The organism is Confluentibacter sediminis (assembly GCF_003258355.1).
Lineage (GTDB): Bacteria > Bacteroidota > Bacteroidia > Flavobacteriales > Flavobacteriaceae > Confluentibacter > Confluentibacter sediminis.
On sequence record NZ_QKPO01000014.1, the window covers coordinates 57,672 to 171,289 of the forward strand.

The following is a 113,618-nucleotide window of genomic DNA, read 5'->3' on the forward strand; positions in this document are numbered from 1 at the left end:
TCTGGATTTTTGATAAGCATTTTTATTTATAGTTCGCCACTCACAAAAAGCTTTGGCTTGTTGCCAAGTAACACCAACTACAGGATAATCGCTATAAGCTTCATGCCAGAAATAATCATTGTGCATGGGTTCATTATATGAGTAAGCAAAATCTCTTATCCATACAGTTGTATCTGGATATATTTCAATTTCTTCTTTTTTAATAACATCTGAACGTTTTACACCTCTATTCCTAGCGGCTTCTTTAATATCCATGTAGTTATATTGAAACTTGAATTTTTTAACATCCCATGTGCGTTGTCCGTTGTAAGACTCTTCGAGTTTTAAATACATGGTATCCATAACCTCGGTGTAATACTCATCTGGATATTCTGCGGTATCAAAAATTAAATCGATATCACGATTTATTTTTCTACCTTCATAACCAGTTGGTCCTAATCCAGTATAGTTTTCAAACATGTATTTTTCATATACAGACATATTGGCGGTATCTACATCTTTAAAAGCAAACTCACCAATACCACCATCTTCAGGAACTTTGCCTACCTCATCTGCAAGCACTGCAAGTTTTAATCTAATGATAGAATCTCTGACCCAGTTAACAAACTGACGATATTCACTGTTTGTTATTTCTGTAGCATCCATATAAAAGGCTCTAACAGTTACTGTTTTTGCAGGCGCATCATTTACACTTGCAAGATCATCGTCTGCTTTTCCCATTATAAAAGCACCTCCCGGTATTAATTCCATACCAAAAGGCTTTTCAGGATGCCATTTTTTCCCTTGCACGCCTACCAGTTCTCCTTTATCTTTAGAGCCACAACTAGTAAGTAATGTCAATACCGTGGTTAATACTATAAACTTCTTCATATCCATAAGAAAACTCGAGGTTAATTATTTAAGCTTCAATTTGAGAGCGTAAACATATTTATATATTTTTTAAAAAACAACTTTTTATCTAAAAAATTTACGTTTCATCGTGAAAAAATGTCTTTTCACCGATTAAATTATCGATTAAGTACATATTCCACTACACACTATTTCTTCGTAAGGCCTTATACCAGCGATTTGGCACCTTATTATTGCAAGCGTCAAGATAATCTTGATGCATGCAAGGTAATAACGTGTGCCTCTTTAATTTATTATTAACTTCTGATAAAAAAGGGATCTCAATCCACCATCTACCTGTTTTATTGCTCTTATAAAATATAAGCTCTTCAGAATCAATCAAGGTTATAAATTTTTGATAGCTATTTTCGTCTAAAAAAATATCATCTTTTACTCTAAAATTCACCCCTTCTATAAAATACCATATTATTTGTGAGATTAGCATAGATGTAATTTCATCATCTTTCGATGGCTTATATTCATATATCCCTATAGAACTCACTTTATTACTTATACCAGCATAACGAGAAATGGCACAAATTTCCTTGCCATCTAAACCATTAGGTGAATACTTTTGGCTTAAGCTTACTTCGGCTCCCTTTACACAACTTAAATCAATGCTAACCATATTGGCATCCCGCATAACGGGTTCTACTATAGTTATATCTTTTGAAACTTGACCTAATCTATAAGATTCAAAATAAAGTTTATCCATTAAATCTATTTCTTCCTGCGAATTGAAATAGGTTTGATAGCCTATATTAGCGTAATTAAACAGGTTATAGGGTTCATCTAAAATAATTTTACCAACAAAACTGTTGTTTTTTATGGGCTTTGTAGAGTCGCCTAAATTAAAGCTACAATCTACATTGACAATATTAACCATAGGTGTAATATCATCATAAGCTCTATAATTAGCATATGTAAGATCTTGAGAACCACCTACTATAATAGGTATAATCTTTTTTTTAATTAAAATTGAAATGATTGTTTTTAATGCGAAATAGGTATCCTCAACACTTTCCCCCTTGTTAATATCTCCTAAATCTGCAATAGTAGTCGTCCAACTTCCTGGGTACAGGGCATATAGGGATTTACGAATTTCATTTAATTTAAACTCTTCACCTAAATAATTAATGTCGTTTCTATTTTCCAAAACGCCAATAACAACAATATTAACGCCATCTAAATCTGGAATTCCTTTTTGTGCAGAATGAATTCTTAGTTTTCTGCCTAGAGCTTGCGGTGATAGTAACTGATTGTGAGCTAAAACTAAATCTGGTACTGGAGCAAGAAAATTAAAATTCATGAATAGTTTTAGATTATTTACTTTCTAGATTTTTGTAATTCACACAAATATCAAAAGAATAAATGATTTATCATCTACCATTATTGTAAAAAAATCGGATAAAACACAATTATTTCGTACTTAAATACTCAAAAAATTTGCTCTTCAATATTTTACAAAGGGTTTACTTCTTTTTAACTGTCTTTTTTTTGGAAGTGGTTTTCTTTTTGGGAGCATTTTTTTCAATAATATCTTTAACTTCTTCCAAAGTTAATTTCACAGCATCAACCGTTTTAGGCAATTCAATTTTAGTTTTCCCTTTTATAATAGTATGTCTTCCCCATCTCGCCTTTTCAACTTTGATACCCTCTTCTTTCCAATCGTGAACAACTTTATCTATTTCCTTTTGAATTTTATCTTCAATTAACTCTTCAATATCTGAATCAGACAGATTATCCCAATCATATTTTTTATTCACATTAATAAACATATTGTTCCATTTAATAAATGGCCCAAAACGCCCTTTACCTTTTTGAACAGGTAATTTTTTGTAGGTATAAATAGGTGCATCGGCTGCTTCCTTTTCTTTTATTAAAACAATAGCATCCTCCAACTCTACACTTAAAGCATCTACACCAGCAGGAAGCGACACAAACTTGTCTCCAAATTTAACATAAGGTCCAAAACGCCCATTATTTACTTCAATCTCTTCTCCTTTATACATCCCTAAATTCTTTGGAAGCTGAAACAAATCCATAGCTTCTTCGTAAGTAATGGTATTTAATTGTTGGTCTGGACTTAAACTAGCAAATTGCGGTTTTTCTTCATCATCTGCTGTTCCAATTTGCACCATAGGCCCAAATTTACCCAAGCGTACACTTACTTGCTTACCTGTTTTTGGATCGGTTCCTAAAATACGCTCTCCAGATTCTCTTTCCGCATTTTCCTGAACATCTTCTACATTAGGATGAAAATCTTTATAAAAATCTTTCATCATCTTCGTCCAATCTTCTTTACCTTCTGCGATATTATCAAAATCCTCTTCAACTTTAGCCGTGAAATTATAATCTAAAATCTGCTCAAAATGATTCACTAAAAAGTCAGTAACAATCATCCCAATATCTGTAGGCACCAATTTGCCCTTATCTGAACCTACTTTTTCTGTAAGCTGCTTTTCTTTTAAACTTTCATTTTTAAGCGTAAGCTGAACATAGTTGCGTTCGGCACCTTCAACCGAACCTTTTTCCACATAATTTCTATTTTGAATAGTAGAAATGGTTGGCGCATATGTTGACGGACGACCAATGCCTAACTCTTCCAATTGCTTAACCAACGACGCTTCTGTATATCTATAGGGGGCTCGTGTGTAACGCTCTGTGGCGGTAATATAATTATTTAGAAGCTTTTCTCCGGTTTTCATAGCTGGCAACATACCTTCTTGCTCAGTATCTTCATCATCAGTACCTTCTAGATAGACTTTCAAAAACCCTTCAAAAGTTATGACTTCACCATTTGCGATAAAGCTTTCTTTATGTGTTGAAGCACTAATCTTTACATTGGTTCTTTCCAATTCGGCTTCACTCATTTGAGAAGCAATGGCTCGTTTCCAAATTAAATCATATAACCTAGCTTGATCTCTATCTATATCTACAGAATGTGTAGCAAAATCTGTTGGACGAATAGCCTCATGCGCTTCTTGGGCTCCTTTGGTTTTTCCTGTGTAATTTCTAGGCTTGCTAAATTTTACACCGTAGGCACTTTCAATTTCGGCTTTAGCTCCATTTCTGGCTTCATCAGATAGATTTACACTATCTGTTCTCATATAAGTTATTAAACCCGCTTCGTAAAGGCGTTGTGCCATGGTCATAGTTTTACTTACTGAAAAATACAATTTACGGGACGCTTCTTGTTGTAACGTAGACGTTGTGAACGGTGCTGCTGGCGATTTTTTAGCCGGCTTTTTCTCTAGTTCGGCAACTTTAAATGATGCAGATTTATTAGATTCCAAAAACTTATAAGCTTCTTCTTTGGTTTCAAATGTTTTTGGCAATTTCGCTTTAAACGTCTTACCTTCTTCATTTGAAAATTCAGCATCAATTCTATAAGATGCTTCAGCTTTAAAGTTTTGAATTTCACGCTCGCGTTCTACAATTAATCGAACGGAAACCGATTGTACACGACCTGCAGATAAACCTCCTTTTACTTTTCTCCATAATACTGGAGATAATTCGTAACCTACAATTCTATCCAACACACGACGTGCTTGTTGTGCATCTACTAAATCATAATCAATACCTCTAGGGTTTTCAATGGCTTTTTGTATGGCAGATTTGGTAATCTCATGAAAAACAATACGTTTTGTCTTGTCTTTATCTAATTTTAAAGTCTCAGCCAAATGCCAAGCAATAGCTTCCCCTTCCCTATCTTCATCACTTGCTAACCAAACCATATCGGCATTTTTAGCTAAATCCTTCAGTTTTTTTACAACGGCTTTTTTATCTTTGGAAACTTCGTATTTTGGTTTAAAATCTCCTTCTACATCCACGCCTAATTCACTGGAAGGAAGATCGGAAATATGCCCGAAACTAGACTCCACTTTAAAATCTTTTCCTAAAAATTTTTCTATTGTTTTCGCTTTCGCTGGTGACTCAACTATTACTAAATTCTTCGCCATACTTAGGTTTTTGAAGCTACAAATGTATATGAAAAAAACTTTAACTTCCTAATTTTATAAAGTAACTCTATTATTTTCAAATGGAAAAAGCCTCTATTTAATACTTAAAATACAGGCTTTTTTTTGAAATATCAATTAAAATTTTACTCTTGAATGGTTCCTATTTCATCAATAATATGTGCTTCATTGAAACCTATAGATTCTTTATAGATAAAATAAAATGGTAGATAAGCAAAAGACGCTGTTATAAAAACCCCAACAAAACACATAATCATCCCAACCATTTGTGCCAATAACCCCGCAACGAACATTAAACCAAAAGTTATAAGCCATTTTTTATTCCCTAACTTAAATCCAACTTTAACAATATCTGAAGCAGTCATCTCTGGATTAAATGCATAAATAACGTTAATAAGCGCTAAAGGAACCATGGCATAAATTATTGGAAAAACACAGAGCATAGTAGCTAACATGCCTATCCCAAAAGTAATGGCAGCAAGTTTTATTGTTTTTCCTAAATATGGTTTTTTAAAGAAATAAAAATAATCATCAGAGGTTGCCTCATTAAAATCTTTAATCCTACAGATTCTAAAAAATGCAGATTTCAATCCAAAACCAATAATCATAGCAAAAAAAACAAATACTAAAATCATTAGATAAAATGGAATCATTAAAGCGACATTAAAATCTCCTCCTGATTCAAAAGATTCAGGACTTGTTAAGCCCATGCCTATTAAAGGCAAGTACATAAGCACGTAAAAAGGAATCATCAAGCCAAATGTTAACAATAGCATCACCAGCCCTTGAACCCAAGTCTTTTTAAATAATTCTATACTTTGACTAAAAATAGTTCCAAAATCCAAATCTTTAGCGTTATCGATTTTGGTTAATAAAACATCACATTTATTCATATTGTATTAAAAAAAGGTTAGTTAAAAATCGTTATGAGTACCAATTTCATCAATAGCATTTGTTGCGTCAAACCCAATAGCATCTTTATAAATTAAAAATGAAGGCAAGTAAATAATGGACATGGTAAAAACAATTCCAATAAGACACCCCAACACCCCTAACATGGCTATTAATCCGGCAACAAACATAGTCCCGAAAGTTATTAGCCATTTCTTGTTCCCTAAAGCAAAACTAGCTTTCACGATTTCCATCTCACTTAAATTCGGATTATTAGCCAATATAACAGCAAAATATGATAATGGCACAAATACATATATATAAGGAATAAAACATAAAAATTGAGCAACAGTCGCTATACCAGTATAAATAATTCCTAGCATAAATACTTTAGTAAAATACTCTTTCTTAAAAAAATAAAAATAATCTTCAGGTTCATTCTCACCTAAAACAATTTGCTTACAAATTCTATAAAATGCTGCAACAAATGCCAGATTTAATGTAGCTACAAGCATGTTTTGAGGAATTCCATAAATGGCACTTGAAGAATAAAACCTAGCTACAGCTTTAAAATCAAAACCTTCATTAAAAATATCTTGATTTAAAACAGGAGCTAAACCAATTAAACTAAACAAAAAGCTTATACAAATCACTGAAATTAAAACAAATAGCACCACAACCAAACCTTTTAACCAAACTTTTTTAAACAATTCAATCGAGTCACTAATAATATTTCCATAGTCTAATTCCTTAGCGTTATTTATTTTGTATAATAAATTATCTAGTGTATTCATTTTGTATTTAATTATAATCAACCCCAAAGTAAATGCTTTTCTTAAAATATTTAACAAAAAATTATCTCATTTTAAAATATGACAGTTTGTCATAAAACCTAAATAAGTTGTATCTTTGCACACTTATTGACTGCGAACCCTTTCAGTAAATTATGGAAAAAATAATAGACGAAAACAAACAAGGAGACACTCTTATTTTAGAGCCACAAGAAGGTAACAACCGTAAGCTTTTTATTGAAAGTTATGGCTGTGCCATGAATTTTAGTGATAGTGAAATTGTTGCTTCTATTTTAGCTACCGCTGGTTTTAACACCACACAAAACCTTGAAGATGCCGATTTGGTTTTAGTAAACACTTGTTCTATTAGAGATAAAGCAGAACAAACCGTGCGTAAACGTTTAGAAAAATACAATGCTGTAAAACGAGACATTAATCCAAAAATGAAAGTAGGCGTATTAGGTTGCATGGCCGAACGACTTAAAACAAAATTTCTTGAAGAAGAAAAAATAGTCGATTTAGTGGTTGGCCCCGATGCTTATAAAGATTTACCTAATTTGTTAGCCGAAGTCGACGAAGGTAGAGACGCTATTAATGTCATACTTTCTAAAGAAGAAACCTATGGCGATATTTCTCCGGTACGTTTAAATAGTAACGGCGTTACCGCATTTGTCTCCATAACTCGTGGCTGCGATAATATGTGTACGTTTTGTGTTGTACCTTTTACTAGAGGTCGGGAACGCAGTAGAGATCCGCAAAGTATTATTGAAGAAATTAACAATTTGTGGAACAGAGGTTTTAAAGAAATTACCTTGCTGGGGCAAAATGTAGACAGTTACCTTTGGTATGGTGGCGGGTTAAAAAAGGATTTTGAAAAAGCTTCGGATTTTGAAAAAGCAACGGCTGTAACTTTTTCAAATTTATTAGAGCTTTGTGCTAAGACACAACCTAAAATGCGTATCCGTTTTTCCACTTCAAACCCTCAAGATTTAACGCTTGATGTTGTTGAAACCATGGCTAAGTACCATAACATTTGCAATCACATCCATCTACCTGTACAAAGTGGTAGTAATCGCATTTTAAAAGAAATGAATCGTTTGCATACGCGTGAAGAATATATGGCATTGATAGACAACATCCGTCGAATCATTCCTAATTGTGCCATAAGCCAAGATATGATTGTTGGTTTTCCAACCGAAACGGAAGCAGATTTTCAAGACACCGTATCCTTAATGGACTATGTGAAATATAATTTTGGATATATGTTTACCTATTCTGAACGCCCTGGAACTATGGCACAACGTAAAATGGTAGATGATGTCCCTGAAGAAGTAAAAAAAAGACGCTTACAAGATATTGTAGACTTGCAACGCGAACATAGTGAGATTAGAACTAAAGAGCATTTAAATACTATTGTTGAAGTTTTAGTTGAAAAAGAATCAAAAAAATCCAACACCCAGTGGTCTGGAAGAACACCTCAAAACATTGTGGCTGTTTTTCCTAAAGAGCATTATAAAGTAGGTGATTTTGTAAACGTAAAAGTAACCGATTGCACGAGTGCGACTTTAATTGGAGATGCAGTTGGTTATTCTGAAAACAATTAATTTAAAAATGGAATCAGTACAAGCTATAAAACAACGTTTTGGTATTATTGGCAACAGTGCTACCTTAAACCGTGCTATTGAAAAAGCCATACAAGTAGCACCTACAGATATTTCTGTTTTGGTAACCGGAGAAAGTGGTGTTGGAAAAGAAAGTATTCCAAAAATCATCCATCAATTATCTCACAGAAAACATAATAAATATATTGCCGTAAACTGCGGAGCTATACCAGAAGGCACGATTGATAGTGAGCTTTTTGGACACGAAAAAGGTTCCTTTACAGGAGCCACCCAAACCCGAGAAGGGTATTTTGAAGTTGCTGATGGCGGTACTATTTTTTTAGATGAAGTTGGTGAATTACCACTAACCACACAGGTACGCTTATTACGTGTTTTGGAAAATGGCGAGTTTTTAAAGGTAGGTTCCAGTAAAGTGCAAAAAACCAATGTCCGCATTGTGGCCGCCACGAATGCCAACATGTTTCAATCTATTGAAAAAGGCTCTTTTAGAGAAGACTTATACTATCGCTTAAGCACCGTTGATATCCATTTACCTCCTCTGCGAGAACGCCAAGAAGATATTCATTTATTATTCCGAAAATTTGCTAGCGATTTTGCTATTAAATATAAAATGCCCACTGTTAAATTAACAGATGCTGCTATTGAAATTCTTTTAAAACACCGTTGGAGCGGAAATATTCGTCAGTTAAGAAATATAGCGGAACAAGTTTCCGTTTTAGAAGAAAACAGAACAATTTCTGCGGAAACCTTAAAAGGTTATTTGCCAACTGCTGGAAGCAATTTACCCGCAGTAATAAAAACATCAAAATCAGAAAGTGATTTCAGTAGTGAAAGAGAGATTTTGTACAAAGTGTTATTCGACATGAAAAGTGATTTAAACGATTTAAAAAAACTCACTTTAGAACTCATGAAAAATGGAAACACCAAAGATGTTGAGAAAAACAATGAAAGTTTAATTCAAAAAATTTATGGCAATAATGAAGAAGAAGATTATGAAGAAGCCATAGATGATTCTGAGGTTTTATCTATCCCAGAACAGGCAAATATAACTTCTGAGATTTCCAATAAACCAGACAAATATCATTTTGCTGAAGAAATTGAAGAAGAAGAAACCTTATCGCTTCATGATAAAGAATTGGAATTAATAAAAAAATCGCTTGAACGTCACGACGGAAAGCGTAAATTAGCAGCTGCAGAGCTTGGTATTAGCGAACGAACCTTGTATAGAAAGATTAAACAATATGATTTGTAATTTTAAGTTTTATTAAGACAAATCATCATCATACTTATATGAAACCATTCAAATATATTTTACTACTAATAATAGCTTCAAGTACTGTAAGCTGTGGGTTCTATTCTTTTACTGGAGCTTCTATATCTGCTAAAACCAAAACATTTCAAGTCAATCGTTTTGAAAACAATTCGCTATTGGTAGAGCCTGGACTAGAAGTAGATTTTAGAAATGCACTTATTAATCTATTGGAAAACCAAACCAATTTAACCAATGTAAATTCCAATGGTGATATTGTTTACGAAGGAGAAATAACAGAATATAGAATTTCGCCCACTACGGCTACCGCTCAACAAACGGCTGCCCAAAATAGATTAACTATTACCGTAAAAGTTCATTTTTACGATAAAAATGACGCCGAAGCCGAGTTTGAAACCCCATTTTCTTTTTTTTATGACTATGCGGGGAGTGACCAATTAGTAGGTAGCCAAAAATCCACGGCCATAGATGAAATTTTTGAACGTATTACTCAAGATGTATTTAATGCATCTTTAGCCAAATGGTAGCTAAAAACATTGAATTTAAGTAATTTTTGAACAAACAAGAGCTAACATATTTATTATCAAATCCAGCTAATATTACTGGATACCAAACGGATGCCATACATTCATTTATTGAAGCATATCCTTATTTTCAATCGGCAAGAGCCTTATATTTAAAAGGCTTAAAAAATCAAGAAAGTTTTAAATACAATCAAGAACTTAAAACAACAGCAGCCTACACCACAGATAGAAGTATCTTATTTGACTTTATAACTTCCGAAGCGTTTATCCAAAACGAAATATCGCAAGTCATCAAACAAAATGACGAACACCTAAAAAAAATAGAAGTATCTATGGAAGATATTTCAATAAATAAACGTGTTACTATTGATGATAAATTAAAACAACAAATTATAGACACTACGGGTGTATTGGACCCCACATTATTTGAGCCTAAAGAACAACGTATTAAAAAAACCATACCTTTTACTTTAGATACTTCCCAAGCCATTGAAGATACTACAGAAGATGCTGAACCTTCTGATATTTCTGCAAGCGATATTTTAAAACTAGGAAAACCTTTAGAGTTTGATAAAACCGAATCCCATTCGTTTACAGAGTGGCTTAAGCTAGCCAGCTTTAAACCAATAAAAAGAAATATTGAAATTAAAGTTGAAAAGCCTCAAACAGAAAGCAATGAACCTGAAATTTCAAATGAAATAAAAACTGAAGAAGATTTCGAAAAGGCTAAAAAGTTTCAGCTAATTGATAAATTTATTTCACAGAACCCAAAAATAGATCCTAGAACACCTGCCAATCTTAAACTCAATCTGGCAAAATTACAGAATATCCAACCAGAAGAGTTAATGACAGAGACTTTGGCCCGTATTTATGTGGAACAAAAAAACTATTCAAAAGCAATTCAATCTTATAAAATTTTAAGTTTGAAATATCCAGAAAAAAGTAGTTTCTTTGCAATCCAAATTAAAGCAGTAGAAGAATTACAAGAACAAAATAATAAGTAATAATGAGCACATTTTCAATATTTTTAGTCCTAATTGTTATCGTAGCATTTTTATTAATAGTTGTAATAATGGTACAGAACCCTAAAGGTGGCGGGTTATCATCATCTTTTGGCGGTGGCGGTACTCAACAATTAGGAGGTGTAAAAAAAACGACAGACTTTTTAGACAAAAGTACCTGGACATTAGCAACCATTTTATTGGTATTAATCTTAATATCCAATGTGGCCATCAACAGAGGCGTTCAAAGTGTCGATTCTAAAGCTTTAGATACCGATACAACAGCACAACCTTTGGAGCAAACATCTCCAGTTCAACAGCCTTTACCAAACACAACAAATAGCGAACCAACAACGACTCCATCAAATTAGTTATAGGTTTCTTTAAAATAAATAAAAATGCCAACTTAAGGGTTGGCATTTTTATTTCTGCAAGTTTGTCAGTTTATAGCTATTGGCACACTTTTAGACTATTTAACAACATTAAATAATAACTTAAATAATTTAAAACGTATAATCATATGGGATTAAACATTAAACCATTAGCAGATAGAGTTCTTATAGAACCTGCTGCCGCTGAAACCAAAACAGCTTCAGGAATTATCATTCCAGATAACGCTAAAGAAAAACCACAAAAAGGAACTGTAGTAGCTACTGGAAAAGGCACAAAAGATGAGCCTATTACTGTTAAAGTTGGCGACACCGTGCTTTATGGAAAATATGCTGGTACAGAACTTAAATTAGAAGGCAAAGACTATTTAATTATGCGCGAAAGCGACATATTTGCAATTATTTAATAAGAGCTGTCTTGCCGCACTTGATGTGGAATTCACAAAAAAACAAACTATAATTTAAATAGATTCCTGTATTCGTAGGAATGACAAAAACTAAAAAATATGGCAAAAGATATAAGATTTGATATTGATGCTCGCGATGGTTTAAAACGCGGTGTAGATGCATTAGCCAATGCAGTAAAAGTAACATTAGGTCCAAAAGGACGTAATGTCATTATTAGCAAAAGTTTCGGTGCGCCTCAAGTAACCAAAGATGGTGTTACTGTAGCAAAAGAAATTGAATTACAAGATCCTCTTGAAAATATGGGGGCTCAAATGGTTAAAGAAGTGGCTTCTAAAACCAATGATTTAGCTGGTGATGGTACTACAACTGCTACCGTTTTAGCACAAGCTATTGTAAAAGAAGGTTTGAAAAACGTTGCTGCCGGCGCAAATCCTATGGACTTAAAACGCGGTATCGACAAAGCTGTTAAAGCTATTATTGAAGATTTAGAAAAACAAGCTAAAAAAGTTGGTAACTCATCTGAAATGATTAAACAAGTAGCTTCTATTTCTGCTAACAATGATGATACTATTGGTGAGTTGATTGCTACTGCTTTCGGCAAAGTTGGCAAAGAAGGTGTTATTACTGTTGAAGAAGCTAAAGGCATGGAAACCTATGTGGACGTTGTTGAAGGTATGCAGTTTGACAGAGGGTATTTATCACCTTACTTTGTAACAGATGCCGATAAAATGATTGTCGATTTAGATAATCCATATATTTTATTATTCGACAAAAAGATTTCTAACTTACAAGAAATCCTTCCTATCCTTGAACCAGTAGCACAATCTGGTCGCCCATTATTAATTGTTGCTGAAGATGTTGACGGACAAGCACTTGCTACGTTAGTAGTAAACAAATTACGTGGTGGATTAAAAATTGCTGCTGTAAAAGCTCCAGGATTTGGTGACAGACGTAAAGCTATGCTTGAAGATATTGCTACTTTAACTGGAGGAACCGTTATTTCTGAAGAAAGAGGCTTTACTTTAGAAAATGCTGACTTAAGTATGCTTGGTACTGCTGAAACTGTAACCATTGACAAAGACAACACAACCATTGTGAATGGTTCTGGTAACGCTGAAGATATTAAAGCACGAGTAAACCAAATTAAATCTCAAATTGAAACAACTACTAGCGATTACGATAAAGAAAAATTACAAGAGCGTTTAGCGAAATTAGCTGGTGGTGTTGCTGTGCTTTATGTAGGTGCTGCTAGTGAAGTAGAAATGAAAGAGAAAAAAGACCGTGTAGATGATGCTTTACATGCTACCAGAGCTGCCGTTGAAGAAGGCATTGTTGCTGGTGGTGGTGTTGCTTTAGTAAGAGCAAAATCAGTTTTAGAAAAAATAACTACAGAAAACCTTGACGAAACAACTGGTATTCAAATTGTAGCTCGTGCTATTGAAGCACCACTTCGTACCATAGTTGCTAATGCAGGTGGTGAAGGCAGTGTTGTAGTAGCTAAAGTTATGGAAGGCAAAGCTGCTTTTGGTTACGATGCTAAGACTGAAACCTATGTAGATATGTTGAAAGCTGGTATTATTGATCCTAAAAAGGTAACTCGCATTGCTTTAGAAAATGCTGCTTCTGTTGCTGGTATGATATTAACTACCGAGTGTGCTTTAATTGATATTAAAGAAGATGCTCCAGCGATGCCAGGCGGTATGGGTGGTGGTATGCCAGGTATGATGTAATCAAGAACCTCGACATACAAATATTAAAAAACGCTTCAATTTATTTTGAAGCGTTTTTTTTGGATCTTACAATAAGCATTTTATATATAAAATGGTTTTATCTTCCTCCTGGAGGGCAATTTGCCTTTAAATAATTAGTATATAAAGCCCTTAAATGTTCCGTAGTACCTTCGCCTTCATAAATACTATGGGTACGATTTGGATACGCCATAAACTGAAACTGTTTGTTGTATTTTACCAACTCGTTAATTAACATTTCGGCATTTTGGTAATGTACGTTGTCATCGCCTGTGCCGTGAATATATAATAAATTACCTTCCAAACCTTTAGCATAGGTTATTGGAGAACCTTTAACAAAATCTTCCCTATTTTCTTGTGGCAAGCCCATATAACGTTCTTGATAAATATTATCATAGGTTAATTGATTGGCTACAGCGGCAATAGCGATACCTGTTTTATAAATTTCCGGATACCTAAACATTAAATTTAAAGTTGTAGAACCTCCACCACTCCAACCCCAAACGGCTATTCTTTCTGGATCGACAAAATCCCATTTTAAAATTTCTTTGGCCGCCATAGCTTGGTCATGAATGTTAATTTGCCCTATGTTTCTATAAATAGATTTACGCCATTCGCGTCCTTTTGGTGCAGGCGTTCCTCTACTGTCTAAAGAGATGTAGATATAGCCATCTTCTGCCATATCACCTTTGTAAAGTCGATTGCTCCCTATATCATAATTATCTTTCACAGTCGCGCTAGCTGGCTCGGTATATACATAAAATACTACTGGATATTTTTTAGCTGGATCAAAATCTGTTGGCTTTACCATCCATCCGTCCATTTCAACACCATCAGCAGTGGTTACTTTTATAAATTCTTCTTTAGGTGCTTCTTCTAATTTAGCGATATTGGTTTCAATACTAGCTTCTATATTAACTGGTTTTTGATCTTTAAATGATATTAATTCACTTGCAGGTCTTGTATAATGATTTGAAAACGAATGAATAGCATAGGCTCCCGTAGGCGACACATCATAACTATGAGTTCCTTTTAAAGATTTTGGGCTCACCAATTCTAATTTACCTTTACCATTAAGCTTGGTTTTATAAAGATAGCTCTGCGTCGCATTATCTGGTGATGCCATAAAATATACATTCCCATTCTTGATATCAATATATTCCAAATCGATAAAATCATAGTCTCCTTGAGTGATTAGGTTTTCCTTTTTCCCTTCTAAAGACACATTATATAAATGTCTCCACCCATCTTTCTCTGAAGCCCATAAAATATTTTTACCATTGTTGTACCAAATAAAGTTATTTGTAAAGTCAATAGTATAAGGGTTTCCTGCTTGGTAAATATCTACCCAAGCCTTATCAGACTCTTCATAGACAACTTTTGAATCGCCAGTTTTAGAATCGGACATAAAAAGTTTATTCTCATTTTGCTTTCTATTCAATTGCTGAATCAATAATTTCTCAGTTGAGGGCACAAATTCCATGCGAACAATATAATGTTGGCGTGGATCGCCTGGAATATCTATCCACTTTGTTTTAGCATCGTCAATAGATACGACGCCTACCCTACAAGAGGATGGTGTTTCACCAACTTTAGGATATTCAATGGGAATAGGTTTTGAATAAATAGAATCTGTATTATTAATCATGTAAAACTTCTTAATATCACTCGCATCAATCTGCCAATAGGCAATGGATTTACTGTCTGGACTCCATCGAAATCCATCTCTACATGCAAATTCTTCTTCATAAGCCCAGTCAAACGTTCCATCAATTAAGGTCGTAGAACCATCTGTTGTCAATGCTTTTATCTTTGAAGTACTTAAATCTTCAACATAAACATTATTACCACTTACATAAGCCACAGATTTTCCGTCAGGAGATATTTTAGCAAACATAAGCGAGGATTCTGGCAGGATTTTACCAATTTGTTGCAACTTCCCTGTTTCAAAATTCAAAATCCAATAATCCCCTTTCGTGTTAATTCGCCATACCCGTTTGGTATTGGTAAGTAATAACACTTTTTTTTCGTCATCTGAGATATTAAAATAACTTACTGCAAGTGGTTTTTCACTTCCTTCGGGAGTTAATTGTTCTTTCGATATTAAAACTTTAGAGTCATTTGATGGTAAAGAGTAAAGAACAATATTATTATTTTCTATACGGTAATACGAATTGCCATCATTAGACCATTTAAATCCACCTTGCGAAAATGCCTGAAGGGATATTAAAACAAAAAAGAGAAGAGTAAAAAAGATGTTTAGCTTCAACTTAATATTAGAAGCTATTTTAAATAAACACATATCAATATATTTTAATTGTAAAAAATTCAATCTTTCATTGTGAAAGCGCTCGAATTTAATATTTTATTTCTACTTCAAGGTTATTTTAATTAGGCTTTAACAATAATATATTACAGGTATTATTTAAACCAACAACATAGATACATATAAGGGCCTTCAATTATTTTTATTTAAATCAGAACCTTAAATTCTTGATTATTTCATCTATTCGTATGGGTTTTTCTTGTTCTGGTATTCTTTCAGAAAATTCTTTTTCAACTATCTCTTAAATTGTTAAGTCTATATCTTTATACAAACAATATCCGATAATAGTAATAGTATGGAATAAGTGCTTTGTCATCACCATGTCTACTTTCAATGATTTTTCACAAAATCATTAATAAAACCAAAACATTATCATTTCTTTTCAGCTTCATTCAAAAAGAAATCACCCATCTTTTTAAAAGTGTCTTCATTGAATGTAACGGGACCATGTTGCCCTTCTGGTACAGAAATAAATTCAGCCAATAATCCCTTGTCTTTTAATGCATCAGAGAAAAATACGCTTTGGCAATGTGATACTACATTATCAGCTTCCCCATGAATTACCAAAAACCGAGGGTCATTGCTGTCAATAAATGTCATAGGACTAATGAGTGCCAACATATCTAAATTGTCTGCGGGATTCCCTTTAATTAAAGCAGCTTCAGGAGATTTGTCATCTTTGGTGGTTGCACAGTTTTCCATACGTGTAAAATCGATGGGGCCAAACCAATCAACCACAGCATCCACTTTACTGCTTACATGGGTGTAGTCTCCTAAATTGCCTTCGATATCAACTGTTTTATCTCCAACTGTAAATGTTTTAACCCCATTGGTGGTTCCTGCTAACGATGCCAAATGACCACCTGAAGAAAATCCGGTGATACCAATAAAAGACGCATCGATATGATATTTATCAGCATGGGCTCTTACATAACGAATGGCAGCCTTCACGTCATTAATTTGAGCAGGATACATAGCATCTCCACTCGATCTGTGATTAATCGAAATAACTGCAAAACCGCTATCAAGCAACGGTTTCCCCAAGGCTTGAAAGCCGGCTTGTTTCATATTATTAGCATACCATGCACTACCATAAATAACAATAATCGCTTTGTATGTAGGCTTCTCCATATTAGGCAAGTGAATATCAAGCTTATGGTAGACATTATCATCATGGGCATAATTTAAATCGAGCCATTCTTTACCGGCATTTTGTCCAAAACTGTTCATAAAAGAACAAGTAGAAATAAGGATTGTTAAAATAGATTTTTTCATGGTTTTAGGTTTGTTGGATTTTTACTGGAAACGAAGTTAATCAATTTTGTTCATAAAAAAAGCCCAAACTGGTTAGTTTGGACTTTTAAGATTATTAGTCCTTATGGGCATCAACGACCGATGCATCCCTATAACGACAACATTCACTTATACTATTATAAACCTCATCTTTCGCTTTTAGGTTCTTTGTATCATGCCCCACAGCAACAATATTCTTTTCAATGTCTTTTAAATTGGTTTTGCTGTCATCATAAATCAATTTTAATTCATGTGTTTGCACATTCCAAATAGCGCTTTTTACGCCTTTCGTTTTTATTCCAGCTTTCTCTATCCTGGCTTTGCACATTAAACATACACCATCAACTTCTATGGAAGCTTTTGCATTCTTGTTTTGTGCGTATGTTGCGACTCCTATTAGCATGACTGCTATTAATATTAGTTTTTTCATTTTTTCTATTTTTCATTTTTATCCTCCTCATAAGAGAGAGAATCTGTTTATAATTAAGTTTTTTATTCATTCAGATTCCTGCCTTTGCAAAAAAGGCAAAAGGGCATTATTCTATTCTAAATCGTAATCCAGCATAATACATACTTCCAAAAACAGGACCATATACAAAAGTGGTATCAAAATTCACTCCAAAAGGATCATCTGCTGCTAAAATAGGATTTTGTTGCCTTACATTGGTCATGTTTTCTCCTCCAATGTACACTTCAAATGAACTAGAAAACACTTTTGTTATTTGTGCGTTTAAAGTCGATACTGTGGGTGTACGTTCTGGTAACTGATACTGAATTGGGTTTGTTGATGTTGATGAAAACCTTTGATTCCCCATCCAATTAAAAGTAGCATCAAACTTCCATTGAGAACCATTGTCTTGCAAATGAGTTTCATAAGATGCATTGGCAAACAAACGATGTTTTGGTGTTAATGGTTTTTCTAATTTACCTGAATGATATTGCGTTTGTACATCATAAAACTTATAAGCGGCCCTTACATCGAAATGCTCAAACATATTATAATTAAATTCTAGTTGAAAACTATTCGCATAGCTTTTTCCACCTAAATTATAAAAATTGACTTCTTGTGGATTTTCAAAATCTACTACCACTTGATGGGTGAAATCGGTTTTATAATAATCTAATGTGACATCGGCTTTTCTGTTGAATAGATTAAATCCCTGTAAAAAAGAGAGGCCGTAATTCCAAGCAATTTCAGGATCTAATCCATAAATCTTTCCTGTAGTATTTAAAATATTAAGGGTTCTTGAACTTGCAAAAATATTCTGGTTTTCTGCAAAAATATTAGCACTACGCTTACCTCTTCCAAACGATGCACGCAACGCTGATTTTTCCCAAGGTGTATATCTAGCATGCACACGAGGTGTAATAAATGTCCCTAATAAATTATGATAATCTATTCGAACACCTGCTGTCATATTAAATTTATCAACGTCATCATAATTGTATTCAAAAAAACCACCAACAGAATTCTCAGTTCTTTTATAATTTGAAGCTAAGTTTTGAGCATCTAGATACTCATCATAATGGTCGTATGTATAACTAACTCCTGTTTTTATTTTGTGTCTAGAATCACTAATTATAGAATTGTAAATAGCATTAACATACAAACTATTTTGAGTGATATTGTATTGTTTTAAACCAAAATAAGACTCTTGTTCATGACTGCTATATGCAGTTTGAACACCAACACTTTGCCAAGGAATTTCTGGATTAACATAACCAAATTTCGCCGATACCTCATAACGTTTGGTATCAATTTCACTACCCCAAGCATTGGTTGTTAATTTATCGGTTTTAGGGTCGAAATTTAATTGTCCCGTTTGTTTTTCATCATTTAAGAATTTCAAATTTATAAAACTTACAAAACCTTTTTCCGCATTGGTATATTGCCAACGGTTCATAAGATTAATTTGATTGAATTTTGGCATATCCAAAAACCCATCATTATTCACATCATGTTCTGCATTATGAGTGTTTCCGTGAATATATAAACCTGTATACCACTTATCACTCACTTTGGTATTTACATGCGTATTCAACTCTAAACGCTCACTAGATGCTCCATAAAGGTTTACAAATAATTTATCATCAGTAAAAGGTTTTACTAGTTCGGCATTTATTTGTCCCGCAATACTTTCGTAACCATTCACCACACTTCCAGCACCTTTGGTAATTTGAATACTTTCTACCCAGGTACCCGGAATAAAACTCAATCCAAATGCTTGCGAAGCCCCTCTTACGGTTGGAATATTTTCGGTAGCTATCAAAATATAGGGACTTGTGAGTCCTAACATTTTTATTTGTTTTGTACCTGTTACCGCATCAGCAAAATTCACATCGATAGATGGATTGGTTTCAAAACTTTCAGACAGGTTACAACAGGCCGCCTTTAACAATTCATCGCTACTTACGGTAAAGGTATTGGCTGCTTGCAAAAAAGATTTTGTTGTAGCTTGCTTTCTAGACCTTATGGTAATTTCGTCCAAATTATCGGTTGGTCGCAACCAATGATGTACCATTTTAGGCTCAGTAATGGTTAAAGTATCTGTTTTAAAACCCACATAACTAATAATGAGTTTTGTGTATTCTTTTTTATAATCCAAAGAAAACATCCCGTCAATATTTGTTACTGTACCAATAGTGGTGTTGAGCCAATATACATTAGCTCCAGCCAGTCCTATATGCTCATTTTTTTTATTTGCTTCCATAATCATCCCAGTAATTTTTTCTTGGGAAGACATTAAAAAAGGAAGTATTAATAGTATATATAGCAATTTGTTCATGTCAATCGATATTAGTATGTCTTAATCGTAACGCATTGGCTATAACAGACACCGAACTAAAACTCATGGCTGTCGCCGCTATCATTGGTGACAGCAAAATACCAAAGAATGGAAATAATATTCCAGCTGCAATGGGTACCCCAATACTATTATAAAAAAGGGCGAAAAATAAATTCTGTTTGATATTCCTCATGACTTTTTCACTCAAATTATGAGCTTTTACAATGTCATTTAAATCCCCTTTTATTAGCGTTATTGTGGCACTTTCTATAGCCACATCAGTTCCTGTTCCCATGGCAATTCCCACATCACTTTTTGCCAAAGCGGGTGCATCATTAATACCATCACCAGCCATGGCAACTCTTTTCCCTTCATTTTGCAATCGTTCTACTTCGTTTAATTTATCTTCTGGAAGCATATTCGACTTAAAACCTGTGAGATTTAAAGTGTCTGAAACGGCTTTGGCCGTATCATGATTGTCGCCTGTAAGCATGATAACATCAATACCTTTTGATTGTAATTGAGAAATGGCGTCTTTACTAGTCGCTTTAATTTTATCACTAATTACTACGTAACCAATCGTAACAGCATCAACGGAAAGCAATGAAACTGTTTTGCCTTTTCTTTGATATTTTTTCATATCATCTAAAAATTCATCTGGAATAACTGAATGTACACTCTGCATTAATTTTTCGTTTCCCAATGCTATGTACTTACCATCAATTTTAGCTGTAACCCCTTTCCCTGTCTCAGAATTAAAGTCGGTCACTTTTAATAGTTTGATTTGTTTTTCTTTACCATACTTTACAACTGCTTCTCCTAAAGGATGCTCACTCATTTGATTGATTGAAACCATAAACTGCAACACATCACTTTCACTATATTTTGCAGATTGGTGGCCAATCTTTTCTATGGATGGTTTACCTTCGGTTATAGTTCCTGTTTTGTCAACAATCAATACATCAATCTTATTAAGCTTCTCTAAAGCCTCCGCATTTTTAATTAGAATACCAGATTTTGCACCTTTACCTACCCCTACCATAACAGACATGGGGGTTGCCAATCCTAACGCACAAGGGCAGGCAATGATTAACACCGCAATAGCATTTACAAGAGCATAAACGTATGACGGTTCTGGACCAAAGAATTTCCAAACAATAAATGTGATTATGGAGATAATCACGACTATGGGCACAAAATATCCTGAAATTTTATCTGCCAATTTTTGAATAGGAGCTTTACTTCTACTGGCCTTATTGACCATGGTTACAATTTGGGACAGAAGTGTATCTTCACCAACCTTTTCGGCTTTCATTAAAAATGATTGGTTGCCATTAATAGTTCCCGCACTTACCTTGTCGTCTATTGCTTTTGAAACAGGTATAGGCTCTCCTGTAATCATAGATTCATCTACAGAGCTTTCCCCTTGTGTCAATATACCATCCACCGGGATTCTATCCCCTGGCTTCACTCGCAACGTATCACCAATTTTAATTTTATCTATTGACACTACTTGCTCTTCTCCATCAACAACTTTTACGGCTTTATTTGGTGCTAATTTGAGCAGTTCCTTTACAGCAGAATTTGTTTTGCTATGTGCTTTGGCCTCTAACAACTGCCCTAACAATACCAATGTTAAAATGACTGTTGCAGCTTCAAAATACACATGAACGGTACCTGTCTCTGTTTTAAATTGATCCGGAAAGAGGTTAGGAAAAAACATACCAAAGACACTGAACAACCAAGCGACTCCAGAACCAATACCCACAAGCGTGAACATGTTTAAATTCCAAGTTACCATGGATTTATAGGCACGTTCAAAAAACATCCAAGTTGCATAAAAAACAACTGGAATGGACAATGCAAACTGTACCCAATTCCAATCCTTTAAATCCAAAACGTGATATAGAGGATTGTTTGGAATCATTTCGGACATGGCTATTAAAAAAACAGGAAGCGTAAAAGCTACTGAAATCCAGAACTTTTTAAGAAGTTTTTTATAGGTTTTAACTTCAGCAGAATCTTTAGCTTCAACTGGGATCAAATCCATACCACATTTTGGACACGAACCCGGCTCATCCTGCTTGATTTCAGGATGCATGGGACATGTATATTCTGTATTCGAACTTTGATTTGTATTAGCTTCTTCAACTAAGTCCATCCCACAAACAGGGCAATCTCCAGGCTTATCGTATGTTTTCTCACCTTCGCAATGCATGGGGCAATAGAAAACACCGTTACCATTTCTTGTACTTTTTTTGCTATCTTTTTTATGAAGAGGTTCCTGAGGCCCCTCTCCTGGAAGACCGATATTGTAATGTCCCCCCATTTCCTTTAAAGCATCTTGGAATTTTCCAATAGGAATATGAGCTTCCATTTCTATAATGGCTTCAGCATTTTCTAAATTTACTGTTGCGTGTATAACACCGTTTACTTCATTTAATTTTCTTTCAACAGAGGTTCTGCAACCATTACAGGTCATCCCTGTAACTGTATATGTATGTTTCATGATTTTAATTTGAAAAATTATTAATTTAAGAAACCCACAAATTATAGGGGCTTCTTTATTCCATTAAATTAATAAAAAATCAAATGATAAAAACTTGATCCAAAACCTGAATGTCGGCGACCAAATTGGGAGGAGAATAATTTTTATGGGGAATAACTTGTTCTGGTAAACCTTCAAAAAGATTTCCGAAGGAATAAACAAAAGAGGTAAAGAATAGTTGCTGATGAAATTTTAAATTCTCAAAAGATACAATCTTTAATTTATCTTGGCCTTTAATAAGCTCCACTTCGTTTTTACAACAATGCTTAGTCTCTTTTTCAGCGGTTTGCGATTTATACATATCCATAGCACAACCTTTAACTTTAGCAAAAACAGCGGTATCAACTAATGAATTTCCGCAATAATGTTTTTCTATAGTAAAGGACATGGTAGACACTAAAACCAAAAGTGCCAGGGTAAACGAGAACGCTTTATATAATATATCTTTAATCACGTTGCAAAGATACAAAAAAGTGAAGTTTAAATGAATTTTTATACTTTGATTAACATCTTTACGGTTTCAATTTTAATAATAAATGCTAGTAATAAAAGCCATAATAAAGATTGGTTGAATTAAAAACATATAATAATCTTCTCGTATTGGGTTCATAACAAATTAGAACCTCATTAAAATAATTAAAGCTTTTTAAATACTTTTGCCAAAAACTTTTGACGACATGATGTTTGAAACACTAAAACCACAAATTGAAACCATACTTTCACACAACAAAAATTCAGTTGATGAACGGTTACTAAATATTTGTAAATTGTTAGAAACTAATGTATCTCATTACAATTGGGTGGGTTTTTATTTTAGAAATGGTAAAAAGGAAGAACTCATTCTAGGGCCTTACGTAGGCGCTCCAACAGAGCATACCGTAATTCCTTTCGGAAAAGGCATTTGTGGCCAAGTGGCTGTTAGCAATAAAAATTTTGTAGTACCAGATGTATCGGCCCAAGATAATTATATTGCTTGCAGCATCACCGTAAAAGCCGAAATTGTAATTCCCATTTTTGTAAATGGGGAAAATATTGGTCAGATTGATATCGACTCCAACACACCAGATCCTTTTACAGAAGCTGACGAACGCTTTTTGGAGTTTGTTTGCGCTAAAGTTTCCGAAATTTTATAGTTGTTAACAACTCCACTCTTTAGTTAAAAAAACGATATGTTTTTTAAAGTTTCAAAGCACTTATTTTTTGGTTTAAATAATTACTTTTGCAACTTAATATAACACATCAAAAATGAGCAACGAAAAAAAGATTAAATCTGCTTTAATCTCCGTATTTAGCAAAGACGGTTTAGAACCTATTGTAAAAGAATTAAACCACCAAGGTGTAACTATATACTCTACAGGAGGCACACAAAGTTTTATTAATGATTTAGGAATTGATGTCGTTCCTGTTGAAGAAATAACCTCCTATCCTTCCATTTTAGGTGGTCGAGTAAAAACGCTACATCCAAAAGTTTTTGGTGGTATTTTAAACAGACAAAACCATTCTGGCGATGTTGCTGAATTAGCGGAATTTGATATTCCTCAAATTGATATCGTTATTGTTGATTTATATCCTTTTGAAAAAACAGTTGCTTCTGGTGCAAGCGAGCAAGATATTATTGAAAAAATTGATATTGGAGGTATTTCACTGATCCGTGCTGCTGCTAAAAATTTTGCTGATGTTATATGTGTGTCGTCTGTTGATGACTATGCTGAATTTTTAGAACTCATTGTTGAAAATAATGGCTCCATTTCTGAAGAAAACAGAAAGCGTTTTGCCGCAAAAGCCTTTAACGTGTCTTCACATTATGATACGGCTATTTTTAATTACTTCAACAAAAATCATGAGGAAGCCGCTTTAAAAATTAGCGAAACCAAAGGGAAGGTACTTCGCTATGGCGAAAACCCACATCAAAGAGGTTTCTTCTTCGGAAATTTTGATGAGATGTTTACTAAACTTCATGGTAAAGAATTAAGTTATAATAATTTATTAGATGTTGATGCTGCCGTCAATCTGATTAATGAATTCAAAAAAGACGCGCCAACGTTTGCCATTTTAAAACATAACAATGCTTGTGGTTTTGCCCAAAGCAAAACTATCCACCAAGCTTATGTGGATGCGCTAGCAGGCGATCCCGTTTCTGCATTTGGAGGTGTTTTAATTAGTAATAGTGCCATTGATGTTTCTACCGCTCAAGAAATAAGCAGCTTGTTTTGTGAAGTAATTATTGCACCATCGTATCATGCGGAAGCCTTAGAAATCCTTAAAGAAAAGAAAAACAGAATTATATTAATTCTTAAAGAGGTTGAACTTCCACAAATGAATGTAAGAACTTGTTTAAATGGTATTTTATTGCAAGATAGAAATAATGCTACAGATACTATTGAAGGTTTAACTTATGTTACAAATACTAAGCCAACAAAAAACGAATTGGAAGATTTAATATTTGCTTCAAAAATTTGCAAGCATACAAAATCCAATACGATAGTTTTGGTAAAAAATAAAAAATTATTGGCAAGTGGCACAGGACAAACAAGTCGTGTCGATGCTTTAGAGCAAGCCATACACAAAGCAAAAACATTTAATTTTGATTTAAATGGAGCGGCTATGGCAAGTGATGCTTTTTTCCCGTTTCCTGATTGTGTCGAAATCGCTAAAAATGCTGGTATTTCAGCAGTCATTCAACCAGGTGGTTCTATAAAAGACCAATTAAGTATTGATTTTTGTAATGAAAATAATGTTGCTATGGTTATGACCGGAACACGTCATTTTAAACATTAATAAGCTACACTAACCGCGCAAAAATAAAAAGAGCACTATCAAAAATAGTGCTCTTTCTCATTACAGTCAATTCTCACCTCAATTTAAATCTTCTATTATGCTAACCCTAACTTATTCATTTTAAAAAAATTAATTAAAACACAAATAAATCCCTTACTTAAATGATTTAATTATAGATAGTAGTTACAATAAAGCTATTCGATATATTAAGATAACCAATTGACATATTACCGCTATTATTAGGAGGAATATTAAATAATCTGACAACTTTTTTCGAGTTTTAGTTTCACCTATATTCATTTGATAGTCATTTTTTTTGTCCTTATTGTTTTTTCGAGAATACATGCATTATATTTATTCTTGTATAAATGTATTGTTTAATACATTTATACAAGAATAAATAGGCATGAAGCAAGAATTTTTATCCATAAGAACCTATAAATAGAGAACTAAATATTGTGTGAAGATTCTTGAAATAAGTTTGCCTATTAAAAACCAGCAATGCGATAGGTAATTCTACCATTCTGATTTAAAAAAGCAAATGAATCACTTAAGCGTATGTATCTTTTTTGTGATATCTTTATAAGTATCACTTAAAGTAACTTTATGATTTCCAGATAGTATAATAAGATTGTCAGCAAGTATAATTTCTACTATTTTTTCTGTATTTACAATGTAATTTCTGTGAGTTCTACAAAATATAGAAGTATCCAGTAATTTCAGGATTTTTGTTAATGATATTAGAATTACAAATTTTTCATTTTCCGTAATAATATTGCAATATTTCTCCTCTACTTCTATATATATAATATCTGTAATAATGACCTTTTTTAAGGATTTCCCTTTTTTAATAAACAAGTACTGGGAACTTATAATGGTATCTTCTTGGTCACCTAAAAACACATCGGGTTGCGCATAAAACTTTTCCACAGCCATTTCTAGGGCATATAAAATTTCCAACTCATTAAAAGGCTTCATTAAGTAGCTAAAAGGCTGAGTTAATTTAGCTCTTTCAAATATTTTTCGATCTGTAGAACTGGTTAAAAAAACAAATGGCTTTGATGCATTTGGACTAATACTAATGGTTTCAGCAAATGAAATTCCATCTGGGTTACCATTTAAAAATATGTCTATAACTACAATATCAACTGTACTATTATAAAACAGTTCCAAGGCATTTTTAAAACTTGTGGCAACACCTACAATAGTATAATTATTCGCCGTAAGGACTTGCACTAAAGCATCGCTTTCTGCAGGGGTATCTTCAACGATTAGTACATTTACGCTATCCATTACAATACTGTTTTAGGTAAAGATACAATCATTTTTGTTCCTTTTCCCAATTCACTTTCAATAGAAAATTTGCCGTTATTTTTTTTAATCATCGATTTACATAACTGCAAACCTAAACCGGTGCCAATAATGTTTTCATTTTCTTTTTTAGAAAGCAAACCAGACTCTTTTAGAAGCTCTAAACGTGTTTCTTCAGACATTCCAACACCTGTGTCTTCAATAACTATATCACAATACCCTTCATTGACATCTTGTGTATAGATTTCAATTTTCCCATCGGAATTAGAAAATTTTATCGCATTATCCAATAAGTTACGCAATATAATTTTCAATGACTCTTGGTCAGCAAAAACCATGTCTTTTTTTAATACTTTATTTTCGAAATCTATATTGCCTTCTAACATTATAGGTTTATAGTTATAGGCTATTTGCTCTACTATAAAAAACAAGCGAATTGATGTTATCTCGAAATAGGATTGTTTCGTTTGTAACAAAGCCCAGTGCAATAAATTATCCAACAAATTGTACGCCCCATTTACAATGGCACTATTATTTTGCAACAAATTGCTCAAGGCATTTAAATTACCAGATTCTAAATTATCTAATAATTTAGCCTGACTTGTTTTTAAGGCATTAACCGATGACCGTAAATCGTGACTTACAATAGAGAAAAGTTTATCTTTTGTAGCGTTTAATTCATCTAACCTTTCCTTTTGTGCCACTATAATTTTATTGGTTTTTATTTTCTCTCTGTAAAAATAAATGATTGTAGTTAACAATATTAACAGCACTATAGCCGAATAAAACAATCCATTTCTTTCAACTGTTTTTGCCTTTTTTTCGGCTTGTAATAAAGTAACTTCTTTTTGTTTCTCCTTTATTGCAAACTCTTTTTCAAGTTTAGCTACCTCATAAATCTTATTTTGATTATTTAATGAATCTTTCCATTGCTCACTCTCTTTTCTATAAATTAATGCTTCTTTAAAATTTTTACGATTCTCTTCTACCACGGCCATATTGAAAGCTGTATTTCGTTTAGACTGAAAATCTTTAACTTTTTCAGAAAGCTTATATGCTTTTTCAAAATAAGAAATCGCTAAATCATCTCTATATTGTTCGTAATATAAATTTGCAATATCACCATATGTCCTTACCATTTCTAAAGTATCTTGAGACTTTTCTTGCAATATTATACTTTTAAATAGATAGTATTCCGCATCATTAAACTGTCTTAAATGATGATAACATAAACCTAAATTTTTTAATACAATACTTTTTTTAAAATAAAGATTATTTGATGATTTTAGTAGTCCATCTTTTAAATAAGGTATTGCTTTTTTAAATTGGTTTTGCTCTAAAGCTATTTCTCCTAAGCGTAATTTAACCAAATCATAAAATTCAAATTGACGGGATATCTGATTAAATTCCTTTTCGGCCTCTTCAAATAGGTCTTTCTGATTAAAACTATAGCCTCTAAAATAATGGGTATAATCCTTAACTTCAGTATTATTTTGTATTGTGTTTAGCTGCTTCATGCTATACACCAAAGTAGAATCCCAGTTTTTTTCAATAAAAAACAAAGCGGCATCGTGAAAATAAGCATGTGATTTATACTCGGTTGCCTTATTCTTGATTTCAATATCAAACAACTCCTTTTCCTGTTCCTCTTGAGAAGAGAGTGCGTTTACCGAAAACAGGGCTATCAAAATTAATGAGACCCTAATTTCAACCTTTATATGCATAGGGATTTTCATAAACACAAATATATCTAAAAAAATAACCATAAGCTCTTACCTATGGTTATTTTACTTATAAGAAAAACTAAATTCCTCTATGCTTGACTTACTGTAGTAACAGTCCCTCTAGAAGATACAGGATCTGTATCCCAAAGATATGTTTGTATTTGAACTAAATCAGCTCGTGGATTTTCAACAATAAAATCAATACGATAAGCATCAAAAATTTGGTATCTTACCTCTGGTTCATCATAAATTATAAAAAAATCTAATTCCAGCTCTCCAGAGCTTGAAATAACATATTGTTTATTGACTCCCGAAAAATTGGGATTCTCTGAAGCTGCCACAAAAACGACTGCACTAACTTGTAAAGCACCTGTGTCACTGAAACTCACTTGTACAAGTGGTCCAAAAGGTTTTTTACTAGTTGAATTAAATGCAAAACTGATTTGGGCATCTAATTTTTGAATATTAAGAATGTTGCTTTCCGGAATAGGTTGACCCGGTACTACTGATAGATTTAAGGTTGTATTCATTTCTTATGTTTTAGGTTAATAAATTTTGTCCCAATATTAAATGCTTTAAGAAGCATTTATACTAGCAATAGTATAAAAAATATCGACAAAAAGCAAATAAAATAGATTAAATGCGATTTATTACTTTATTTAATAAAAGAATGACAGGTTCAAATCCACTAAATCAATGAACTATTTTACTGAATTTTGAAGTCTCTCTAACTTCGAAATTTATTTTTCAACTATCAATAATAAACCTCATTTTTTTTCAGTAGTTTTATTACTTTTACAATCCGAAACCTAAGGGCTTTTTAATAACTTCATTAATAACAGATAATACATGGGCTTTTTCGACTTCCTAACCGAAGAAATTGCAATAGATTTAGGTACTGCAAATACACTCATAATACATAACGATAAGGTAGTTGTTGATGCTCCTTCCATAGTTGCCAGAGATAGAATTACTGGAAAAATAACAGCCGTTGGCCAAGAAGCTAGCTTAATGCAAGGCAAAACCCACGAAAACATTAAAACCATCCGTCCACTAAAAGATGGCGTTATTGCAGATTTTGATGCTTCAGAGCAAATGATAAGTATGTTTATTAAAAACATTCCAGCATTAAAAAAGAAGTTTTTTACTCCAGCGCTTAGAATGGTTGTTTGTATACCCTCTGGAATTACTGAAGTTGAGATGCGTGCCGTTAAAGAATCTTGTGAACGAGTTAATGGAAAAGAAGTATATTTAATACATGAGCCTATGGCTGCGGCTATAGGTATTGGAGTCGATATCATGCAACCAAAAGGAAATATGGTGGTTGACATAGGGGGTGGTACTACAGAAATCGCTGTTATTGCACTTGGTGGTATTGTTTGTGATAAATCAGTAAAAATTGCTGGTGATGTTTTCACTAACGATATTGTTTATTATATGAGAACCCAGCATAATTTATATGTTGGTGAGCGTACTGCCGAAAAAATAAAAATTCAAATTGGTGCTGCGACTGAAGATTTAGATCTTCCTCCAGAAGATATGAGTGTTCAAGGACGTGACTTATTAACTGGAAAACCAAAACAAGTTCAAATCTCTTTTAGAGAAATTGCTAAAGCTTTAGATAAATCTATTTTAAGAATTGAAGATGCCGTGATGGAAACGTTATCTCAAACACCTCCAGAATTGGCTGCCGATATTTATAATACTGGTATTTATTTAGCTGGTGGTGGTTCTATGTTAAGAGGTTTAGACAAACGCTTATCTTTAAAAACAGACCTTCCTGTTTATATTGCAGAAGATCCTTTAAGAGCTGTAGTTAGAGGAACAGGAATTACACTTAAAAATTTAGCTAAATATAAAAGTGTCTTGATAAAATAGGCTAATAAAACATGCAACAAATTGTAAATTTTATAATAAGGAACAAAACGTTTTTGTTATTCTTGTTGCTGTTTTCTATTTCTATTTTATTTACTGTTCAATCTCATTCTTACCATAAAAGTAAGTTTATAAATTCCGCTAATTTTTTAACTGGAGGCGTTTATAATTCAATTAACAATATTAGTGAGTATTTTTCTTTAAAATCTCAAAATGAGATCTTAGCAAAAGAAAATAATCGTTTAAAATCGATTCTTTATAATCATAAAACCAAGCGCGATTCTTCATATATTGATAGCATCTCTTTTAATACGTCATACAAATTTACTACTGCCAACATTATAAAGAACAGCTACAACACTGTTAACAACGTATTATTGGTCAACAAAGGAAGCAAAAACAACATTAAACAAGACTTTGGAGTTATAACTGATAAAGGTATTTTAGGCATTATAGACCAAACATCAAAAAATTACGCAACTGTTCTATCAGTTTTAAATTCTGAAAGCAACATTAGTGCTCAATTAAAAAATTCAAATCAGTTTGGAACCTTAAAATGGAATGGTAAAAACCCGAAATATACACAACTTATAGACATTCCAAAAAACGCAATTTTAAAGAAGGGAGACACTATAATAACTTCAGGTCGCTCATCTATTTTCCCAAAAGGAGTTCTTATTGGAACTATTAATGATTTCAATTTAGATCAATCTGAAAACTCATACATTATTAACATTGAACTTTTTAATGACATGACCAATATTGAGCATGTATATATTATTGAAAACGTCAATCTACCAGAAATAAAAAAACTACTGAATGAATAATGTTATTTCAATACATAGCGTTCGGTTTTTGGTACTTGTGTTTTTTCAGGTTCTAATTTTTAATCACATTAATTTTTATGGTTACATAAATCCGTATCCATATATTTTATTTATTGCTTTTTTCCCTATAAGGCATAATAGAATTTTAATTATTACTTTAAGTTTTCTACTAGGCTTATCGGTGGATTTATTTCTAGATACAGGAGGGATTCATGCAGCGGCTTGTGTTTTTATTGCTTATGTAAGACCTATAATTTTAAAATTCTGTTTTGGAACTATTTATGAGCATCAAAACATAAAGTTTGATACTGTTGAATTTGGTTCAAAGCTCACCTATTTTACCTTACTTACTGTAACACACCACTTTGTTTTATTCTCATTAGAAATATTTAACATCTCAAAAATAATTTTAGTGCTTCAAAAAACGTTATTCTCAAGCATTTTTACTATATTAATGTGCATGATTATAACTATTATTTTTACTAGAAAAAACAAATGAGGCAAGTATTACTTTTCATAATTATTGGAATAACAGGAGCTACTTTTATTGGTAGACTATTTTATTTGCAAATTTATTCTACTGGTGATCAAAATTTGTATGATGATAATGCCATACGAAAAGTATATGATTATCCTAAACGTGGCTTTGTTTATGATAGAAATGGAAATCTTTTAGTTGATAATCAGCCATCTTATGATGTTATGTTTATTCCTAGGGAAGTAAAACCATTAGACACTCTTGATTTTTGCAAGCTTCTTAAAATTACCAAAGAAGACTTTATAAAAATATACAATAAAGCCTATCATTATTCTCCCAGGCTACCCTCTGTTTTTATTCCTCAATTAACCAAAGAGGATTATGCAGCTTTACAGGAAAAAATGAGGAAGTTTGAAGGTTTTTACATCCAAAAACGATCATTAAGACACTATCAAACGACTATTGGTGCGAATGTTTTGGGTGATATAGGCGAAGTAAATAATGCCATTATTGAAAAAAACCCTTATTATAACATGGGTGACCTTATTGGCAAACAAGGCATCGAAATATCATACGAAGAAGTATTGCGAGGTGTAAAAGGGATTAAATTCATTCAAAAAGACCGTTTTAACAGAGATCTGGGGCCCTATAAAAATGGCATTTATGATACGCTCCCAAAGCAGGGAAAAGATATTACCATAACTATTGATGCCAAACTTCAGGAATACGGTGAACTCTTAATGCAACATAAACGAGGGGGTATAGTAGCCATAGATCCTTCATCAGGCGAAATTCTGGCTATGGTTACGGCACCAAGCTATAACCCCAATTTATTAGTAGGGAGAGACCGCTCAAAAAACTTTACGAAACTTTACAACGATACCATTGCAAAACCTTTATTTGATAGAGGTTTAAAAGCTCAATATCCTCCTGGCTCACCATTTAAAGTTTTGAATGCGCTCATTGGTTTACAGGAAAAAGTAGTGACTACGGAAGATAAATTTTCTTGCAGAATGGGCTATTATTTAGGTAGCAGACGTCTTACAGGATGTCATAGCCATTCTAGTCCCTTAAGTATGAATGATGGCATTGCACAATCTTGCAATGCCTATTTTGCGAATGTTTACAGACGCATTATCGACAAATATGATAAAGCAGATGAAGGCATGGATGTTTGGAGTAACCATGTAAAAAGTTTTGGTCTAGGTAATTATTTAGGTTACGATTTAAAAATTGGAAACAAAGGGAACATTCCAGATGGTGCTTTTTATGATAAATGGTATGGTGAAAATAGATGGTCTTCAACCTACAACATATCAAATTCTATTGGGCAAGGTGAAGTAGAAGCAACTCCTATTCAATTAGCTAATATGATAGCTGCTATTGCTAATCGAGGCTATTATTACACGCCTCATATTATTAAAAGCATTGAAGGTGAAGCTATAGATGAAAATTTTACCACGCCAAAGTACACCACTATTGACAAAGAAAATTTTGAACCTGTAATTCATGGGATGTTTGATGTTTATAATAAGGGAACAGCCTCAACACTCCAAGTTCCTGGCATAGAAATTTGTGGAAAAACAGGAACGGCAGAAAATTTCATAAAAATTGATGGCGTAACAACCCAATTGACAGACCACTCTATATTTGTAGCGTTTGCACCAAAAGATAATCCTAAAATAGCTATTGCTGTTTTTGTTGAAAACGGTTATTGGGGAAGTCGTTTTGCAGGGAAAATTGCTAGTTTATTAATAGAAAAATATATAAAAGGAGCCATTACCAGAACAGATTTAGAGGACTGGATTTTAAGATATAGCTTAGATCATGAATATGAAAAACCCTATTCTGGAGAACCTTTTGGAATAAACAGAAATTCTACACTGGAAGTAGTTGATGATATAGAGTACAATAGGCTTAAAGAGCAGTTAAAACATTTATCTAGTTAATGGTAGAGGCTCAGAAATATTTCAAATTCGATTGGATTACCATTTTTCTATTTTTTTTACTTGTTGGTTTTGGCTGGCTGAATATTTTATCGGCATCACATACAGGGGAAACTATTGATTATCTTGATTTCTCCCAACGCTATGGAAAACAACTAATATTTATTTTTCTAACCATTGGTTTAATTATTATTTTATTAGCCATAGAATCTAAGTTTTACGAACGTTTTTCTAGCATTATTTATATTATTTCAATGCTATCACTTGTAGGTCTTTTTATTTTTGGAAAAAATGTAAATGGTGCCACATCTTGGTACGGCATTGGTGGTATGACATTTCAACCCAGTGAATTTGCCAAAGCAGCTACCGCACTAGCCGTTGCTAAGTATATAAGTGATTTAAATACTGATATTAAAAGGATTAAAGATCAGATTACTGTTGTAACTATTATAGCAATTCCAGCTATTTTAGTATTGCTTCAAAAAGATGCTGGAAGCACATTGGTTTATGGCTGCTTTATATTTATATTATATCGTGAAGGCTTATCCCCAGCGTATTTATTAATTACTCTATCACTCATTATTCTCGCTCTCTTCTCTCTAAAGTTTGGAGTTTTAGCAACTTCAATTACCTTGAGTTTAATTGTATTAACACACCATTTCATAAGAAAAAGAAAGCCTTTAATTATTCAACCAATCTCTATCATCATAGGAAGTATTTTACTCTCTTATGGTGTTAAATACTTTTATGACAACATATTACCTTTTCATCAAAAAGATAGAATCACCATTTGGTTAAGCTTAGAAAAAGATCCTGAAAAACTTGAGCGTATGAAAAAAACCATCGCTTATAATTTAAACGAATCAGAAAGAGCTATAAGTTCTGGTGGATTAACAGGGAAAGGTTTTTTAGAAGGTACTAGAACCACAGGTAAATTTGTACCAGAACAAGATACCGATTATATTTTTAGTACCGTGGGTGAAGAATGGGGGTTTATAGGAAGTACTATGGTTGTTATATTATTTGTACTTCTTTTAATGCGGATTCTACATCTAGCAGAATTACAAAAGTCACAGTTTAGCCGTATTTATGGATATAGTGTCGCTGGTATTATTTTTATGCACTTTTTAATTAATATTGGTATGGTAATGGGTTTAATACCAACTATAGGCATACCATTACCTCTTTTTAGCTATGGTGGTTCAGGACTTTGGGGGTTTACTATCTTATTGTTTATTTTCATAAAGTTAGATTCAGACAGAATAAATCAATGGTAAAGTATATTGTTCTTGCTTGCTGTTTTGCAGCTATTGTTGGTTGTAATAGTGCTAAAAATATCCTTGCTAAAGAATCTTTTTCAGTAGAACAAATCAGATTAATTACATCTGCCGATACTCTAACACCTATGAGGATTTTTAAAATAACAAATAAACAAGATTCCTCATTATTAAGAACAAAAAGCCAATATATTAAACCAGATTCAACCAATATTATTCTGCAAACATTTATAAAGAGACTTCATAGAACTGTTACAGACAGTATGTCCTTAGGCGTGGGCATCGCAGCACCGCAAGTTGGTATTTTAAAAAACATAATTTGGGTGCAACGTTTTGATAAAGAAAATTTCCCTTTTGAAATTTACTTAAACCCAAAAATCATAAAGTATTCTGAAAAAAAACAAGTTTGTAAAGAAGGCTGTCTCTCTATTCCAAATCGTTCAGACACTCTAAATAGCAGAGCTTATTCTATTTTAATGGAATATGACACTATGAAAGCTGACCATTTAACTGAAACTGTAGAAGGTTTTACTGCTGTTATTTTTCAGCACGAAATAGACCATTTAAACGGTATTCTTTATTTAGACCATCTTAGCAAAGATGTTATAGATGCTAAAAAGAATTAAAAGCTATTGTTTTTAAGCAGAAATAGCTCATTTAATCCCTAATCAATGGCATTGTAGTACAACGCAATAATCCTCCTTGTTTACCTATTTCAGCATAAGGCACTTCTTCAACAGTAAATCCTTGTTGACGAAGCCAAGTATTTAATCTTGTAAAAGTTCTTTCAGAAATAATCACATCTTCAGAAATAGAAAAAACATTACTATTCATGTTGTACATTTCATCTTTAGTAATTTCAAATACATTTTTATTTCCAAAAAAATCAACTAACCAATTATATTCGCGTTCAATTAAAAAACCACTTTTATGAATAATGGCTTTCCCCTTTCCTAACGGTTGAAAACAGCAATCTAAATGCAAAGCATTTTCTTTAGCATTGGTATTGGATTTTTTCAACTCAAAAGCTTTGACTGTTTTTTCTGGAAACAATTCTTGGATAGCAATAACGGCATCCATGTTGGTTCTTGCAGTAATATAATCGGCATAATCTTCACCAGAATAAGTACCAATAAAAATATAATCACCCCAAGGCATAACATCACCTCCTTCTACATGGCATTCTTTTGGTAAAATAATTCTATTCTTTCTATCAACTTGATTCCAAACATACCTAATGGCCTCAATCTCTCGTCCTCTATCAGGTAAAATATTGGCTCTTATTATTTTATCATCAATAACAAAAGCAATGTCTCTCGAAAATATTTGATTACAGTTTTTAATAACATGCGGTCTAAAAACCTGAACATCATATTTTTTAAAAACGGTCTCAAGAGCATCCATTTCAAAAATCATATCTTCTTCTTTTGGATAAATACCTAATAAAACACTCTCTATACTTTTAGGATCATAACAGTCCTCTACTTTTGGAACCGGACCATTACTTTTTGCCGTACCTAAAATAACCGTTCGCAATCGTGATATTTCGTTTTTTATATTGAGCTCTAGCATACTGTAAATATAAAAAAGCTCCACAAGTAAACTTATGAAGCCTTAATAATTTATTTTTAAATAACTGTTATCTATTTTCTATTGGAACAAACTTTCTTAGTGTTGCTCCTGTATATATTTGTCTTGGTCTACCTATCGGTTCTTTGTTTAAACGCATTTCACGCCATTGAGCTATCCAACCTGGCAAACGCCCTAAAGCAAACATGACTGTAAACATATCCGTTGGGATACCCATAGCTCGGTAAATAATCCCTGAATAGAAATCAACATTGGGGTATAGTTTTCTATCTACAAAATAGGAATCTTCCAAGGCTTCTTTTTCAAGACCTTTAGCGATCTCTAAAATAGGATCTTCAATTCCCAAATTACCTAATACATCATCAGCTGCCTTTTTAATAATTTTAGCTCGGGGATCAAAATTTTTATAAACACGATGTCCAAAACCCATTAATCTAAATGGGTCTTCCTTGTCTTTGGCTTTAGCCATATACTTTTTAGTATCGCCATCATCATTTTTAATAGCTTCAAGCATTTCTAAAACTGCTTGATTAGCACCGCCATGAAGTGGCCCCCAAAGGGCGGAAATCCCAGCAGATAATGAGGCAAATAAGCCTGCATGTGAAGAACCTGCTATTCTTACTGTAGATGTAGAACAGTTTTGTTCATGGTCTGCATGTAAAATCAATAGTTTATCAAGAGCATCAATTAAAATTTTATTTTGAAGATAGTTACCATTGGGCTGTCTAAACATCATTTTTAAAATATTTTCAACATATCCCAAAGAATCATCTCCATAATCTAATGGCAATCCAAGCTTCTTTCTATATGTCCAAGCTACTAAAACCGGAAATTTACCCATAATTTTAACAATAGCTTTATACATATCAGCCTCCGAATTCACATTAACTATCGATGGATTAAAAGCTGTTAAAGCACTCGTTAGAGAAGATAAAACTCCCATAGGATGCGCCGTTTTAGGAAACGCATCTAATATTTTCTTTACATCTTCATCTACAATCGACTGTGCTTTAATATCATTGTGAAATTTATCATTTTGTTCTTTGGTAGGTAGTTCTCCAAAAATCAAAAGATAAGCAACTTCCAAAAAATCGGCTTTCTCAGCTAATTCTTCAATGGTATATCCTCTATATCTTAAAATACCTTTTTCTCCATCTAAAAAAGTAATACTACTTTCGCAAGAGCCTGTGTTTTTGAAACCTGGATCTATAGTAATTACCCCATCTGATAACGTTCTAAAATTAGAAATATCTATTGCCAATTCATTTTCTGTTCCTTCTATTACCGGAAGATCTATTCTTTTTCCGTTAACTTCAATGCTAGCAGTATTTGCCATGTTATATTATTGATGTTTATTATTATTTTTTATTTGCTAATTTACGAAATATCTCATGATTATTAAAGCTAATTTATGCTAGGATTTAGCAATTATTATATTATTAAAAATGATGAATTAAAAAAGGTGATTATTAAGAAACAATCACCTTTTTTAATCATATTTAAACCGAAATGTTATTTTACTTTAAACGCTTTTTCTTGAGGGAAATAAGCAGTTTCTCCTAATTCTTCTTCAATACGAAGTAATTGGTTGTATTTAGCCATACGATCACTTCTTGAGGCCGAACCTGTTTTTATTTGCCCACAATTTAAAGCCACTGCTAAATCCGCAATCGTATTGTCTTCAGTTTCTCCAGAACGGTGAGACATTACAGATGTATAACCAGCATTTTTAGCCATGTTTACGGCAGCAATGGTTTCTGTTAAAGACCCTATTTGGTTCACTTTGACAAGAATAGAATTTGCAATTCCTTGCTCAATACCTCTTGATAAACGCTCTACATTAGTAACAAACAAATCATCTCCAACTAATTGGACTTTATCACCTATTTTATCAGTTAATAATTTCCAACCTTCCCAATCATTTTCATCCATACCATCTTCAATAGATATAATTGGATATTTTGCCACTAATTCAGCTAAATAGTCAGCTTGCTCAGCAGAAGTTCTTACTTTACCTTTATCACCTTCAAATTTGGTATAATCATATTTTCCATCAACATAAAATTCAGCAGAAGCACAATCTAATGCAATCATAACATCACCACCAAATGTATATCCAGCTTTTTCTACAGCTAATTTAATAGAGTCTAAAGCATCTTCTGTACCACCTGCTAATGTTGGAGCAAAACCACCTTCATCACCAACGGCTGTACTTAAACCTCTGTCATGCAACACTTTTTTAAGATTATGGAAAATCTCTGTTCCCATTTGCATGGCGTGTGTAAAGTTTTTAGCTTTAACGGGCATAATCATAAATTCTTGAAACGCAATTGGCGCATCACTATGTGAACCTCCATTGATGATATTCATCATAGGTACAGGAAGTGTATTTGCAGAAACCCCACCTACATATCTATATAATGGCATGTTCAATTCTCCTGCTGCTGCTTTAGCAACGGCTAAAGAAACACCTAAAATAGCATTAGCACCCAATTTTGATTTATTTGGAGTCCCATCTAAATCAATCATGATTTTATCAATAAGGTTTTGTTCAAAAACAGACATACCCAATAATTCTTGTGCGATAATTGAGTTGACATTATCTACTGCTTTTAAAACCCCTTTACCCATATATGCTTTTCCACCGTCACGCAATTCTACTGCTTCGTGTTCACCAGTTGAAGCTCCAGAAGGCACTGCAGCTCTTCCTAAAATATCATTTTCTGTTACTACATCAACTTCTACAGTTGGATTTCCTCTCGAATCAAGAATTTGTCTTGCGTGTATATTTATTATTGCACTCATAATTAGTTATTTTTAAAACTTTTATACTTCAAATTTACGGTTAAATCCTCTTTAATTTATGATGTTATCAAAGAATTTATTAAAATTACGCCTATAACGTTTTAGTAACTATAATCCTTAAAATAAACTTATTTTTAAAGGTTCACTTTTTTTATATTTTCTATGAATTGATCAAAGAGATATGATGAATCATGAGGTCCAGGGCTTGCTTCCGGATGATATTGAACCGAAAAGCAATTTTTAGATTTCATAGATAATCCAGCAACGGTGTGGTCATTTAAATGAACATGTGTGATTTGCAAATCTGGATGTGCTTCAGCCTCTTCTCTATTAACCGCAAAACCATGATTTTGAGATGTTATCTCACCTTTTCCTGTATTTAAATTTTTTACAGGATGGTTTATGCCTCTATGTCCATTGTGCATTTTATATGTAGAAACGCCATTTGCCAAGGCAATGACTTGGTGACCAAGACAAATACCGAATAATGGCAAATCTCTTTTAATAATCTCTTTTGCTAATTCTTGAGCTTCCACTAAAGGTTCTGGATCCCCTGGCCCATTTGACAAAAAATAACCATGAGGTTTAAAAGCTTCCAAATCTTCAAACTTTGCATTGTATGGAAACACTTTAATATATGCATCTCTCTTTGCTATATTTCTAAGTATATTTTTTTTGATACCAATATCTAACGCCGCCACTCTATAGGTTGCATTTTCATTGCCAAAATAATAAGGCTCTTTAGTCGACACTTTTGAAGCCAATTCTAAACCATTCATATCTGGCACTTCAGAAAGTTGCTTCTTCAAACCTTCAATATTATCCACCTCTGTTGAAATAACCGCATTCATAGCCCCATTATCTCTAATATAGCTTACCAAAGCTCTGGTATCTACATCTGAAATAGCTAACAGATTGTTTTTATCTAAAAATGATTCCAATGAACCTTCAGAATCAACTCTTGAATATTCGTAACTAAAATTTTTACATATTAAGCCTGCTATCTTTATAGAATCAGACTCAACTTCCTCTGCATTTACCCCATAATTTCCAATGTGTGCATTGGTAGTTACCATTAATTGACCATAATATGAAGGATCTGTAAAAATTTCTTGGTAACCAGTCATTCCTGTATTGAAACACACTTCCCCAAATGATGATCCTTGTTTGTTTCCAACTGCTTTACCGTAAAAAATTGTACCATCCGCTAGAAGAATGATGGCCTTTTGTCGTTTTTGATATTTCATGTGTTCGCTTATATTTTTTTAAAATTGTCACATGTTACCACCATATGATTTTTGTCTATTTCTAATAAATTATGGGTTATGGATGGTTTCATTTCCTAAAAAAGTTTTACAAAATTGCATAAAAAAAAGGATAAACTAAAATAGTTTATCCTTTATATTTTAAATGTTTTTAACATTTATTCCTCTTCTTCTTTTGTCGCTTTTGTTTCTACAACTGGAGCAGCAGCAGGCTTAGCACCTCCTCGTCTACTTCTTCTAGTTGTTTTCTTCTCTGGCTTAGCTGCGTTATAGATTTCGTTATAATCAACAAGTTCAATCATAGCCATATCTGCATTATCACCTAAACGATTACCAAGTTTAATAATTCTCGTGTAACCTCCTGGTCTATCAGCCACTTTAGCAGCTACACCTCTAAATAACTCAGCAACAGCTTCTTTTTGTCTTAATCTACTGAAAACAACACGTCTATTATGCGTAGTATCTTCTTTAGATTTAGTAATTATTGGCTCAACAAATTGCTTTAAAGCTTTTGCTTTTGCAACCGTAGTGTTGATACGTTTATGCTCTATTAAAGAACAAGCCATATTAGCCAACATTGATTTTCTGTGAGCTGTTTGTCTACCTAAGTGGTTTATTTTTTTTCCGTGTCTCATGACATTTTTTTTATCATCATCTTGCTTCTATACCTATGTTTAAGGGAGCAAACTATGATGGGTTAATTTATTTACGCATTACGATTTATAAATTACGGTATTTAAAATTCTAAAATCGTAATTCGTAAATCTAAAATCCTCTAATCTTTATCTAATTTGTATTTACTTAAATCCATTCCAAAGTTTAAACCTTTAATATGAACAAGTTCTTCAAGTTCTGTTAAAGATTTTTTACCAAAGTTTCTGAATTTCATCAAATCATTTTTATTGAAAGATACTAAGTCGCCTAAAGTATCAACTTCCGCCGCTTTTAAACAGTTAAGAGCACGAACAGATAAGTCCATATCAATTAACTTCGTTTTAAGCAACTGTCTCATGTGAAGTGATTCTTCATCATAAGTTTCAGTTTGAGCAATTTCATCAGCCTCTAAAGTGATACGCTCATCAGAGAATAACATGAAGTGGTGAATTAATGTTTTAGCAGCTTCAGTTAAAGCATCTTGAGGTGTTATTGATCCATCGGTAATGATTTCAAAAACTAATTTTTCATAATCCGTTTTTTGTTCAACACGATAGTTTTCAATACTATACTTAACATTTTTTATTGGCGTATAAATTGAATCCGTAAAAATAGTCCCTATTGGTGCAGCAGCTTTCTTATTTTCTTCTGCAGGAACATAACCTCTACCTTTTTCAATAGTAATCTCCATATTGAAGTTCACTTTAGGGTCTAAATTACAGATTACTAACTCTGTATTTAACACTTGGAATCCTGAAATAAATTTTTGGAAATCTCCAGCTAATATTTGTTCTTGACCAGATATTGAAATTGAAATAGATTCATTATCGATATCTTCTATTTGTCTTTTAAAACGTACTTGCTTTAGATTTAATATGATTTCCGTAACATCTTCAACCACACCCGCAATTGCTGAGAACTCATGGTCTACACCTTCAATTCTAACTGATGTAATAGCGAATCCTTCTAAAGAAGAAAGTAAAACTCTTCTTAGTGCATTACCTACTGTTAATCCATATCCAGGTTCTAAAGGGCGAAATTCGAATTTCCCTTCAAAATCTGTTGAATCAATCATGATGACTTTGTCGGGCTTTTGAAAATTAAATACTGCCATACTTTTTTCTTCGTTTTAATTGTTATTTAGTTGCGCGGTTTATAAGTTTGAAGAAGTACGAATAAACCCTTTGGCCAAATACCAATGTTATTAATTTATTATTTTGAATATAATTCGACGATGAATTGTTCGTTTATGTTTTCTGGAATTTGAATTCTAGCAGGAACAGAAACATAAGTCCCTTGTTTAGTGTCATTATTCCAAGTGATCCACTCGTATACTTGACTTGAATTTGATAAAGATCTATCAATTGCTTCAAGCGATTTTGATTTTTCTCTTACTGCAACAACATCTCCAGCATGTAATTGATATGATGGTATATTTACCAATTCACCATTTACCGTAATGTGTCTGTGAGATACTAATTGTCTTGCACCACTTCTAGAAGGAGCTATTCCCATTCTAAAAACCACATTGTCTAATCTAGATTCGCAAAGTTGTAATAATACTTCACCTGTGATACCTTGAGCTGCTCTAGCTTTCTTAAACATATTTCTGAATTGACGCTCCAATACACCATAGGTATATTTAGCTTTTTGCTTTTCTTGCAATTGAATTGCATATTCAGATTTTTTTCCACGACGTTTGTTAGCACCGTGTTGACCTGGAGGGTAATTTCTTTTTTCAAAAGATTTATCTTCTCCGAAAATAGCTTCACCAAATTTACGAGCTATTTTAGTTTTAGGACCAGTATATCTTGCCATTTTAAATTGTTTTTAAGAGTGATTATGAATTAAGGTCTTAATCTTATCCTTCGATAATCGTTGATCTCTTGTTGATACTTGTTAAATTTTTCAGTTTGCAAATGTACAAACAAAATTAATACCAATTGCATTAAAACAAATGATATTAATTTTATTTATTTTATTGAATATAAAACTATACTCTTCTACGTTTTGGAGGACGACATCCATTATGTGGTAATGGAGTAACATCAATAATTTCAGTTACTTCTATACCTGCATTATGAATAGATCTAATAGCAGATTCTCTACCATTTCCTGGACCTTTAACGTATACTTTTACTTTCTTTAATCCTGCTTCTAAAGCTACTGCCGAAGCATCTTCTGCCGCTAATTGAGCTGCATAAGGTGTGTTTTTCTTAGAACCTCTAAATCCCATCTTACCTGCAGAAGACCATGAAATAACATCTCCTTTTTTATTGGTAAGTGAAATAATGATATTATTGAATGATGCATTAACATGTGCTTCACCAATAGAATCTACAATAACTTTACGTTTTTTTGTACTTGCTTTTGCCATATTTTCTAGTTTTCAGTTGTTAGTTGATAGTCGCTAGAATCCTAAACCTTTATAATTTCAAACAGATTCCTTCCAACGTCTAAATACTAAAGACTAAATATTAATTATTATTTAGTTGCTTTTTTCTTGTTAGCAACTGTTTTTCTTCTACCTTTTCTTGTTCTAGAGTTGTTTTTAGTACGTTGTCCTCTTAATGGAAGACCAGATCTATGACGAATTCCTCTATAACATCCAATATCCATTAAACGCTTAATGTTTAATTGAGTTTCAGAACGTAATTCACCTTCAATTGTAAAGGCAGAAACTGCATCACGAATGTTTCCAATCTGATCGTCATTCCAATCTTGAACTTTAATACTTTCGTCTACTTTAGCAGTTGCTAAAATTTCTTGGGCTCTGCTTTTACCTATTCCGTAGATATAAGTTAAAGCGATAACTCCTCTTTTGTTTTTTGGTATGTCTACACCTGCAATTCTTGCCATAATTACCCTTGTCTTTGTTTGAATCTAGGATTCTTTTTGTTTATTACGTAAAGTCTACCTTTTCTGCGCACTATTTTACAATCTGCGCTTCTTTTTTTAACTGATGCTCTTACTTTCATCTTTTGTTTAGTTTTAAAAGTTTAAAGCTAAAAAGCTTAAAAGCTGCTATATTACTTTACAACTTCATACTTTATTACTTACAACTTAATCTTTTAATATCTATAAGTTATGCGAGCCTTAGACAAATCGTAAGGGCTCATTTCCAATTTAACTTTATCTCCTGGCAATAATTTAATGTAATGCATACGCATCTTACCAGAAATATGCGCAGTCACTATATGACCATTTTCTAATTCAACACGGAACATAGCATTGGATAATGCTTCTATTATGGTTCCATCTTGTTCTATTGCTGCTTGTTTTGCCATTGTAAATATTAAGCTAAAGCTTTTCTATTTTTACCTGTTTTCATCAAGCCATCATAGTGTCTATTTAACAAGTAAGAATTGACTTGTTGCATAGTATCTATAGCCACCCCAACCAAAATGATTAGTGAAGTTCCACCAAAAAATAAGGCCCATCCTTGTTGTACATTCATAATTTTAACTATAAATGCTGGGAACACAGCTATTAACGCTAAAAATATAGATCCAGGTAATGTTATTTGTGACATTATCTTGTCTAGATATTCTGAAGTTTCAGAGCCTGGACGAATGCCTGGAATAAAACCGCCACTTCGTTTTAGATCATCAGCCATTTTATTCGTTGGTACTGTAATCGCGGTATAGAAGTAAGTAAATATTATAATCAATATAGCGAATGTAATATTGTAAGCCAAACCAAAAATATCAGCATAATTAGTTTGTAACCAAGAGCCTACTCCTGTGTCTTTCAAAAATGATGACTTTCCAATTAAATTAGGAACAAACATAATAGCCTGTGCAAATATGATTGGCATAACTCCAGAAGCATTTAACTTCAATGGAATATATTGTCTTGATCCAGCCATAACATTCTTCTCATAACTTCCAGTAGCAGTTCTTCTAGCATATTGAACAGCTATTTTTCTAACTGCCATAACAAGCATAATTGCTGCTAATATGATAACGAACCAAACAACTATTTCTATTAGCACCATCATTAAACCACCATTTCCTCCACCTTCAATTCTTGATGCATAATTTTGTACAAATGCTGCTGGCATTCTTGCAATAATACCCACCATAATTAACAATGAAATTCCATTTCCGATACCCTTATCAGTAATTTTCTCTCCTAACCACATAGCAAAAATACAGCCTGTAACTAGAATAGCAACTGATGAAAAGTAAAATGAAAATCCAGTACCTAATAAAAAAGCGGTCTGCGGAACACCTAACGCTGGCAAACTTGCTAAATAACCTGGTGCTTGTAATAAACAAATTCCAATGGTTAACCAACGAGTTATTTGATTTATTTTCTTTTGACCACTAGCGCCTTCTTTTTGTAGCTTTTGCAAATAAGGAATAGCTATACCCATTAATTGCACCACAATAGAAGCCGAGATATATGGCATAATCCCTAACGCAAATACAGAAGCTCTAGACAATGCACCTCCCGTAAAAGCACTAAGTAATCCTAATAAACCTGAACTTGTACTAGAATCCAAACCGTTTAATTGAGTTGCATCAATACCAGGTATGGTTACATGTGAGCCAAAACGATAAACTAAAAGAATACCAAGTGTAACTATGATTCTGTTTCTTAGTTCTTCAATTTTCCAAACATTTTTTATCGATTCTATAAATTTCATATGTATAGTTAGGTCTTATAAAGTTACAACTTCTCCTCCTGCGGCTTCAATAGCAGCTTTTGCTGAAGCAGTAAATTTATGAGCAGATACTTTTAATTTTGCTTTTAGTTCACCTCTTCCTAATATTTTAACTAGATCATTTTTACCAGCTAATCTGTTAGAAAATAAGGTTTCAAAATCTACTGTATCTTTAATCTTTTTTTCATCAACTAAATTTTGTAAAGTATCTAAATTGATTCCTTGATACTCAACGCGGTTGATATTTGTAAAACCAAATTTAGGTACACGTCTTTGAAGTGGCATTTGCCCTCCTTCAAATCCAACTTTCTTAGCATAACCAGAACGAGATTTAGCTCCTTTGTGACCTTTTGTTGCCGTACCACCTTTTCCAGAACCTTGTCCTCTACCTATTCTTTTACCTTGATTTTTAACTGAACCTTCTGCAGGTTTTAAATTACTTAAATCCATTTTCAGTATTTATTATTTAATTTCTTCAACAGAAACTAAGTGATTTAATTTGTTTACCATACCAAGTACACTTGGTGAGGCATCATGCTCTACAACTTGACCAATTTTTCTAAGACCCAAAGATTCTAATATTCTTTTTTGTCTTAGCGGACGATTGATTGCACTTTTTATTTTTGTTACTCTAATTTTTGCCATCTTTATCGTTTTATTAACCGTTAAAAACTTTATCAAGTGAAATACCTCTATCTCTAGCTATAACACTAGCATCTCTCAATTGTAATAAAGCATCAAATGTTGCTTTTACTACATTATGAGGATTTGAAGATCCTTGGGATTTTGATAATACATCATGAACACCAACTGCTTCCAAAACTGTTCTAACAGCTCCACCAGCAATTACACCAGTACCTTGTGCAGCAGGAATAATGTTTACTCTAGCTCCACCATATTTACCTTTTTGCTCATGTGGTAATGATTTACCCTTTAAAGGGATACGAACTAAGTTTTTCTTAGCATCTTCTACTGCTTTTGCAATAGCACTGGCAACGTCTTTAGATTTTCCTAAACCTTGACCTACTACACCGGCTTCATCACCAACCACAACGATTGCTGAAAAACCAAATGCTCTACCACCTTTAGTTACTTTGGTAACTCTTTGTACACCAACTAAACGATCTTTAAGATCTAATCCACCTGGTTTTACTAACTCTGCGCTTTTGTATTTACGATACATAATTTCTTAGAATTTAAGTCCTGCTTCTCTAGCTCCTTCAGCTAACGATTTTACTCTACCATGATATAAATAGCCACCTCTATCAAAAGAGATTGTTTCTATACCTGCCTTTAAAGCTTTTTCAGCAAGAGCTTTACCTACTAATGCAGCTGCTTCAGTTTTATTAACTTTAGCTGTATTAATATCTTTATCTCTTGAAGATGCTGCACTGATAGTTTTACCAGAAACGTCATCTACTATTTGAGCATAAATCTCATTATTACTTCTAAAAACAGATAATCTTGGTCTAGCTTCTGTTCCAGAAACTATTTTACGAATTCTGCTTTTAATTCTTATTCTTCTTTTGTGTTTTGTTAATGCCATAACTAAATTATTAAGCTGATTTACCTGCTTTTCTTCTCAATACCTCGCCTACAAACTTAATTCCTTTTCCTTTGTATGGTTCTGGTCTTCTAAAATCACGAATTTTTGCAGCTACTTGACCAACAAGTTGTTTATCAAACGATGTTAGTTTTACAATGGGATTCTTTCCTTTTTCAGAAATGGTTTCTACAACTACTTCTGGAGCTACTTCTAATATGATATTATGAGAAAATCCTAAAGCCAAATCCAATTTTTGTCCTTGGTTTGAAGCTCTGTAACCTACACCTACCAATTCTAATTGTTTAGTCCATCCTTGTGAAACACCTTTTATCATATTAAGCATTAATGATCTATACAAACCATGTTTTGCTTTTTGATCTTTTGTATCAGAAGAACGCGTTACTAAAACATTACCATCTTCAACTTTAATATCTACAGAATCGAAATTTTGGGTTAATTCTCCCAATTTTCCTTTTACTGTAACTATTCCGTCTTTTATATCAACTGTAACGCCTTGAGGAATTACTACTGGGTTATTACCTATTCTTGACATGTCTTATCTTTTTAGTAAACGTAACATATTACTTCGCCACCTACATTTTCTTGTTTAGCTTGTTTACCTGTCATTACTCCATGAGAAGTAGAAACTATGGCAATACCAAGACCATTAAGAATTCTAGGTAGTTCTTTTGAACTAGCATATTTACGTAAACCTGGTTTACTTATTCTTTCAATTTTTTTAATTACAGGCTCTTTTGTCTCCTTGTTGTACTTAAGCGCAATTTTAATTGTGCCTTGAACAGTTGAATCGTCAAACTTGTAACTCAAAATATATCCTTGCTCGAATAATATTTTAGTGATGTCTTTTTTTAAGTTAGATGCAGGTATCTCAACCACTCTGTGGTTAGCACGTATAGCATTTCTAACTCTAGTAAGATAATCCGCTATTGGATCTGTATACATATTTATTAATTTGTGGTATTGGTTTTCAATGGAACTATTCCTTTTGAACCTTATACCAGTTTATAATTCTTTTTTTTTACCAGCTGGCTTTTGTTACACCTGGTATTAAACCTTGGTTAGCCATTTCTCTAAATGTCACACGAGAAATACCAAATGTTCTCATATAACCTCTTGGTCTACCAGTTAATTTACAACGGTTATGCTGACGGATAGGAGATGCATTTTTTGGTAACTTTTGTAATGCCTCATAATCTCCAGCTTCTTTTAAAGCTTTACGTTTAGCTGCATATTTAGCTACTGTTTTAGATCTTTTTACCTCACGGGCTTTCATTGATTCTTTAGCCATAACTTAGTTCTTTTGAAAAGGTAATCCTAATTCGGTTAATAATGATTTTGCTTCTTTATCAGTCTGAGCAGACGTTACAAATGTAATATCCATACCTGAGATTTTATTCACTTTATCAATGTTTATCTCAGGGAATATGATTTGTTCAGTAATTCCTAAATTGTAATTACCTCTTCCATCAAATCCTGTAGCTTTAATTCCATTAAAATCTCTTACACGTGGTAAAGCTGAAGTAACCAAACGATCTAAAAACTCATACATTCTTTCTCCACGTAAAGTTACTTTTGCCCCAATTGGCATACCTTTACGTAATTTAAAAGAAGCAACGTCTTTTTTAGATATAGTCGCAACTGGTTTTTGTCCAGTGATGCTTGCCAACTCTTCTAGTGCGTAGTCAATTAGTTTTTTATCTGCCACAGCAGCACCAACACCTTTAGATATAACTATCTTCTCAAGTTTAGGTACTTGCATTACATTTTTATAACCAAATTCGTCTGTAAGAGCAGCAATTACTTTGCTTTTATACTCTTCTTTAAGTCTAGGTGAATATGCCATAACTATATTACTTCATTAGATTTTGTTGAAAATCTTACTTTCTTATCGCCCTCTACTCTATATCCAACTCTGGTTGTTTCCCCTTTTGAAGTTAACAATGATAAGTTTGATATATGAATAGCAGCTTCTTTTTCTACGATTCCACCTTGTGGGTTTTTAGCACTTGGTTTAGTATGTTTCTTAACCAAGTTTACACCTTCAACGATGGCTTTGTTCTTATCTATTAATACTTTTTGTACTTTACCTTCAGATCCTTTGTGATCTCCAGCAATTACTTTTACAGTATCTCCGGATTTTATTTTAAGCTTTGTCATCTTATAAATTCATTAAAGCACTTCAGGTGCCAATGATACAATTTTCATGAATTGTTTATCACGAAGTTCTCTAGCAACAGGACCAAAAACACGAGTGCCTCTCATTTCTCCTTGTGCATTTAAAAGCACACAAGCATTATCGTCAAATCTTATATAAGATCCGTCTGGTCTTCTTACTTCTTTTACAGTACGAACTACTACTGCCGTAGAAACTGCACCTTTTTTAATGTTACCATTAGGTGTAGCATCTTTTATAGACACAACTATTTTGTCTCCTACAGAAGCGTATCTTCTTTTAGTACCACCTAGAACACGTATTGTTAATACTTCTTTTGCTCCAGTGTTATCTGCTACTTTAAGTCTTGATTCTTGTTGTACCATAATTACTTAGCTCTTTCAATTATTTCAACTAATCTCCAACATTTAGATTTACTTAAAGGTCTTGTTTCCATGATCTTTACTGTATCTCCAATATTACAATCGTTTGTTTCGTCGTGTGCAACATATTTTTTTGTTTTTAACACGAACTTACCATACATAGGGTGTTTTACTTTTTTTACTTCCGCAACTATAATTGATTTTTGCATCTTGTTGCTAGTAACCACTCCTATACGTTCTTTTCTTAAGTTTCTTGTTTCCATCTTTCAGCAGAATTATTGTAATTCTCTTTTAGTTATTTCTGTCGCAATTCTAGCTACGGTACGTCTCATACTACGTAACTGAATTGGATTTTCTAAAGGAGATATTGCATGAGCCAATTTTAGGTCTGAATAACTCTTTTTTGTCTCACTAAGTTTCTCTTGTAACTCAGCTACAGATAATTCTTTAATTTCTGATTGTTTCATAATATCAAATAAATTATGCTTCGTAATCTCTAGCGATTAAAAACTTAGTTTTTACTGGTAGTTTTTGTGCTGCTAAACGTAACGCTTCTTTAGCGATATCTAGTGGCACACCTCCCACTTCAAATAGTATTCTTCCTGGTTTCACAACAGCTACCCAATATTCAACGGCACCTTTACCTTTACCCATACGTACTTCAAGAGGTTTCTTTGTAATTGGCTTATCTGGAAATATTTTAATCCAAAGTTGCCCTTCTCTTTTCATGTAACGTGTAGCGGCAATACGTGCAGCTTCTATTTGACGTGATGTTAAAAAACTAGAATCGATCGATTTTATACCAAAAGTACCGTTTGAAAGTTGATGCCCTCTTTGAGAGATCCCCTTCATACGTCCAGTTTGCATTTTACGAAATTTTGTTCTTTTAGGCTGTAACATTTTTCTTTACTTTATAAAAAATTACTTTCTACGACGAGGTTTAGCTGGACCATTAGCAGGACGACCTGTACTATTTGCTCCACCACTTTTTCCTTGCTTCTTGGACATTCCAACAAGTGGAGAAAGATCTCTTTTACCGTATACTTCACCTTTCATGATCCATACTTTTACACCTAATCTACCATAAGTAGTATGTGCTTCAACTAAAGCATAGTCAATATCGGCTCTAAAGGTTGATAAAGGAATACGTCCTTCTTTATAGTGTTCAGATCGTGCCATCTCAGCACCATTTAAACGCCCACTAATTTGAACTTTAATTCCTTCAGCATTCATTCGCATTGTAGCAGCAATAGCCATTTTTATAGCACGTCTGTATGAAATTCTGTTTTCAATTTGACGCGCAATACTTGATCCTACTAAAAATGCATCTAGTTCAGGTCTCTTAATTTCAAAGATATTAATCTGAACTTCTTTTCCAGTAATCTTTTTAAGCTCTTCTTTTAACTTGTCTACCTCTTGACCCGCTTTCCCGATAATGATACCTGGACGAGCTGTTGTGATAGTAACGGTTACAAGTTTTAGAGTTCTTTCAATAATTACTCTGGAAACACTAGCTTTAGATAAACGTACGTGTACGTATTTTCTAATTTTATCGTCTTCGGCAAGCTTATCTCCATAATCATTACCTCCGTACCAGTTAGATTCCCATCCTCTGATAATTCCTAAGCGATTTCCGATTGGATTTGTTTTTTGTCCCATACTTCTATCTTAGCTTTGTGTGTTATTGTTAGCTCCAACTACTAATGTAACGTGGTTAGAACGTTTTCTTATTCTGTGTGCGCGACCTTGAGGTGCTGGACGTAATCTTTTTAACATTGCTCCGCCATCAACTCTAATCTCTTTTACAATTAGTTCAGCATCTTCTATACTTGCAGATTCATTTTTAGATTGCCAATTTGCAATAGCAGATAATAACAATTTCTCTAATTTACCTGAAGCTTCTTTAGAATTGAACTTTAAAATACTAAGCGCTTTTTCTACGCGTTCACCTCTTACTAAATCGGCTACTAAACGCATTTTTCTTGGTGATGTAGGACAATTATTAAGTTTAGCAAAAGCAACTTGCTTTTTCCCTTCCTTAATAGCGTCTGCCATTTGTTTTTTACGACTTCCCATTGCTTACTATTTTTTACCTTTATTTTTAGCACCTGCATGACCTCTAAATGATCTTGTCGGTGAAAATTCTCCTAATTTATGACCTACCATGTTTTCAGTAACATATACTGGTACAAATTGACGGCCATTGTGTACTGCTATTGTTTGACCAACAAAATCTGGAGTAATCATACTGGCTCTTGACCAAGTTTTAATTACCGTTTTTTTGTTAGTTTCAATGTTTACAGCTACCTTTTTTTCTAATTTATAATGAACGTAAGGTCCTTTTTTTAATGATCTTGCCATATCTTATTTCTTTCTACGTTCTACAATATATTTATTACTTGCATTCTTTTTAGAACGAGTTCTATATCCTTTAGCTGGAATACCTTTTCTAGATCGTGGATGTCCACCTGATGATTTACCTTCACCACCTCCCATTGGGTGATCTACTGGATTCATTACTACCGGTCTTGTACGAGGTCTTCTTCCTAACCATCTTGTTCTACCTGCTTTACCAGATACTAATAATTGATGGTCTGAATTAGAAACAACTCCTACAGTTGCTAAACAATTTACAAGTACTAATCTTGTTTCACCTGAAGGTAATTTAATAGTAGCAAATTTACCATCCCTAGCCATTAATTGAGCAAAAGCTCCAGCACTACGAGCCATAATAGCTCCTTGACCTGGTCTTAACTCTACACATGAAATAATGGTTCCTAATGGAATTTGACTTAAAGGCATGGCATTTCCTATCTCAGGAGCAATCCCTTCTTGTCCAGACACTACAGTTTGACCAACTTGTAACCCATTTTGAGCAACAATATATCTTTTCTCACCATCTTGATAATTCAATAAGGCTATGAAAGCTGTTCTGTTTGGATCGTATTCTATGGTTTTAACTTCAGCTGGAATTCCAGTTTTATTTCTTTTAAAATCAATAATACGATACTTCTTTTTATGACCACCACCGATATAACGCATGGTCATTTTTCCTTGACTGTTTCTACCACCAGACTTTTTATGCGGAGCAATTAAACTTTTCTCCGGCTTATCAGTAGTTATGGCGTCAAATCCATTTACTACTCTAAATCGCTGTCCTGGTGTGATTGGTTTTAATTTTCTTACTGACATTTTTGTCTAATTACATGTTACTGTATAAATCAATCATTTCACCTTCCGCCAGTTGTACAATTGCTTTTTTAACAGCATTTGTTTTACCATGTTGAATACCTGTTTTTGTAAAACGGGTTCTTCTATCTGGACGGACATTTATAGTACGAACTTTTTCAACAGAAACTCCATAAGTGGCCTCAACCGCTTTTTTGATTTCTACCTTGTTCGCCTTAGTTTTCACTGCGAAAGTATAGCAATTGTTCACCTCGCTATTTGCAGTCGCTTTTTCTGTGATTATAGGTTTAATTAAGATACTCATCGTTTCTATTTACTTAAATTTAATTCAATTCCTTCTAAAGCTCCTTCCAAAAGCACTATCTGATTTGCATTTAAAATCTTATAAGTGTTTAATTCTGAATTAGTTATAACCTCCGAGCTTTTTAAATTGCGCGATGACAAATATACATTATTATTTGACCCACCCAACACAAAGAGAGATTTTTTGTTTTCAATGTTTAAAGCCTTTAAAATAGCTGTAAAATTCTTAGTTTTCACAGTATCAAAATTAAAATCTTCCAACACTAAAATAGATTGCTCACCAGCTTTTATACTTAAGGCAGATTTACGCGCTAATCGTTTTAAATTCTTATTAAGTTTAAAACTATAGTCTTTTGGTCTAGGACCAAACATACGACCTCCTCCTTTAAAAACCCCAGACTTAATGCTACCAGCTCTAGCTGTACCAGTTCCTTTTTGTTTTTTAATCTTGCGAGTACTTCCAGAAACCTCTGCTCTTTCTTTCGATTTGTGGGTTCCCTGTCTTTGGTTTGCTAAATATTGCTTAACATCCAAATAAACTGCATGATTATTAGGCTCAATAGCAAATACATCTTTAGAAAGGTCTGCCTTTCTACCTGTATCTTTTCCGTTTATATCTAAAACTGCTACTTTCATTATTTTCTAATAATTACATAAGAATTTTTATGTCCAGGCACACAACCTTTAACAACAAGTAGATTTTTATCTGCAACTACTTTTAAAACTCTTAAATTTTCAACTTTTACTGAGTCTCCACCCATTCTTCCAGCCATACGAATTCCTTTAAAAACTCTAGCAGGATACGAAGCAGCACCAACAGAACCAGGAGCTCTTAAACGGTTATGCTGACCGTGAGTAGATTGACCTACACCACCAAACCCATGACGTTTTACAACACCTTGGAATCCTTTTCCTTTTGATATACCAGATATATCAACAAACTCACCTTCCATAAAGTGATCAACAGTTATTGCATCACCTAATTTGTACTCCTTATCAAAACCTTTGAATTCTACGATTTTGCGTTTTACAGAAGTCCCTGCTTTTTTAGCATGACCTTGGTCAGCTTTAGTAGCGCTTTTTTCTGTCGCGTCATCGAAACCAAGTTGAACAGCTTTATAGCCATCAACTTCTTCGGTTCTGACTTGGGTAACGATACATGGTCCAGCTTCGATTACTGTACATGGAATGTTTTTTCCATTTTCATCGAAAATGCTGGTCATACCGATTTTTTTTCCAATTAACCCAGACATATTTATTATTTATTAATTATTACTAATCGTTGAAAATATTTCAACACTCATTATTTAAAAAAACTCAGGGACAAAATACCTTTCGTCCCTGAAATGTATTTTTCCGTTTTTCCTTCGCACGCAGCTCAGGACATGTTTACTTCCTGTGATAGCAGGAAACTCTTTTCTTTGAGATCCCGAAACAAAAGTTCGGGATGTAAATCAAGGTTTATACTTAAACTTTGATTTCCACTTCAACCCCACTTGGCAATTCAAGCTTCATTAAAGCATCAATTGTTTTTGAAGAAGAAGAATAAATATCAAGCAATCTCTTATATGAACTTAATTGAAATTGTTCTCTAGCCTTCTTATTTACGTGAGGAGAACGTAAAACCGTAAAAATTTTCTTGTTAGTTGGTAATGGAATTGGTCCAGTAACAACAGCACCCGTACTTTTCACAGTTTTTACAATCTTGTCAGCAGATTTATCTACTAAATTGTGATCGTAAGATTTTAGTTTTATTCTAATTTTTTGACTCATTTTCTTAAATTTTAAGCTTCTACGCCTTTAGCTGCTTTAATAACCTCTTCAGAAATATTAGAAGGAGTTTCAGCATAATGTGAAAATTCCATAGTTGATGTTGCACGACCCGAAGATAATGTTCTTAATGTTGTAACATATCCAAACATTTCAGATAAAGGCACAGTTGCTTTTACAGTTTTCGCACCAGCTCTATCACCCATATCACTTACTTGACCTCTTCTTCTGTTTAAATCACCAACAATATCACCCATGTTCTCTTCAGGAGTAATTACCTCAAGTTTCATAATAGGCTCCATAATAACAGCTTTAGCAGCTTTAGCAGCAGCTTTAAAACCTAATTTAGCAGCTAACTCGAAAGATAATGCGTCAGAATCCACATCATGGTAAGAACCATCATTTAATGTTACTTTCATTGCATCAACTTCATATCCTGCTAATGGTCCATTTACCATCGCCATTTTAAATCCTTTCTCAATAGAAGGTATAAATTCTTTAGGAACGTTACCCCCTTTAATTGCAGAAATAAATTCTAATCCTGTTTTTCCTTCTTCAGCTGGCTCAAGAGTAAATACAATATCAGCAAATTTACCACGACCACCAGATTGTTTTTTGTAAACTTCTCTATGATCAGCTTTACGTGTAATAGCTTCTTTGTATTCTACTTGTGGTGCACCTTGATTTACTTCAACTTTAAATTCACGACGCAAACGGTCAACAATAATATCTAAGTGAAGCTCACCCATTCCAGATATGATAGTCTGCCCTGAAGCCTCATCCGTTCTAACTGTAAAAGTTGGATCTTCTTCAGCTAATTTAGACAAAGCCATACCTAACTTATCAACATCCGCTTTTGTTTTAGGTTCCACTGCAATACCAATTACTGGATCAGGGAAATTCATACTTTCCAAAACAATTGGATGCTTTTCAGCAGTTAAGGTATCTCCTGTTTTAATATCTTTAAATCCAACTGCTGCTCCAATATCTCCAGCTTCGATAAAATCGATAGCGTTTTGCTTATTAGCATGCATTTGGTATATTCTAGAAATACGTTCTTTATTACCTGAACGGTTATTTAACACATAGGAACCTGCATCTAAACGACCTGAATAAGCACGGAAGAATGCTAAACGACCAACATAAGGATCGGTAGCGATTTTAAATGCTAAAGCAGCAAATGGCTCCTTAACATCTGGCTTACGAAGCTCTTCTTTTTCAGTATCAGGATTCATACCTAAGATTCCCTCTTTGTCCATTGGAGAAGGCAAGTAACGACATACAGCATCTAATAAAAACTGTACTCCTTTATTTTTAAATGATGAACCACAAATCATTGGAATGATTGCCATATCCATTACAGCAGCCCTAAGTGCAGCATGCACTTCTTCTTCTGTAATAGAATTTTCATCTTCCATATATTTTTCAAGCAAATTCTCATCATAAGTAGCTACTTCTTCAATAAGTTTACCACGAAGTAATTTTGCTTCAGCTTTAAGTTCCTCTGGAATTTCAATAACATCAAAAGTTGACCCTTGAGTTTCATCATGCCAAACGATAGCTCTGTTTTTAACTAGGTCAACAATACCTTTAAAATCTATTTCATCACCAATGTTTAAAACGATTGGCACCGCATTAGATTTTAACATATCTTTTACTTGTTGACACACTTCCATAAAATTAGCACCTTGACGGTCCATTTTATTTACGAAACCAATACGTGGCACTTTATAGTTATCAGCTAATCTCCAGTTAGTTTCAGATTGAGGCTCTACACCATCAACCGCACTAAATAAAAACACTAAACCATCTAACACACGTAATGAACGATTTACTTCAACAGTAAAATCTACGTGACCAGGAGTGTCAATAATATTAAAATGATATGATTGAGAATCCGCTGTAGGCTCTCCATTTTCTCTTGGAAAAACCCATTCACAAGTTGTAGCAGCAGACGTAATTGTAATACCACGTTCTTGCTCTTGCTCCATCCAGTCCATAGTTGCAGCACCATCATGCACTTCACCTATTTTATGAGAAACACCTGTATAATAAAGGATTCGTTCTGTAGTAGTGGTTTTACCAGCATCAATATGCGCAGCAATACCTATATTTCTTGTTAATTTTAAATCTCTTGCCATGTCGTATTAAAATCTAAAGTGAGAGAATGCTTTATTAGCCTCCGCCATTTTATGTGTATCTACTCTTTTCTTAACGGCAGCACCTTCTTCTTTAGCCGCAGCTAAAATTTCTGAAGCTAAACGTTGCGCCATAGATTTTTCGTTTCTTTTACGTGAATAACTAATAAGCCATTTCATTGCTGTAGAAACTTTACGGTCTGGACGAATTTGCATTGGTATTTGGAATGTAGCACCCCCAACACGACGACTACGTACTTCTACGTGAGGCATAACGTTAGACAAAGCATCTTTCCAAGTATCTAATGCTGTTTTTTCTGCATCTCCCTTTTTTGCTTCTACAATGTCAATAGCATCATAAAAAACTTTAAAAGCGATGGACTTCTTCCCATCCCACATCATCATATTAACGAAACGAGTTACTAACTGGTCGTTAAATCGAGGATCTGGTAAAAGCGGTCTCTTTTTTGCTGCTCTTTTTCTCATGTCTTCTTTTTAAAAGTTTTAATTACTTTTTCTTACCTTTTGCTACTGGCGCAGCCGCTTGCCCTGGTTTCGGACGCTTCGCTCCATACTTAGATCTACGTTGTGTTCTACCTGCAACACCTGCGGTGTCTAAAGCGCCACGAACGATATGATATCTAACCCCCGGTAAGTCTTTTACTCTTCCACCTCTAACCAATACTATCGAGTGCTCTTGCAGATTGTGACCCTCACCTGGGATGTATGCATTTACCTCATTACCATTTGTCAACCTTACCCTTGCTACTTTACGCATTGCAGAGTTAGGTTTTTTAGGTGTCGTAGTGTAAACACGCGTACAAACCCCACGTCTTTGTGGACACGAATCTAAAGCAGCCGATTTACTCTTCTTGGTTATTTTGGCTCTTCCTATTCGTACTAATTGTGAAATTGTTGGCATATATATTCTATATAAATTTTAAAATCCTCATTTAAGAGGGCTGCAAAGGTAGAAATAAAAATGTATTTTTCAAACGTTAAAGAATTAATTTTCAATAGATTTTAAAAATAATATTACAAGCGTTGTTTTCCTGTTGGATTTCCATGCTATATATTTGATTTCTACCATGAAGAGAGTCCGCTTTTTACTCCTTATAATATACACACTGTTTTTAGCTAAGATTTAGGGATAAGTATTAAGGGAGATTCAGACATTAAAAATCAACCTATTAATTCTTTAAATCCTTCAAAACAAATTCAAGATTATCTGTCTATTCATAAAAAACTTTTAAAAAATTGTTTGCCAAGAAAACAATTAGATGACATACTCAAAATAAATGATTCAACATGCTGAGCTATAATTCAACTAAAGAAAAGATACCATATGATAATAAATATGATGAAAATTCACCTGATAAGTTTTTCATAAACTTAGCGTCAAAACTTGTATATGGCCGTAATTCGTTTTAAAGATAGAAGATATTGAAAGTAAATTAAATATCATTAATTCTAAAATCACATCAGAAGTTTTCCCGTGTACAAAATTACGATTGTCAAATATTGAAGTTATGGAAAACAAATAAAAGTCCAATTAGCTAATTGAATCTAAAAAGAGTCATTAATAATATTGCTGCAAAGGATTATGGATAATCCGCTAAGGTCTACACCAAGCATTATCTAAAAAATGAACCACCTTTGTACTCAAGAGTGCGAGGTAGTTCATTACAAACTTTTATTCAAGCCATTTTACCTCTAATCATCAGTATACCAAGTAACAATGTTATGTTTTATTATTCCTCATAAATTCGTCTTTATTTAATTAAAAACAAATTTAAGAAAAGAAAAATGGCTTCTTTATCTGAATAGCAAGTTCAATTAAATATAAATGTTATTGAAATTTTCAATTTAAATGATTTTAGAGATAATATTTTTATAAAAATAGACAGCTAATTTTCAAAACAAAACAACTAATGTTAAAGAGAATCATTTTGGCTATGGTTTTGGATCTGATTCTAAAACCCTTACATCCCCAGAGCCACTAAATCTCAAGGACACCAATGATATAATGTTGAACAAGAAATTCCAATGATTCAATTTCAAAATCCACATAAGCTCAACGGTTAAATTTCAGCAAAACATTGTTGAATTCTCAGTGATTTAAAAAAAACATTGAAATTTTAACTCTAAATTATTGTTTTATTAACTTTATTTTAAGATTTTTGGCATGACTAATTCAAATATTTATAAAATGAAAACAAAGTTTAGTGGAATTCTAACGCTATTACTAGCGTTTGTCGTGCAACTAACGTTCGCACAAGAAAAGACAATTTCAGGTACGATAACTGATGGTAGCGGTTTACCAATCCCTGGAGTAACCGTCTTAGTAAAAGGTACTTCTACAGGTATCGCCTCAGATTTCGATGGCAATTATTCGATCAGAGCTAATCAAGGTGGTACTTTGATTTTTAGTTTTGTTGGTTATGTTACCCAAGAAATTGTTATAGGTGCGTCTAACACAATTAATGTAACTCTTAAAGAAGATGTTGCAGCTCTTGAAGAGGTTGTTATAACAGCCCTAGGTATTAAGAGGAATGAAAAATCTTTAGGCTATTCTGTTCAATCAGTTAAACCCGAGCAAATTACAGAGAATTCTGAACCAGATTTACTAAGATCTCTTAATGGTAAAGTACCTGGAGTTAATATAAATGTATCTACTGGGGTTGCTGGTGCAGCAAACAAAATAAACATTAGGGGTATTACTTCATTTCAAGGCGGAAACCAACCGTTATTTGTTGTTGATGGGACCCCATATAGTAATGATGAAATAGAAACATCTGATCAAGTTACTGGGTCTGGAGGCAGCTATGAGTCTGGTATTTCTTCATTAGACCCAAATAACATAGCTGATATTAGAGTTCTGAAAGGTGCTGTAGCAGCAGCATTATATGGCTCTAGAGCTGTTAATGGGGTTATATTAATTACTACTAAAACCGGCCAATCTGGTGGCGCTTCAAATAAAAAATTCGAAGTCTCACTTAGTAGTGGGCTTTATTTAGAAAACATAGCTAATCTTCCTGAATACCAAAACACATACGGACCAGGAACTAATTTTAATTATAATAACGCTAATGGATCTTGGGGAGCTAGATTTGACTCTCTTGAAACTATTCCAACGTGGCCTAATTTACTTACTGCTTTTCCAGATCAATTTGGACCTACGGTTCCCTATGTGGCTAAACCAAATAACGTAAAAGACTTATTTAGAACTGGCGTTGTTTCTGATAATTCAGTAAGTGTTAATATTGCTAAGGATAATTCAAATTTCAGTTTAACCATTTCAAATTTAGACCAAGAAGGATATATCCCTTTCAATACCTATAGAAGAACTAATTTTTCTACAGGTGGTAATTTTACATTAGAAAATGGATTAAAAGTTGGTGCAAATTTAAGTTATTCCGATAGTGAACAAGTTGGTGGTTTTTTTGGAGAAAATCAATTTGCCGGGGCTGCGTCTTCATTTGCTAGAGTTTTGGTACTGGGCAGGAATTGGGATTTAAGTTTACCTTATGAAGATGCCAATGGCGCTCCTGTTATTCCTAATACTGGTTGGGATCATCCGTTATGGTCATGGCAGCATAACCAAATTATTACTGACGTTAATAGAACTGTAGCCAATATAAGCTTTGCATACGATTTTAATGACCACATTGATGTAAGATATCAATTAGGTGTAAATAAATATAGCCTAGATAGGTTACAAATTACAGATAAAGGATCTAGAGCCGCTGCGGGAATAGGCAGGGTTATAAGTGAAGTTTATGATACTGAAGAAATTGAATCTACTTTAGCCTTGAATTTTAATTATGATTTATCTGAAGATGTAAATTTAAATTTTACTGTTGGTAATAATGTGAATCAAAGATCAAGTCATAATTACGCTTATACTGGAACTGACTTGATTGCCCCAGACATTTTCACTATTAAAAATACTAAAAATGTTACAGCAGACTTTGATGATACTACAAGAAGAAGATTGGTAGGTGTATTTGGAGATTTAGGATTAAGCTATAAAGATTATTTATTTTTAAATGCCACAGCTAGAAATGACTGGTCTTCAACATTACCTAAGAACGATAATAGTTTCTTATATCCATCTGTTTCTACATCATTTATTTTTACTGATGCTTTAAATATTGAAGGCGGTATTTTGTCTTATGGTAAGATTAGAGGTGGGTGGGCTAATGTAGGCCGTGATGCTAATCCATATCAAATAAATAAGATCTTTGGTTTAGGAGATGTATTTGCTGGACAATCAACAGTGTTTTTGCCAACAACATTAGGTAATCCAAATTTAAAACCTGAAAATACCGAGGAAATTGAAATTGGTACCGATCTTGAATTCTTTAATAAGCGTATTATTATTGATTTTACATGGTACAAAAAAACCACAACTGATTTAATTTCTAGAGTGAACGTACCAAATAGTAGTGGTTATTCTTCTTTATTAACCAATATTGGTGAAATGGAAAATAAAGGTATTGAAATAGGTTTGACATTAACACCTGTAAGAAGTGATAATTTTAGTTGGACGACTTTTACATCTTTCACAAAAAACAAAAACATAGTCAAAGAATTAATTGATGGATTAGATAGATTTCCAGTAGATGTAAACCAAGTTGCTTATGTACAGAAAGGACAGCCTTATGGTGTTTTTTATGGCACTGCATTTGCTAGAGACGATGAAGGTAATTATTTGATTTTAGAAGGTGAAGGAGGAATTATACAAGCTTTAGACAGTAAAGTTATTGGAGATCCTACACCAGATTTTAAAATTGGTTTCACAAATACCTTTAGATATAAAAGTTTAAGTTTAAGGGCTCAAATCGACTGGAAAGAAGGTGGTGATATTTCATCATCAGGTATAGATGCATTACTTGGGAGAGGGGTTACAAGGGATACCGAAGACCGTGAACGTACATTTGTTATTCCTGGTTATTACGGAAACCCAACTAGTGGAGAACCTATTCTTGATGGTTCTGGAAACAAAATCCCGAACAGCACTCAAATTACCATGAATAATTTATATTTTTCACCTGCTAGTAGTAATACTTTTGGTATCAATAGTGTCGATGAAGCTTCTGTTTATGATGGCACTGTCTATAGATTGAGAGAAATTTCCCTGACTTATGATGTTCCTAAAAAATTCTTAGAGAAAACTTTTATAGGATCTTTATCTATCTCAGCTATTGGTAACAATTTATGGTATTTTGCTCCTAACGTACCTAAATACACAAATTTTGACCCAGATGTAACAGCGTATGGTTCTAGTAATCTTCAAGGCATAGAAACACAATCTGCTCCTAGTTCAAAAAGATATGGTCTTAAGATTAATCTAACGTTTTAATTAAAAAATTATGAAAAATATATTAAATATAAAATTAAAAAGCTATAAGATACTTATTCTTACTTGTATGTCTTTTTTATTCGTTTATAATTGTAGTGATTATTTAGATGTAAATAACGATCCAAATAACCCCACTGCTGCTCCTTTAGATCAGTTATTGACTAATGTTGAAATAAACTTTAAAGATATTACTGATTATCAATTATTTTTAGGTGATATTCTTTCTACTTATTCTCATCAATTCGTTTTTCGTGAAGAACAAGATCAATACGGTACCAAGCCTGATAACTCTTTAGTAAATAACGCATGGAATAATGCGTATTCTGTATTAGCTGAATGTGATATTATTATAGAACAAGGAACAGAAGAGGAAGAAATGATTATGGTTGGTATGGCTCAAGTTATTAAAGGTTATACAGCTACAATTCTTGTTAATATATGGGGAGATGCTCCTTTCTCTGAGGCAGGCCAATTAGCGAATGGTATTGTGAGCCCCGTATTTGATGAGCAAGCAAGCATTTATCAATCTGGTCTTGATTTAATTGATCAAGGTTTAATAAATATTAATAGTGCTACAGGAAAAAACCCTGGCACTCAAGACTTATTTTACAAAGGAAGTCTTCCTAAATGGAACAAATTTGTAAACACACTTAAATTAAAATTATATAATGAAATTAGGTTATCGTCTTTATTTGACGCTAGTAAGTTAAATACTTTAGTGACTGGCAATAATTTTATGACTAGTTTAAGTGATGACTTTCAATTCACTTATTCAGCGACCCAGTCTCCTGCTGAGGAAAGAAATCCATTATATTTAGATTCTTACCTAACTGGACAAACTACTCAATACGCAAGCCCATGGTTTTATGAAATTTTAAAAGGATGGAACCCCAATATACATAATGGAATAGCTGACCCTAGAATACCTTATTATTTCTTTAATCAATTAACTCCAGGTCAATTGCCTCCCGATGTTGGTGACCCTACAACAGGAGACCCTAAATCTGATTATTGGGATAGAAACACTGGATTTCACAGTATCAGGTTTGGTAGCACAGGTCCAAATCGTGATTTTGCTTCTAGAAATTCTTCAACATACCCTGGTATTTATCCAGCTGGAGGAAAATATGATGATGGATTAGGAGGTAAAGCAGATACTAATGCAGGAACTGGTGTTGCTCCTCATAGAATGCTTACATATCATGAATTTTTATTCATAAAAGCTGAACTTATTCAGGCTGGTTTAATCTCTGGTGATGCTAAAGCTACATTAGAACAAGCAATTACTGCTGCTTTTGCAAAAGTAGATAATGTTGTTGCCAATTCAAAAACCACACAAACGGTACCCGTTCTTGCTGGATCTACCGAAGCAACTACATTTATTGATGATATTCTTGCTGAGTTTGATACTGCAGCTCCTGCAAAAAAAATGGAAATTATCATGACCCAAAAATGGGTATCAACATTTGGAGATCCTTATGACCAATATAATGATTATAGAAGAACTGGATATCCTGTACTAGCTAATCCTGTAGGTCCATCCCCAGAATATCAATTAGATAATGAAGATGCATGGCCTTTAGATGATAGTGAAACTATATTAACACGACCATTTCAATTATCATTATTCTGGCCTTTATCAGAATTGAATGTTAACAAAAATGCTCCAGCTCAAAAGGATGCTACCACATACAAAATATTTTGGGATAATTAATCTAAAAAAAATACAATGAAAAAAATACATATAATAATAGCTATTTTAGCACTCTTTTTGCTAAATACTTCTTGTGAAAATGATGGGGGGACATCTGTCATTCCTTTGGAAAATGGTGCTACGCCTAATTTTAAATTAGTTACTGGGAGTGATGATTTTATTGATCTTACAGGCTTTGACGCATTAAGTTTAAAGTTTACTGTAGATATAGGCATCGGATCCCCAACCTCAATGGATTTAAAGGCTTTTTGGACTACGATAAATGGAGATTTATACGGACCTGTAACTCTAGATGCCAATATAACAACGTTTCCCAAAGAGTATAGCATTACTGGAGCAGACATTTTAAATGCATTTACTGAACTTAATAGTAATGCAGATTTAAATGTAGGTGATAAATTAATACTTTTTACTTCTGTCACTTTAGCTAACGGCAAAACGCTAGAATTACTTAATGACAAAGCTGAGCCAAATTATTATGCAGCAGATTTTAATCAATACGCTGGCTTAAATATAATTCAAACTTATGCTGTATCTTGCCCTTCAAATTTAGGTGGCACATATAGTGTTGTATCTAATGGTGATAACACTGATGGACAACCACCTGCCGTTAACCTTCCATATACTGTAACAGTTATGGATAATGGCGGGGGAAATTATACGATATCAGATGGTGTAGCAGGGGTGTATATCTTTTGGTATAGTGTATATGGATACACCTTTGAAACAACTGGAAACTTTACTGATGTATGCGGAAACTTATCTGGTACTTGGGGTACAAGTTTTGGCGGAGACTCCATAACTTTAACCGGAACAGCTAACGAAGACGGTACATTATCAATCCATTGGGAAAATGCTTTTGGAGATTTTATTGATGCTGTATATACACCTCAATAATATAGAAAACAAGTCATTTTAATTTAAAACCACCTTCTAAACAAGGTGGTTTTTTTATACCTTTACCCCATGCAAGAACAAACACAAATTTTTGGTATTAGAGCCATCATTGAAGCCATTAATTCAGGGGAAATCATTGATAAGGTATTCCTTCAAAAAGGGTTAAAAGGCGATTTATTTACTGAATTAGAATTCGTACTACGCCAAAAGTCTATAAACTCGTCTTATGTTCCAGTAGAAAAGCTAAATAGACTAACAAAAGGAAATCATCAAGGTGCAGTCGCTCAAATTTCGCCAATTGGTTTTCATGATTTAGAAAGTTTAATTACTGAAGTTATAGAATCTGGAAAAATACCTTTATTTCTTTTATTAGACCAATTGAGTGATGTTCGTAACTTTGGTGCTATTATTAGAACTGCGGAATGTACTGGTGTTAATGGCATAATCATTCAAAAAAAAGGAGGTGCTCCTGTTAATGGAGACACCATCAAAACGAGTGCTGGAGCTGTATTTAAAGTTCCTATTTGTAAAGTAGACCATATCAAAGACGCTGTATTTTACATGCAATCATCAGGCATTAAGGTAATAGCGGCCACAGAAAAAACAGATAATACCTTATACGATATTTCATTTAAAGAACCTTGTGCTATCATCATGGGGTCGGAAGACAGAGGCATCAATCCTTCTATTTTAAAAGTTGTAGACGATAAAGCTAAATTACCTTTACTAGGTGAAATAGAATCTTTAAATGTATCGGTGGCTTGCGGAGCTTTTTTATATGAAGCCGTTAGACAAAGACTTTCTTAGATTGTTGGTATTACACGTTTTAAGTCTATTAAATTCTTAAAATCATTCTTTCTTTTCTTTGAAAATATAGTTTATACTAGATTCCTCCAGCTCTGTTTCTGAGTCAATTTCTTCAATAAAATTTCCATCTTTATCAAAATGTTTTAAAAAAGGGTCGTCTGCTTCATTAAAATTATCTTGTTCCCAATCAAACTTTTTAGGTTTTAAAATTTTACTTCTAAAAAATAAAGCAAACAATAATCCCGTAACAAGCCCTGATAAGTGTCCTTCCCAAGAAATACTATCATCAATAGGCAACGTGTACCAAATCATGCTTCCGTAAAGAAAAACAATTAATAAAGACAAAGCTACCAAGCGATAATATTTTGAAAAAACACCTTTAAAAAAAGTAAAACTCACCAAAACATAAATTAGACCACTAGCACCAATATGATAAGAAGGCCTACCAATACACCACGTAAAAAATCCAGATAGAAGAATTCCGAATATAATAACTTTCCAAGCTAAGTGCCTATAGAAATAAAACAAAGCCATTGATAAAACAAATAGAGGTATACTGTTATGATAAATATGTTGGAGATTGCCATGTATAAACGGACTTAAAACAACACCTCTTAGGCCTTTTAATGTTTGTGGATAAATCCCATAATTAGAGAAATTATATCCAAAACGAACTTCAAACCAAAATACCATCCAAATACTTAATAAAAAAAGCAAAGGATAAACTATGACGTCGGTTGAAAATTTGAAATAATCATACTGTTTCATTAATTACCATGTATCAATTTATTATCCATAATCTATTTTATGATAAATTGTCAGTTAAATTTTAACTAAAACACTCTAACTCTTTTAATAAAATTAATGTTTTTAAACCTATAAATACTTTAATTTTACAATTATGAATGAACCTTTAGCAGAACGTTTAAGACCTAAAACTTTAAATGACTATGTAAGCCAGACGCACTTAGTTGGCAAACATGGTGCTTTAACACAGCATATAAAACAAGGCTTGATTCCGTCTATGATATTTTGGGGGCCTCCAGGAACTGGAAAAACAACGCTCGCTAATATTATTGCTACGGAATCTGGAAGGCCATTTTACACACTAAGTGCCATAAATTCTGGTGTTAAAGATATACGTGATGTTATTGATAAAGCCAAACAAAGCGGCGGTTTATTTACTACCAAAAACCCCATTCTATTTATTGATGAAATTCATAGGTTTAGTAAATCGCAACAAGACTCTTTATTACAGGCTGTAGAAAAAGGTTGGATTACATTGATTGGTGCCACAACCGAAAACCCAAGTTTTGAGGTTATTTCTGCGCTTTTATCGCGTTGTCAAGTATATATTTTAAATGCCTTTGAAAAAACCGATTTAGAGATGCTTTTAAATCGTGCTATTGAAAATGACGCGCATATCTCCAAAAAAAATATAAAACTACAGGAAACTTCAGCACTGTTAAGATTATCGGGTGGTGATGGCAGAAAATTGCTCAATATTTTTGAATTGATAGTGAATTCTGAAGCATCAAATGATATCATAATTACGGATGCATTAGTTTTGGATAAAATTCAAAATAATACGGTTCGCTACGATAAAACTGGGGAACAACATTATGATATTATTTCTGCATTTATAAAATCTATCCGTGGTAGCGACCCGAATGCCGCAGTATATTGGTTGGCGCGTATGATTGAGGGCGGAGAAGATGTTAAATTTATTGCCAGGAGAATGCTTATTTTGGCCAGTGAAGATATTGGAAATGCCAACCCAACGGCATTAATAATGGCAAACAATACATTTCAAGCCGTTTCTACGATAGGATATCCAGAATCTAGAATTATACTAAGTCAATGTGCCACATATTTGGCATGTTCACCAAAAAGCAATGCGTCTTATATTGCCATTGGTAAAGCACAGCAATTGGTTAAAGAAACTGGAGATTTGTCCGTACCCTTAGAAATTAGAAATGCACCGACTAAGTTAATGAAAGAGTTGGGTTATGGAGACAATTATCAATATGCTCACAATTATGAAAATAATTTTGCCAATCAAGAGTTTCTGCCAGACGAAATAAAAAACACTAAATTATATGATCCTGGAAATAATTCCAGAGAAAATACCCACCGCGAGTTTTTAAAACAACGCTGGAAAGGGAAATATGGGTATTAGTTGTTGGTTGTTGGTTGTTGCTAAAACTAAAATTTTATATTTAGAACTTCTTGTTTTAAAACATTATTTTCATAATATTCTAAAACCCAATCATCTCCTTTTTTATACAACGTCGCATTTTTACCTTCTACTAAATACACATCTTTTAGAGAGGTATTTTTTATTTTATAAACAACTTTTGGAGAACTATCTACTAATTGAAAACCGTTTTCTACTGCTTGGGCATATAAAACTTGTTGCACGCCCTCTTGGATAGATTTTGTATCCTTAATAGCATTTTCTACAACTATTTCTGCTTTTGATTCAGGATTAGTTGTTAAAACCTCTATGTTCTTAACGTCCTTTTCTTTTTTAAGATTTTCAATTTCAGCCTTTAACTGTTCAATTTGGTTAACTACTTCGTTTTGATTTTTTACTTCTTTAGCAACGGTCTCCGGGGCATTGTTAACTGGTATATATTTGTAATTTATAGTTTGTAATTCTTTAAAAGCATTTCTTAATGCCTCAGGATAAGCTTTATTATAATCTTTCTCTCTACTCTCGCCCACTTCAGTTGTGTAAATCACAGTGCCATTACAATTTTTCAATTCAATCTGTAGTTTAGTTTTAAACATACTTGAATCTTTTAAAGCATTTGACGTTAGTGCCAAACATCTATTAGCATTTAAATCATCTGGATAATCTTCCCCCTCCATAAACGCTACAAATCCATATTTGTTGAATAAAAACTCTGTTAATGAATTTAATTGATATTGATCGTTTTGTTTTAAAAAATCATATTTTTTAGGGATAATGATATATTTATAGTTATTTAAATTTGATTGAGAAAATGCACTTACAGCCATTAAACATACAACAAGAAGTGATAAAAATTTAGTTTTCATTTTATTAAATATATAGTTAAACCCTAGTTTGTAAATATACACTTTGTAGATTATTTATGTTTTGTGAAATTAAGAAAATATGTTGAATTGACTATAAATACTTTTTCAACTCTATTAAATGATTAATTTTTTTGATATGGGGTTCAATAGGTTTTTGGAATTCATCAAAAAAGATAACCTCCATACCTATATTCAAAGCGCCCAAGATATCAGCTTCATAGCCATCACCAATCATAACACTTTTATCTATACTTGTCTTTGCTTTTTCAATGGCATAATGAAAAATTTGCGGGTTAGGTTTTTTTACTCCAATATCTTCGCCATTAGTAATCGTTTTAAAATAGCTTAAAATATTGGATTTTATTAATTTTTTAGATTGAACTTCCTCAAAACCATTGGATAAAATATGAAGATTATAATTTTTATACAAATATTCTAAAATAGGAATAGCATCATCATATAAATAATTATTATCTGTAAGATAGGTGATGTAATCTGTCGATAGTTTTTGAATAATTTCTTTTTCAATGGTATAATTTAATGCTAAAAAAGTATCGTTTAACCTTCCGAAACGCAATACGTCTTTGTCGATTTTTTCATCTCTATAAAGTTTCCAATATTGTAAATTAATAGCTTTATAGTGAACCAAAAAATTCTCCAAATCAATTTCTATTTGGTTTATTTTAAATATTTTATCAAAAGTTAGGGCTGAATTTCTATCAAAATCCCATAAAGTATGGTCTAAATCAAAAAACACATCGGTAATACCTTTAAGCTTCATCGGTTGAATCTAAAATAATATTAAACAATTCTTTAAAGCCTTTCCAAGTATCCATATCGCTAAAAGTATAATTATGAAATACGGGGATAAACTCGCCATTTACCTTTTTTATTTCTGAAATAATATCATTTAAAACTTTCTTTTTATCTAAAAGTGAATTGGTTTTTAACAATGAATAATCCATTAAGTGATATGAGTACACTTTTAAAGGTGTTTGCACCTCATAATCTAAATCATAAAACAAAAAAGGCGTACAAGAACCAGCCCTAAAACCAATATGATTCACATAACCCATAGTATAATCTTCCTGTATTTCTAATTCTATAAGATTTCTATAAGATTCTGGCAAATTAAGCTTTGAAAAAGACTGTCTAGTAGCTACTAATGCGGTGTTTATAATAGCTTCCATTTGCAGCTTTTCTTTTTTTAAAATGGAAAAATCTTCCGTTGAAAAAAACGACGTTTTTAAACCTACCTTACAATAATCTGCTACTTGTTTAATTAACGACACAAACTTCTTTTTATTCACGCTAATCCCTTTATCATACGTTGAATACGCACCTATTATAAAGAAAAATAAAAATTTATGTGTAGTCTGCTTTTGTTTATTAATAATATACTTAAATGTATCAAAAGGATCATGCTTTAAACCGAAAAGCACCATAAATCTGGTATACAATCCCTTGGCATTAAACTGAAATAAATCTTTAAAAACCCCACCAACAGTTCTCATAATGCCCTTTAATCTATAATTATATGCGGTAGGAACATCTATAATAGGCTTTATACTATATGTTTTATTGGGAAACTGAATTTCCGGAAAAAAAAGTTGTAATGCATCCTTAAATTTATAGGCCCAAATATCTACAATTGGTTGATGTAAAAAATCATGCTTATATGCAACACTTTCGGTCGCTAAAAACCTACCATACTCATCTTTTACATGTGGTAAATACTCTTCATATCTAGACAATAAATAAAAAGATGATGCAAAAATATCAAATGGTATGACGCCTTTATCTCCATTAAAAAAAAAGCCTTTTGTAGTGTCCCATGTATGCACATGGAAATCGATATCAGACAACCCTTGTTCAAATAAAATATCATGACTTTTTACAAAAAACTCACTCCCTAACGGCTGTTTGGTATAAGACATTTTCAAACTATCGTGCGCAATAAATTCTTCAATAGTGGACGTGAAAGACACTTCTATACCAAGAACTCTTGTACAAATATGCTTAAAAATATATTTTACCCGAGGGGTTATTTTATGTGTATAAACGAGTAGCATCAAACATTCTAATATAAGTATCAAAAGTAATCAACTTATGTCTTAATAAGGCATTTGCATATATTTTTGTTTGGAGAAAATCACTTAAAGCAAACCCTCATCAGCAAAACTAAAGTATGCCTTTTCCGTAATAATTAAATGATCTAGAACTTTTATATCTAAACTTTCAGATGCTGTTTTTAATTTATAGGTTATTTGCTTATCTACTTCACTAGGTTTTAATGTGCCAGATGGGTGATTATGGGTTAATATCAATCCTGTCGCACCAACTTCCAAAGCATTTTTCAACACCAAACGCACATCAACCAATGTACCGGTAATACCTCCTTTACTTAGCTGCTTCTTCTGAATGACTTTATTGGAGTTATTCAAAAAAATAATCCAAAATTCTTCATGTTCCAATTCGCCTATAATAGGTTGCATTACCTCAAAAACAGAATTACTAGATCTAATTTTATTTTTCTCTAAAGCCTCCTCTCCCCTTCTACGTCTTCCTAATTCTAACGCTGCTGCAATAGTGATAGCCTTCGCTTCTCCTATTCCTTTAAATTCCATAAGCTGAGCTAAAGACAACTTTCCCAACTCACTTAAATTATTATTAACACTTGCAAAAATGCGCTTACATAAAGCAACAGCACTTTCCTCTTTATTGCCAGAACCTATTAAAATAGCAACTAGCTCTGCATCACTTAATGCTTCTTTACCTTTATAAAGTAGTTTTTCTCTCGGTTGATCGTCTTGACTCCAATTTTTTATGGAAAACGAAGTTGGTTTTTCTTGCATGTGATAAATATAAATATTGTATTTTTATAAAGTACAATTCTGACCAAAAATTTATCACGATTGAACTATTCTCTTAATTATCATTAGGATAACAACATCAATCACATGATTGAAGTAATTAAAAATGCTAAAGCTGAATTGATTCGTGCCAACCAAGAAAGTATTGCACCCCTTTTAGATAAACTGTTTAAAACTATACAGATATGCAGCCATTAAAAAAAGAAGACATTAGTCAAGAGGTTTTTGATCTATACGACTATTATGCCCACAATAAAATTAACCGCATTCAATTTGTTGAAAAACTATCGCTGTATGCCATAGGTGGTTTAACTGTTTCTTCCCTTTTAAGCTTTTTAACACCCAATTATCTAGATAATTTAACGGTAAAGCCAGACGACCCAAATTTAGATTCTAAACTTACGAATCTCCAAAAGGTGGTGGCACTATTAAAGGGCTTTTATCGATACCAGACGGGACTAAAGGAAAATTACCTGGCATTGTTGTAGTACATGAAAACAGGGGATTAAATCCATACATAGAAGATGTTGGCAGGCGCGCTGCTCTAGATGGTTTTATCACCTTAGCACCTGATGCCTTAACACCATTAGGCGGTTATCCAGGGAATGATGATGAAGGAAGAACCATGCAAAGCAAACTTGATAGAAATGACATGTTAGAAGATTTTATAGCCGCTTTTGATTACTTAAAATCCCATGAAAACTGTGATGGTAATATAGGCGTGGTTGGTTTTTGTTTTGGTGGTTGGATTGCTAATATGATGGCTGTTAAATTACCAACACTTAAAGCTGCTGTGCCTTTTTATGGTGGACAACCAACTGCGGAAGAAGCAGCACAAATAAAAGCCCCATTATTATTGCAATATGCAGGTTTAGATACACGCGTAAATGCAGGTTGGCCTGCTTATGAAGACGTTTTAAAAGAAAACAATGTAGAATATACGGTTCATTTTTACCCAGATGTTAACCACGGATTTCATAATAATTCAACGCCGAGATTTGATAAAGAAGCCGCTGATTTGGCTTGGAGTAGAACTATTGATTTTTTTAAGGAAAAGCTAAAATCATAATGTTACAACTATTACTTGATAATAATTCACTACATTTCAATACTAAACTAAATAACCACTAATTAAACCAATAATGAAAAAAACAGCATCCATCATTCTTATTTTAATTAGTGCCTTCACATTACATGCACAACAATACCCTGAAGTGACTATTCCAGATTCTCAAATAAGAAAAATAACTTCCAACATTGTTTCTGGTGAAGAATATGAATTGCAAATCATGTTACCTTCTGGTTATGAAAAGAGCACCAAAAAATATCCAGTTATATATGTCATGGATTCTCAATGGGATTTTCCGTTAGTAACTGCCATTTATGGACAGCAATTTTATGATGGTTTTATTCCAGAAGCCATCATTGTTGGTATTACCTGGACTAATAAAAACTTAAAGCGTGCGAGAGATTACACACCTACCATGTTAGGCAATAATTCTGAAACTGGCGGTGCTGACAAATTTTTAGATTTTATTAAAATAGAACTGTTTCCATTTATTGAAAGCAATTATAAAGCAGACAATAATAATAGAACTTTAATGGGCTTATCTTATGGTGGACTATTTACCATATATGCCTTATTCACACATACGGATATGTTTACAGGTTATATTGCCGCAAGCCCCGGTTTAGATTGGGATAATGGTGTTATGTATAAATTTGAAAAATTATTTTCAGACAAGAACCTTCCTAAACCTGTTAGCGTGTATATGACTGTTGGTGAAGTAGAAAACACAAAATCTTATTTTGAAGAATTTGTCAAAAAAATGAAAAGCAGCAATTACCAAAATGTAAGATTACACTCTAAAGTAATAGAAAACACAGGGCATTCAGGAACAAAAAGCGAAACATTTTCAAGAGGTTTGCAATATATTTTTGAAAAACAATAATATAAATAGTTAAAACTATTACTTAATCAACGTTTTAACCTCATTAAAATCCAATCCGCCATAATTACCTGAACTCATTAACAGCAAAGCTTTATTATCAAAGTTCTGAGAGAATAAAAACTGTTTAAAATCTTCAGGATTGGTATAAATAATTAAATTATCTCGTTCAAAAGCATTGGCTATTTGTTCGTGGGTAACTTCCTTAAGTTTTTTAATTTCAACGGCGTGTGGGGAATAAAACACCACAGCAACATCAGCAGCATCTAAAGTTCCTTTGTATTCTTTTAAAAATTCAGCATTTAAGCTACTGTAAGTATGTAATTCCAAACAAGCTACCAACGTTCTGTTTTCATATTGTTCTTTAACAGCCTTCGTAGTGGCTTCCACTTTACTTGGTGAATGAGCGAAATCTTTATAAGCGACACTGTTTTTACTTTCTGCAATTTTTTCAAGACGCTTACTAGCACCTTTAAAGGTAGCAATAGCTTCATAAAAATCGTCTTCATCAATTCCCATATGTTGACAAATCCATTTAGCTCCAGCTAAATTATTTAAGTTGTGCTTTCCAAAGACTTCAATTGGCAATGGCCCTTCAGGCGTTTCTAAAAGCGTTTGTCCGTTTTCAACAGAATATTCGGGAGTTTTATATGGTAATTTTCTAACGGTGTTTACACTAGCTTCTACTACACGTTTTACTTCTAAATCTTCTTCATTATAAGTTATACTTCCACCACTCACAATACTATCTACAAAAACACGAAACTGCTCTACATAATTATCATAGGTTGGAAACACATTAATATGATCCCAAGCAATACCACTTAACAAGGCAATATTAGGTTTATATAAATGAAATTTTGGACGTCTATCAATCGGTGAACTTAAATATTCGTCACCTTCAAGTACCATAAAATCGTTTTCTTCGGTAAGCTTTACCATGACATCAAAACCTTCCAATTGTGCTCCAACCATGTAATCGACATCTTTATCATGATAATGCATCACATGAAGAATCATGGATGTTATAGTGGTTTTACCATGACTCCCCCCAATTACGACTCTGGTTTTGTGTTTGGATTGCTCATATAAAAACTCTGGATAACTGTAAATTTTAAGTCCTAATTCTTGGGCTTTTAACAATTCTGGATTGTCTGCTTTGGCGTGCATTCCTAAAACAATGGCATCTAAAGTTGGATTAATTTTTTCTGGAAACCAACCATAGGTTTCTGGCAATAAACCTTTCGCTTTTAATCTGGATTTTGAAGGTTCGAAAATTTCATCATCACTACCAGTTACCTTATATCCTTTATTATGCAATGCAAGAGCCAGATTGTGCATGGCAGAACCACCAATAGCTATAAAATGTACGTTCATGTATATATTTTGAATGATTCAAATATACTTTTTTTACCACTAATACACGACTATTTTAAGCTGAAAACGAACTAATAATTTTAAAAATCTAGATGGAATTTTTTGAGCAAGACAAAAAAGTAATGTCCAAATTACATTTTTAAAATCTTCTGTTTTTCTTCGTTAAAAGGCTTCATTTTAGGATATTCTGAAATAGCTAAATCTATATGCTTTAACGCTTCTTTCTTGTCCTTTTTAAGTAAATAAATTTGGGCTAAACGGTAGTATGCCCAAGCCTTTGGAACACCATCATTAGGCGAATAGTTCTCAATGTAAGTTTGCAAACATTGTTCACCTTTATGTAATTCAATATTATATTCGGCAGCTACCTTACCAATTTGATAATGTAGTGCATTCCGTTTGTGTTTACTTTTAGCTTCTTCTAAATTACTAAGTGCTTTTTCCGGTTGCTTTTGTTTCTCATAAAAAGTAGTTAATTTATCGTAACACCAAAGTGACCCACCTTCATTTATTGCCAATTTATAATATTTTTCAGCTAGTTCAGGCTCCTTATCATACTCATATATATAGCCTTTTGCCAAGTAACCGTCCACTTTAGATAAATTATAAAGTTCGTCCGCATATTTTAAGGCTTTACTTTGACTTCCACCTAAAAGACCTGGTAGTTGCATATACAATTCAACCAAGGCCCATCTAACATTGGTATGTTTTGGATCTAATTTAGCTGCTTTTAAAAAGGCTTCTTTTATATCTCCAATGAATGCTAAAGCTTCAATTTTATTAATAATTAAAGCTTTCATACCCATGGCTCCCCCATATTTATATTGGTAATTAGCACTGTTTGGATTAAAACCAACAAGTTTTTTGTAAACAGAAATGGCTTCGTCCCATTTCTTTTGATAACCATAAGTATCTCCAAGTAACTCCAAAGCTGCTAAATCGTTTGGATTATTTTTAACATAATCCGAAGCCTTTAATTCAGCTTCTGAATACTCCTTTTTATTAAGAAGATTTGCAATACTATCTAGAGTTGTCATCTGACTAAAAGACAATATTGGTAAAAATAAAAGTAGGCATATAATTTTTTTCATCTGAATATGTTATTTAATCAACGTTAAACTTCCATTTAGATAACCTTAATCATATTTATCAATGCAATTTAACGCTTTAAATTGTTAAAAATTATTAATAAAATGATAAAATTAAAACTATCAACTTCACCACTAAAAAGGCTCACTTCACTCACTGACCCGTAAATTTCACTCGTTTATTATTTTTTGGAATAACTTTTGAATGTAACTTGTTGTAAAATTTAAAATATGAAAACATATACCAGTCTATTAATGATAATTCTCTTTGCTAATTTCACACAAGCTCAAACTCCAAATTATAACGATCTATGGACTAAGGTTGAAAAATTTGAAACCGACGGTTTACCTAAATCTGCCTTAAACATCGTTGAGGATATCAATAAGCTTGCCACAAAAAATAAAAATAGCTCACAACTTATAAAAAGCATGCTTTACAAAAGCAAATTCGCTTTGATTTTAGAGGAAGATGCCCAATTAAAAATTATAAACGATTTTAAAACTGAAATAAATAAAAGTGCTTTCCCAATAAAAAATATTCTAGAAAGCTTACTTGCTAATATGTATTGGCAATATTTTAATCAAAACAGATGGCAATTTTACAATCGCACCAAAACAGAGAAGAAAGTTGATAGCGTTGACTTTAGAACTTGGGATTTAGAAACGCTATTTAATGAAATACACATTCATTACCAAAAGTCGTTACATCTGGTATCGAAATTACAAAAAGAGTCTTTAAGTAATTATGACGACATATTGACGCTTCAAAAAGATTCCAAAATTTACAGACCTACATTATTTGATTTTTTAAATCATGAAGCCTTAAATTTTTACAAAACCAACGAAACCAATATTACCAAGCCAGCTTATAAATTTGAGATAGATAATGCCGAATTTTTAGGAGATGCTGAAACTTACACCAATCTAGCTTTAGAAGCTAAGGATTCAACCTCTTTACAATTAAATGCTTTAAAAATTTATCAAGATTTAATCTGCTTCCATTTAAATGATAAGGAACCTGATGCCTTAGCTGATGTTAATATGGAGCGTTTAAAATTCGTGAATCAATATGGAACATTCAGCGACAAAGAATCGCTTTTATTGGAAGCACTCAAAACCGAAAGTGACAAACTGAAATCCCATGAAGTTTCTGGATTATATGATTTTGAAATCGCTACCATCTATTACCAACAAAGCAATCAATATCAGCCAAAAACAAATGAGGATTATCGTTGGAAAGCTAAAGAAGCCATTGATATATGTAAAGCTGTGATTGAAAAATTTCCAAAAAGTAAAGCTGCTGAAAAATGCGCCATTTTAAAACAACAAATTGAGCAACAAACAGTGCAAATTACAACGGAGGATTTTCTTCCTGTTCAACAAAATGGACGCTTATTGTTGAGTTACAAAAACTTAGATGCTCTTGAATTTAAAATATTTAATTTAACCAGAAAAGAACTAGAAACATTCAACAAAACCTATCGAAAAGAAGAGCAACTGGCTTTTATTAAAAAATTAGAGATTTCTAAACAATGGGAAAGTAAATTACGTAATGAAAATGATTATCAAAACCACACCACTGAAGTTGCCGTACCAAAACTTAATGGTGGCACTTATTTAATAGCTGCTTTCACCAAAAAAGATGAAGAAACCTTTGCCTTTAGCACCATTCAAGTTACCAATTTAGCCTTGATTGAAACTGAAAGCGAGCTACATAAAACCTTTCAAGTTATTGATAGAAACAACGGAAAACCTATTATAAATGCTTCTGTTGAAATTAGTTTTACCGAAAATAATAATAGAAGTACACAAACCGAAACTTTTACCACAAACAGTGTTGGTGAAATTAAAATTGAAAAAACTACAGACCGATATAGACATGTTAGTGCTAAAGTTAAAAATGGCAATGACACTGCTTATTTTGGTGATTATTATATAAACACATATTATAAAAGAGAAAAAGAAGACACCCAATACAAAGCCTTTTTATTTACAGACAGAAGTATTTACCGCCCTGGACAAATCGTGTATTTCAAAGCGATTGCTATGAAAACGAAAAATGGTAAGTCCGAAGTAATGGTTAACGAATCTGTGTATGCTACACTTTACGATGTAAATCAGGATGAGCTAGCAGAACTTGAATTTAAAACTAATGAATTTGGTTCAGTTTCTGGAGAATTCATTTTACCAAATGGCGGATTAAATGGTGAATATTATATTGAATTTGAAAACGATGACGCTGATTTTGATGTTGAACAATACTTTTCAGTTGAAGAATACAAACGTCCGAAATTTGAAACAAAATTCCACCCCATAACTGAAACGTATAAAGTTAACGATTCCGTTACCGTAAAAGGTACTGCTTTAGCTTATGCTGGCAGTAACATTACCGATGCCAAAGTGGTGTATCGTGTACATAGAAAGGTGCAATATCCGCGTTGGTATTTTTGGCATCGTCCATGGTTTCATAGCGAACCACAAGAAATTACTCATGGCGAAAGCATAACCAACGATAAAGGAGAGTTTGAAATTACATTTAAAGCGCAACCAGACCAAAGTGTCGATAAAAGCAGTTTACCCATTTTTAATTATGAAATTACTGCCGATGTGACTGATTTAAATGGTGAAACCCGAAGCGCTACAACCATTGTGAATGTGGGTTATCATGCCTTGGTGGCAAACATGAGTGTCACCGACAAAATTGATAAAAATGATAAAGACATAAAAATCACCATCGATACCAAAAATCTTAATGGTGAATTTGCACCAGCAACTGGCATTATTAAAATCTACAAATTACAAGCCCCAAAAACCGTTTTAAGACAACGTCCTTGGGAAGCACCAGATTATCAAGATTTTTCTGAAGAAGCATTTAAAAATTTATTTCCTCATCATGCCTACAAAAATGAACATGACTCCAATAATTGGGAAAAAGGCGAGTTGGTTTTTGAAAAACAGTTTGATACCGAAACGTCTAAAGAACTAGACTTAGGAACGATTAAAAAATGGCAATCCGGTAAATACATCATCACGTTAGAAAGTAAAGACAAATTTGGGCAGTTGGTTAAAGATGAGATCAAAACCACCCTTTTTAGTGATGACGATAAAACTTTAGCAGACCATCAGTTATTCAGTTTGACAACAAATAAACCGACTTACAACACTGGCGATACGGCTATTATTACCCTAGCTTCGGCAGCAGAAAATTTGAATGTTACCCTAACTGTGGAAAAAGACCATAAAGTTATAAAAACAGACATCGTTCAATTAAATAATAACAAAAAAACGATTTCCATACCAATTACAAAAGAAGATATTGGTGGTTTTGCCATCAATTATAGTTTCGCTGCTTTCAATAGTTTTCAATCGGGTACTGAAATTGTTTCTGTTCCTTATCCAAAAACCGATTTAGATATTGAAACCACTACATTTCGAGATAAATTACAACCCGGAACCGATGAAACTTGGAGTTTTAAAATTAAAGGCCCACAAGGTGATAAAGTATCTGCGGAATTATTAGCAAGTATGTACGATATGTCTTTAGATCAATTTAAACCTCATACTTGGGATTTTAGCCCCATGTCAAACCCAATATATTATTCATACCATCAAAGTAATGCATACCAAAGTTTTGGTACTAAAAATTTCAGGGTTTATAATAAAGAATTGAATATAAATTATAATCCACAACAATATGACCAATTAAATTGGTTTGGGTTTTATTTTGGAAATAATCAAGCTATTAGAATTCGTGGAAATGCAAGTATATCTCAAACCTTGGAGGGAAGATCTCCTGGAATTGAAGTTGTAGATGATAATTCTTCATTAGATGAAGTTGTTGTAGTCGGTTATGGAACTCAAAGAAAAACTGCTATAACAGGTGCTGTTACTTCCGTAGTAACTGAACAACTAAATGCTGGAGAAACTTCAGAAATTGGGAAAGAACTTGATTTCAAAACACAAGAAAAACCAAACTTCGACACTGTTCAAATTCGTAAAAACCTTCAAGAAACGGCGTTTTTCTTTCCGCTATTACAAACAGATACAGATGGGAATGTGAGTTTTAGTTTCACCACACCGGAAGCATTAACGCAATGGAAATTGCAATTATTGGCCCATACCAAAACACTGGAAAGTACCACAAAAACCTTAACAACCGTTACTCAAAAAGAATTAATGGTCATACCAAACGCGCCACGTTTTTTACGCCAAGGTGACCAAATAAACATCAGTACAAAAATTGCTAACTTAACAGACAAACAATTGTCTGGTCAAGCTATTTTAATGTTGACAGATGCTATTTCAGGAAAAGATATAACGTTAAATCTGCTCAGTTCTTCCCCTTCGGGGAAGTTAGAAGGGGCTTCTTTTACAGTTGATGCCAAAGGCAACACGCAAGTATCATGGAATTTAACGATTCCGGATGATGTGGATGCGGTTCAATATAAAATCATTGCAAAATCTGGTGATTTTAGTGATGGCGAACAAAGTGTGCTTCCTGTTTTAAGTAATCGCATGTTGGTTACCGAAACTTTACCTATGTGGATTCGCAGCAACGAAACAAGAACTTTTACACTTGATAAATTAAAAACCAATACCTCAACTACACTTAAAAACCATAAGCTAACTTTGGAAATGACTTCCAATCCAGCTTGGTATGCCGTACAAGCATTACCTTATTTAATGGAATATCCGTTTGAGTGTAACGAGCAAACGTTTTCTCGTTATTATGCCAATGCTTTGGCGAGTCATATTGCGAATAGCAATCCTAGGATTCAGGAGGTTTTTAATCAATGGTCGTCTCAAGACGTACTTATAAGCAATCTTGAAAAAAACGAAGATCTAAAATCCATCTTAATTCAAGAAACACCTTGGTTACGCGATGCCCAAAGTGAAACCGAACAGAAAAAGCGAATCGCTTTGTTATTCGATTTAAACAAAATGACGAACGAATTACAATCAGCTATTCGTAAATTGGAAAACAATCAACTATCTAATGGTGCCTGGGCTTGGTTTAATGGCGGACGTGAAAACAGATACATGACACAACATATCATTACCGGTTTTGGGCATTTAAAGAAACTTGGGGTTACTACTACTGAAAATTCTAAAATGATTGAAAAAGCCATCAAATATCTAGATTCTGAATTTATTCAAGAATATAAAGACATTAGAAAATATGATGCTAAAGTAAATTTAAGCAAAGACCATTTAAGCTATACACAAGTACATTATTTATATATGCGAAGCTTCTTTCCTGACGTCAAAAAATCGAAAGAGATTGAAGACATCACTAAATATTATCAATCACAAATTCAGACATATTGGTTGAGTCGTTCCTTGTATGCCAAAGGACTTATGGCATTGATATCAGAACGATTGAATGACAAATCAACGGCTGCCAAAATTTTAAAATCATTAAAGGAATCAAGTATTACTAATGATGAATTGGGCATGTATTGGAAAGAAAACACCCCTTCTTGGTATTGGTATCAAGCCCCAATTGAAACACAAGCTTTATTAATTGAAGCATTTACCGAAATTGAGAATGATACTAAAACCATAGATAATCTTAAAATTTGGTTGCTAAAAAACAAACAAACCAATCAGTGGAAAACCACCAAAGCAACCACCGAAGCTGTTTATGCCTTGTTGCTTCAGGGTAGCGATTGGCTATCTATAACCGATGCTGTTGATGTGGTTTTAGGCGGACAAAAAATCGAACCTTCTAAACTAGAAAACGTCAAAGTTGAAGCTGGAACAGGCTACTACAAAACATCTTGGAGCACTTCTGAAATCAAGCCAGAAATGGCAGAAGTGACCTTAACTAAAAAAGGTGATGGCATTGCTTGGGGAGGTTTATACTGGCAGTATTTTGAAGATTTAGACCAAATAACATCTGCTGAAACACCTCTAAAAGTGAATAAAAAACTATTCTTAAAAAAGAATACAGATACTGGCGAGCAAATTTCAGAAATAACTAAAAACACAAAACTAAAAGTGGGTGATTTAGTTAGAGTTCGCATCGAATTACGAAGCGATAGAGCTATGGAATTCATCCATATGAAAGATATGCGAGCTGCCGGATTAGAGCCCATAAATGTACTATCTGAATACAAATGGCAAGACGGATTGGGTTATTATGAAAGTACCAAAGATGCTTCAACCAACTTCTTTTTTGATTATTTACCAAAAGGCGTGTATGTTTTTGAATATGATTTAAGAGTAAATAATGCTGGTAATATGAGTAATGGCATCACCATCATCCAAAGCATGTATGCTCCAGAGTTCAGCAGCCATAGTGAAGGTGTGAGAATAAGAATCAATTAAAAAAGAGGTCTTCATATGAAGACCTCTTTTTTGCCTATAAAGAAATACGCATTAATTCAAATAACATAAAAATATTGGTTGCCGTAATCGATAAAACAGTTTTATTAAAAGTTAAAACTATTAATTGCTGGGTGGCATAGTCGGTCTTACTTCAATTTTACTTGGTAAGGTTCTAGGATTCATTTTGATTAAATCAACTACCAATTCGCCAATATCTTCTTTTTGAATTTTCCATCCATCAGTATCATCTGGTGTATGCCCATTAAAATGTGTGGCCACAGATCCTGGCATGATAGTACTTACTTTTATATCATATTTACGCAAATCTAACATGACAGCTTGTGTAAAACCCGTAACACCAAATTTACTGGCATTATAAGCAGACCCTTTAGCAAAGAAATTGGTACCTGCCAAACTCGACATAGTTATAAAATAACCTTTAGATTTTTTTAAGGCATCAATACTAGATTTTATAGTGTAAAAAACACCTGAAAGATTAGTATCTATAGTGTCTTGCCATTGTTCTACAGTTAAATCTTCTATGCTCGCAAAATGACCTAAACCAGCATTGGCAATCACGATATCTAGTTGATTGAAATTTTCTAAAACTATTTTAACGGCATGTTGTTGGCTTTCATAATTTTTAACATCTGCTTGTAAACCTAATGCTTTGGCTCCTACTTTTGAATTTGAATTAAGTTGATTCGCCGCTTCTTGTGCTGAGGATGCACTTCTACTTGTAATGGCAACATGTACACCTTGCGACATTAAACATTCCGCAATACCATATCCGATTCCTTTAGTTCCTCCTGTTATAAGAGCTACTTTATTTTTTATTGAATTCATAATAATTATCCTTTTTGTAAAACTACAAAACGAATACCTAAAGACAGAATTTAAAACGTTATGATAATTATAAAATTTACGACCTATTGCTTAGGTGGATATTGAGCCAATACTTTTTCAACAACGGCTTTTAACTGTGTTTCACGTTTTTCCGGTGTGGCGTTAGGGGTAAATGTAGATTCACTAACAGCCTCCCAAAAAAGTCCTTTCCCATGTTCATCTACAAAATCGATGGTGATTTGACGGTTTACATTCGCTTGACCAATTGGCAATCCGATGGAAATTCCACCTCCAACATTACCACCACCGCCACCTAAACCGACACCAACATTATTGCGTTGGGCTTCTTTATATTCGGCACTTTTAATGTCAATTAAAAAATCTGGGGTTTCCGAAATTGCAAACCCTTTTTCTTTCATTTTCAAATCAATAGCATCTAAAAGACGTTTAGTATCCAACTCGCTCAAGCCGGTTTTCATGTCGCCATAATACTGGTAAGTTTTGTATTTAGTGAAATCTGTTCCTTTTTCATAATCGTAATTCACGCGAACTGGAGCACAAGACATCATAAGTAATGCCATTCCAATTAATAAGTGTCGTTTCATTTGGAGTAATTTTTTATTAAAGTTAATCAAAAATTATTCCATTGGTATAAAGGCATGGATTAAATATTTTTAACGGCATTTAAATATCCGTATATTTATTAATTGTAAAATTTCAGAAAATTGAAACCATTCACAAACATTTTAAATATCCTTTTTTTCTTCTTTTCCTTGGTATTGATATCTCAAAACAATCGACCTCAAGAACCAAAAGAGCCTTTTAATTATATTTCTGAAGATATTGTTTTTACTAACCAATATGCAGACAACATACAATTAGCAGGCACACTTACTTTTCCAAAAAATATAAAAAATCCGCCAGTTGTTATCTTAATTTCAGGTTCAGGGCCTCAAAATAGAAATGAAGAATTAATGGGACATAAACCTTTTTTAGTTCTAGCCGATTATTTATCGAATCATGGTATGGCTGTATTACGCTATGATGATAGAGGTGTGGGAGATTCTAAAGGGAATTTTCAAACAGCTACTACATTTGATTTCGCCACGGATGTGGAAGCGGCCATCACCTATCTAAAATCCAGAAATGATATTGACAAAACAAAAATTGGACTTATTGGACATAGTGAAGGCGGCTTAATAGCACCTATGATAGCTTCAAAAAATAAAGATGTGGCTTTTATTGTATTACTTGCCGCACCTGGAGTAAATGGTGCTGAAATTTTGGAAACACAATCAAGAATAGCAGGAGAATTAGCGGGAACCCCAGAGGCATTTTTAGAAGAAAACCAAAAATTAGCCCGTATTATATATGGCATTATTAGAACAAATACAGATGAAGACATCATAAAAACTAAAATCTCCAAAGCTCTTAATGATTACAAAACAAACAACCCTTTATCCGTCCTTACGCCATATATAACTCCAGTTATGATTGAACAACAATTAAGCATTTTAAAATCGAAATGGGTTTGTGAGTTTATTAGAATTGAGCCGAAAGATTATTTAGAAAAAACCACCTGTCCTGTATTAGCTTTAAATGGTAATAAAGATTTCCAAGTAATTCCAAAAATTAATTTAGAAGGTATTAAAAATGCTTTAGAAAAAGCAGTCAACAAAGATGTTACATTAAAAGAATTGGATGGTTTAAATCATTTATTCCAAACTGCTGAAACTGGTAGCCTGCAAGAATACAGCACAATAGAAGAAACCTTTTCCCCGGTGGCTTTAGAAATTATTAAAGATTGGATTTTAGAACGGTTTTAATCATTCAACATTTTCCACAATACGTCTTTAAGTTGTGTAATGCCTTGTTGCGCGACCGATGATATAAAAAGATATGGAATGGGTAATTCGTTATCTAACTCTACTTTTAGTTCTGCCTTTAATTCATCATCCAACATATCACATTTAGAAATAGCGATGATGCGATCTTTATCCAGCATTTCTGGGTTGTATCGACGTAGTTCATCCAACAAAATATCGTACTGTTTTCTAATATCCTCAGCATCAGCAGGAATTAAAAATAGCAAGATGGAATTACGTTCAATATGACGTAAAAAGTAATGCCCCAATCCTTTTCCTTCAGCAGCACCTTCTATAATTCCAGGAATATCTGCCATCACAAAGGTTTGGAAGTCTCGATATTCCACAATGCCTAAATTGGGTTTCAACGTGGTAAATTCGTAATCTGCTATTTTGGGTTTTGCTGATGTTATAACCGACAATAAGGTTGATTTACCCGCATTAGGAAAACCTACCAAACCTACATCTGCCAATACTTTTAACTCTAAAGTAATATGCTTTTCTTCATGGGGCATACCAGGTTGTGCATACCGTGGCGTTTGATTGGTTGACGTTCTAAAATTCCAGTTACCAAGTCCTCCCTTTCCTCCTTCAGCTATAATTTTTTCTTCACCATGTTCTGTGATTTCAAAAATAATATCGTCGGTTTCAGTATCTCTCACAACGGTTCCTAAAGGTACTTCGATATAAAAATCTTCACCATCGGCACCCGTACTTCTACTTTTACCTCCATGTTCACCATGCCCTGCCCTAATATGTTTTTTAAATTTTAAATGTAGTAAAGTCCAAAGATTTGAGTTCCCACGAAGAATCACATGCCCTCCACGACCACCATCACCACCATCTGGGCCACCTTTTTCAATAAACTTTTCACGGTGTAAATGTGCAGACCCTTTACCTCCATTTCCAGAAGTCACATACATCTTTACATAATCAACAAAATTTCCTTCGGTCATAATAAAGTTAAAAGTTATAAATTAAAAGTTAAAAGTTTCTCTCTTATCTTTTAATCTTTGTCATTCCTGCGTAAACAGAAATCCATATAAGAAGTTGCAAATAATTTAATTACAGACGATCTATAGTTTCACTTAAACGCACTGTAATATCTTCAATGCTGCCAACACCATCAACACCGTAGTATTTGTTTTGAGCAGAATAGTAATCTTTTAAAATCGCCGTTTTATTATAATATTCTTTAATTCGGTTTCTTATAATAGACTCATCGGCATCATCGGGCCTTCCACTTGTTTTTCCTCTTTCTACCAAACGTTTTACTAAAATCTCATCATCAACTTCCAAAGCAATCATCGCATTGATGGATGAGTCTTTACTTTCCAATAATTTGTCTAAAGCATCAGCCTGAGCATTGGTTCGAGGAAATCCGTCAAAAATAAAACCATTAGCAGATGCATTCTTTTCTACTTCAGCTTCCAACATATCAATCGTCACTTGGTCTGGCACCAATTCGCCTTTATCTATATACGATTTGGCCAACATCCCCAAAGCCGTTTCATTTTTAATATTAAACCTAAAAACATCGCCAGTAGAAATATGTACTAAGTTATATTTTGTTTTTAAAAATTCCGCTTGCGTTCCCTTTCCGGCACCTGGAGGTCCAAATAATACTAAATTTGTCATGAATTGTGTTTCTTTTATTTGATATATTTCTGGTAAATTTCTTCCTAATCCGTCATAATCCAAACCATAACCAACTATAAATTTGTTCGGAATTTTCATTCCTATATAGTGAATCTTAAAATCTTTTTTATAGGCTTCTGGTTTGTAAAAAAGCGTAGCTATTTTAAGTGATTTAACGTTTTCGTTTTTAAAAATTCTAAAAATTTCGGCTAAGGTATTTCCCGTGTCAATAATATCTTCTAATACAACCACTGTACGACCTTCTAAGCTTTGCGTGAGTCCTATTAAACGTTGGATATCTTCGGTTGATTTTACCCCTTCATAAGATGCCAATTTAATAAAAGTGACTTCACAAGGTTTTGGATATTTCTTCACAAAATCACTTACAAACATAAACGAACCATTCAAAATCCCAACAAATACTGGAATATCGTCTCCAACATCTGTACATATTTTGTCAACCATTTCATGAATGGCTTTCTCAATTTCTGCTTGAGAAATAAATGGTTTAAACTGTTTGTTATGAAGTTTTAACACGTGCTTTTAAATTTTTAAAGACGCAAAGATAATCAATAGATTAACGAATACCGATTTTTTGATTTATGTTTTAGGATATTAAATGTATTTTTGCATGGTAAATCTATATTAGTAAAATAATTTCATGAATTACTTTTCTTCAAATTTCAAACTCGGTATTCTTGGTGGTGGACAATTAGGCAAAATGTTGCTATATGATACTAGAAAATTTGACATTTACACGTGTGTATTAGAAGCCAGTAATGAAGCCCCTTGCAAAATAGCTTGCAATGAATTTCATTTGGGTGACTTAATGGATTATGATGCCGTTTACAAATTCGGGAAACAGGTTGACGTGCTAACCATTGAAATAGAAAACGTCAATGTAGATGCTCTTGAAGCTCTTGAAAAAGAAGGTGTAAAAGTATATCCCGCTTCAAAAACATTACGAACCATTCAAAATAAAGCAACCCAAAAACTGTTTTATATTGACCATCATTTACCAACTGCAGCATTTTCTCGATTTGCTTATACGTCTGAAATTAAAGAAGCCATTCATCATGGTGGGCTATCACTTCCATTTGTTTGGAAATGTGCCCAATTTGGATATGATGGTACGGGCGTGAAAATCGTAAAAGCAGTTACCGATTTAGAAGGCTTACCAAATGTAGAATGTATTGCAGAAACTTTAGTGCCTTTTAAAAATGAGTTGGCTGTTATTGTGGCTAGAAATGCATCAGGTGAAACAAAAACATATCCTGTAGTTGAAATGGAATTTCATCCAGAAGCCAACCAAGTTGAATATGTTATTTGTCCGGCTAGGATACCTGATGACGTTGCAAAAAAAGCCACAGATATTGCTTTACAAACCTCAAAAGCATTTAATCACGTTGGGTTATTGGCTGTTGAAATGTTTCAAACTGAAGACGATCAAATATTAATAAACGAAGTCGCACCAAGGCCTCATAATTCTGGACATCAAACTATTGAAGCCAGTTACACATCGCAATTTGAACAGCATATTAGAGCCATTTTAAATTTGCCTTTGGGAAGAACCCATAGCAAACTGGGGGGTGTTATGGTCAATTTGGTTGGTGCAGAAGGCTATTCTGGTAATGTGGTTTACGAACACATAGAAACTATTATGAATATGGAGGGTGTAACGCCACATATTTATGGTAAAAAACAAACCCGACCTTTCCGAAAAATGGGACATGTAACCATTGTTAATGAAGATTTAAACGAAGCTAGGAAAATTGCCGAAGACGTAAAAAAAACAATTAAAGTAATAAGCGAATAATTATGCAAAAAGTAGGAGTCATTATGGGAAGCAAAAGCGACCTGCCTGTTATGCAAGATGCGGTAGACATCTTAAAAAGTTTTGGGATTGAGGTAGAAGTCGATATTGTTTCTGCCCACCGAACACCTGAAAAATTATTTGACTATGGCAAGAATGCGCACCAAAGAGGTTTTTCTGTTATTATTGCAGGAGCTGGCGGTGCTGCTCATTTACCGGGCATGATTGCTTCGCTATCTCCTCTTCCAGTCATTGGAGTTCCTGTAAAAAGCAGCAATTCAATTGATGGATGGGATTCTGTGCTTTCTATTTTACAAATGCCAGGAGGTGTGCCAGTAGCAACCGTAGCTTTAAACGGTGCTAAAAATGCTGGGATTTTAGCAGCACAAATTATTGGCTCTTCTAATGCTCATGTTTTAAACAAAATAATAGAATATAAAGAAAGCCTAAAAGAAGCCGTAATTAAATCAGCCAATGACTTAAAATAAAAAAACCCCGAATACATTCGAGGTTAGTCATTAACTAATTATTTGAGTTAGTCACCCTACAATTAAATTTCGACAAAGATACAAATTTTTTATTATGCACGCATAACAAAAATAGAAAATTAACACCTTTATTACTAGTATGATAAATATTTTATTAAATAAATTCCAAACTCCTTATAATACTGCGCCTTTTTCAAAGATTAGAAATGATGATTTTCTTCCAGCTTTTAAAAAAGCTATTGAAAATGCAAAAATTGAAATTGACGGGATTGTAAATAATTCTGAAAATCCAACGTTCCAAAACACTATTGAAGCTTTAGAGTTTTCAGGAGAACCATTAGACAGAATGTCTAGTATTTTCTTCAACCTAAATTCTGCAGAAACCAACGATACCATCCAAAAAATAGCTCAAGACATTTCCCCTCTTTTATCAGAATTTAGTAATGATATCACTCTTAATGAAGATTTATTTAAACGCATCAAAGCGGTTTATAATTCTAAAGACCATTTAAATTTAACTACAGAGCAACAAACGCTTCTCGATAAAAAATATAAAAGTTTCTCAAGAAACGGTGCCAATCTGCCAAATGATAAAAAAGAAAAATTAAGAGCGATTGACAAAGAATTAAGCACATTGACATTGAAATTCGGTGAAAACGTATTAGCCGAAACCAACAAATTCGAGATGCTGATTACGGATGAAGCTGATTTATCTGGTCTTCCAGAAGGTACTATTGAAGCCGCTAAACAATTAGCCGAAACCAAAGACAAAGACGGTTGGTTATTCACTTTAGATTATCCCAGTTACATTCCATTTGTGACCTATGCAGACAATAGAAATCTTCGAAAAAAAATGACCATTGCTGCTGGTAAAAAAGGATTTCACAATGATGATTTAGACAATCAAAACATTGTGTTACAAATTGCCAGACTCAGATTTGAACGCGCCAACCTTTTAGGTTATAAAACCCATGCTCATTTTGTTTTGGAAGAACGCATGGCAAAAACACCCGAAACTGTGGAAAGTTTTTTAAATGAATTGCTAGTAAAAGCTAAGCCTGCTGCCGAGAACGAATTTAAACATTTAGAAAATTTCGCTAAAGACTTAGATGGTATTGACCAATTGGAAAAATGGGATGGTTCTTATTATTCAGAAAAATTGAAACAAAAACTGTTCAGTTTAGATGACGAATTGCTTAAACCTTATTTTAAACTAGAAAGTGTTATAAGTGGTGCTTTTACAGTAGCTAATAAATTATTCGATTTACATTTTGAAGAAATACATAACATCGACACATACCACGAAGACGTTTTAACTTACAAAGTAACGGATTCAAACGGCAATTTAGTATCCATTTTCTATGCCGATTTTTTCCCAAGACCTGGAAAACGTAATGGTGCCTGGATGACTTCTTTCAAACCTCAATATGTGAAAAATGGTGATATGGAAAGACCCCATGTTTCTATAGTTTGCAACTTTACAAAACCAACCAAAAGCAAACCGTCCCTTTTAACTTTTAACGAAGTAACTACCTTATTTCATGAGTTCGGACACGCTTTACATGGTATGTTAGCAAACACAACCTATCCCAGCTTATCGGGAACCAGCGTTTTTTGGGATTTCGTTGAATTACCAAGTCAGGTTATGGAAAACTGGTGTTACGAAAAAGAAGCCTTAGAATTGTTTGCGACGCATTATCAAACTGGAGAGCTTATCCCAATGGACTTAGTAGAAAAAATAAAAGAATCTGCTAGTTTCCATCAAGGTATGCAAACGCTTCGCCAAATAAGCTTTGGATTATTGGACATGAGCTGGCACGGACAAGACCCAACAAACATAACCAATGTGAAAGCTCATGAAGTAGAGGCTTTTAAAAACACTACATTATATCCTGAAGTAGCAGAAAACTGTATGAGTACTTCGTTTTCCCATATTTTTCAAGGCGGCTATTCTTCGGGTTATTACAGTTACAAGTGGGCTGAAGTATTGGACGCCGATGCTTTTGAATATTTTCAAGAAGAAGGTATTTTTAACAAAACTGTTGCAGATAAATTCAAAGCCAATGTATTGTCTCAAGGCGGTATTGAAGATCCCATGGTACTTTACAAACGTTTTAGAGGTCAAGAACCAAAACCTGAGGCATTGTTGAAACGGGCGGGGTTGATATAGATTAATTAGACTGCTTAGATTGTTAGACTATATAGATAACAAAAACAAAATTTTTACCTTATTTTTGATTTTCAAAAAATCGCACTTAAATGCCAGAACACGAAATAAATCCGAGTAAATGGATTGATTTATATTCCGATTATCTTTTCAATTACACCATTACACGTGTAAATGATAGAGATTTGGCACAAGACTTAGTGCAAGATACTTTTTTGGCCGCTTTAAAATCTATGAAGAATTTTAAAGGTGAAGCGAGCGAACGTACATGGCTTATTTCTATTTTAAAAAGAAAAATTATTGACCATTACCGTAAAATAAATTCCAATAAAGGGAAAGCCGAAGTTAGAATCACATACAGCGATGATGAGAGCGAAGGGGATTGGCTTGAGGAACGCATAGCAGACCCATTTGATAAAACAGCAGAAGACACCATGCAAAACAGCGAACTTGGTGATGCTATACTTAACTGTTTAAGTAAATTACCAGAAAAACAAGCCGAGGTTTTTAGAATGAAAACTATGGAAGGACAAGAAACAGAAGTGATTTGTAATGAACTAAATATCACAGCGTCTAACCTTTGGGTAATTATTCATAGAGCGCGTACCGCTATGGCAGATTGTCTAAAAGAAAATTGGTTTTAATAATGAGTAGTAAGGTTAAAATATTTGTGCCCTGTGAAGAAGCAAATCATGTTTGTGACAAGTCACAATATAAAGAAGCATCCCTTTGGGAAAAAATCAAGCTTAATTTGCATTTAATTTATTGCAAAGCTTGCCGAAAGTACTCAAAAAACAATAAAAAACTTAGCCATAGTATCAAAATATCTAAAGTTAAATGTCTAGATAAAAAGTGTAAAGATGCTATGAAAAAAGAATTTGAGAAAGCTTTAAAAGATCAGCTAAAATAATTAAAAAGCAAAAGCATTATTAGCCATAGTATTGGTAATCCTTCTACAAAAAAAGAACTAAAATACTTTCCTTGTTCCTTTTTAGAAATCATTAAAAACAACATCGTCAATACAGTCATTACAAATAAAACAATCAGGTAATTTTCTGTTTTATTATTTTTTAAAAATTCTAAAAGAAAAAAGCATATTAATAGTAGCATTCCCATCATTTTAGTCTGCCACACCCCTATTTTCTGAGGAATGGTAGCTAGTTTTAAACTATCGTATTGCAAATCCCTTATTTCAAAAGGCAACATTAAAACTATTATAAATATGAATCTTTGAATGCCTGTTATCATAACGTCTGAATTTATAGCGTAATGATTATTTATTAAAGGAAGAAAAACGGTCACACCGCACCAAACTAACGCAATAAGATATACTTTTAAACCACTTATACTTCTTAAATTTTGTCGGCTATCTACAAATAAATGCTTTGGCAAAAATGGAATGGCATAAAAAAAAGTAATAAGCCCAAAACCTATAATATAAAATAAGCTAATCGTATTTAATTGAAATGTATAATAGCACAATATTATAAAACTAAAAAATGAAAACAACTGAATCGCTTTTAGCGATGTTGCTAAGCTTCTGTGATGAAACTTGGCTATGCCAAAATACTTTACAAAATTATAACCTGTTATAGATGAAAAAAAGATAAAATATAACACGGAAGCATCATAGGGAATATTAAACTCTATCAATGAAATCCATGACAATGAAAACACAGATAATGCTACATGAATACTACTATTTATGTAAAAATTAAAGAACTGTTTTAATAACTTCATTTTACAAAAATAAGCAAAGTGTTAATAACGCTTTCATATGGTTAAAAACTTTCACTTTTTCAAGCAAAAAAGCATCTTTAATTACGTAATTTTGCACCTTAAATTCTATCAATTTTTATGAATACAAACGCTTTTGCTCTGCGTCATATTGGTCCGAATGAAGATGACCAAAATAACATGTTAAAAACCATAGGTGTAGATTCCTTAGATCAACTTATTAACGAAACGGTTCCAAACGACATTCGATTAAAAAAAGGGTTACATTTAGATGAACCTATGACAGAACATGAGTATTTACTTCATATCCATGAATTGTCTAAAAAAAATAAAGCATATAAAACCTATATAGGTTTGGGGTATCACCCAACTATTTTGCCTGCTGTGATTCAAAGAAACATATTGGAAAACCCAGGCTGGTACACGGCATATACACCTTACCAAGCCGAAATTGCACAAGGAAGACTGGAAGCCTTGCTTAATTTTCAAACCATGATTACAGATTTAACAGGTATGGAAATCGCAAACGCCTCATTACTTGATGAAAGCACCGCTGCCGCAGAAGCTATGGGGTTACTATTTGCAGTTCGTGATCGTGACCAGAAAAAAGCTGGTATCAATAAGTTTTTTGTATCTGAAAACATATTACCACAAACCTTGTCTTTACTAGAAACCCGAGCCATTCCTATTGGTATAAAATTAATTGTTGGTAACGAAACTGATTTTGATTTTTCTTCGGATTTTTTTGGAGCCATTTTGCAATATCCTGGTAAAGACGGACAGGTTACAGATATAAAAACCTTCATTAACAAGGCTCAAAATGCTCAAATTAAAGTAGCTGTTGCAGCAGATATTTTAAGTTTAATAAAATTAGAGGCCCCTGGTAAATTTGGAGCCGACGTGGTTTTAGGCACGACACAACGTTTTGGAATCCCCATGGGGTATGGTGGCCCTCATGCAGCATATTTTGCTACTAAAGATGCCTATAAACGTGATTTGCCCGGCCGTATCATTGGCGTCACAAAAGACGTGGATGGCAACAGGGCACTACGAATGGCATTACAAACACGAGAACAACACATCAAGAGAGATAAAGCGACGTCTAATATTTGTACTGCTCAAGTATTGTTGGCTGTCATGGCAAGTATGTATGGTGTTTTTCATGGCCCTAAAGGCTTAAAGTTTATTGCTGATAAAATCCATAATAAAGCAGCAACATTAGCTAGTGCTTTGGAAAAATTGGGGTATAATCAAATTAACACGTCTTATTTTGATACGCTTCAAATAAAAACCAATGCAAAAAAAATAAAGAAAGTCGCTAAAGAAAAAAAGGTTAATCTGTATTATCCTGATAAAAAAACGGTGACCATTTCAATCAATGAAACTACAGCCATTAGAGATATTAATTATTTGATTTCTATTTTTGCTGAAGCTGCTAAAAAAGAAACTATTGTTATTTCATCTATTTCTGAATCAAACAATATCTCTGAATCTTTACAACGTCAATCAGAATTTTTAACCTTAGATGTTTTCAACACCTATCATTCTGAAACCGAATTGATGCGTTATATAAAATCATTAGAACGCAAAGATTTATCCCTTAACCATTCCATGATTTCATTAGGCTCTTGTACTATGAAATTGAATGCCGCTTCAGAAATGCTCCCATTAAGTTGGTTTAAATGGGGAAATATTCACCCGTTTGCTCCTACGAAACAAGCACAAGGTTATTTAACCGTTTTAAAAGAACTAGAAAACCAATTAACAGAAATCACTGGTTTTGCGGCGACGTCCTTACAACCAAATTCTGGGGCTCAAGGAGAGTTTGCAGGATTGATGGTTATAAAAGCCTATCATGAATCCAGAGGTGATTTCCATAGAAATATTTGCTTAATTCCGTCATCGGCGCATGGAACCAATCCTGCCAGTGCAGTTATGGCAGGCATGCAAGTAATTGTTACCAAATCAACCCCAGAAGGAAACATAGATATTGATGATGTAAGAGAAAAGGCTGAACTTCATAAAGATAATTTAGCCTGTTTAATGGTAACATACCCATCAACTCATGGTGTTTATGAGTCTGCCATAAAAGACATTACTAAGATTATTCATGATAATGGCGGTCAAGTTTATATGGATGGTGCTAACATGAATGCCCAAGTAGGATTAACAAACCCAGGAAATATTGGTGCAGATGTTTGCCATTTAAACTTACATAAAACCTTTGCCATTCCTCATGGTGGAGGCGGCCCTGGTGTTGGCCCTATTTGTGTAGCCAAACAATTAGCTCCTTTTTTACCTGGAAATCCTGTAAAAAAAGTAGGCGGAGAAAAAGCTATCACCGCTATTTCAGCAGCACCGTATGGCTCTGCACTAGTTTGCTTAATTTCTTATGGCTATATAAAAATGCTTGGTGCTGAAGGTTTAACACAAGCTACCAAAATGGCCATTTTGAACGCTAATTATATCAAACGCAGACTAGAAGGTTATTTTGACACTTTATATTCTGGTGAAAACGGACGTGCAGCCCATGAAATGATTGTTGATTGCAGACCATTTAAAGCCCATGGCATTGAAGTAACCGATATTGCTAAACGTTTGATGGATTATGGTTTCCACGCGCCAACCGTTTCATTCCCTGTGGCTGGAACCTTAATGATTGAACCTACAGAAAGCGAAAGCAAAGCCGAAATTGATAGATTTTGCGACGCCATGATTTCTATTAGAAAAGAGATTGACAATGCTTCTAAAGAAGATGACAATAATGTTTTGAAAAATGCGCCACATACTCTAGAGATGATAACAGCGAATGAATGGTATTATCCATATGCGCGTGACACTGCTGCTTATCCTTTAGACTATGTAAAAAATAATAAATTTTGGCCTAGCGTGAGACGTGTAGATGATGCTTATGGAGATAGAAATTTAATCTGTACTTGTGCACCGATTGAAGCATATATGGAGGCTTAAACTAGCTTTGAACATCGTAAAATGGAATCAAAATTAATTTGACTTAAATAAATAGAAATTATCTTAGTAACTACTTAAGACAAATTGTCTCATATGAATATTAAAATCACCGGAACTGGAAGCTATATTCCAGATATTATCGAGAAAAACGAAAACTTCCAAAATCATGAATTTTTAAATAGTGATGGCTCAACAATAAATTACCCAAATGCCGTTATAATTGAAAAATTCAAAGCCATAACGGGCATAAAGGAAAGACGTTACGCAAAACCTCATTTGAACTCATCAGACATGGCATTTTTTGCTGCTGAACGTGCTATTGTTGACTCCAAAATAAATCCAGAAGAATTAGATTATATTATTGTGGCTCACAATTATGGTGATGTTAGACAGGATTCTCACCAAAGTGACACCGTACCAAGTATTGCTTCTAGAGTAAAACATTTATTGGGAATTAAAAATCCTAAGTGCGTTGGATATGATATTTTGTTCGGATGTCCAGGTTGGGTTGAAGCCGTTATCCAAGCCAAGGCTTTTATCAAAGCAGGCATGGCCAAAAAATGTTTAGTAATTGGTTCTGAAACATTGTCCAGAATTCTTGACCCACACGATAGAGACTCCATGATTTATAGTGATGGCGCTGGTGCTGTAGTCATAGAATCTACCAATCTAGAAGGCGGTATCCTTGCCCATGAAACAGCTACCCATGCATTTGATGAAGCTCATTATATTTATTTTGGAGAAAGCAATAACCCTGAATCAAAAAGCAGAAGACGTTATATAAAAATGTATGGTAGAAAAATTTATGAATTCGCCATAACAAACGTTCCTTCTGCCATGAAATCTTGTTTAGATGCTAGCGGTATTGACATTAAAAACCTTAAAAAAATACTCATCCACCAAGCTAATGAAAAAATGGATGAAGCCATTGTTCAGCGTTTTTTCAAATTATACAATATGGATACGCCTCAAGGTATTATGCCTATGATTATAAATAATTTAGGAAACTCTAGTGTAGCAACTATTCCCACTCTATTGGATCGGATTTTAAAAGGTGAACTCGAAAATCAATCTATTAGCAAAGGCGATGTCATTATGTTTGCGAGTGTGGGTGCTGGAATGAATATTAATGCTATTGTTTATCAAGTTTAAATAGTTTGTCAACCCAATAATTTAAGCTGTAAACCCACTTCATTTTATACGTTATAAAAACTGTTACGCAGGCATTTAAACCTACTTTAATGATGAGGTTTAACAAGGCATTCGTGTTTTCTGGCAACAAATAACAAACACAAAACACTAAAATGGCTGTGAAGAACAGTTTTAAATAATGTTTATCGAAAGGTAGAATACCAAATTTTTTATAAATAAAAACAAGCTTAGAACAGTTAAAACTTATCATAGCTATTAAAGATGCGTAAGCCACTCCAACAATCCCCAAATTTGTTTGAGTTAAAAAGAATAGGTTTAAAAAGATATTCAAAATAGCCAGAACCAATATCGCTATGATATTGAACCTATAATATTTTGAATAGGATATGATTTCAGAATTAAAACCTGTTGACATATTAAAAAGCACATTAACGCCAAGTAGTAGTATGATGGGAATGGAATCTACCAACTTGTCATAAGTAGGTAGCATTTGAAACAAAGAGTCCACACCTAAAACAATAGAGGCGTATAAAATGGCTCCAATAAAAAACAATAATTTAGCTGTTTCTATATATTTTTTCCCTAATTCATTAATCCCATCATTTTTCAAGTAAGCAGATATTTTAGGCGCATAAATGGCAAATACTCCCGTAGCCGGAATTGCTAAAGATGTTGCCAAAGCCACTCCGATACTAAACGTCCCATTGGCTTCAAAAGGCAAGAATTCGGGAATCATAAAAGTATCTATCCTAAAGGCTAAAAACGAGCCAAAACTTGCTAAAAAACTGTAAAAACTATATCTGTAATATTCCCTTTTTGGCACCTCACTGAAAAGTGATTTAAAATTAAAGTCCCTATTTAATTTATAGTGTTTTAACACATAAATAACCAAAAGAAAAAACAAAATAAAGTAAGAGATAATAAAAGCTACCAAACTCTTAATAATATCTAAATATCCAAATATTAACAGCAAGAATATAATAGGCAAACTAACTTTTGGAATTATTTTTTCATAAAAAGTAGGCACCTCCAATTTTTCAATATTAGTGGCTTGCCTTCTAAATAATTCAACAAATGCTAACACAAAACCTATAGGAAGGGAGTAATATAAATAGTTATAATTTTCCCATTCAACAAAAGCGTTTCCTAAAATAAGCAGAACCAAAAGACCTATACTTATACATAAAATAGTAACAATACCATACTTAAAAAGTTGTCTTTTATTATGCTCTGTGAGTGTTGGATAAAAATGAATTAATGCTTGCGCTCCACCAAAAATCATAATAGGAAAAAGCATTTGTGCCATACTATCAACATATCTCACAATTCCTAAAAATTCTTTATTGTACGGATAAATAAACACAGTAGAAATAACACCAATGGCAACACCTAAATAATTAATTAGGGTAAACCAAAAAGCTTGTTTATGGGTTTTACTGTCCTTCATTATCTATAGCTTGCACGTATTTTGTAAATTTTTAAAACGTTTAATTTTAATGTAATGAAATAACCAATAAGTATAAAAAAAAGTTTAATTACTTCAGAAAACGAATAAAACTTAAAAAAATATTTTGGCAACCCCAAAACCGAACGAAATCCTTTCAAATAACCCACAATTAGAGAATCATTCACATTTAAAATGTTTGCTAATACTCTAAATTTTGATTGTATAACATCTTTTTTGAAATGTCTTTTAATAAGCCTGTCATGATAAATTATAGAGTCCTTTACAATCCCAATTTTGAACTTATGGAATAGTACTCTATCCGAATAATTCCGATCCTCTCCATAATGATTGAACAGGGGTTCAAAAAAACCGACTTTATTAATAACCGCTTTAGGAATCAACCAAGCCGCTGCATTTACAAAAGAAACTTCATCTATATTTTCTGAAACAAAATTTGTTTTCCTATTCCAATAGGTTTCAAAATTTTTATCTAATGTTATCCCATCCCCCGAAAAATGCATGGGACTTAAAATCCCAAAGTCTTTATTTTTCTCAGCAGCCATGACCAAATTACTAATCGTTTTTGGAGAAATCCAAGTATCTTGGTTTAATAGAAAAACATATTCGGCTTCTTGATTTAAAGCTTCCTTTATAGCTATATTATTAGCTTTTCCGAAGCCTAAATTTTCATCTAACAAAATCAATTGCACATTAGGAAACGATTTTACTATTGATACAGTTTCATCAGATGAATTATTATCTATCAAAAGGGTTTTAACCGGATAAATAGATTGCTTTAAAGATTCTAAATTCTTTTGAATCCACTGCGCTCCGTTATAGGAAACAATAATTATAAAAACCTTTTTTTGCAAATTCATCAAGTTACCAGACAAAAATAAGGATATTTGCATGTAATTAGCATGAACTATGAATTTTTACATTATCATTCCCGCCCACAACGAAGAAAGTTCTATTGGATTAACTCTTAATTCCTTGGTGAATCAAACATTAAAACCCAAACGCATAGTGGTTGTTAATGATAATTCAACAGATGACACACAAAATATAGTGGAAGCTTATAAAACTAAATATTCTTGGGTTGAATTAATAAACTCTAAATCATCTAACGAACATTTACCTGGCTCTAAAATCATCAATGCGTTTTATAAAGGCTATGACGTTTTAGACTCCAATTATGATGTGATATGTAAATTTGATGCCGATTTAATTTTCCCAAACAACTATTTAGAACAACTTTCTGTTCATTTTAATAAGAATAAAAAACTCGGTATGGCTGCTGGGTTTTGTTATATCGAAAAAAATGGTGAGTGGATTTTAGAAAACTTAACCAATAAAGATCACATCCGTGGTGCTTTAAAAGCCTATAAAAAAGACTGTTTTTTACAAATTGGGAAATTGAAACCATCCATGGGTTGGGATACTGTTGATGAATTATTGGCTAAATATTATGGTTGGGAACTGTTAACAGATGAATCATTACATATTAAACATTTAAAACCAACAGGGATTTCATATAACAAAGCGTCAAAATATTTACAAGGAGAAGCCATGTATAAAATGCGCTATGGCTTTATAATTACCCTAATTTCCGCTATCAAATTAGCTTATAAAAAAAGACGGTTTGATTTATTTAAGGATTATATGGTTGGTTATTTTAAAGCTAGGAAAAACAAAATAGCCTTTTTAGTAACAGAAGAAGAAGGTGAATTTATTAGAAATTTACGTTGGAAAGGGATGTTGAAGTTATTAAACAAAACATATAAGTAAAGACATACTTTGATTGCGCTTAGCGCAACAACTAACAACCAAGAACCACCAAAACTAATTAAAACTCCAATCTTTATAATTACTGGAAGCTTCTAATTTGTTTTCTATACGGTCTTCCAATTCAGGAAAAAAATCAATTCCCGTTAAAGCTTCTATGGAATCAACAGAAACTACAAACTCATATAATGGTTTATCAGACTCTTGATGAGGCATTAAAAAAGCTATCATTTTGGTTTTCCCTGTATTGTTATCAATCAATACTTTATAAAATTGATTTGGTACAGCCACATGTTCATTACCAATAGTTTTCATTTGTCCTTTTAAAACACCGCCTGTCACTACAAAAACACCATCATATTTACTTGCCCAATAACGTACTTTTTGTTCTAACCGATTCCAAACACCAGAATTAAAATCGTGTTTTTGGGGGCTAATATTACTGGTTAAAAAAGTTTCATCATGTGCAAACTGACTATAGTTTCTATCGCCCGCAGGACAAAGATGTCCACGGTCGTAACCTGAATTTTTATAATTTCTCCAATCGGCTGCTCCTGTTTTTACAGCTTTATCAATTTCAAAATAAGGTCGTTTAAAATTACCGCTGGAAAGATGCTCCTTTTTTAATTCATAGGCTACCCACTCAGCTTGCTCATGAGGTTCGCTGTAGGATAGCGAATAAGCTTCATGATGAACTATTTGCCCTGTTGTACTCGTTGGAAGAAAATATTCATTTGTATCGCTTTTAGGGACTTCACCAGTTTTAACAATAACTATTTCCTCTTCTTTTTTTAAAAAATGCTCATAGCCATAAACCCCTAATACAAGGGCAATAGCGATTAAAGAATATATTGTTTTTTTGGTCAAATTATTCTAAAACAAATTCTAGTGGTTTCCCAATAGTTCCACTAGGAAAACTAATTCCCAATAAAGCAGACATGGTCGGTGCGATATCTGTTATTTCTGTTTTCTGAATAGTTTCTCCATGTTTTATGCCTTTCCCAAAAAGCAAAAGTGGTACGTGGGTATCATAATTAAACGCAGAACCATGTGTAGACCCCGTTTTGCCATAAGAAATATAAGCAGTATCATAAACAAAAAGCACATCTCCAGAACGCTTTTGGTTGAATCCTTTTTGCAACAATGATTCAATACCCTCTGTAAACGAAGCTTTATTCATTGTCGCTGCACTATAGGCCTTATCAATATGGGGATAGGTTATAATTTCATTTACAATAGATTCCTGTACATCTTCTAAATTTAAATGAAGTTCCTTTATTTTCTCTCTATCTAAAAATATTTGGTTGTTTGTAACACTTTCGATTAATTTGGTATCACCGAACTTATTTACCATAAATTCATTAATCTTTTGATACTGCTCTTTATTATCTATATATCCCGAAGGTACATGTACACTTTCCAAATAAGCAGGCACATCTACGGCCGCATGATCTGCCGTTAAAAACACCGTATAATTGCCTTTACCTACTTTACTATCTAATTCATTAAACAGTCGCTCTAAATCTTTATCTAATCTGATATAAGTATCTTCAACTTCTTTAGAATTCACTCCAAAATTATGTCCAACATAATCTGTACTAGAAAAACTAACCGCTAGCACATCAGTAATATCATCTTGACCTAATGATTCACCATCTATAGCCGCTATGGCAAAATCAGCCACGATACTATTACCATAAGGTGTCGTTTTTAAAATATCAAGACCTCCGTTTTTATCTTCCAAAGCCTTTAAATCATAAGGAAATGTTGCAGTTTCCTTCCCTTTAAAGCCACCTTCATAGGTATTTTTATCACTACCACTTTCTGTGTAAGTCTCAATATCATACATCGTATTCCAGGGTTTTAAATAAGTTTGAACCTTATTGGAATTATTAAAACTCTGTACCCATTTTGGCAAACTATTCATATAAAATGAACTAGTAATGAAATATCCTTTATCCTTTCCATAAAACCAATAGGCTGCATTGGCCGTATGACCTGCTGGTAAAATAGCCCCTCTGTCTTTAACAGAAATTCCTATTGTTTTCCCTTTCATTTGGGTAAACAATCTGTTCTCATCAGAAAAAGTTGTTGTTTTCATTCGATGTGGAGACATTTGTCCATCTGAAGTTTCCATTCCCACAGATTGCATAGCATCATCACCAGCACAGTACACCATGCTCTTGATTTCTTTATCGTACCAATCGTTAGCTATAATACCGTGATATTTCGGGGTGGTTCCTGTGTAAACCGAAGCATGCCCAGGCCCCGTATAAGTTGGCACATAATTAAAATGATTGTTTTTGCAATTAAAACCTTCATTCATCATACGTTTAAAACCACCTTCGCCATATTTGTTATAAAAACGAGTTAAATAATCATAACGCATTTGGTCCACAACAATACCAACTACTAATTTTGGATTTGTACTTGTTTGCGTTAGTTTAGAAACGCTATTTTGAGCTTTACAAGACAAACTCAAAACAAAAACTAATATTAGATATAAACTATTTTTCATGCTACTTACTATTTCATTGTCAAAAATACGGTTTTAAAAATATCTTAATTTAAAATTAAGGTTAAATACCTCTAACTTTTTTTTACTTTAGCACTATTAAATTTTGATATGTTATACCTTCATAATATTGGCGCTTATTTTTTAATGATTGTCGAAATGTTTCGAAAACCCACAAAGTGGAGCGTTATGAAACAATTAATCCTAAAAGATATTGATGATTTAATCATTGGATCCCTTGGTATTGTTGCTTTTATATCATTTTTCGTAGGTGGTGTTGTAGCTATTCAAACGGCGTTAAATATAAGTAACCCTTTAATACCTAAAAACCTTGTTGGTTTTGCTACAAGACAGTCTATTATTTTAGAATTTGGCCCAACGTTTATATCTATCATCATGGCAGGAAAGGTGGGCTCATTCATTACCTCTAGCATAGGCACCATGCGTGTTACAGAGCAAATAGACGCTTTAGAGGTCATGGGTATCAATTCTATAAACTACCTCATATTCCCAAAATTTATTTCATTGTTACTATACCCTTTTGTTATTTCTATAGCGATGTTTTTAGGAATTTTAGGAGGCATGGTAGCCAGTGTGTATGGTGGGTTTAGTACTGCGGGTGATTACATTGCGGGCATTCAATTGGATTTTAATCCTTTTCATGTTACCTACGCTTTTATTAAAACAGGAGTGTTTGCTTTTATTTTGGCAACCATTCCATCCTTTCATGGTTTTTTTATGAAAGGGGGCGCTCTAGAAGTAGGTAAAGCTAGCACCACCTCTTTTGTATGGACGAGTGTGGTTATTATTCTTTTAAATTATTTACTAACCCAAATGTTGTTAAGCTAATGATAGAAGTTAAAGATTTACACAAATCATTTGGAGATGTTGAAATTTTAAAAGGCATTAGCACGTTTTTTGAAAAAGGTAAAACCAATCTTATTATTGGTCAAAGTGGATCCGGTAAAACGGTTTTTATAAAATGCTTACTGGGTCTTTTTCCTTATGAACAAGGAAGCATTGCTTACAACGGTAAAATATTTTCGGAATTAACAGAAGACCAAAAACGTGATTTAAGAAGTGAGATTGGCATGGTATTTCAAGGGAGTGCTTTGTTTGATTCTTTAACCATTGCACAAAACGTGATGTTTCCTTTAAAAATGTTTACGAAACAAAGTAAAAGCGAAATGGAAGACCGTGTCGACTTCGTTTTAAAACGTGTCAACCTGATTGATGCTCATAATAAAATGCCTAGTGAAGCTTCTGGTGGTATGCAAAAACGTGTGGCCATAGCGCGAGCCATTGTAAACAAACCTAAATATTTGTTTTGTGATGAACCTAACTCTGGTCTCGACCCAAAAACGTCTATCATCATCGATAATTTAATTCAAGAAATCACAAATGAATATGATATTACCACCGTTATCAATTCCCATGACATGAATTCGGTGATGGAAATTGGTGAAAAAATCGTGTTTCTAAAAGATGGCTTAAAAGCTTGGGAAGGTTCAAAAGACACCATATTTAAAACAGATAACGAAGCAGTTACCAATTTTGTATATTCTTCAGAATTGATGAAAAAAGTACGCCAAATGTATATTGAAGAAAAACAATAATTAATAAAGTCGCTTCACGACCATCGTATCTAAAGATAATCGTTGCTTTAACCACTTCTCTAATTTTTCTTTTTCCTTTAAAATGGCATCTTCTTTTTCTAAAGAAGCATTCCATTTAGCCTCAAATACAGGAATCGTATCTATCTTACTAAAGTTTGTTTTTATTTCAATAGCATATGAAAACTCTTGTAAATTGGTATAATTTATTTTTACCTCTTTAGCAATATCATCAAAAGGAATTTGGTTACGTTCATATTTTGACAACTGACTTACCTTATCTTCAAGGAAGATTATTTTTTGGGTTTGGGATAATAAATCCAATGAATCCCTGGAACGTAATTCTTCTAAATTTTTTATATTATCTAAATTTTTAGATTTATTCTGATTAAATATCAACTGAGTATTGTTCAAGGCATTATAATCACTCATCCTAGCTCTGATAAGCTCTATAGAACTTTCAGGAATTTCATCAAGGCCAAAGGTATTTAGCTCGATCGTATGTATTTTACTATTGGTATAATTAAAAATAGCATTCTTTTTTATATATTCAGAATGTGGTAATGCCGATAATTCATTATTTACAAAAGCTTTGGCATCCCTCATAAAATTACTCTCTTGCAATACATTTACAAACGTCCACATCGCAGGAATCATCACTACAATAGCTAACAAAGAAGCCAATCTTCCAATACGTTTTCTTTTCGCCGAGTTCACATACTTAAGCATCGGAAAACGTAATACTTTTAAAATGATAAAAGTAGCAAGCGCAATAAAAATGGTATTGATAATAAATAAATACATGGCACCTCCAAAATACTGCCAATTGCCTTTGGCCAATCCGTAACCAGCCGTACACAATGGCGGCATTAAAGCAGTGGCAATAGCTACACCAAAAATGGCAGAAGCTATAGTACCTCTTTTAGTTCTGGCTATAAGTAATGCCGAACCACCAAAAAAAGCAATCAATACATCACGAATATCTGGTTTTACACGTCCTAAAAGCTCCGAAGTATCTTCACTTAATGGAAATAAATAAAAGAACAAAAATGCCGTAAGTAAACTAAGAACAATCATAATACCAAGATTAATGAGTGATCGTCTTAAGGTATCAACATCATTAATGGCTATAGACAACCCAACCCCCAAAATGGGACCCATAAGCGGAGATATCAACATGGCTCCAATAACAACAGCCGTTGAGTTCGCATTTAAACCAATAGATGCCACAAAAATAGAGCATACTAATATCCAAGCAGTAGCACCTTTAAAAGGGATATCATTCTTTATAGCTTGTATTGTAGCATCTCTATCGGTATCTTCCCTAAAATCCAATAGTTCTTTTAGAAACTTACTTACGCTCAAAAACAACCCTTGAGCATCTTTTTTCACATCGTCTTTAGATTGCTCAACGGATTCCGCCTTTTTAGATTCGTCATCAGACATGCCAGATTTGTTTTCTTCCATCTATAATTGTTTTAACTACTAATACACGAATATAAAATAAATAGCCTGTATTAAAATAGATTTTTATCCATGCTCTGCCCCAAAAGTATCTTTCACTTTTTGGAGTACTTTTTTAATATCCTGCTCTTTTGACTTCGGATAAATAAGGAGCACATCTTCTTTATCTACAATAATATAATCATTCAAGCCATCGATAACCACAATCTTATTCTTTTTGGCCCTTATCATGTTACCAGAAGCATCTTCCGTTAAAGTTCTTGCACTAACAACGGCATTTCCAGAACTGTCTTTATCCAACTTATCATATAAACTTCCCCAAGTTCCTAAATCGTTCCAATCAAATTCGGCAGCAATCACATATACATTGGTTGATTTTTCCATAATCGCATAATCAACCGAAATATTTTCTGCATTCGGGTAATTCCGCAAAATGAATTCGTCTTCACCATCTGTATTATAAGCATGCATACCGTTTTCAAAAAGACCATATAAACTAGGCTGTTTGATTTTAAAAGCTTCTACCACACTTTTAGCACTCCACATAAAAATACCCGCATTCCAAAGAAAATTGCCCTGCTCAATAAATGATTTTGCAGTAACATAATCTGGTTTTTCCCTAAACTGATTCACGGATTTAATGGTATCGGAAGAGTTTTTATCAAATTCAATATAACCAAAGCCAGTGTTTGGGAATGTTGGTTGAATACCAAGGGTGACAAGCGCATCATTGTTCGAACAAAAATCAAAGGCTTGCTGTACATTTTTTGAAAACGTCACTTCGTCTTCAATCCAGTGATCGCTAGGAGCCACAATCATCACTGCATCTGGGTTTTCTTTCTGTATTTTTAACGAAGCATATAAAATACAAGGCGCTGTATTTCGCATGGCGGGTTCTAAAACGACTTGACGTTGTGTTACTTCAGGAAGTTGTTCCAATACCAAGTCATTATATTTTTCATTGGTTAAAATAAAAATATTTTCCTTTGGAATTAAGTGCGCCAAACGATGAAATGTTTTTTGAATAAGCGTATCGCCTGTACCTAACATATCATGAAATTGCTTTGGAAAACTCTCGGTGCTTACAGGCCAAAATCTAGATCCTACTCCGCCTGCCATTAATATCGCGTAATAATTTTTGTTCATGTTTTTATTTATTTTTTCTTAAATGATTAAGAATGTGTGTTAATTTATTTTTACTAAGTTCTTATATATTAATCAATTCTACTTCCGCATTGGGATTGAAAAGATACAACTTTCCTGTTTTAACTTCCAAACACTCATAACGTTTAACACGTAATGGTCCCATTTTAAAAATTCTGCCATTATACAATTTAAACATGGTTCCAAACGGCACCTCAAAAATATAGGTTTTATCATTTGGTTGGTCAAATTGTTTTAATGCAAATGCTAATTTAGCATCGGTATCACTTGTTGCTTTAGGATTCTTAAAGTGTTTTGCCAATAATGGCAAAAGTTCCAAAGGGAAAATATCTGGATTCAAGAATGGCAACATTAAATGCTGAAACGTACGTTTCCACTCCATTCCATGAGGTTTTATTAACCTCCCATAGGCTCTGTAAGCTTCAAAATGGGCTATTTCATGAATGAGCGTGATTAAAAACCGATATTCATTCAAATTGGAATTCACTGTTATTTGATGCTTCCCATTGGGCAAACGCCTATAATCACCATGCCGTGTTTTCCGTTCATTTTTTACTTTAACCGTTAAGCTTTCATGCTTTAAAAGGCCTAAAACAAGATGTAGTGCTTTTGGCGAAATAAAATCTTGAAGCGTGTTTTGCATACTGCAAAAATACAATTATTCTTTTACCATAAAATAAGGGCATGAACCTAAAAAAATATATTTAGGGCATATTAAATTCATTTAACAAACAACATATAACAGAAATTTTAAAATTACAGTTATATTTAGTTACTCTAATTCATCTAAACCAAATAACCATCATGCCTTTCAAAATTGATTTCAAAATACCAATGCTGTTTATACTTTTAAACAGCCACGCCTTTGCCCAAAATATAGAAGCTTTTTTTCCTTCTGAAGCACTTACTACTGTGGGCGTTTATTATTATCCTGAACACTGGGATGCCTCTCAATGGGATCGCGATCTTAAAAACATATCCGACATGGGCTTTGAATTTACCCATTTAGGTGAATTTGCTTGGGCACAATTGGAACCTGAAGAAGGCAAATATGATTTCACATGGTTAGACAAAGCTTTAGAATTGGCAGCAAAACATCATTTAAAAGTCATCATGTGTACCTCAACGGCCACGCCTCCTGTGTGGTTGGTTCGTAAACATCCTGATGTATTAGCCACCGAAGAAGACGGTACTAAAATGGATCATGGCTCTCGGCAACACGCCACCTTTTCCAGTAATTATTACCGCAGTTATTCCATGAAAATGATTGAGCAATTGGCAAAAAAGTATGGAAATGACAAACGAATCATTGGCTGGCAATTGGATAATGAACCCCGTCGTTTTCTTGATTATGGCCAAGACGCACCACAACGTTTTCGCGATTGGTTAAAAGAAAAATATAAAAACATTGCGGCTTTAAATGACGCTTGGGGGACTAATTTCTGGAGTGGTACTTACACTAGTTTTGATGAAATTAATTTGCCCCTACACAAACAATGGGGCATGAATTTACACGCTCGGCTAGACCATTACCGCTTTGCCGATTATGAAACAGCCTCTTTTTTAGATGACCAAGCTAAAGAAATTCGCAAATATTCAAGTCCAAACCAATGGATTACCTCCAACTACATTCCCATGTATGATGTTAGCTTTATAGGCATGAGTAAAGAACTTGATTTTGTTTCCTATACACGTTATATGGTTCATGGCAATAATGATGGTATTGGATCTCAAGGATACCGCGTGGGTGATTATTCCAGTATAGCGATGGCAAACGATTTTTTCCGTCCTTTAAAAGGCGCATATGGTGTTATGGAATTACAACCCGGACAAGTTAATTGGGGAAGTATTAATCCACAACCCTTACCAGGCACGACCCGTTTATGGCTTTGGCATGTGTTTGCCGGAGGCAGTAAGTTTACCTGCACCTATCGCTACCGTGCCCCTTTATATGGTTATGAACAATACCATTATGGCATTGTAGGCACGGATGGCGTAACACCAACCCCGGGTGGTTTGGAATTCAGCCAGTTCACAAAGGAAATCAACACCTTACGCAAAAAATATAATACAAAATCCACCTTACCAGATTCTTATTTGAAACGCAAAACCGCCATTTTGTTTAATCCTGATAACGTAATGGGCATTAATTTAAATAAGCAAACCAGAGTATGGAATACCACCGAACATTTCTTAAAATATTACAAAGCCGCAAAATCTTTTGGGGCACCCGTTGATTTTGTAAGGGATTCAACAGATTTTTCAAAGTATCCGGTTTTAATAGTCCCCGCTTATCAAATGATTGACCAGCAAATGATTGACAAACTAACAGCATATGCCCATAATGGTGGTAATTTAGTATTAACATGCCGTTCTGGAATACAAAATAGAAAAGGCCATTTATGGGAAGCCAAGTTTTATGAACCTATGTGGAAATTGATAGGATCTCAAGTTGAATCGTACGATTTGTTAATTCCACAAGCTCCGGGCAATATTAAATTCAATAATGAAGATTTCGAATGGATCAGTTGGGGCGATTTATTGAAGCCAAATAAAGAAACCAGCATTTGGGGAACATATGATAGTGAGTTCTATAAAGGCACACCCGCCATTGTTCATCATCCACTAGGAAAAGGCACCGTCACTTATATAGGGGTCGATTCTAAAAAAGGAGATTTAGAAAAACAAGTCTTAACCAAACTATACAACCAACAAAACATTGCTATCGAAAATTATCCTGAAGGCGTGATGGTAGACTACCGTGATGGTTTTGGTATTGCCGTAAATTATTCCGACACCATTTACAACATGAATTTGCCCCATACTGCCGAGATTTTGATAGGCACTAAAGCCATAAAAACCGCAGATGTTTTGGTATGGAAGTATTAAAACGGTTCTGTACATATTATAAAAAAATCAATTATATTCGTTCGCTATCATATATTAAACATTTACAACTACTAAAATGAAATCTATTACTAAATCAATCACGACATTCCTCTTTTTATTCATTAGTATTCATTTCGCCTTGGCGCAAGAGCGTATTGAGATTACCAGCCCTAACAAAAAACTTTCTGCTTTGGTTACGGTAACTACAGAAGGTCGCCTGTCATATGCGATTGATTCAGACGGTATTCAGGTTTTAAACACCTCGCCTCTAGGAATAACGGTTGATAGTATCGATTTAGGCCATCAAGCAAAAATAACGTCCAAAGCCATCTTTAGTGACATTCATGAGAGTTATAATATTCTTGGCAGCCATACGGTGGCAAAAAATCATGCCACCGAAGCAACCATACCCATAGAAACCGCCGGAAAATCATTCAAACTGATTGTTCGGGTTTATAATGATGGCGTGGCTATTCGCTACACAATCCCAAAAGGCTCCAAACGTATCAATAGTGAATCTACTTCGTGGAACCTTCCAGAGCAAACTACTAAAATTGTATGGGCAGATTTTCATCAAAGCTACGAAGGGTTAAGCTATACAACCACTTTAGAAAACATTCCACAAGACAAACCTATTATGGGACCTATCACTTTTGAAGTCGCAGGGCATTATCTTTCTATTTCCGAGGCTGATTGTGAAACCTTTTCAGACATGTCTTTTATGCGTTCCAACCATATATTGAAGGCCACTTTCCCTTTTGAAAAAGAAGGATGGGATATTAAAAAAAGAGCAGACAACGGCCCTTTGGTCTTAGATGGCACTTACAAAGGCGACCTTGTATCCCCTTGGCGTACAACCATCGTTACTCATAATATTACAGATTTAATAAATTCCGATTTATTAACGAACCTTTGTCCTGCCCCTGCCAAAAACATGGACTTTTCGTGGGTACAACCAGGTCGTTGCCTATGGCAATGGTGGAGCGTTGGCAGTCCTGTTTACGAAGATCAAAAGAACTGGTACGATGCTGCTGCAAAATTAAAATGGGAATACTATCTTGTAGATGATGGCTGGCGTACTTGGAAAACACCAGAAAAAGACCAATGGGCATTGCTTGCCGAAGTCATTGCTTATGGCAAGAGTATCGGGGTAAAATCCATTGTTTGGGTGAATTCCAATGAAATGCGTGAAGGCGACAAACGCCGTGCCTATCTAGAAAGAGTAAAAGCCCTTGGTGCCGATGGTATTAAAATTGACTTTATTCCCGACGCCACTTCCAATATCATGCAATGGTATATGGGAACCATGCAAGACTGTGCCGAATTAAAATTATTATTAAACTTCCACGGCAGTGTAAAACCCACAGGCTTAACCCGAACCTATCCAAACGATATAACACGAGAAGCCGTTCGTGGCAATGAGTACCACATGACAAGATACCGCAGAGTCGCTCCTTTAGAGCTGGACGTCAACTTGCCATTTACTCGTTTAATGGCTGGTGCGGCAGATGTAACCCCTGTTATATTAGACCCTAAACAACTAACCTCTACAAAATTTACATGGCCACACGAATTTGCTCAGGCCATTGTATACCTATCGCCCATCACCCATTTTACAGACCAATATAAATTCTATCTGGAAAGCCCCATGTTCGATTTATTTCAAGAAGTGCCAACTGTTTGGGATGAAACCAAAGTATTGTCATGCACAAGCATAGGCGAAGTGGTGGCTTACGCAAGACGCAAAGGTGACACGTGGTGGATTGGCGTGATGAATGGCGCTACAGAACGAGAAGTTAAAATCCCTTTAGATTTCTTGAAAAAGCCAAAGCAAGCCACACTCATATACGATAACAACCTTTCCAATACCGCTATAGATAGACGTGAACAGAAAGTATCCAAAAAAGATGTTTTAACAGTTAAATTAGTTCCAGGTGGTGGCTTTGTAGCTCGCATATAAACACAAAACTTAATAACAACATCTATGACTAAAAAAGACATCGCCAGCTCCTTTTTAAAATTAGCAGGTTTAGGAAACGTTCAAGAAGCTTATGATAAGTTTGTAGATAAAGATTTTATCCATCACAATCAATATTTTAAAGGAGATAGGGAATCCTTAAAGCTGGCTATGGAAGACGCCCATAAAACCCAACCCAACACCTTTATAGACATTAAAAGCTGTTACCAGGATGGTGATACCGTGATAACACATTCACATGTTGGCAAAGAAGCTATGGCTATCGCCGTGGTTCATATGTTTAGATTTGAACAGGATAAAATAGTAGAGCTTTGGGATTTAGGCCAAGTGATTGACAAAGACTCCCCTAATGAGCACGGGGCTTTTTGACGCTTAATCCTATTATCACTTCGAGTATGTTTTGTGTAGGGCAACGGAACAAAAAATGTATCGAGAAGCCATACTAACTAAAAACACAATTAACAACCTAGATGTCACTTCGAGTGATTTTCGAAGCATGAGAAAATTGTATCGAGAAGCCATACTAACTAAAAACACAATTAACAACCTAGATGTCACTTCGAGTGATTTTCGAAGCATGAGAAAATTGTATCGAGAAGCCATACTAACTAAAAACATAATCAACAACCCAAATGTCACTTCGAGTGATTTTCGAAGCATGAGAAAATTGTATCGAGAAGCTCATTTACCAAATGTCACTTCGAGTATGTTTTGTATAGGGCAACGCAACAAAAAATGTATCGAGAAGCCACACTAACCAAAATCACAATTAACAACCCAAATGTCACTTCGAGTGATTTTCGAAGCATGAGAAAATTGTATCGAGAAGCTCATTTACCAAATGTCACTTCGAGTATGTTTTGTATAGGGCAACGCAACAAAAAATGTATCGAGAAGCCACACTAACCAAAATCACAATTAACAACCCAAATGTCACTTCGAGTGATTTTCGAAGCATGAGAAAATTGTATCGAGAAGCCACACTAACTAAAAACACAACCAACAACCCAAATGTCACTTCGAGTGATTTTCGAAGCATGAGAAAATTGTATCGAGAAGCCACACTAACTAAAAACACAACCAACAACCCAAATGTCACTTCGAGTGATTTTCGAAGCATGAGAAAATTGTATCGAGAAGCTCATTTACCAAATGTCACTTCGAGTATTCTTTGTATAGGGCAACGGAACAAAAAATGTATCGAAAAGACATACTAACCAAAAACACAATCAACAACCCAAATGTCACTTCGAGTGATTTTCGAAGCATGAGAAAATTGTATCGAGAAGCTATACTAACTAAAACACAATCAACAACCCAAATGTCACTTCGAGTATTCTTTGTGTAGGGCAACGGAACAAAAAATGTATCGAGAAGACATACTAACCAAAATCACAATTAACAACCTAGATGTCACTTCGAGTGATTTTCGAAGCATGAGAAAATTGTATCGAGAAG

105 protein-coding genes and 1 pseudogene (1 of these 106 only partly in view) are annotated in these 113,618 nt (G+C 33.5%); 37 read left to right on the forward strand and 69 right to left on the reverse strand.

The window, feature by feature from the left end:
• The 5 genes from porK to DKT72_RS13150 form a co-directional block, all read right to left on the reverse strand.
• On the reverse strand, positions 1-870 hold the 5' portion of the coding sequence (gene porK / locus DKT72_RS13130) for a T9SS ring complex lipoprotein PorK/GldK (RefSeq protein ID WP_220628127.1). 495 nt of this gene lie to the left of the window's left edge; 870 of the gene's 1,365 nt are visible here — the first part of the coding sequence; the start codon lies at positions 868-870; its stop codon lies beyond the left edge, outside the window.
• 160 nt (positions 871-1,030) lie between these two features.
• Positions 1,031-2,197, reverse strand: a complete 1,167-nt coding sequence (locus tag DKT72_RS13135) for a formimidoylglutamase (protein WP_111309208.1) — start codon at positions 2,195-2,197, stop codon at positions 1,031-1,033.
• Positions 2,198-2,360: 163 nt separating this feature from the next.
• Positions 2,361-4,850: a type I DNA topoisomerase gene (gene topA, locus DKT72_RS13140; protein WP_111309209.1), complete on the reverse strand. Its 2,490-nt coding sequence runs from the start codon at positions 4,848-4,850 to the stop codon at positions 2,361-2,363.
• Between the two features lie 143 nt (positions 4,851-4,993).
• Positions 4,994-5,761 carry a hypothetical protein gene (locus DKT72_RS13145; RefSeq protein ID WP_111309210.1) on the reverse strand — a complete coding sequence of 256 codons (768 nt, stop codon included), beginning with the start codon at positions 5,759-5,761 and terminating at the stop codon, positions 4,994-4,996.
• A gap of 21 nt (positions 5,762-5,782) precedes the next feature.
• On the reverse strand, positions 5,783-6,553 hold the full coding sequence (locus DKT72_RS13150; RefSeq protein ID WP_111309211.1) for a hypothetical protein: 771 nt from the start codon (positions 6,551-6,553) through the stop codon (positions 5,783-5,785).
• Between the two features lie 152 nt (positions 6,554-6,705).
• Here DKT72_RS13150 and miaB point away from each other — a divergent pair, with 152 nt between their 5' ends.
• The 7 genes from miaB (at position 6,706) to groL (ending at position 13,494) form a co-directional block, all read left to right on the forward strand.
• Entirely contained in the window at positions 6,706-8,154 is a 1,449-nt protein-coding gene (miaB, locus tag DKT72_RS13155; RefSeq protein ID WP_111309212.1) for a tRNA (N6-isopentenyl adenosine(37)-C2)-methylthiotransferase MiaB, read from the forward strand.
• A 7-nt stretch (positions 8,155-8,161) separates the two neighbouring features.
• Positions 8,162-9,424: a sigma-54 interaction domain-containing protein gene (locus DKT72_RS13160; RefSeq protein ID WP_111309299.1), complete on the forward strand. Its 1,263-nt coding sequence runs from the start codon at positions 8,162-8,164 to the stop codon at positions 9,422-9,424.
• Positions 9,425-9,462: 38 nt separating this feature from the next.
• Positions 9,463-9,969 (forward strand): LptE family protein, encoded by a 507-nt coding sequence (locus tag DKT72_RS13165; protein ID WP_111309213.1) that lies wholly within the window; start codon positions 9,463-9,465, stop codon positions 9,967-9,969.
• Positions 9,970-9,995: 26 nt separating this feature from the next.
• A complete protein-coding gene (locus tag DKT72_RS13170) occupies positions 9,996-10,970 on the forward strand; it encodes a DUF8458 domain-containing protein (protein WP_111309214.1) in 975 nt (324 codons plus the stop codon).
• A 2-nt stretch (positions 10,971-10,972) separates the two neighbouring features.
• Positions 10,973-11,338: a preprotein translocase subunit SecG gene (gene secG, locus DKT72_RS13175; protein ID WP_111309215.1), complete on the forward strand. Its 366-nt coding sequence runs from the start codon at positions 10,973-10,975 to the stop codon at positions 11,336-11,338.
• A gap of 149 nt (positions 11,339-11,487) precedes the next feature.
• The gene (locus DKT72_RS13180; RefSeq protein WP_111309216.1) at positions 11,488-11,763 is read left to right on the forward strand and encodes a co-chaperone GroES; all 276 of its coding nucleotides are present in this window, start codon (positions 11,488-11,490) and stop codon (positions 11,761-11,763) included.
• 99 nt (positions 11,764-11,862) lie between these two features.
• Positions 11,863-13,494 (forward strand): chaperonin GroEL, encoded by a 1,632-nt coding sequence (gene groL, locus DKT72_RS13185; protein ID WP_111309217.1) that lies wholly within the window; start codon positions 11,863-11,865, stop codon positions 13,492-13,494.
• A gap of 97 nt (positions 13,495-13,591) precedes the next feature.
• Here the strand turns inward: groL and DKT72_RS13190 are convergent, their stop codons facing one another.
• The 6 genes from DKT72_RS13190 to DKT72_RS13215 all read right to left on the reverse strand — a co-directional run bounded on the left by DKT72_RS13190 (position 13,592) and on the right by DKT72_RS13215 (position 22,916).
• Entirely contained in the window at positions 13,592-15,814 is a 2,223-nt protein-coding gene (locus DKT72_RS13190) for a S9 family peptidase (RefSeq protein WP_111309218.1), read from the reverse strand.
• A 396-nt stretch (positions 15,815-16,210) separates the two neighbouring features.
• Entirely contained in the window at positions 16,211-17,113 is a 903-nt protein-coding gene (locus DKT72_RS13195; RefSeq protein WP_111309219.1) for an alpha/beta hydrolase, read from the reverse strand.
• 94 nt (positions 17,114-17,207) lie between these two features.
• A complete protein-coding gene (locus DKT72_RS13200; protein ID WP_111309220.1) occupies positions 17,208-17,561 on the reverse strand; it encodes a heavy-metal-associated domain-containing protein in 354 nt (117 codons plus the stop codon).
• A 106-nt stretch (positions 17,562-17,667) separates the two neighbouring features.
• Positions 17,668-19,917, reverse strand: a complete 2,250-nt coding sequence (locus tag DKT72_RS13205) for a TonB-dependent receptor (protein ID WP_111309221.1) — start codon at positions 19,915-19,917, stop codon at positions 17,668-17,670.
• Between the two features lies 1 nt (position 19,918).
• A complete protein-coding gene (locus DKT72_RS13210; protein WP_111309222.1) occupies positions 19,919-22,426 on the reverse strand; it encodes a heavy metal translocating P-type ATPase in 2,508 nt (835 codons plus the stop codon).
• Positions 22,427-22,505: 79 nt separating this feature from the next.
• On the reverse strand, positions 22,506-22,916 hold the full coding sequence (locus DKT72_RS13215) for an HYC_CC_PP family protein (RefSeq protein WP_440588168.1): 411 nt from the start codon (positions 22,914-22,916) through the stop codon (positions 22,506-22,508).
• Between the two features lie 226 nt (positions 22,917-23,142).
• Between DKT72_RS13215 and DKT72_RS13220 the strand changes: the two genes are divergently transcribed.
• Together DKT72_RS13220 and purH are read left to right on the forward strand one after the other, a co-directional pair.
• On the forward strand, positions 23,143-23,598 hold the full coding sequence (locus DKT72_RS13220; protein ID WP_111309223.1) for an XrtF-associated fRMsr-like GAF protein: 456 nt from the start codon (positions 23,143-23,145) through the stop codon (positions 23,596-23,598).
• Between the two features lie 112 nt (positions 23,599-23,710).
• Entirely contained in the window at positions 23,711-25,243 is a 1,533-nt protein-coding gene (purH, locus tag DKT72_RS13225; protein ID WP_111309224.1) for a bifunctional phosphoribosylaminoimidazolecarboxamide formyltransferase/IMP cyclohydrolase, read from the forward strand.
• A gap of 546 nt (positions 25,244-25,789) precedes the next feature.
• Here purH and DKT72_RS13230 read toward each other — a convergent pair.
• From DKT72_RS13230 to DKT72_RS13240, 3 genes are all read right to left on the reverse strand, one after another.
• The gene (locus DKT72_RS13230) at positions 25,790-26,536 is read right to left on the reverse strand and encodes a LytR/AlgR family response regulator transcription factor (RefSeq protein ID WP_111309225.1); all 747 of its coding nucleotides are present in this window, start codon (positions 26,534-26,536) and stop codon (positions 25,790-25,792) included.
• Entirely contained in the window at positions 26,536-28,290 is a 1,755-nt protein-coding gene (locus DKT72_RS13235) for a tetratricopeptide repeat-containing sensor histidine kinase (protein ID WP_235841703.1), read from the reverse strand. Before DKT72_RS13235 ends, DKT72_RS13230 begins: the two co-directional genes overlap by 1 nt.
• A gap of 77 nt (positions 28,291-28,367) precedes the next feature.
• Positions 28,368-28,808 (reverse strand): hypothetical protein, encoded by a 441-nt coding sequence (locus tag DKT72_RS13240; protein WP_111309226.1) that lies wholly within the window; start codon positions 28,806-28,808, stop codon positions 28,368-28,370.
• Between the two features lie 319 nt (positions 28,809-29,127).
• Between DKT72_RS13240 and DKT72_RS13245 the strand changes: the two genes are divergently transcribed.
• From DKT72_RS13245 to def, 6 genes are read left to right on the forward strand one after another with little or no spacing between them, the layout of a single operon-like run.
• The gene (locus DKT72_RS13245; RefSeq protein WP_111309227.1) at positions 29,128-30,156 is read left to right on the forward strand and encodes a rod shape-determining protein; all 1,029 of its coding nucleotides are present in this window, start codon (positions 29,128-29,130) and stop codon (positions 30,154-30,156) included.
• A gap of 11 nt (positions 30,157-30,167) precedes the next feature.
• The gene (mreC, locus tag DKT72_RS13250; RefSeq protein ID WP_111309228.1) at positions 30,168-30,980 is read left to right on the forward strand and encodes a rod shape-determining protein MreC; all 813 of its coding nucleotides are present in this window, start codon (positions 30,168-30,170) and stop codon (positions 30,978-30,980) included.
• Positions 30,973-31,479, forward strand: coding sequence for a rod shape-determining protein MreD (locus tag DKT72_RS13255; protein WP_111309229.1), 507 nt, complete (start codon positions 30,973-30,975; stop codon positions 31,477-31,479). Before mreC ends, DKT72_RS13255 begins: the two co-directional genes overlap by 8 nt.
• Entirely contained in the window at positions 31,476-33,407 is a 1,932-nt protein-coding gene (mrdA, locus tag DKT72_RS13260) for a penicillin-binding protein 2 (protein WP_111309230.1), read from the forward strand. Before DKT72_RS13255 ends, mrdA begins: the two co-directional genes overlap by 4 nt.
• Positions 33,407-34,681, forward strand: a complete 1,275-nt coding sequence (rodA, locus tag DKT72_RS13265; RefSeq protein WP_111309231.1) for a rod shape-determining protein RodA — start codon at positions 33,407-33,409, stop codon at positions 34,679-34,681. Before mrdA ends, rodA begins: the two co-directional genes overlap by 1 nt.
• Positions 34,675-35,307, forward strand: a complete 633-nt coding sequence (def, locus tag DKT72_RS13270; protein ID WP_111309232.1) for a peptide deformylase — start codon at positions 34,675-34,677, stop codon at positions 35,305-35,307. The genes rodA and def overlap by 7 nt, the downstream gene beginning before the upstream one ends.
• Before the next feature lie 31 nt (positions 35,308-35,338).
• Here the strand turns inward: def and DKT72_RS13275 are convergent, their stop codons facing one another.
• The 36 genes from DKT72_RS13275 to rpsL all read right to left on the reverse strand — a co-directional run bounded on the left by DKT72_RS13275 (position 35,339) and on the right by rpsL (position 58,088).
• Positions 35,339-36,253 carry a dimethylarginine dimethylaminohydrolase family protein gene (locus tag DKT72_RS13275; protein ID WP_111309233.1) on the reverse strand — a complete coding sequence of 305 codons (915 nt, stop codon included), beginning with the start codon at positions 36,251-36,253 and terminating at the stop codon, positions 35,339-35,341.
• Positions 36,254-36,320: 67 nt separating this feature from the next.
• Positions 36,321-37,607, reverse strand: a complete 1,287-nt coding sequence (locus tag DKT72_RS13280; protein WP_111309234.1) for a citrate synthase — start codon at positions 37,605-37,607, stop codon at positions 36,321-36,323.
• Between the two features lie 176 nt (positions 37,608-37,783).
• Positions 37,784-39,076: a phosphopyruvate hydratase gene (gene eno, locus DKT72_RS13285; RefSeq protein WP_111309235.1), complete on the reverse strand. Its 1,293-nt coding sequence runs from the start codon at positions 39,074-39,076 to the stop codon at positions 37,784-37,786.
• Positions 39,077-39,210: 134 nt separating this feature from the next.
• Positions 39,211-40,323 carry a glutamine-hydrolyzing carbamoyl-phosphate synthase small subunit gene (carA, locus tag DKT72_RS13290; RefSeq protein ID WP_111309236.1) on the reverse strand — a complete coding sequence of 371 codons (1,113 nt, stop codon included), beginning with the start codon at positions 40,321-40,323 and terminating at the stop codon, positions 39,211-39,213.
• Positions 40,324-40,499: 176 nt separating this feature from the next.
• Positions 40,500-40,976, reverse strand: coding sequence for a 50S ribosomal protein L17 (rplQ, locus tag DKT72_RS13295; protein ID WP_111309237.1), 477 nt, complete (start codon positions 40,974-40,976; stop codon positions 40,500-40,502).
• Between the two features lie 140 nt (positions 40,977-41,116).
• Positions 41,117-42,109, reverse strand: a complete 993-nt coding sequence (locus DKT72_RS13300) for a DNA-directed RNA polymerase subunit alpha (protein ID WP_111309238.1) — start codon at positions 42,107-42,109, stop codon at positions 41,117-41,119.
• 98 nt (positions 42,110-42,207) lie between these two features.
• Positions 42,208-42,813 (reverse strand): 30S ribosomal protein S4, encoded by a 606-nt coding sequence (gene rpsD / locus DKT72_RS13305; RefSeq protein ID WP_111309239.1) that lies wholly within the window; start codon positions 42,811-42,813, stop codon positions 42,208-42,210.
• A 175-nt stretch (positions 42,814-42,988) separates the two neighbouring features.
• Positions 42,989-43,372 (reverse strand): 30S ribosomal protein S11, encoded by a 384-nt coding sequence (gene rpsK, locus DKT72_RS13310; RefSeq protein ID WP_111309240.1) that lies wholly within the window; start codon positions 43,370-43,372, stop codon positions 42,989-42,991.
• 107 nt (positions 43,373-43,479) lie between these two features.
• Positions 43,480-43,854 carry a 30S ribosomal protein S13 gene (gene rpsM, locus DKT72_RS13315; protein WP_100610616.1) on the reverse strand — a complete coding sequence of 125 codons (375 nt, stop codon included), beginning with the start codon at positions 43,852-43,854 and terminating at the stop codon, positions 43,480-43,482.
• Positions 43,855-43,856: 2 nt separating this feature from the next.
• Positions 43,857-43,973, reverse strand: coding sequence for a type B 50S ribosomal protein L36 (gene ykgO / locus DKT72_RS13320; RefSeq protein WP_013305171.1), 117 nt, complete (start codon positions 43,971-43,973; stop codon positions 43,857-43,859).
• Positions 43,974-44,066: 93 nt separating this feature from the next.
• Entirely contained in the window at positions 44,067-44,282 is a 216-nt protein-coding gene (gene infA / locus DKT72_RS13325; protein ID WP_028289261.1) for a translation initiation factor IF-1, read from the reverse strand.
• Positions 44,283-44,290: 8 nt separating this feature from the next.
• On the reverse strand, positions 44,291-45,646 hold the full coding sequence (secY, locus tag DKT72_RS13330; RefSeq protein WP_111309241.1) for a preprotein translocase subunit SecY: 1,356 nt from the start codon (positions 45,644-45,646) through the stop codon (positions 44,291-44,293).
• Between the two features lie 15 nt (positions 45,647-45,661).
• Positions 45,662-46,114 (reverse strand): 50S ribosomal protein L15, encoded by a 453-nt coding sequence (gene rplO / locus DKT72_RS13335; RefSeq protein WP_111309242.1) that lies wholly within the window; start codon positions 46,112-46,114, stop codon positions 45,662-45,664.
• Between the two features lie 12 nt (positions 46,115-46,126).
• A complete protein-coding gene (gene rpmD / locus DKT72_RS13340) occupies positions 46,127-46,309 on the reverse strand; it encodes a 50S ribosomal protein L30 (RefSeq protein WP_111309243.1) in 183 nt (60 codons plus the stop codon).
• Between the two features lie 13 nt (positions 46,310-46,322).
• Entirely contained in the window at positions 46,323-46,847 is a 525-nt protein-coding gene (gene rpsE, locus DKT72_RS13345; protein ID WP_111309244.1) for a 30S ribosomal protein S5, read from the reverse strand.
• A 6-nt stretch (positions 46,848-46,853) separates the two neighbouring features.
• A complete protein-coding gene (gene rplR / locus DKT72_RS13350) occupies positions 46,854-47,210 on the reverse strand; it encodes a 50S ribosomal protein L18 (protein WP_111309245.1) in 357 nt (118 codons plus the stop codon).
• Between the two features lie 10 nt (positions 47,211-47,220).
• Positions 47,221-47,763, reverse strand: coding sequence for a 50S ribosomal protein L6 (rplF, locus tag DKT72_RS13355; protein ID WP_111309246.1), 543 nt, complete (start codon positions 47,761-47,763; stop codon positions 47,221-47,223).
• A gap of 11 nt (positions 47,764-47,774) precedes the next feature.
• Entirely contained in the window at positions 47,775-48,173 is a 399-nt protein-coding gene (gene rpsH, locus DKT72_RS13360; RefSeq protein WP_100616318.1) for a 30S ribosomal protein S8, read from the reverse strand.
• A gap of 76 nt (positions 48,174-48,249) precedes the next feature.
• A complete protein-coding gene (gene rpsN, locus DKT72_RS13365; RefSeq protein ID WP_100610624.1) occupies positions 48,250-48,519 on the reverse strand; it encodes a 30S ribosomal protein S14 in 270 nt (89 codons plus the stop codon).
• 3 nt (positions 48,520-48,522) lie between these two features.
• Complete coding sequence (gene rplE, locus DKT72_RS13370) at positions 48,523-49,074, reverse strand: 50S ribosomal protein L5 (RefSeq protein ID WP_111309247.1); 552 nt, start codon at positions 49,072-49,074, stop codon at positions 48,523-48,525.
• A gap of 2 nt (positions 49,075-49,076) precedes the next feature.
• Complete coding sequence (gene rplX / locus DKT72_RS13375) at positions 49,077-49,388, reverse strand: 50S ribosomal protein L24 (RefSeq protein WP_111309248.1); 312 nt, start codon at positions 49,386-49,388, stop codon at positions 49,077-49,079.
• A gap of 12 nt (positions 49,389-49,400) precedes the next feature.
• Positions 49,401-49,769, reverse strand: coding sequence for a 50S ribosomal protein L14 (rplN, locus tag DKT72_RS13380; RefSeq protein ID WP_100610627.1), 369 nt, complete (start codon positions 49,767-49,769; stop codon positions 49,401-49,403).
• Between the two features lie 2 nt (positions 49,770-49,771).
• Positions 49,772-50,029 carry a 30S ribosomal protein S17 gene (gene rpsQ / locus DKT72_RS13385; RefSeq protein WP_111309249.1) on the reverse strand — a complete coding sequence of 86 codons (258 nt, stop codon included), beginning with the start codon at positions 50,027-50,029 and terminating at the stop codon, positions 49,772-49,774.
• Positions 50,030-50,041: 12 nt separating this feature from the next.
• The gene (rpmC, locus tag DKT72_RS13390; protein WP_111309250.1) at positions 50,042-50,233 is read right to left on the reverse strand and encodes a 50S ribosomal protein L29; all 192 of its coding nucleotides are present in this window, start codon (positions 50,231-50,233) and stop codon (positions 50,042-50,044) included.
• 13 nt (positions 50,234-50,246) lie between these two features.
• Positions 50,247-50,666 (reverse strand): 50S ribosomal protein L16, encoded by a 420-nt coding sequence (gene rplP / locus DKT72_RS13395; protein ID WP_100610629.1) that lies wholly within the window; start codon positions 50,664-50,666, stop codon positions 50,247-50,249.
• A 21-nt stretch (positions 50,667-50,687) separates the two neighbouring features.
• Positions 50,688-51,425, reverse strand: a complete 738-nt coding sequence (gene rpsC, locus DKT72_RS13400) for a 30S ribosomal protein S3 (protein WP_111309251.1) — start codon at positions 51,423-51,425, stop codon at positions 50,688-50,690.
• A 9-nt stretch (positions 51,426-51,434) separates the two neighbouring features.
• Positions 51,435-51,842, reverse strand: coding sequence for a 50S ribosomal protein L22 (gene rplV, locus DKT72_RS13405; RefSeq protein WP_111309252.1), 408 nt, complete (start codon positions 51,840-51,842; stop codon positions 51,435-51,437).
• Between the two features lie 6 nt (positions 51,843-51,848).
• Positions 51,849-52,127, reverse strand: a complete 279-nt coding sequence (rpsS, locus tag DKT72_RS13410; RefSeq protein WP_111309253.1) for a 30S ribosomal protein S19 — start codon at positions 52,125-52,127, stop codon at positions 51,849-51,851.
• A gap of 3 nt (positions 52,128-52,130) precedes the next feature.
• Positions 52,131-52,958, reverse strand: a complete 828-nt coding sequence (rplB, locus tag DKT72_RS13415) for a 50S ribosomal protein L2 (protein WP_111309254.1) — start codon at positions 52,956-52,958, stop codon at positions 52,131-52,133.
• Between the two features lie 10 nt (positions 52,959-52,968).
• Positions 52,969-53,259, reverse strand: a complete 291-nt coding sequence (rplW, locus tag DKT72_RS13420) for a 50S ribosomal protein L23 (protein ID WP_111309255.1) — start codon at positions 53,257-53,259, stop codon at positions 52,969-52,971.
• Between the two features lie 5 nt (positions 53,260-53,264).
• A complete protein-coding gene (rplD, locus tag DKT72_RS13425; RefSeq protein ID WP_111309256.1) occupies positions 53,265-53,894 on the reverse strand; it encodes a 50S ribosomal protein L4 in 630 nt (209 codons plus the stop codon).
• Positions 53,894-54,511, reverse strand: a complete 618-nt coding sequence (gene rplC, locus DKT72_RS13430; protein WP_111309257.1) for a 50S ribosomal protein L3 — start codon at positions 54,509-54,511, stop codon at positions 53,894-53,896. The genes rplD and rplC overlap by 1 nt, the downstream gene beginning before the upstream one ends.
• A gap of 214 nt (positions 54,512-54,725) precedes the next feature.
• Positions 54,726-55,031, reverse strand: coding sequence for a 30S ribosomal protein S10 (gene rpsJ, locus DKT72_RS13435; RefSeq protein ID WP_111309258.1), 306 nt, complete (start codon positions 55,029-55,031; stop codon positions 54,726-54,728).
• 11 nt (positions 55,032-55,042) lie between these two features.
• Entirely contained in the window at positions 55,043-57,169 is a 2,127-nt protein-coding gene (gene fusA, locus DKT72_RS13440) for an elongation factor G (protein ID WP_111309259.1), read from the reverse strand.
• A gap of 6 nt (positions 57,170-57,175) precedes the next feature.
• Positions 57,176-57,652, reverse strand: coding sequence for a 30S ribosomal protein S7 (rpsG, locus tag DKT72_RS13445; RefSeq protein WP_111309260.1), 477 nt, complete (start codon positions 57,650-57,652; stop codon positions 57,176-57,178).
• 22 nt (positions 57,653-57,674) lie between these two features.
• Positions 57,675-58,088, reverse strand: a complete 414-nt coding sequence (gene rpsL, locus DKT72_RS13450; protein ID WP_111309261.1) for a 30S ribosomal protein S12 — start codon at positions 58,086-58,088, stop codon at positions 57,675-57,677.
• A 1,287-nt stretch (positions 58,089-59,375) separates the two neighbouring features.
• Between rpsL and DKT72_RS13455 the strand changes: the two genes are divergently transcribed.
• The 4 genes from DKT72_RS13455 (at position 59,376) to rlmB (ending at position 65,949) form a co-directional block, all read left to right on the forward strand.
• Positions 59,376-62,531, forward strand: coding sequence for a SusC/RagA family TonB-linked outer membrane protein (locus tag DKT72_RS13455; RefSeq protein WP_111309262.1), 3,156 nt, complete (start codon positions 59,376-59,378; stop codon positions 62,529-62,531).
• A gap of 10 nt (positions 62,532-62,541) precedes the next feature.
• Positions 62,542-64,245 (forward strand): SusD/RagB family nutrient-binding outer membrane lipoprotein, encoded by a 1,704-nt coding sequence (locus DKT72_RS13460; RefSeq protein WP_111309263.1) that lies wholly within the window; start codon positions 62,542-62,544, stop codon positions 64,243-64,245.
• Positions 64,246-64,260: 15 nt separating this feature from the next.
• Positions 64,261-65,142 (forward strand): hypothetical protein, encoded by an 882-nt coding sequence (locus DKT72_RS13465; RefSeq protein ID WP_111309264.1) that lies wholly within the window; start codon positions 64,261-64,263, stop codon positions 65,140-65,142.
• Positions 65,143-65,211: 69 nt separating this feature from the next.
• On the forward strand, positions 65,212-65,949 hold the full coding sequence (rlmB, locus tag DKT72_RS13470) for a 23S rRNA (guanosine(2251)-2'-O)-methyltransferase RlmB (RefSeq protein WP_111309265.1): 738 nt from the start codon (positions 65,212-65,214) through the stop codon (positions 65,947-65,949).
• Between the two features lie 42 nt (positions 65,950-65,991).
• On the opposite strand, the gene DKT72_RS13475 is transcribed toward rlmB, so the two are convergent.
• Entirely contained in the window at positions 65,992-66,717 is a 726-nt protein-coding gene (locus tag DKT72_RS13475; protein WP_111309266.1) for a rhomboid family intramembrane serine protease, read from the reverse strand.
• A 133-nt stretch (positions 66,718-66,850) separates the two neighbouring features.
• On the opposite strand from DKT72_RS13475, the gene DKT72_RS13480 reads away from it, so the two are divergent.
• Entirely contained in the window at positions 66,851-68,128 is a 1,278-nt protein-coding gene (locus DKT72_RS13480) for a replication-associated recombination protein A (RefSeq protein WP_111309267.1), read from the forward strand.
• Between the two features lie 26 nt (positions 68,129-68,154).
• Here DKT72_RS13480 and DKT72_RS13485 read toward each other — a convergent pair whose 3' ends face one another.
• From DKT72_RS13485 to radC, 4 genes are all read right to left on the reverse strand, one after another.
• Positions 68,155-69,012, reverse strand: a complete 858-nt coding sequence (locus DKT72_RS13485; RefSeq protein WP_111309268.1) for a hypothetical protein — start codon at positions 69,010-69,012, stop codon at positions 68,155-68,157.
• Between the two features lie 91 nt (positions 69,013-69,103).
• Positions 69,104-69,793 (reverse strand): YjjG family noncanonical pyrimidine nucleotidase, encoded by a 690-nt coding sequence (locus tag DKT72_RS13490; RefSeq protein ID WP_111309269.1) that lies wholly within the window; start codon positions 69,791-69,793, stop codon positions 69,104-69,106.
• Positions 69,783-71,084 carry a polysaccharide deacetylase family protein gene (locus tag DKT72_RS13495; RefSeq protein ID WP_111309270.1) on the reverse strand — a complete coding sequence of 434 codons (1,302 nt, stop codon included), beginning with the start codon at positions 71,082-71,084 and terminating at the stop codon, positions 69,783-69,785. The genes DKT72_RS13490 and DKT72_RS13495 overlap by 11 nt, the downstream gene beginning before the upstream one ends.
• An 84-nt stretch (positions 71,085-71,168) precedes the next feature.
• On the reverse strand, positions 71,169-71,867 hold the full coding sequence (gene radC, locus DKT72_RS13500) for a RadC family protein (RefSeq protein WP_111309271.1): 699 nt from the start codon (positions 71,865-71,867) through the stop codon (positions 71,169-71,171).
• Positions 71,868-72,070: 203 nt separating this feature from the next.
• Here radC and DKT72_RS13505 point away from each other — a divergent pair.
• Positions 72,071-72,954, forward strand: a pseudogene (locus tag DKT72_RS13505) (dienelactone hydrolase family protein).
• Between the two features lie 73 nt (positions 72,955-73,027).
• Entirely contained in the window at positions 73,028-73,837 is an 810-nt protein-coding gene (locus DKT72_RS13510) for an alpha/beta hydrolase (RefSeq protein WP_111309272.1), read from the forward strand.
• Between the two features lie 18 nt (positions 73,838-73,855).
• On the opposite strand, the gene DKT72_RS13515 is transcribed toward DKT72_RS13510, so the two are convergent.
• Complete coding sequence (locus DKT72_RS13515; protein ID WP_111309273.1) at positions 73,856-75,211, reverse strand: UDP-N-acetylmuramate--L-alanine ligase; 1,356 nt, start codon at positions 75,209-75,211, stop codon at positions 73,856-73,858.
• A 131-nt stretch (positions 75,212-75,342) separates the two neighbouring features.
• Positions 75,343-76,302 carry a tetratricopeptide repeat protein gene (locus tag DKT72_RS13520; protein WP_111309274.1) on the reverse strand — a complete coding sequence of 320 codons (960 nt, stop codon included), beginning with the start codon at positions 76,300-76,302 and terminating at the stop codon, positions 75,343-75,345.
• Positions 76,303-76,530: 228 nt separating this feature from the next.
• Between DKT72_RS13520 and DKT72_RS13525 the strand changes: the two genes are divergently transcribed.
• Positions 76,531-82,629: an alpha-2-macroglobulin family protein gene (locus DKT72_RS13525; protein WP_111309275.1), complete on the forward strand. Its 6,099-nt coding sequence runs from the start codon at positions 76,531-76,533 to the stop codon at positions 82,627-82,629.
• 120 nt (positions 82,630-82,749) lie between these two features.
• On the opposite strand, the gene DKT72_RS13530 is transcribed toward DKT72_RS13525, so the two are convergent.
• Together DKT72_RS13530 and DKT72_RS13535 are read right to left on the reverse strand one after the other, a co-directional pair.
• Complete coding sequence (locus DKT72_RS13530) at positions 82,750-83,475, reverse strand: SDR family oxidoreductase (protein WP_220628128.1); 726 nt, start codon at positions 83,473-83,475, stop codon at positions 82,750-82,752.
• An 83-nt stretch (positions 83,476-83,558) separates the two neighbouring features.
• The gene (locus tag DKT72_RS13535) at positions 83,559-84,080 is read right to left on the reverse strand and encodes a DUF4136 domain-containing protein (protein WP_111309276.1); all 522 of its coding nucleotides are present in this window, start codon (positions 84,078-84,080) and stop codon (positions 83,559-83,561) included.
• A gap of 120 nt (positions 84,081-84,200) precedes the next feature.
• On the opposite strand from DKT72_RS13535, the gene DKT72_RS13540 reads away from it, so the two are divergent.
• Complete coding sequence (locus DKT72_RS13540) at positions 84,201-85,301, forward strand: alpha/beta hydrolase family protein (RefSeq protein ID WP_235841705.1); 1,101 nt, start codon at positions 84,201-84,203, stop codon at positions 85,299-85,301.
• On the opposite strand, the gene obgE is transcribed toward DKT72_RS13540, so the two are convergent.
• A complete protein-coding gene (obgE, locus tag DKT72_RS13545; protein ID WP_111309277.1) occupies positions 85,298-86,296 on the reverse strand; it encodes a GTPase ObgE in 999 nt (332 codons plus the stop codon). The two genes, DKT72_RS13540 and obgE, sit on opposite strands and share 4 nt — an antisense overlap.
• 109 nt (positions 86,297-86,405) lie before the next feature.
• Positions 86,406-87,515, reverse strand: coding sequence for an adenylate kinase (locus tag DKT72_RS13550; RefSeq protein ID WP_111309278.1), 1,110 nt, complete (start codon positions 87,513-87,515; stop codon positions 86,406-86,408).
• Positions 87,516-87,639: 124 nt separating this feature from the next.
• Between DKT72_RS13550 and DKT72_RS13555 the strand changes: the two genes are divergently transcribed.
• The 5 genes from DKT72_RS13555 to DKT72_RS13575 all read left to right on the forward strand — a co-directional run bounded on the left by DKT72_RS13555 (position 87,640) and on the right by DKT72_RS13575 (position 92,356).
• Positions 87,640-88,794: a 5-(carboxyamino)imidazole ribonucleotide synthase gene (locus tag DKT72_RS13555; protein WP_111309279.1), complete on the forward strand. Its 1,155-nt coding sequence runs from the start codon at positions 87,640-87,642 to the stop codon at positions 88,792-88,794.
• A 2-nt stretch (positions 88,795-88,796) separates the two neighbouring features.
• Positions 88,797-89,279 (forward strand): 5-(carboxyamino)imidazole ribonucleotide mutase, encoded by a 483-nt coding sequence (purE, locus tag DKT72_RS13560; RefSeq protein ID WP_111309280.1) that lies wholly within the window; start codon positions 88,797-88,799, stop codon positions 89,277-89,279.
• Positions 89,280-89,418: 139 nt separating this feature from the next.
• On the forward strand, positions 89,419-91,449 hold the full coding sequence (locus tag DKT72_RS13565) for a M3 family metallopeptidase (RefSeq protein WP_370445576.1): 2,031 nt from the start codon (positions 89,419-89,421) through the stop codon (positions 91,447-91,449).
• Positions 91,450-91,538: 89 nt separating this feature from the next.
• Positions 91,539-92,090 (forward strand): sigma-70 family RNA polymerase sigma factor, encoded by a 552-nt coding sequence (locus DKT72_RS13570; RefSeq protein WP_111309281.1) that lies wholly within the window; start codon positions 91,539-91,541, stop codon positions 92,088-92,090.
• Between the two features lie 2 nt (positions 92,091-92,092).
• Entirely contained in the window at positions 92,093-92,356 is a 264-nt protein-coding gene (locus tag DKT72_RS13575) for a hypothetical protein (RefSeq protein ID WP_111309282.1), read from the forward strand.
• Here the strand turns inward: DKT72_RS13575 and DKT72_RS13580 are convergent.
• Positions 92,344-93,186 carry a UbiA prenyltransferase family protein gene (locus DKT72_RS13580; protein ID WP_111309283.1) on the reverse strand — a complete coding sequence of 281 codons (843 nt, stop codon included), beginning with the start codon at positions 93,184-93,186 and terminating at the stop codon, positions 92,344-92,346. The genes DKT72_RS13575 and DKT72_RS13580 overlap by 13 nt on opposite strands.
• Positions 93,187-93,303: 117 nt before the next feature.
• On the opposite strand from DKT72_RS13580, the gene gcvP reads away from it, so the two are divergent.
• Entirely contained in the window at positions 93,304-96,153 is a 2,850-nt protein-coding gene (gene gcvP / locus DKT72_RS13585; RefSeq protein ID WP_111309284.1) for an aminomethyl-transferring glycine dehydrogenase, read from the forward strand.
• Positions 96,154-96,246: 93 nt separating this feature from the next.
• Positions 96,247-97,305, forward strand: coding sequence for a 3-oxoacyl-ACP synthase III family protein (locus tag DKT72_RS13590; protein WP_111309285.1), 1,059 nt, complete (start codon positions 96,247-96,249; stop codon positions 97,303-97,305).
• On the opposite strand, the gene DKT72_RS13595 is transcribed toward DKT72_RS13590, so the two are convergent.
• Positions 97,286-98,752 (reverse strand): lipopolysaccharide biosynthesis protein, encoded by a 1,467-nt coding sequence (locus DKT72_RS13595; protein WP_111309286.1) that lies wholly within the window; start codon positions 98,750-98,752, stop codon positions 97,286-97,288. The two genes, DKT72_RS13590 and DKT72_RS13595, sit on opposite strands and share 20 nt — an antisense overlap.
• Positions 98,752-99,624 (reverse strand): glycosyltransferase family 2 protein, encoded by an 873-nt coding sequence (locus DKT72_RS13600; RefSeq protein ID WP_111309305.1) that lies wholly within the window; start codon positions 99,622-99,624, stop codon positions 98,752-98,754. The genes DKT72_RS13595 and DKT72_RS13600 overlap by 1 nt, the downstream gene beginning before the upstream one ends.
• 55 nt (positions 99,625-99,679) lie before the next feature.
• Between DKT72_RS13600 and DKT72_RS13605 the strand changes: the two genes are divergently transcribed.
• Complete coding sequence (locus tag DKT72_RS13605; RefSeq protein ID WP_111309287.1) at positions 99,680-100,540, forward strand: glycosyltransferase family 2 protein; 861 nt, start codon at positions 99,680-99,682, stop codon at positions 100,538-100,540.
• A gap of 54 nt (positions 100,541-100,594) precedes the next feature.
• Here DKT72_RS13605 and DKT72_RS13610 read toward each other — a convergent pair whose 3' ends face one another.
• Together DKT72_RS13610 and pafA are read right to left on the reverse strand one after the other, a co-directional pair.
• Positions 100,595-101,404 carry a DNA/RNA non-specific endonuclease gene (locus tag DKT72_RS13610; RefSeq protein WP_111309288.1) on the reverse strand — a complete coding sequence of 270 codons (810 nt, stop codon included), beginning with the start codon at positions 101,402-101,404 and terminating at the stop codon, positions 100,595-100,597.
• A gap of 1 nt (position 101,405) precedes the next feature.
• Positions 101,406-103,055 (reverse strand): alkaline phosphatase PafA, encoded by a 1,650-nt coding sequence (pafA, locus tag DKT72_RS13615; protein WP_111309289.1) that lies wholly within the window; start codon positions 103,053-103,055, stop codon positions 101,406-101,408.
• Positions 103,056-103,163: 108 nt separating this feature from the next.
• On the opposite strand from pafA, the gene DKT72_RS13620 reads away from it, so the two are divergent.
• Together DKT72_RS13620 and DKT72_RS13625 are read left to right on the forward strand one after the other, a co-directional pair.
• Complete coding sequence (locus DKT72_RS13620; RefSeq protein WP_111309290.1) at positions 103,164-103,901, forward strand: MlaE family ABC transporter permease; 738 nt, start codon at positions 103,164-103,166, stop codon at positions 103,899-103,901.
• Positions 103,901-104,668 carry an ABC transporter ATP-binding protein gene (locus tag DKT72_RS13625; RefSeq protein ID WP_111309291.1) on the forward strand — a complete coding sequence of 256 codons (768 nt, stop codon included), beginning with the start codon at positions 103,901-103,903 and terminating at the stop codon, positions 104,666-104,668. The genes DKT72_RS13620 and DKT72_RS13625 overlap by 1 nt, the downstream gene beginning before the upstream one ends.
• Here the strand turns inward: DKT72_RS13625 and DKT72_RS13630 are convergent, their stop codons facing one another.
• The 3 genes from DKT72_RS13630 to DKT72_RS13640 all read right to left on the reverse strand — a co-directional run bounded on the left by DKT72_RS13630 (position 104,669) and on the right by DKT72_RS13640 (position 107,936).
• On the reverse strand, positions 104,669-106,132 hold the full coding sequence (locus tag DKT72_RS13630) for a DUF389 domain-containing protein (RefSeq protein ID WP_111309292.1): 1,464 nt from the start codon (positions 106,130-106,132) through the stop codon (positions 104,669-104,671).
• A gap of 63 nt (positions 106,133-106,195) precedes the next feature.
• Complete coding sequence (locus tag DKT72_RS13635) at positions 106,196-107,275, reverse strand: mannose-1-phosphate guanylyltransferase (protein WP_111309293.1); 1,080 nt, start codon at positions 107,273-107,275, stop codon at positions 106,196-106,198.
• Positions 107,276-107,336: 61 nt separating this feature from the next.
• Positions 107,337-107,936, reverse strand: coding sequence for a SprT-like domain-containing protein (locus DKT72_RS13640; RefSeq protein ID WP_111309294.1), 600 nt, complete (start codon positions 107,934-107,936; stop codon positions 107,337-107,339).
• A gap of 161 nt (positions 107,937-108,097) precedes the next feature.
• Between DKT72_RS13640 and DKT72_RS13645 the strand changes: the two genes are divergently transcribed.
• From DKT72_RS13645 to DKT72_RS13655, 3 genes are all read left to right on the forward strand, one after another.
• Positions 108,098-110,182: a beta-galactosidase gene (locus DKT72_RS13645; RefSeq protein WP_111309295.1), complete on the forward strand. Its 2,085-nt coding sequence runs from the start codon at positions 108,098-108,100 to the stop codon at positions 110,180-110,182.
• Between the two features lie 76 nt (positions 110,183-110,258).
• The gene (locus DKT72_RS13650) at positions 110,259-112,142 is read left to right on the forward strand and encodes a glycoside hydrolase family 97 protein (RefSeq protein WP_111309296.1); all 1,884 of its coding nucleotides are present in this window, start codon (positions 110,259-110,261) and stop codon (positions 112,140-112,142) included.
• Between the two features lie 24 nt (positions 112,143-112,166).
• The gene (locus tag DKT72_RS13655) at positions 112,167-112,529 is read left to right on the forward strand and encodes a nuclear transport factor 2 family protein (protein WP_111309297.1); all 363 of its coding nucleotides are present in this window, start codon (positions 112,167-112,169) and stop codon (positions 112,527-112,529) included.
• Positions 112,530-113,618 lie beyond the last annotated feature (1,089 nt).

Coding starts and splice junctions, on each gene's coding strand:
- DKT72_RS13135 (WP_111309208.1), bottom strand. CDS start 2,197: ATGAATTTTAATTTTCTTGCTCCAGTACCAGATTTAGTTTTAGCTCAC.
- topA (WP_111309209.1), bottom strand. CDS start 4,850: ATGGCGAAGAATTTAGTAATAGTTGAGTCACCAGCGAAAGCGAAAACA.
- DKT72_RS13145 (WP_111309210.1), bottom strand. CDS start 5,761: ATGAATAAATGTGATGTTTTATTAACCAAAATCGATAACGCTAAAGAT.
- DKT72_RS13150 (WP_111309211.1), bottom strand. CDS start 6,553: ATGAATACACTAGATAATTTATTATACAAAATAAATAACGCTAAGGAA.
- miaB (WP_111309212.1), top strand. CDS start 6,706: ATGGAAAAAATAATAGACGAAAACAAACAAGGAGACACTCTTATTTTA.
- DKT72_RS13160 (WP_111309299.1), top strand. CDS start 8,162: ATGGAATCAGTACAAGCTATAAAACAACGTTTTGGTATTATTGGCAAC.
- DKT72_RS13165 (WP_111309213.1), top strand. CDS start 9,463: ATGAAACCATTCAAATATATTTTACTACTAATAATAGCTTCAAGTACT.
- secG (WP_111309215.1), top strand. CDS start 10,973: ATGAGCACATTTTCAATATTTTTAGTCCTAATTGTTATCGTAGCATTT.
- DKT72_RS13180 (WP_111309216.1), top strand. CDS start 11,488: ATGGGATTAAACATTAAACCATTAGCAGATAGAGTTCTTATAGAACCT.
- groL (WP_111309217.1), top strand. CDS start 11,863: ATGGCAAAAGATATAAGATTTGATATTGATGCTCGCGATGGTTTAAAA.
- DKT72_RS13190 (WP_111309218.1), bottom strand. CDS start 15,814: ATGTGTTTATTTAAAATAGCTTCTAATATTAAGTTGAAGCTAAACATC.
- DKT72_RS13195 (WP_111309219.1), bottom strand. CDS start 17,113: ATGAAAAAATCTATTTTAACAATCCTTATTTCTACTTGTTCTTTTATG.
- DKT72_RS13200 (WP_111309220.1), bottom strand. CDS start 17,561: ATGAAAAAACTAATATTAATAGCAGTCATGCTAATAGGAGTCGCAACA.
- DKT72_RS13205 (WP_111309221.1), bottom strand. CDS start 19,917: ATGAACAAATTGCTATATATACTATTAATACTTCCTTTTTTAATGTCT.
- DKT72_RS13210 (WP_111309222.1), bottom strand. CDS start 22,426: ATGAAACATACATATACAGTTACAGGGATGACCTGTAATGGTTGCAGA.
- DKT72_RS13220 (WP_111309223.1), top strand. CDS start 23,143: ATGATGTTTGAAACACTAAAACCACAAATTGAAACCATACTTTCACAC.
- purH (WP_111309224.1), top strand. CDS start 23,711: ATGAGCAACGAAAAAAAGATTAAATCTGCTTTAATCTCCGTATTTAGC.
- DKT72_RS13230 (WP_111309225.1), bottom strand. CDS start 26,536: ATGGATAGCGTAAATGTACTAATCGTTGAAGATACCCCTGCAGAAAGC.
- DKT72_RS13235 (WP_235841703.1), bottom strand. CDS start 28,290: ATGAAAATCCCTATGCATATAAAGGTTGAAATTAGGGTCTCATTAATT.
- DKT72_RS13240 (WP_111309226.1), bottom strand. CDS start 28,808: ATGAATACAACCTTAAATCTATCAGTAGTACCGGGTCAACCTATTCCG.
- DKT72_RS13245 (WP_111309227.1), top strand. CDS start 29,128: ATGGGCTTTTTCGACTTCCTAACCGAAGAAATTGCAATAGATTTAGGT.
- mreC (WP_111309228.1), top strand. CDS start 30,168: ATGCAACAAATTGTAAATTTTATAATAAGGAACAAAACGTTTTTGTTA.
- DKT72_RS13255 (WP_111309229.1), top strand. CDS start 30,973: ATGAATAATGTTATTTCAATACATAGCGTTCGGTTTTTGGTACTTGTG.
- mrdA (WP_111309230.1), top strand. CDS start 31,476: ATGAGGCAAGTATTACTTTTCATAATTATTGGAATAACAGGAGCTACT.
- rodA (WP_111309231.1), top strand. CDS start 33,407: ATGGTAGAGGCTCAGAAATATTTCAAATTCGATTGGATTACCATTTTT.
- def (WP_111309232.1), top strand. CDS start 34,675: ATGGTAAAGTATATTGTTCTTGCTTGCTGTTTTGCAGCTATTGTTGGT.
- DKT72_RS13275 (WP_111309233.1), bottom strand. CDS start 36,253: ATGCTAGAGCTCAATATAAAAAACGAAATATCACGATTGCGAACGGTT.
- DKT72_RS13280 (WP_111309234.1), bottom strand. CDS start 37,607: ATGGCAAATACTGCTAGCATTGAAGTTAACGGAAAAAGAATAGATCTT.
- eno (WP_111309235.1), bottom strand. CDS start 39,076: ATGAGTGCAATAATAAATATACACGCAAGACAAATTCTTGATTCGAGA.
- carA (WP_111309236.1), bottom strand. CDS start 40,323: ATGAAATATCAAAAACGACAAAAGGCCATCATTCTTCTAGCGGATGGT.
- rplQ (WP_111309237.1), bottom strand. CDS start 40,976: ATGAGACACGGAAAAAAAATAAACCACTTAGGTAGACAAACAGCTCAC.
- DKT72_RS13300 (WP_111309238.1), bottom strand. CDS start 42,109: ATGGCAGTATTTAATTTTCAAAAGCCCGACAAAGTCATCATGATTGAT.
- rpsD (WP_111309239.1), bottom strand. CDS start 42,813: ATGGCAAGATATACTGGTCCTAAAACTAAAATAGCTCGTAAATTTGGT.
- rpsK (WP_111309240.1), bottom strand. CDS start 43,372: ATGGCAAAAGCAAGTACAAAAAAACGTAAAGTTATTGTAGATTCTATT.
- rpsM (WP_100610616.1), bottom strand. CDS start 43,854: ATGGCAAGAATTGCAGGTGTAGACATACCAAAAAACAAAAGAGGAGTT.
- ykgO (WP_013305171.1), bottom strand. CDS start 43,973: ATGAAAGTAAGAGCATCAGTTAAAAAAAGAAGCGCAGATTGTAAAATA.
- infA (WP_028289261.1), bottom strand. CDS start 44,282: ATGGCAAAACAAGCAGCAATAGAACAAGATGGAACCATAATAGAAGCA.
- secY (WP_111309241.1), bottom strand. CDS start 45,646: ATGAAATTTATAGAATCGATAAAAAATGTTTGGAAAATTGAAGAACTA.
- rplO (WP_111309242.1), bottom strand. CDS start 46,114: ATGGATTTAAGTAATTTAAAACCTGCAGAAGGTTCAGTTAAAAATCAA.
- rpmD (WP_111309243.1), bottom strand. CDS start 46,309: ATGGCAAAAATTAGAGTAACAAAAATAAAAAGTGCAATCAATCGTCCG.
- rpsE (WP_111309244.1), bottom strand. CDS start 46,847: ATGTATCGTAAATACAAAAGCGCAGAGTTAGTAAAACCAGGTGGATTA.
- rplR (WP_111309245.1), bottom strand. CDS start 47,210: ATGGCATTAACAAAACACAAAAGAAGAATAAGAATTAAAAGCAGAATT.
- rplF (WP_111309246.1), bottom strand. CDS start 47,763: ATGTCAAGAATAGGTAATAACCCAGTAGTAATTCCTCAAGGCGTTACA.
- rpsH (WP_100616318.1), bottom strand. CDS start 48,173: ATGTATACAGATCCAATAGCGGATTATCTTACTAGAGTTAGAAATGCT.
- rpsN (WP_100610624.1), bottom strand. CDS start 48,519: ATGGCTAAAGAATCAATGAAAGCCCGTGAGGTAAAAAGATCTAAAACA.
- rplE (WP_111309247.1), bottom strand. CDS start 49,074: ATGGCATATTCACCTAGACTTAAAGAAGAGTATAAAAGCAAAGTAATT.
- rplX (WP_111309248.1), bottom strand. CDS start 49,388: ATGACAAAGCTTAAAATAAAATCCGGAGATACTGTAAAAGTAATTGCT.
- rplN (WP_100610627.1), bottom strand. CDS start 49,769: ATGGTACAACAAGAATCAAGACTTAAAGTAGCAGATAACACTGGAGCA.
- rpsQ (WP_111309249.1), bottom strand. CDS start 50,029: ATGGAAACAAGAAACTTAAGAAAAGAACGTATAGGAGTGGTTACTAGC.
- rpmC (WP_111309250.1), bottom strand. CDS start 50,233: ATGAAACAATCAGAAATTAAAGAATTATCTGTAGCTGAGTTACAAGAG.
- rplP (WP_100610629.1), bottom strand. CDS start 50,666: ATGTTACAGCCTAAAAGAACAAAATTTCGTAAAATGCAAACTGGACGT.
- rpsC (WP_111309251.1), bottom strand. CDS start 51,425: ATGGGACAAAAAACAAATCCAATCGGAAATCGCTTAGGAATTATCAGA.
- rplV (WP_111309252.1), bottom strand. CDS start 51,842: ATGGGAAGTCGTAAAAAACAAATGGCAGACGCTATTAAGGAAGGGAAA.
- rpsS (WP_111309253.1), bottom strand. CDS start 52,127: ATGGCAAGATCATTAAAAAAAGGACCTTACGTTCATTATAAATTAGAA.
- rplB (WP_111309254.1), bottom strand. CDS start 52,958: ATGTCAGTAAGAAAATTAAAACCAATCACACCAGGACAGCGATTTAGA.
- rplW (WP_111309255.1), bottom strand. CDS start 53,259: ATGAGTATCTTAATTAAACCTATAATCACAGAAAAAGCGACTGCAAAT.
- rplD (WP_111309256.1), bottom strand. CDS start 53,894: ATGAAAGTAGCAGTTTTAGATATAAACGGAAAAGATACAGGTAGAAAG.
- rplC (WP_111309257.1), bottom strand. CDS start 54,511: ATGTCTGGGTTAATTGGAAAAAAAATCGGTATGACCAGCATTTTCGAT.
- rpsJ (WP_111309258.1), bottom strand. CDS start 55,031: ATGAGTCAAAAAATTAGAATAAAACTAAAATCTTACGATCACAATTTA.
- fusA (WP_111309259.1), bottom strand. CDS start 57,169: ATGGCAAGAGATTTAAAATTAACAAGAAATATAGGTATTGCTGCGCAT.
- rpsG (WP_111309260.1), bottom strand. CDS start 57,652: ATGAGAAAAAGAGCAGCAAAAAAGAGACCGCTTTTACCAGATCCTCGA.
- rpsL (WP_111309261.1), bottom strand. CDS start 58,088: ATGCCAACAATTTCACAATTAGTACGAATAGGAAGAGCCAAAATAACC.
- DKT72_RS13455 (WP_111309262.1), top strand. CDS start 59,376: ATGAAAACAAAGTTTAGTGGAATTCTAACGCTATTACTAGCGTTTGTC.
- DKT72_RS13460 (WP_111309263.1), top strand. CDS start 62,542: ATGAAAAATATATTAAATATAAAATTAAAAAGCTATAAGATACTTATT.
- DKT72_RS13465 (WP_111309264.1), top strand. CDS start 64,261: ATGAAAAAAATACATATAATAATAGCTATTTTAGCACTCTTTTTGCTA.
- rlmB (WP_111309265.1), top strand. CDS start 65,212: ATGCAAGAACAAACACAAATTTTTGGTATTAGAGCCATCATTGAAGCC.
- DKT72_RS13475 (WP_111309266.1), bottom strand. CDS start 66,717: ATGAAACAGTATGATTATTTCAAATTTTCAACCGACGTCATAGTTTAT.
- DKT72_RS13480 (WP_111309267.1), top strand. CDS start 66,851: ATGAATGAACCTTTAGCAGAACGTTTAAGACCTAAAACTTTAAATGAC.
- DKT72_RS13485 (WP_111309268.1), bottom strand. CDS start 69,012: ATGAAAACTAAATTTTTATCACTTCTTGTTGTATGTTTAATGGCTGTA.
- DKT72_RS13490 (WP_111309269.1), bottom strand. CDS start 69,793: ATGAAGCTTAAAGGTATTACCGATGTGTTTTTTGATTTAGACCATACT.
- DKT72_RS13495 (WP_111309270.1), bottom strand. CDS start 71,084: ATGCTACTCGTTTATACACATAAAATAACCCCTCGGGTAAAATATATT.
- radC (WP_111309271.1), bottom strand. CDS start 71,867: ATGCAAGAAAAACCAACTTCGTTTTCCATAAAAAATTGGAGTCAAGAC.
- DKT72_RS13510 (WP_111309272.1), top strand. CDS start 73,028: ATGAAAAAAACAGCATCCATCATTCTTATTTTAATTAGTGCCTTCACA.
- DKT72_RS13515 (WP_111309273.1), bottom strand. CDS start 75,211: ATGAACGTACATTTTATAGCTATTGGTGGTTCTGCCATGCACAATCTG.
- DKT72_RS13520 (WP_111309274.1), bottom strand. CDS start 76,302: ATGAAAAAAATTATATGCCTACTTTTATTTTTACCAATATTGTCTTTT.
- DKT72_RS13525 (WP_111309275.1), top strand. CDS start 76,531: ATGAAAACATATACCAGTCTATTAATGATAATTCTCTTTGCTAATTTC.
- DKT72_RS13530 (WP_220628128.1), bottom strand. CDS start 83,475: ATGAATTCAATAAAAAATAAAGTAGCTCTTATAACAGGAGGAACTAAA.
- DKT72_RS13535 (WP_111309276.1), bottom strand. CDS start 84,080: ATGAAACGACACTTATTAATTGGAATGGCATTACTTATGATGTCTTGT.
- obgE (WP_111309277.1), bottom strand. CDS start 86,296: ATGACCGAAGGAAATTTTGTTGATTATGTAAAGATGTATGTGACTTCT.
- DKT72_RS13555 (WP_111309279.1), top strand. CDS start 87,640: ATGAATTACTTTTCTTCAAATTTCAAACTCGGTATTCTTGGTGGTGGA.
- purE (WP_111309280.1), top strand. CDS start 88,797: ATGCAAAAAGTAGGAGTCATTATGGGAAGCAAAAGCGACCTGCCTGTT.
- DKT72_RS13565 (WP_370445576.1), top strand. CDS start 89,419: ATGATAAATATTTTATTAAATAAATTCCAAACTCCTTATAATACTGCG.
- DKT72_RS13570 (WP_111309281.1), top strand. CDS start 91,539: ATGCCAGAACACGAAATAAATCCGAGTAAATGGATTGATTTATATTCC.
- DKT72_RS13575 (WP_111309282.1), top strand. CDS start 92,093: ATGAGTAGTAAGGTTAAAATATTTGTGCCCTGTGAAGAAGCAAATCAT.
- DKT72_RS13580 (WP_111309283.1), bottom strand. CDS start 93,186: ATGAAGTTATTAAAACAGTTCTTTAATTTTTACATAAATAGTAGTATT.
- gcvP (WP_111309284.1), top strand. CDS start 93,304: ATGAATACAAACGCTTTTGCTCTGCGTCATATTGGTCCGAATGAAGAT.
- DKT72_RS13590 (WP_111309285.1), top strand. CDS start 96,247: ATGAATATTAAAATCACCGGAACTGGAAGCTATATTCCAGATATTATC.
- DKT72_RS13595 (WP_111309286.1), bottom strand. CDS start 98,752: ATGAAGGACAGTAAAACCCATAAACAAGCTTTTTGGTTTACCCTAATT.
- DKT72_RS13605 (WP_111309287.1), top strand. CDS start 99,680: ATGAATTTTTACATTATCATTCCCGCCCACAACGAAGAAAGTTCTATT.
- pafA (WP_111309289.1), bottom strand. CDS start 103,055: ATGAAAAATAGTTTATATCTAATATTAGTTTTTGTTTTGAGTTTGTCT.
- DKT72_RS13620 (WP_111309290.1), top strand. CDS start 103,164: ATGTTATACCTTCATAATATTGGCGCTTATTTTTTAATGATTGTCGAA.
- DKT72_RS13625 (WP_111309291.1), top strand. CDS start 103,901: ATGATAGAAGTTAAAGATTTACACAAATCATTTGGAGATGTTGAAATT.
- DKT72_RS13630 (WP_111309292.1), bottom strand. CDS start 106,132: ATGGAAGAAAACAAATCTGGCATGTCTGATGACGAATCTAAAAAGGCG.
- DKT72_RS13635 (WP_111309293.1), bottom strand. CDS start 107,275: ATGAACAAAAATTATTACGCGATATTAATGGCAGGCGGAGTAGGATCT.
- DKT72_RS13640 (WP_111309294.1), bottom strand. CDS start 107,936: ATGCAAAACACGCTTCAAGATTTTATTTCGCCAAAAGCACTACATCTT.
- DKT72_RS13645 (WP_111309295.1), top strand. CDS start 108,098: ATGCCTTTCAAAATTGATTTCAAAATACCAATGCTGTTTATACTTTTA.
- DKT72_RS13650 (WP_111309296.1), top strand. CDS start 110,259: ATGAAATCTATTACTAAATCAATCACGACATTCCTCTTTTTATTCATT.
- DKT72_RS13655 (WP_111309297.1), top strand. CDS start 112,167: ATGACTAAAAAAGACATCGCCAGCTCCTTTTTAAAATTAGCAGGTTTA.